The sequence below is a fragment of the Chitinophaga sp. 30R24 genome, assembly GCF_049056765.1.
Taxonomy (GTDB): Bacteria; Bacteroidota; Bacteroidia; order Chitinophagales; family Chitinophagaceae; genus Chitinophaga.
In genome coordinates this window covers 1-115,343 of sequence record NZ_JBJGXX010000010.1, presented here as the reverse complement: position 1 = coordinate 115,343, position 115,343 = coordinate 1, and the positions used below count along the sequence as shown (strand labels likewise).

87 protein-coding genes and 1 other RNA gene (1 of these 88 running past the window's edge) are annotated in these 115,343 nt (G+C 44.9%); 48 read left to right on the top strand and 40 right to left on the bottom strand.

The window, feature by feature from the left end:
- The 5 genes in view from asnB to ACDQ55_RS17825 are tightly spaced (at most 48 nt apart) and all read right to left on the bottom strand, a layout consistent with a single transcriptional unit that may run on beyond the window.
- Positions 1 to 1,663, bottom strand: partial view of an asparagine synthase (glutamine-hydrolyzing) gene (gene asnB / locus ACDQ55_RS17845; RefSeq protein WP_420982826.1) — the 5' portion only. Its footprint begins 239 nt before the window's first position; the window shows 1,663 of its 1,902 coding nt (coding positions 1–1,663); its start codon is at positions 1,661 to 1,663; the stop codon falls past the left edge of the window.
- Positions 1,651 to 2,574 carry a glycosyltransferase family 2 protein gene (locus ACDQ55_RS17840; protein ID WP_420982825.1) on the bottom strand — a complete coding sequence of 308 codons (924 nt, stop codon included), beginning with the start codon at positions 2,572 to 2,574 and terminating at the stop codon, positions 1,651 to 1,653. The genes asnB and ACDQ55_RS17840 overlap by 13 nt, the downstream gene beginning before the upstream one ends.
- Positions 2,558 to 3,760, bottom strand: coding sequence for a glycosyltransferase (locus ACDQ55_RS17835; protein ID WP_420982823.1), 1,203 nt, complete (start codon positions 3,758 to 3,760; stop codon positions 2,558 to 2,560). The genes ACDQ55_RS17840 and ACDQ55_RS17835 overlap by 17 nt, the downstream gene beginning before the upstream one ends.
- 8 nt (positions 3,761 to 3,768) lie before the next feature.
- Entirely contained in the window at positions 3,769 to 4,917 is a 1,149-nt protein-coding gene (locus ACDQ55_RS17830) for a sugar transferase (protein WP_420982822.1), read from the bottom strand.
- Positions 4,918 to 4,965: 48 nt separating this feature from the next.
- Positions 4,966 to 5,355, bottom strand: coding sequence for a response regulator (locus ACDQ55_RS17825; RefSeq protein ID WP_420982820.1), 390 nt, complete (start codon positions 5,353 to 5,355; stop codon positions 4,966 to 4,968).
- Between the two features lie 415 nt (positions 5,356 to 5,770).
- On the opposite strand from ACDQ55_RS17825, the gene ACDQ55_RS17820 reads away from it, so the two are divergent.
- The 8 genes from ACDQ55_RS17820 to ACDQ55_RS17785 all read left to right on the top strand — a co-directional run bounded on the left by ACDQ55_RS17820 (position 5,771) and on the right by ACDQ55_RS17785 (position 21,056).
- Positions 5,771 to 6,955: a glycosyltransferase family 2 protein gene (locus ACDQ55_RS17820; RefSeq protein ID WP_420982819.1), complete on the top strand. Its 1,185-nt coding sequence runs from the start codon at positions 5,771 to 5,773 to the stop codon at positions 6,953 to 6,955.
- Positions 6,956 to 7,259: 304 nt separating this feature from the next.
- Positions 7,260 to 13,391: a fibronectin type III domain-containing protein gene (locus tag ACDQ55_RS17815; RefSeq protein WP_420982817.1), complete on the top strand. Its 6,132-nt coding sequence runs from the start codon at positions 7,260 to 7,262 to the stop codon at positions 13,389 to 13,391.
- A 378-nt stretch (positions 13,392 to 13,769) separates the two neighbouring features.
- Positions 13,770 to 15,956: an exopolysaccharide transport family protein gene (locus ACDQ55_RS17810; RefSeq protein WP_420982815.1), complete on the top strand. Its 2,187-nt coding sequence runs from the start codon at positions 13,770 to 13,772 to the stop codon at positions 15,954 to 15,956.
- Between the two features lie 10 nt (positions 15,957 to 15,966).
- Positions 15,967 to 17,037, top strand: a complete 1,071-nt coding sequence (locus ACDQ55_RS17805; protein WP_420982814.1) for an acyltransferase family protein — start codon at positions 15,967 to 15,969, stop codon at positions 17,035 to 17,037.
- A gap of 120 nt (positions 17,038 to 17,157) precedes the next feature.
- Positions 17,158 to 18,585 (top strand): O-antigen ligase family protein, encoded by a 1,428-nt coding sequence (locus ACDQ55_RS17800; RefSeq protein ID WP_420982813.1) that lies wholly within the window; start codon positions 17,158 to 17,160, stop codon positions 18,583 to 18,585.
- On the top strand, positions 18,582 to 19,301 hold the full coding sequence (locus tag ACDQ55_RS17795; RefSeq protein WP_420982812.1) for a TolC family protein: 720 nt from the start codon (positions 18,582 to 18,584) through the stop codon (positions 19,299 to 19,301). The genes ACDQ55_RS17800 and ACDQ55_RS17795 overlap by 4 nt, the downstream gene beginning before the upstream one ends.
- 34 nt (positions 19,302 to 19,335) lie before the next feature.
- On the top strand, positions 19,336 to 20,106 hold the full coding sequence (locus ACDQ55_RS17790; RefSeq protein WP_420982811.1) for a hypothetical protein: 771 nt from the start codon (positions 19,336 to 19,338) through the stop codon (positions 20,104 to 20,106).
- Positions 20,103 to 21,056, top strand: a complete 954-nt coding sequence (locus tag ACDQ55_RS17785) for an alpha/beta fold hydrolase (RefSeq protein ID WP_420982810.1) — start codon at positions 20,103 to 20,105, stop codon at positions 21,054 to 21,056. Before ACDQ55_RS17790 ends, ACDQ55_RS17785 begins: the two co-directional genes overlap by 4 nt.
- A gap of 34 nt (positions 21,057 to 21,090) precedes the next feature.
- Here ACDQ55_RS17785 and ACDQ55_RS17780 read toward each other — a convergent pair whose 3' ends face one another.
- From ACDQ55_RS17780 to ACDQ55_RS17765, 4 genes are all read right to left on the bottom strand, one after another.
- Complete coding sequence (locus tag ACDQ55_RS17780) at positions 21,091 to 22,494, bottom strand: right-handed parallel beta-helix repeat-containing protein (protein WP_420982809.1); 1,404 nt, start codon at positions 22,492 to 22,494, stop codon at positions 21,091 to 21,093.
- Between the two features lie 538 nt (positions 22,495 to 23,032).
- Positions 23,033 to 24,289 (bottom strand): methionine adenosyltransferase, encoded by a 1,257-nt coding sequence (metK, locus tag ACDQ55_RS17775; protein ID WP_420982808.1) that lies wholly within the window; start codon positions 24,287 to 24,289, stop codon positions 23,033 to 23,035.
- Between the two features lie 21 nt (positions 24,290 to 24,310).
- Complete coding sequence (locus ACDQ55_RS17770) at positions 24,311 to 25,672, bottom strand: DUF4270 family protein (protein WP_420982807.1); 1,362 nt, start codon at positions 25,670 to 25,672, stop codon at positions 24,311 to 24,313.
- A gap of 57 nt (positions 25,673 to 25,729) precedes the next feature.
- Positions 25,730 to 26,551, bottom strand: coding sequence for a glycogen/starch synthase (locus ACDQ55_RS17765; protein ID WP_420982806.1), 822 nt, complete (start codon positions 26,549 to 26,551; stop codon positions 25,730 to 25,732).
- A 110-nt stretch (positions 26,552 to 26,661) separates the two neighbouring features.
- Here ACDQ55_RS17765 and panC point away from each other — a divergent pair, with 110 nt between their 5' ends.
- The 9 genes from panC (at position 26,662) to ACDQ55_RS17720 (ending at position 37,259) form a co-directional block, all read left to right on the top strand.
- A complete protein-coding gene (gene panC / locus ACDQ55_RS17760; RefSeq protein WP_420982805.1) occupies positions 26,662 to 27,525 on the top strand; it encodes a pantoate--beta-alanine ligase in 864 nt (287 codons plus the stop codon).
- A 115-nt stretch (positions 27,526 to 27,640) separates the two neighbouring features.
- Positions 27,641 to 27,985 (top strand): aspartate 1-decarboxylase, encoded by a 345-nt coding sequence (panD, locus tag ACDQ55_RS17755; RefSeq protein ID WP_420982804.1) that lies wholly within the window; start codon positions 27,641 to 27,643, stop codon positions 27,983 to 27,985.
- A 41-nt stretch (positions 27,986 to 28,026) separates the two neighbouring features.
- Positions 28,027 to 29,043 carry a lysylphosphatidylglycerol synthase transmembrane domain-containing protein gene (locus tag ACDQ55_RS17750; protein WP_420982803.1) on the top strand — a complete coding sequence of 339 codons (1,017 nt, stop codon included), beginning with the start codon at positions 28,027 to 28,029 and terminating at the stop codon, positions 29,041 to 29,043.
- A gap of 186 nt (positions 29,044 to 29,229) precedes the next feature.
- Positions 29,230 to 31,380 carry a polyphosphate kinase 1 gene (gene ppk1 / locus ACDQ55_RS17745; protein WP_420982802.1) on the top strand — a complete coding sequence of 717 codons (2,151 nt, stop codon included), beginning with the start codon at positions 29,230 to 29,232 and terminating at the stop codon, positions 31,378 to 31,380.
- Between the two features lie 128 nt (positions 31,381 to 31,508).
- Complete coding sequence (locus tag ACDQ55_RS17740) at positions 31,509 to 32,414, top strand: exopolyphosphatase (protein WP_420982801.1); 906 nt, start codon at positions 31,509 to 31,511, stop codon at positions 32,412 to 32,414.
- 78 nt (positions 32,415 to 32,492) lie between these two features.
- Positions 32,493 to 33,308, top strand: coding sequence for a 3-methyl-2-oxobutanoate hydroxymethyltransferase (gene panB / locus ACDQ55_RS17735; protein WP_420982800.1), 816 nt, complete (start codon positions 32,493 to 32,495; stop codon positions 33,306 to 33,308).
- 419 nt (positions 33,309 to 33,727) lie between these two features.
- The gene (locus ACDQ55_RS17730; protein ID WP_420982798.1) at positions 33,728 to 34,795 is read left to right on the top strand and encodes a saccharopine dehydrogenase C-terminal domain-containing protein; all 1,068 of its coding nucleotides are present in this window, start codon (positions 33,728 to 33,730) and stop codon (positions 34,793 to 34,795) included.
- Between the two features lie 20 nt (positions 34,796 to 34,815).
- Entirely contained in the window at positions 34,816 to 35,706 is an 891-nt protein-coding gene (locus tag ACDQ55_RS17725) for a DUF1338 domain-containing protein (RefSeq protein WP_420982797.1), read from the top strand.
- A gap of 23 nt (positions 35,707 to 35,729) precedes the next feature.
- Positions 35,730 to 37,259, top strand: a complete 1,530-nt coding sequence (locus tag ACDQ55_RS17720; RefSeq protein WP_420982796.1) for an aldehyde dehydrogenase family protein — start codon at positions 35,730 to 35,732, stop codon at positions 37,257 to 37,259.
- A 320-nt stretch (positions 37,260 to 37,579) separates the two neighbouring features.
- Here ACDQ55_RS17720 and ACDQ55_RS17715 read toward each other — a convergent pair whose 3' ends face one another.
- Entirely contained in the window at positions 37,580 to 38,113 is a 534-nt protein-coding gene (locus ACDQ55_RS17715) for a histidine phosphatase family protein (RefSeq protein WP_420982794.1), read from the bottom strand.
- Between the two features lie 426 nt (positions 38,114 to 38,539).
- Here ACDQ55_RS17715 and ACDQ55_RS17710 point away from each other — a divergent pair, with 426 nt between their 5' ends.
- Entirely contained in the window at positions 38,540 to 40,237 is a 1,698-nt protein-coding gene (locus tag ACDQ55_RS17710) for a S8 family peptidase (protein WP_420982793.1), read from the top strand.
- 65 nt (positions 40,238 to 40,302) lie between these two features.
- Here the strand turns inward: ACDQ55_RS17710 and ACDQ55_RS17705 are convergent, their stop codons facing one another.
- The 10 genes from ACDQ55_RS17705 to bioD all read right to left on the bottom strand — a co-directional run bounded on the left by ACDQ55_RS17705 (position 40,303) and on the right by bioD (position 51,016).
- Positions 40,303 to 40,710, bottom strand: a complete 408-nt coding sequence (locus tag ACDQ55_RS17705; RefSeq protein WP_420982792.1) for a DUF4870 domain-containing protein — start codon at positions 40,708 to 40,710, stop codon at positions 40,303 to 40,305.
- 67 nt (positions 40,711 to 40,777) lie between these two features.
- Positions 40,778 to 41,149: RNase P RNA component class A (rnpB, locus tag ACDQ55_RS17700), an RNA gene on the bottom strand.
- Between the two features lie 66 nt (positions 41,150 to 41,215).
- Positions 41,216 to 42,265, bottom strand: coding sequence for a Smr/MutS family protein (locus ACDQ55_RS17695; protein WP_420982790.1), 1,050 nt, complete (start codon positions 42,263 to 42,265; stop codon positions 41,216 to 41,218).
- 147 nt (positions 42,266 to 42,412) lie between these two features.
- Positions 42,413 to 42,877, bottom strand: coding sequence for a DoxX family protein (locus ACDQ55_RS17690; protein ID WP_420982788.1), 465 nt, complete (start codon positions 42,875 to 42,877; stop codon positions 42,413 to 42,415).
- A 48-nt stretch (positions 42,878 to 42,925) separates the two neighbouring features.
- Complete coding sequence (locus ACDQ55_RS17685) at positions 42,926 to 44,560, bottom strand: amino acid permease (protein ID WP_420982787.1); 1,635 nt, start codon at positions 44,558 to 44,560, stop codon at positions 42,926 to 42,928.
- Between the two features lie 180 nt (positions 44,561 to 44,740).
- The gene (locus tag ACDQ55_RS17680; RefSeq protein WP_420982785.1) at positions 44,741 to 45,712 is read right to left on the bottom strand and encodes a polyprenyl synthetase family protein; all 972 of its coding nucleotides are present in this window, start codon (positions 45,710 to 45,712) and stop codon (positions 44,741 to 44,743) included.
- 20 nt (positions 45,713 to 45,732) lie between these two features.
- The gene (rnr, locus tag ACDQ55_RS17675; RefSeq protein ID WP_420982784.1) at positions 45,733 to 48,708 is read right to left on the bottom strand and encodes a ribonuclease R; all 2,976 of its coding nucleotides are present in this window, start codon (positions 48,706 to 48,708) and stop codon (positions 45,733 to 45,735) included.
- Between the two features lie 12 nt (positions 48,709 to 48,720).
- A complete protein-coding gene (lpxK, locus tag ACDQ55_RS17670; RefSeq protein WP_420982783.1) occupies positions 48,721 to 49,779 on the bottom strand; it encodes a tetraacyldisaccharide 4'-kinase in 1,059 nt (352 codons plus the stop codon).
- A 20-nt stretch (positions 49,780 to 49,799) separates the two neighbouring features.
- Positions 49,800 to 50,375 (bottom strand): 5-formyltetrahydrofolate cyclo-ligase, encoded by a 576-nt coding sequence (locus ACDQ55_RS17665; protein WP_420982782.1) that lies wholly within the window; start codon positions 50,373 to 50,375, stop codon positions 49,800 to 49,802.
- Positions 50,372 to 51,016, bottom strand: a complete 645-nt coding sequence (bioD, locus tag ACDQ55_RS17660) for a dethiobiotin synthase (RefSeq protein WP_420982781.1) — start codon at positions 51,014 to 51,016, stop codon at positions 50,372 to 50,374. Before bioD ends, ACDQ55_RS17665 begins: the two co-directional genes overlap by 4 nt.
- A 211-nt stretch (positions 51,017 to 51,227) precedes the next feature.
- On the opposite strand from bioD, the gene ACDQ55_RS17655 reads away from it, so the two are divergent.
- From ACDQ55_RS17655 to ACDQ55_RS17630, 6 genes are all read left to right on the top strand, one after another.
- Positions 51,228 to 52,586 carry a pyridoxal-phosphate dependent enzyme gene (locus tag ACDQ55_RS17655; RefSeq protein WP_420982780.1) on the top strand — a complete coding sequence of 453 codons (1,359 nt, stop codon included), beginning with the start codon at positions 51,228 to 51,230 and terminating at the stop codon, positions 52,584 to 52,586.
- A gap of 2 nt (positions 52,587 to 52,588) precedes the next feature.
- Positions 52,589 to 53,389 (top strand): helical backbone metal receptor, encoded by an 801-nt coding sequence (locus ACDQ55_RS17650; RefSeq protein WP_420982779.1) that lies wholly within the window; start codon positions 52,589 to 52,591, stop codon positions 53,387 to 53,389.
- A gap of 221 nt (positions 53,390 to 53,610) precedes the next feature.
- Positions 53,611 to 54,678, top strand: a complete 1,068-nt coding sequence (gene fbaA, locus ACDQ55_RS17645) for a class II fructose-bisphosphate aldolase (RefSeq protein WP_420982778.1) — start codon at positions 53,611 to 53,613, stop codon at positions 54,676 to 54,678.
- A 284-nt stretch (positions 54,679 to 54,962) separates the two neighbouring features.
- Positions 54,963 to 55,811: an acetyl-CoA carboxylase, carboxyltransferase subunit beta gene (accD, locus tag ACDQ55_RS17640; RefSeq protein WP_420982777.1), complete on the top strand. Its 849-nt coding sequence runs from the start codon at positions 54,963 to 54,965 to the stop codon at positions 55,809 to 55,811.
- Between the two features lie 56 nt (positions 55,812 to 55,867).
- Entirely contained in the window at positions 55,868 to 56,305 is a 438-nt protein-coding gene (smpB, locus tag ACDQ55_RS17635) for an SsrA-binding protein (protein ID WP_420982776.1), read from the top strand.
- A 60-nt stretch (positions 56,306 to 56,365) separates the two neighbouring features.
- Entirely contained in the window at positions 56,366 to 57,517 is a 1,152-nt protein-coding gene (locus ACDQ55_RS17630; RefSeq protein WP_420982775.1) for a hypothetical protein, read from the top strand.
- A 7-nt stretch (positions 57,518 to 57,524) separates the two neighbouring features.
- Here the strand turns inward: ACDQ55_RS17630 and trxA are convergent, their stop codons facing one another.
- The 3 genes from trxA to ACDQ55_RS17615 form a co-directional block, all read right to left on the bottom strand.
- Positions 57,525 to 57,821 carry a thioredoxin gene (gene trxA, locus ACDQ55_RS17625; RefSeq protein ID WP_420982774.1) on the bottom strand — a complete coding sequence of 99 codons (297 nt, stop codon included), beginning with the start codon at positions 57,819 to 57,821 and terminating at the stop codon, positions 57,525 to 57,527.
- A 207-nt stretch (positions 57,822 to 58,028) separates the two neighbouring features.
- Complete coding sequence (locus tag ACDQ55_RS17620) at positions 58,029 to 59,519, bottom strand: RagB/SusD family nutrient uptake outer membrane protein (protein WP_420982773.1); 1,491 nt, start codon at positions 59,517 to 59,519, stop codon at positions 58,029 to 58,031.
- A gap of 11 nt (positions 59,520 to 59,530) precedes the next feature.
- Positions 59,531 to 62,623, bottom strand: coding sequence for a SusC/RagA family TonB-linked outer membrane protein (locus tag ACDQ55_RS17615; protein WP_420982772.1), 3,093 nt, complete (start codon positions 62,621 to 62,623; stop codon positions 59,531 to 59,533).
- 576 nt (positions 62,624 to 63,199) lie between these two features.
- On the opposite strand from ACDQ55_RS17615, the gene ACDQ55_RS17610 reads away from it, so the two are divergent.
- A complete protein-coding gene (locus ACDQ55_RS17610; protein WP_420982771.1) occupies positions 63,200 to 63,361 on the top strand; it encodes a hypothetical protein in 162 nt (53 codons plus the stop codon).
- Positions 63,362 to 63,610: 249 nt separating this feature from the next.
- On the opposite strand, the gene rnhA is transcribed toward ACDQ55_RS17610, so the two are convergent.
- Positions 63,611 to 64,078 (bottom strand): ribonuclease HI, encoded by a 468-nt coding sequence (gene rnhA, locus ACDQ55_RS17605; RefSeq protein ID WP_420982770.1) that lies wholly within the window; start codon positions 64,076 to 64,078, stop codon positions 63,611 to 63,613.
- Positions 64,079 to 64,107: 29 nt separating this feature from the next.
- Positions 64,108 to 65,745: an acyl-CoA carboxylase subunit beta gene (locus ACDQ55_RS17600; protein WP_420982769.1), complete on the bottom strand. Its 1,638-nt coding sequence runs from the start codon at positions 65,743 to 65,745 to the stop codon at positions 64,108 to 64,110.
- A gap of 99 nt (positions 65,746 to 65,844) precedes the next feature.
- Between ACDQ55_RS17600 and ACDQ55_RS17595 the strand changes: the two genes are divergently transcribed.
- Positions 65,845 to 66,306 (top strand): DinB family protein, encoded by a 462-nt coding sequence (locus ACDQ55_RS17595; protein ID WP_420982768.1) that lies wholly within the window; start codon positions 65,845 to 65,847, stop codon positions 66,304 to 66,306.
- Positions 66,307 to 66,316: 10 nt separating this feature from the next.
- Here the strand turns inward: ACDQ55_RS17595 and ACDQ55_RS17590 are convergent, their stop codons facing one another.
- Positions 66,317 to 67,258, bottom strand: a complete 942-nt coding sequence (locus ACDQ55_RS17590; protein WP_420982767.1) for a bifunctional helix-turn-helix transcriptional regulator/GNAT family N-acetyltransferase — start codon at positions 67,256 to 67,258, stop codon at positions 66,317 to 66,319.
- Between the two features lie 264 nt (positions 67,259 to 67,522).
- Here ACDQ55_RS17590 and ACDQ55_RS17585 point away from each other — a divergent pair, with 264 nt between their 5' ends.
- Complete coding sequence (locus ACDQ55_RS17585; RefSeq protein WP_420982766.1) at positions 67,523 to 68,971, top strand: sodium:solute symporter; 1,449 nt, start codon at positions 67,523 to 67,525, stop codon at positions 68,969 to 68,971.
- Between the two features lie 17 nt (positions 68,972 to 68,988).
- On the opposite strand, the gene ACDQ55_RS17580 is transcribed toward ACDQ55_RS17585, so the two are convergent.
- The gene (locus ACDQ55_RS17580) at positions 68,989 to 69,954 is read right to left on the bottom strand and encodes an ion channel (protein ID WP_420982765.1); all 966 of its coding nucleotides are present in this window, start codon (positions 69,952 to 69,954) and stop codon (positions 68,989 to 68,991) included.
- A 322-nt stretch (positions 69,955 to 70,276) separates the two neighbouring features.
- Positions 70,277 to 70,987 carry a DsbA family oxidoreductase gene (locus tag ACDQ55_RS17575; protein ID WP_420982764.1) on the bottom strand — a complete coding sequence of 237 codons (711 nt, stop codon included), beginning with the start codon at positions 70,985 to 70,987 and terminating at the stop codon, positions 70,277 to 70,279.
- A 105-nt stretch (positions 70,988 to 71,092) separates the two neighbouring features.
- Here ACDQ55_RS17575 and ACDQ55_RS17570 point away from each other — a divergent pair, with 105 nt between their 5' ends.
- Complete coding sequence (locus ACDQ55_RS17570; protein WP_420982763.1) at positions 71,093 to 71,479, top strand: winged helix-turn-helix transcriptional regulator; 387 nt, start codon at positions 71,093 to 71,095, stop codon at positions 71,477 to 71,479.
- Positions 71,480 to 71,512: 33 nt separating this feature from the next.
- Here the strand turns inward: ACDQ55_RS17570 and ACDQ55_RS17565 are convergent, their stop codons facing one another.
- A complete protein-coding gene (locus tag ACDQ55_RS17565) occupies positions 71,513 to 72,439 on the bottom strand; it encodes an NADP-dependent oxidoreductase (protein ID WP_420982762.1) in 927 nt (308 codons plus the stop codon).
- Between the two features lie 128 nt (positions 72,440 to 72,567).
- On the opposite strand from ACDQ55_RS17565, the gene ACDQ55_RS17560 reads away from it, so the two are divergent.
- The 4 genes from ACDQ55_RS17560 to ACDQ55_RS17545 all read left to right on the top strand — a co-directional run bounded on the left by ACDQ55_RS17560 (position 72,568) and on the right by ACDQ55_RS17545 (position 77,200).
- Positions 72,568 to 73,896: a DEAD/DEAH box helicase gene (locus ACDQ55_RS17560; RefSeq protein WP_420982761.1), complete on the top strand. Its 1,329-nt coding sequence runs from the start codon at positions 72,568 to 72,570 to the stop codon at positions 73,894 to 73,896.
- Positions 73,897 to 74,503: 607 nt separating this feature from the next.
- On the top strand, positions 74,504 to 75,061 hold the full coding sequence (locus tag ACDQ55_RS17555; protein ID WP_420982760.1) for an RNA polymerase sigma factor: 558 nt from the start codon (positions 74,504 to 74,506) through the stop codon (positions 75,059 to 75,061).
- A gap of 66 nt (positions 75,062 to 75,127) precedes the next feature.
- Entirely contained in the window at positions 75,128 to 76,192 is a 1,065-nt protein-coding gene (locus tag ACDQ55_RS17550) for a FecR family protein (RefSeq protein WP_420982759.1), read from the top strand.
- 24 nt (positions 76,193 to 76,216) lie between these two features.
- Entirely contained in the window at positions 76,217 to 77,200 is a 984-nt protein-coding gene (locus tag ACDQ55_RS17545; RefSeq protein WP_420982758.1) for a hypothetical protein, read from the top strand.
- A gap of 167 nt (positions 77,201 to 77,367) precedes the next feature.
- On the opposite strand, the gene ACDQ55_RS17540 is transcribed toward ACDQ55_RS17545, so the two are convergent.
- Complete coding sequence (locus ACDQ55_RS17540) at positions 77,368 to 78,351, bottom strand: glycoside hydrolase family 43 protein (protein ID WP_420982757.1); 984 nt, start codon at positions 78,349 to 78,351, stop codon at positions 77,368 to 77,370.
- 126 nt (positions 78,352 to 78,477) lie between these two features.
- On the opposite strand from ACDQ55_RS17540, the gene ACDQ55_RS17535 reads away from it, so the two are divergent.
- The 3 genes from ACDQ55_RS17535 (at position 78,478) to fabF (ending at position 83,660) form a co-directional block, all read left to right on the top strand.
- Positions 78,478 to 81,708, top strand: a complete 3,231-nt coding sequence (locus tag ACDQ55_RS17535; RefSeq protein WP_420982756.1) for an AsmA-like C-terminal region-containing protein — start codon at positions 78,478 to 78,480, stop codon at positions 81,706 to 81,708.
- A 146-nt stretch (positions 81,709 to 81,854) separates the two neighbouring features.
- Entirely contained in the window at positions 81,855 to 82,412 is a 558-nt protein-coding gene (locus ACDQ55_RS17530; RefSeq protein ID WP_420982755.1) for a TetR/AcrR family transcriptional regulator, read from the top strand.
- Positions 82,413 to 82,418: 6 nt separating this feature from the next.
- Positions 82,419 to 83,660 carry a beta-ketoacyl-ACP synthase II gene (gene fabF / locus ACDQ55_RS17525; protein WP_420982754.1) on the top strand — a complete coding sequence of 414 codons (1,242 nt, stop codon included), beginning with the start codon at positions 82,419 to 82,421 and terminating at the stop codon, positions 83,658 to 83,660.
- A 61-nt stretch (positions 83,661 to 83,721) separates the two neighbouring features.
- Here the strand turns inward: fabF and ACDQ55_RS17520 are convergent, their stop codons facing one another.
- Positions 83,722 to 86,979 carry a S41 family peptidase gene (locus ACDQ55_RS17520; RefSeq protein WP_420982753.1) on the bottom strand — a complete coding sequence of 1,086 codons (3,258 nt, stop codon included), beginning with the start codon at positions 86,977 to 86,979 and terminating at the stop codon, positions 83,722 to 83,724.
- 219 nt (positions 86,980 to 87,198) lie between these two features.
- On the opposite strand from ACDQ55_RS17520, the gene ACDQ55_RS17515 reads away from it, so the two are divergent.
- A complete protein-coding gene (locus ACDQ55_RS17515) occupies positions 87,199 to 87,651 on the top strand; it encodes a cold-shock protein (RefSeq protein WP_420982752.1) in 453 nt (150 codons plus the stop codon).
- Between the two features lie 23 nt (positions 87,652 to 87,674).
- Here ACDQ55_RS17515 and ACDQ55_RS17510 read toward each other — a convergent pair whose 3' ends face one another.
- Complete coding sequence (locus tag ACDQ55_RS17510; protein ID WP_420982751.1) at positions 87,675 to 88,712, bottom strand: sterol desaturase family protein; 1,038 nt, start codon at positions 88,710 to 88,712, stop codon at positions 87,675 to 87,677.
- A gap of 103 nt (positions 88,713 to 88,815) precedes the next feature.
- On the opposite strand from ACDQ55_RS17510, the gene ACDQ55_RS17505 reads away from it, so the two are divergent.
- Positions 88,816 to 89,004 (top strand): hypothetical protein, encoded by a 189-nt coding sequence (locus ACDQ55_RS17505; protein WP_420982750.1) that lies wholly within the window; start codon positions 88,816 to 88,818, stop codon positions 89,002 to 89,004.
- Positions 89,005 to 89,006: 2 nt separating this feature from the next.
- Here ACDQ55_RS17505 and ACDQ55_RS17500 read toward each other — a convergent pair whose 3' ends face one another.
- Both ACDQ55_RS17500 and ACDQ55_RS17495 read right to left on the bottom strand, forming a co-directional pair.
- The gene (locus ACDQ55_RS17500; RefSeq protein ID WP_420982749.1) at positions 89,007 to 93,539 is read right to left on the bottom strand and encodes a TonB-dependent receptor plug domain-containing protein; all 4,533 of its coding nucleotides are present in this window, start codon (positions 93,537 to 93,539) and stop codon (positions 89,007 to 89,009) included.
- Between the two features lie 4 nt (positions 93,540 to 93,543).
- Positions 93,544 to 96,072, bottom strand: a complete 2,529-nt coding sequence (locus ACDQ55_RS17495; protein WP_420982748.1) for a hypothetical protein — start codon at positions 96,070 to 96,072, stop codon at positions 93,544 to 93,546.
- A 268-nt stretch (positions 96,073 to 96,340) separates the two neighbouring features.
- Between ACDQ55_RS17495 and ACDQ55_RS17490 the strand changes: the two genes are divergently transcribed.
- From ACDQ55_RS17490 to ACDQ55_RS17470, 5 genes are all read left to right on the top strand, one after another.
- Positions 96,341 to 96,862, top strand: coding sequence for a hypothetical protein (locus ACDQ55_RS17490; RefSeq protein ID WP_420982747.1), 522 nt, complete (start codon positions 96,341 to 96,343; stop codon positions 96,860 to 96,862).
- Positions 96,863 to 96,949: 87 nt separating this feature from the next.
- Entirely contained in the window at positions 96,950 to 97,450 is a 501-nt protein-coding gene (locus tag ACDQ55_RS17485; protein ID WP_420982746.1) for a BON domain-containing protein, read from the top strand.
- Between the two features lie 24 nt (positions 97,451 to 97,474).
- The gene (locus ACDQ55_RS17480) at positions 97,475 to 97,897 is read left to right on the top strand and encodes an SH3 domain-containing protein (protein WP_420982745.1); all 423 of its coding nucleotides are present in this window, start codon (positions 97,475 to 97,477) and stop codon (positions 97,895 to 97,897) included.
- Positions 97,898 to 98,635: 738 nt separating this feature from the next.
- Positions 98,636 to 98,797 carry a hypothetical protein gene (locus ACDQ55_RS17475; protein WP_420982744.1) on the top strand — a complete coding sequence of 54 codons (162 nt, stop codon included), beginning with the start codon at positions 98,636 to 98,638 and terminating at the stop codon, positions 98,795 to 98,797.
- A gap of 28 nt (positions 98,798 to 98,825) precedes the next feature.
- Complete coding sequence (locus ACDQ55_RS17470; protein ID WP_420982743.1) at positions 98,826 to 99,074, top strand: amidohydrolase family protein; 249 nt, start codon at positions 98,826 to 98,828, stop codon at positions 99,072 to 99,074.
- Between the two features lie 43 nt (positions 99,075 to 99,117).
- Here ACDQ55_RS17470 and ACDQ55_RS17465 read toward each other — a convergent pair whose 3' ends face one another.
- Positions 99,118 to 99,561, bottom strand: a complete 444-nt coding sequence (locus ACDQ55_RS17465; RefSeq protein WP_420982742.1) for a PepSY-like domain-containing protein — start codon at positions 99,559 to 99,561, stop codon at positions 99,118 to 99,120.
- A 534-nt stretch (positions 99,562 to 100,095) separates the two neighbouring features.
- On the opposite strand from ACDQ55_RS17465, the gene ACDQ55_RS17460 reads away from it, so the two are divergent.
- Positions 100,096 to 101,709, top strand: a complete 1,614-nt coding sequence (locus ACDQ55_RS17460; protein ID WP_420982741.1) for a hypothetical protein — start codon at positions 100,096 to 100,098, stop codon at positions 101,707 to 101,709.
- A 112-nt stretch (positions 101,710 to 101,821) separates the two neighbouring features.
- Here ACDQ55_RS17460 and ACDQ55_RS17455 read toward each other — a convergent pair whose 3' ends face one another.
- The 4 genes from ACDQ55_RS17455 to ACDQ55_RS17440 form a co-directional block, all read right to left on the bottom strand.
- Positions 101,822 to 102,625, bottom strand: a complete 804-nt coding sequence (locus tag ACDQ55_RS17455) for a hypothetical protein (RefSeq protein ID WP_420982740.1) — start codon at positions 102,623 to 102,625, stop codon at positions 101,822 to 101,824.
- A gap of 11 nt (positions 102,626 to 102,636) precedes the next feature.
- A complete protein-coding gene (locus ACDQ55_RS17450) occupies positions 102,637 to 103,362 on the bottom strand; it encodes a Crp/Fnr family transcriptional regulator (protein WP_420982739.1) in 726 nt (241 codons plus the stop codon).
- 276 nt (positions 103,363 to 103,638) lie between these two features.
- Positions 103,639 to 106,395, bottom strand: a complete 2,757-nt coding sequence (locus ACDQ55_RS17445) for a hypothetical protein (protein WP_420982738.1) — start codon at positions 106,393 to 106,395, stop codon at positions 103,639 to 103,641.
- Between the two features lie 81 nt (positions 106,396 to 106,476).
- Positions 106,477 to 107,013, bottom strand: a complete 537-nt coding sequence (locus ACDQ55_RS17440) for a hypothetical protein (protein WP_420982737.1) — start codon at positions 107,011 to 107,013, stop codon at positions 106,477 to 106,479.
- A gap of 577 nt (positions 107,014 to 107,590) precedes the next feature.
- Here ACDQ55_RS17440 and ACDQ55_RS17435 point away from each other — a divergent pair.
- From ACDQ55_RS17435 to ACDQ55_RS17415, 5 genes are all read left to right on the top strand, one after another.
- On the top strand, positions 107,591 to 110,695 hold the full coding sequence (locus ACDQ55_RS17435; RefSeq protein ID WP_420982736.1) for an amino acid adenylation domain-containing protein: 3,105 nt from the start codon (positions 107,591 to 107,593) through the stop codon (positions 110,693 to 110,695).
- Positions 110,696 to 110,827: 132 nt separating this feature from the next.
- Complete coding sequence (locus ACDQ55_RS17430) at positions 110,828 to 112,462, top strand: acyl-CoA dehydrogenase family protein (RefSeq protein WP_420982735.1); 1,635 nt, start codon at positions 110,828 to 110,830, stop codon at positions 112,460 to 112,462.
- Positions 112,463 to 112,528: 66 nt separating this feature from the next.
- The gene (locus tag ACDQ55_RS17425) at positions 112,529 to 113,422 is read left to right on the top strand and encodes a slipin family protein (protein ID WP_420982734.1); all 894 of its coding nucleotides are present in this window, start codon (positions 112,529 to 112,531) and stop codon (positions 113,420 to 113,422) included.
- A gap of 625 nt (positions 113,423 to 114,047) precedes the next feature.
- Entirely contained in the window at positions 114,048 to 114,242 is a 195-nt protein-coding gene (locus ACDQ55_RS17420) for a hypothetical protein (RefSeq protein ID WP_420982733.1), read from the top strand.
- A complete protein-coding gene (locus ACDQ55_RS17415; protein WP_420982732.1) occupies positions 114,239 to 114,430 on the top strand; it encodes a hypothetical protein in 192 nt (63 codons plus the stop codon). Before ACDQ55_RS17420 ends, ACDQ55_RS17415 begins: the two co-directional genes overlap by 4 nt.
- A 102-nt stretch (positions 114,431 to 114,532) precedes the next feature.
- On the opposite strand, the gene ACDQ55_RS17410 is transcribed toward ACDQ55_RS17415, so the two are convergent.
- On the bottom strand, positions 114,533 to 115,075 hold the full coding sequence (locus ACDQ55_RS17410) for a hypothetical protein (protein ID WP_420982731.1): 543 nt from the start codon (positions 115,073 to 115,075) through the stop codon (positions 114,533 to 114,535).
- Positions 115,076 to 115,343 lie beyond the last annotated feature (268 nt).

Genomic DNA, 115,343 nt, shown 5'->3' with positions numbered 1-115,343 from the left:
TCAGTTCACGGGGAATATATTTATGTACAATACTTTTAAGAATATACTTGTTGACCCCAGCTTTTATTTTCATGGATCCCGGCACTTGTGCCAGGAACTCCAATAAACGGTGGTCCAGCATCGGCTCCCGGCCTTCCATACTCACGGACATGGTGGCACGATCTACCTTTACCAGGTTATTATCTACCAGGAATGTTTTATAGTCTACTGCCAACAGTCTGTTCAACGGATCATTAATGCGATCCAGCTCTCCATTCATATCAAAATTAGTGCGGTAGCCCGCTGCCGGGAAAGCAGTATAATGATTCACTTCTTGCTCAGTCAGGTATTGGCTGATATATTTAAGCGCTTGTTGTGGTTTTCCGCTGGCCCATATCAGTTTCATTTTTTCATAGCGGGAAGCAAAATTATATTGCCGGTTAAAATACGGGATCACCTCCGGTGATATCAATGACATAGCCGTACTGATGCTACGCTGCATCTGCCGGGGCAAACTACCTGTATAACGAAGCGATTGATTGAATTTATTGTAACCGGCAAACAACTCGTCGCCCCCATCGGCAGACAGCACTACTTTTACTTCTTTGGCGGCAAACTTACTGACCAGTGTAGTCGGTACCGTAGAATTATCCGCAAATGGCTCATCATATATTTCCGGTAACTGGTGCAATACTTCCCGGGCTTCATTAGCGCCAACGATCCATTCGTAATGCTCTGTTCCCAAATGTGTTGCAATTTTCCGGGCTTCTGCAGACTCATCCCACTGTGGCTCTTTATAACCAATAGTAAACGTTTTGATCCTGCTGGTGCTATTGGTTTGAAGCAAGGCTGCTACGCTTGCACTATCATAACCGCCACTCAGAAATACACCCACCGGCACATCCGATACCATGCGGTAATTATAAGCACTGTGCATCAATGCTTCAGTATGGTCTATCACATCTTGTTCCGACAGGCCGGTAAGGGGTTGCCGGTAAGCCTGGAGCACATTCCAGTACTCTTCTTCCATTACGCTCTGCTTTCCCAGCTTTATCCGGAGTATATGCCCCGGCGTTAGTTTCCGGGTGTGCTGATAGATGGTATAAGGAGCAGGAATATAGCTGTATTGCAAAAAAAGTGACAAGCTATTGCCATCTATCGCCTTTTGAAAAACAGGATGGCCACAAATGCCCTTTAACTCAGAAGCGAATAACAACGTTTGCTGATGCCAATAATAATATAAGGGCTTCACCCCTGCCCGATCGCGGCACAATATTACTTCTCCCTCCTTCCTGTTGTAAAGGGCAAAAGCAAACATACCAATACATCTATCTAATACCTTTTCCTTCCACTGCGCATAACCTTTCAACAATACTTCTGTATCCGAACCGGAAAAAAAGCGGTAACCCAGTAATTCCAGCTCGGCCCGGATCTCTTTGAAATTATATATTTCACCGTTGAAAATAATAGAATACTCTTCATAATGCATGGGCTGATGACCGGAGGCAGAAAGGTCTTGTATCGACAACCGGCGTTGTCCCAAACCAATGGCTGCCTGCGCATGATCGTACACTTCATAACCGGCATCGTTAGGCCCCCGGTGTGCCATGGCGTCAGTCATTTGCTGTAATATGCCTGCATTTGATTTTTTGGTAAAATCAATAAACCCAGCTATGCCACACATATATTACCAGTTTTGGGGTGTTTAAAATGCCAGAGAATTCCCTTCCAGAATGCTTTCATATGCACCAGCTCCCATTTCAGTATAAACTGCAGGGTATTTTTGGGAATGGTGAGAAAAATAAAGTAAAGCATAAAAACTAACCGGGCGGACAACTTTACGTTCCTACGCATAAACAGGATACGGTTACGCGTAATATAATACGTTTTCAACGGACTATTTTTCCCGGTAGTCATTGATTCTTTATGGTAGATCAGTGATTTATATTGATAATAGATCTTATAACCATGCCGTTTAAACTGTTCGCACCAATCGAATTCCTCGTAATAGAGAAAATACATTTCCGGCATCAGCCCTACCTGCTGTACCACACGGGCGTTTGCCATCATACCGCCACCATGTGCGTAATGTGTTTCTTTCAGGACATCATATTGTCCACGGTCTTCTTCCCTGCACCCTATCATGCTATTACGGCCGGTGAGCATATCCACTTCCTGATAACCGGCGTATTCAATCGTGCCCTTTTGAAAGAAATAATGAAATTTGGGACTTACCATACCTGCATCCGGATATTCCCGGAATACTTCCAGCAAGCCTTCTATCAATCCGTCAGTAAATTCGGTATCGTTGTTTACAAGAAAAAAATAAGCACCCTTTGCTACTTTGATACCCAGGTTATTACCCCCAGCAAAACCCAGGTTCTTATCGCTCCGGATAACCATAGCAGTAGGATAAGCCTGTTGCACGATCGCAGTAGGATTTTCATCAGAGGCATTGTCAACTACAATCACTTCTATATTCGGATAACTGATATGCCGGAGGGAAACCATCAATTCGGCGGTCACCCTGGCATTATTATAATTGACAGTGATGATCGAAATCAATGGCGTAGGTGTATTATTTCCTGGTTGCATTTAATAAAGGATTGTCTATATCTGTTTGGGTATGCTGGGTATGAATAAAGGTTTTATCGGCTCCTTTCAAACGGAATAACAGTAATAACATAATGCCTATCGCACGCGGCAAAGTAAGCATTGCTGTAAACAGATATTTTGTAAAAAATTTTCCAGGTATGGGCAATAACAAACTCACCGCATTTAAAACAAATAAGGCAGCCCACCAGATGTAAGAAAGATGCATATACCGCTGTAACAAAAAGCTGCCGGTGGTAGTAATGAATAGCCCAGCCAACAGCAGCATACGGGGCAATAAAGCATTCTGGCATACTGCCAGGTTAAAGTAATTGATGTTACCCCTGAAAAGTTGTTGCCAACCTCTCTTCCAAAAAGTACGCAGGTATACTAACTGGCTCGACATCCAGCGCTTACGTTGATTTTCAAATACAGCTGCATGCGCAATCTTTTCATCATATATCCAGGCATCTTCCAGGTAAGTAATCGTATACCCTTTTGAGATAACCAACAATTGTAATACTTTATCAAATCCGCCAGTTGCCTGTATTTCCTGCATGATCTGTTTAATCAGCGGATAATGAAAAGCCATTCCGGAACCAATCACAGAAGATGATAAACCAAGCGCAGTAGCTCCTTTACGATAAAGATGGTTGGCAATGATCTCATTAGCAGCATCCAATATAGCAAAAGGCGTATTCAGGTTCTTGGCTACCCGTTGCGCCTGAATGGCCATATGCCCCTGCTGATAGGTATAATTGATCTTCAATAAGAAATCTTCCTCCAATATATTATCGGCGTCACAAATCAGGGCGATATCGTAGTCATCACCCAACTGCTCAAAGGCAGCATTCAGTGATTTTGCTTTAGTACTTTTATCAAATTTTACCGGGATAAACAACACTCCTGTAGCAGCCAATGCAGTAAGGGTTTCAGGTTGTAGAGAATCGGCAATCACTACTACTTCAAACCTGTTTGCGGGGTAACGCAAACGGTTATAGCTACTTACTGTAGACAAGATGATACTGTCTTCTTTGTAAGCAGGTATCAATATCACTATCCTTGCATGTTGCGTATCTTCCTTATAGAAAAAATCCCGCTTACGTTTCGCGCAACCTGCAATAGCGAGCAACAAATTATACACTACACATCCGCCCAGATAAACAAACAATATTACTTCAATCACCATTATCATCGTTATACATTGTCTTTTTGAACCAATGCCTTCGGGGTATTCACAATCAGCCACATGTCATATCTGAACGAACGTTTGTTGGCATATGTAATATCCAGGTCTATTCTTTCTTCTACAGACATATCTTTCTTTCCTCTCTTACTCACCTGCCACAGGCCAGTGATACCAGCCGGAGCCAGGAACCTTTCGGCATATTCATCTGTAGTAAGTGTGGTAGCTTCGTATAGTGGTAAGGGACGGTTGCCTACAAGCGACATATCACCTTTCAGTACATTCAGTAGCTGTGGGATTTCATCAAGACTGGAGTTACGTAGGAAACTGCCTAATTTAGTCACCCGTGGATCGTTGGAAACTTTAAAAAATACAGGGCCACCCTTCTTCTCATCGTATTGATTAAGGTGTTGCAGTTGCTCCACTTGTTTATCCGCATCCGGGATCATAGTCCGGAATTTATAAAACTTAAACACGCGGTAGTTACTGCCTGCACGTTTAGCTGCATAAAAAATAGGCCCCTTCGACTCCAACCGGATCAGGGCTGCTATCACTAACATCAGTGGACTTGCCAGTATTAAACCTGCCAGGGCCAATAATATGTCTAATCCTCTCTTTAGGAAGTTGCTGTAAAAACGACGTGTATACTTACGCATTGGTACAGCAGAAGTTTTGTATACCGGAAAGGCACGCATACGTTTGAACTTGCTCACAATAGCAATTTTGCTATTCAGCATATTCCACGCTTCCGCCATAATTACATCATCTATAAAACTGTACTTTGCCACCAATTGGCGCAACCCTTCAAACCCTTTATCTACATATATAAAGAACGGAATGGAACAAAGGTATTGGTTCTCGGAGAAAAAAGCTTCCCATGCTAAAAGAGCTTCCTCAAAGTTGCTCTCAAAGCGGTAAATAATAGCAACAGGCATTCTTTTTAATACATGTTGCAACTGATCAATCACATTTCTTGCATCTTCTACATTCTTTGCTACCACGTACCTGTGATCATTCTCAAAAAAAATCACCTTGTGGGGATGTCCAACAAACAGTACAATACTTTCGGCTTCCGGTCCGGCGCCTATTGATGTAATTCTGCCTGTGCTGAGTCCCCTGATGCTATCAATTTTCAGTAAATTAGGCATAAAGGTATCCATATGCAGGTGTTTAGTAGTTGTATTGGTCAAATAGATTCAGTTGCTTTACTAAGCGCTGATAGAGAACTGTTCATCCAGTATAAAACCTACTTTGCTTAGTAATTGCATGGGATCAAATGGTTTCTGAATAACATCTCTCACACAGTTATGGCGGGTAGCCAGATCATTCATATTGTCTTTGTAAAATCCTGACAGTACCATTACTGGAGTATCCTGATAAAGATAACTGCCGGACAAGTAATCCAATAGTTCCCAGCCATCTATGTTGGGCATCTGCAAGTCTGTAATAATCAGGTCTGCCTTGTTGCCGTTCATTAGCCAGGTTAATGCCACCAGTCCATCCGGTGCAGTAACTACTGTATATTCTTTTCCTAAAACTGCCTCCAGCAAATAGCGCATGGGGGTACTATCGTCTACTATTAAAATTTTCTTTTTCATTACCTTCTTTTCAAAACAATGTTTAAACTGTTAAAAATGGCTAAGCATATGTCGATATGCAAAGTCCCGAAGGTTTTAAATGGGATGTGGTCAATAATTAATTACAGGTAAGAACCTTGTTGGCATTTCCAGGGGATATGTGAGAGGAAAGATGGTTTTACTTCCTTTTGGTTTAGTATCGAATTTGTCATTCGATTAACATGGGTACAAAATTATTCTTTTCTGGATACCAAGTATTACTTTTTTGGTAAACGAGTGTTTTTTTTGGGTAAGTGTTAGAAATTTTGCTGTAAACGGCGAGAGGTCACTCAAAATTTGCCTAATGCAAATTTTTAATAATAAAAATGCACTTGCTTATGATGCAATTATAATACTTTTGTGCGAAAGCAAGTATCCCAAAAAACGCTTTCTCTCTATGTCAATGTTGCCTGTTCTCTTCTGGTCAAGTCTTATTATTGTATGTTACAGCTATGCTGGCTATGGTTTGCTATTATATATGGTATTACGCTTAAAGCGCTTGTTCCGGCACAGTAACCGCCATGCCCCTACGTTATTTACGCCGGAAGTAACATTCCTGGTAGCTGCTTACAATGAAGAAGATTTTATTCAAGAAAAGTTGCTTAACTCTCTGGCCCTTGTTTATCCGAAAAATAAGATCCATTTCCTTTTTATCACAGATGGCTCTACCGACCGCACCAATGAAATAATATTGCAGTATCCGCAGGTAACCTTACTATATGAACCACAACGGAATGGCAAAACAGCTGCTATTAACCGGGCCATGGCGCTCGTTACTACCCCCTTTGTAGTGCTTTCAGACGCCAATACCCTGCTGAATCCGGAAGCAGTAACCTTACTGATGCAACCATTTGCCATGGCAAGTACTGGCGCTGTTGCCGGCGAAAAAAAGGTGATGGCTGGCCAAGGGGCTGCAGAAGCGCAGGGTGAAGGCATATACTGGAAATATGAATCGCTGCTGAAAAAGTGGGACGCCGAACTTTACAGCGTAATGGGCGCAGCCGGAGAATTGCTTGCCATACGTACTGCGTTGTATGCTCCATTACCAATAGATACTATACTAGATGATTTTATCCTCTCCTTTCATATTAACATGCAAGGCTATACGGTAATGTACAAACCAACAGCCTATGCTATGGAAACTGCCTCCGCATCACTGCAGGAAGAATACAAACGCAAAGTGAGGATCAGTGCCGGCGGATTCCAGTCTATGGGCCGCTTGCTGCCGCTGTTGAACCCATTCCGGTATCCCCATATTACCTGGCAATATATCTCTCACCGTGTACTGCGATGGACACTGGCTCCCCTTGGCTTACTCCTTGCCCTTATCTGTAACCTGCTGTTGGTCATTTTTCAACCAGTCCTTATTTATTATATTACCGGTACGCTGCAACTCGGATTTTACCTGGCCGCCCTGGCCGGATATGTAATGGCGCGCCAGGAAGTAAAAGTAAAATACCTCTATATTCCTTTTTATTTTGTGTTTATGAATGTGGCAGTATATGCCGGTTGTATCAGGCATTTCCGGAAAAGGCAATCTGCCGTGTGGGAACGCTCCCAAAGAAGCATAGCGATATCCTGATAGTTTTTCACTTACCAGTTATACCGGTACGTTTACCTGTCAAAAAACGCCGTTTGCAAAAGAAATTATTATATATAAAAGTGGTTTTTTAATTTAGCGCAGCTTCAATAAGCTCTCTTTCCCTCCAACCTTATCCTTTCGAATAATCTCCACACCACTATTAGCCGAAGTGCTATAGCTGGATTTAATTTTTGCCATCTCCTCTGAACAGCGTATGCCGGTGTTTACCGGAAAAAGCATGTGTATCCTTATCTCACTGGTGGTAATTGCGACCAGCGGGGCTTAACATTATATATTTAATTCCATGAATCGAATTTTACACTGTCTTCTCTTCTTAATGCTTAGCTGTTACTGCTACTCTCCCCTGCAGGCGCAATCAGCATTGGACCCGAATGATCCAGTTATTACCTACGATCAGGCGCATCCCCCGGCTACCCCGCCGTACGACAAAATTACCAAATGGGTAAGAACCGTCCGGATGAGCTATAATACGGATGCATACAAATCCTACATCTACAAGAACATGGCCTTTCGGCTTAAATTTCCAAAAAGTTATGTGCCTGGTGTAAACGATGGAAAAAAATACCCTATCTACCTCTTCTTTCACGGCGTAGGCGAAGCAGGCACTATTTACGATAACGAATACCAGTTATTGTGGGGCGGAGATGTGTGGTTAAATAATGTAAACAGTGGCGCATTCGATGGCTTCCTCATCTACCCACAAAGCCAGGGCGGATACTGGGGACCTAACGACTACGACAATATTAAATCGGTAGTAGATTCTATTGTGGCCAGCGCCAAAGGAGACGCAGACCGATTATACCTGAACGGGCTCTCCGCCGGTGGCTGGGGTACCTGGGAATTCCTGCTGCGCTATCCCCAACTCACTGCAACGGCATTGCCGATGAGCGCTATGACCATCGATTATGGCAACCATATAGACGCCTATAAATATACGCCTGTGTGGCTATTCCAGGGCGGATTGGATGGCAACCCTGCCCCTTATACCACCAACCAAGTAGCTGCCCTTATACAGGCTGCAGGAGGCAATTTTAAGCTTACAACTTATCCCAACGATGCACATAATACCTGGCAGGATGCCTGGAAGGAGCCTGGCTTTGTGCCTTTTATGCTAAAGGCTAACCGGCTCAACCCCTATCCCTTATTTGGCGACACCAGCTTCTGCCCTGGCCAAACCCTTACTATTGGCATTGCTCCAGGCTTCCAGCAATATCAATGGCAGAAAGACAATGTTACTGTGGCTACTAGCGCTGCCAATTCACTGGTGGTTACTACCCCCGGCACCTACCGCGTAAGGGCACAATTACCCAGTGGATGGACCGGCTGGTCGCCCACACCAATAATCATCACCTATAAAACGGCGAGTCCCGCACCAGTGATAACTACTGGCCCTGTTCTTACCAGCAATGTATTACCATCTCCAGACGGTAATACCAGCATTACCTTACAAGTGCCTACAGGCATGGATAGCTATGAATGGCTAAGGGCAGGCAATCCCGGAGTGATCAGCAATACCTCTTCCCTCACTACCTCCACTGCAGGCGCTTACGTACTACGTGTAAAAGCACCCAACAACTGTATTGGCAGTTATTCGGATACCTTCCGGATAGTGAATAGCACCGGCATCAACGGCCCAGACGGCATCAGCGGACTGGTAGTACAGCGCTTCACCAAAACACAACTGGTGCTGGTATGGACAGAAAACGCCACCCCAGCCTATGCTGAAAAATATTTTGAAATTTACCGTGCAGCCCAAGCCAACGGCCCTTATACCCTGATAGGCAAGAACAATGCTAACGTAGACACCTATACGGATAATAACCTGACGCCAGGCACCAACTATTTCTATAAAATACGCCCGGTTAACGACAATGCTGCAGGCCCTGTTTCCACACCAATACAGGGTACCACCGCACAAGATAGTTCCGCTCCCACTGCCCCACCTTCACTAACCGTTACCAACTATACGAATAACCAGGTGACATTATCCTGGAGTGCTGCATCCGACGATGCAGGTGTGGCCGGGTATGACATCTATGCCAACAATGTACTCAAAGCATCTGTGGGCAATGTACTCACATATACCATTACCAATCTTACTGATGGTGCACAGTATAATTTCTATGTGAAAACAAAAGATATTTCCGGGAAATACTCTACTCCCAGCAACCAGGTATCAGTAAGAACCAAGAAAGCAACCCTTGATTATAAATTGTATACTGGTTCTTGGAGCAACCTTCCCAATTTTTCCACACTTACGCCTATACAAACAGGCAAAGCATATACCCCAGACCTAAGCATAGTACCTTCCACTACTACCAGTAACTATGGCCTAATGTGGACCGGGTATATCCGTATACCAGCAAATGGCAGCTATAAATTTGAAACCAATTCAGACGATGGTAGCAAACTGTATTTCAATCAAAACTATAGCAACACGGCTACTGCTACGGTAAATAACGATGGCGCACACGCCGCTACATTTGCTTCCGGCACAGTAAATAATGTAACCGCCGGCGTATATCCCATTACCATCACTTATTTCCAGGCTGGCGGCGGCGCTACCATGGAAGTATACTGGACCTGTGCTGCAGCAGGCATCCCCACCCGCCAGTTGATACCGGCAGAAGCATTCATAGATACAGCTGCTATCGTAGGTAACGCTCCCAATGCCCCATCAAATCTCACTGTAGCGGTGAACAATTACAGTAAACTGAACCTGCACTGGACCGACAACAGTAACAACGAAAATGGGTTTGAAATATACCGTAGTACAAGCAACGGCGGCACTTACAGCATTATAGCTACCACCAATGCCAACGCCAACACCTACACAGATACCGCTTTACAAGCCAATACAGCCTATTATTATAAAATAAGAGCCATTGGCCTATATGGTGAATCGGCCTATACAACGGTGGCCAACACCACTACACCGGCAAGACCGCTACCACCGGCAGCTCCCAGCAATCTGCAAACACAGGCACTCTCCACACAGGTAGTAAAACTAACGTGGATGGATAATGCCAATAATGAAAGCGGGTACGAAATACACCGTTCCCTGGGTGATAGCGTTCATTTCAACTTCTTGAAAGCGGTAGGTCTGGTAACTACTACAGCTGATTCCACTCTCGCCGCCAATACCGTAGCATACTATAAGGTACGTGCAGTTGGCGAAGGCGGCTACTCTGACTTTACCCCCGCAGTATCAGCCAAATCACTGAATAACCCACCCAGCATCGCCGCCATCAGCAATCAAACTATCCGTTACGGCACTACGCAAACCATCCCTGTATCTGCTACAGATCCAGATAACGACGCTATTACTTTCAGCCTCGCGAATGTACCTCCATTTATTAGCCTGCAACAGCAGGCAGGCAATACTTCCCTGGTATTATCGCCCGATGAAACGCAACAAGGCGTCTATAACCAGATCGCAGTAATCGCTACAGATGCCAACAACGGTACAGATACTGCTTTCTTCAACCTGGTGGTAAACGATAACTACCCGCCGGTGATTGATTCTATTCCTGCTACCAGCGTAGATGAAGGCACACAGGTGACCATAAAACTCAGTCTGAAAGACCAGAACCCTGGTAATACCTTCACCTGGACAGGCATACAGTTACCTTCCTTTGCTACTTTACAAAGCCAAAACGATACTTGCCTGATCACATTCCTCCCTGGATATGCTGCCTCCGGCACTTACCAGGTAACAGTGAAAGCAACCGATAACCAAGGCGGCATCGATATCCGTAGCTTCACGCTAACTGTGATAGACAGGCCAACACCTAATTACAAGTTGTTCCTCAACTTCTACCTGAACAACCCAGCCTCCGCACCATGGAATAATATTACCAGCACAACCACTACCAGTCTGAAAGATGAAAATGGACAGGTAACCAACGCTGGATTAACATTCGATGAAACCTGGTGGGCAGCTGGCGTAGAAGGCACTACCACTGGCAATAACAGCGGCATATATCCGGATGTAGTAATGAGCCAGTACCTCTACTTTGGCTCCCTACCCGGCTTCTTTACCGGCGCACCAAGCATGCATGGGCATATTACCGGTCTGGAAACCAACCGGACATACACCGTTAAATTTTTCTCCAGCAGTAAATGGTGGGCGCCGCAACCAGATAACGGCAGCACCCAATACACTGTCAACGGCGTTACAAAAACGTTGTATGCACAAAACAATACCACTAATCTGGCGGTATTTGAAAACCTTACGGCAGATACCAATGGTGAAATCAAATTTACCTTGAGCGTACCGCCAGGCGGACAGGTAGGTTACCTCAACGCCATGGAAGTAGACGCAGGAGGGGCAGGCGACACTACCATAGTGGTCAATCATCCACCAATGCTTACGCCTATTACCAACAAAACACTAACAGCCGGCGATACACTCCATGTTAGCATTTCAGGTACCGATCCTGAAAATGATGTCATTACTTATTCCGGCTATCAACTGCCATCCTTCGTATCTGTAGTGCAATCCGGTAGTAATCCTTACCTACTGGTGGCACCCACCACCAGCAATGCAGGTCAGTACAATCGTATAGGCGTTATCGGTACCGATACACATGGCAACAGTGATACCGCTATATTTAACCTCACCGTTACCAATCCGGCAAGCGATACTAGCGGGTACAAATTGTTCCTCAACTTCCATCTGAATAGTCCTGCCCCCGCGCCATGGAATAATGTTAGCGGCTCCACTACCGCTAATCTGAAAAATGATAATGGTCAAACTACCAGTGCAGGCCTGCACTTCGACGAAACCTGGTGGGCAACCGGCGTAGAAGGCGCTACCACCGGTAATAACAGTGGTATCTATCCCGATGTGGTAATGAGCCAATACCTGTATTTCGGTTCCTTGCCAGGATTCTTTACTGGAGCGCCAAACATGACAGGTCATCTAACAGGCCTGGAAACCGGTAAGTTGTATACCATCAAGTTCTTCTCCAGCAGTAAATGGTGGGCGCCGCAACCAGACAATGGCAGCACACAGTTTACCATTAACGGAGTAACGCAAACACTATATGCACAAAACAACACCACCCATGTAGTTACCTTCAGTAACATTACACCTACTGCAGCAGGCGAGATCGTATTCTCCCTGGGTATACCGGCAGACGGGCAGGTAGGATTCCTCAATGCCATGGAAATAGATGCAGGCGCTAGCGAGCAACCTTCCAATAACTATAAACCGGTGATAACGGCTATCGCTGATCAGACACTGGAAGCCGGCGCTACGCTGAATTTACCAGTAAACGCTACTGATGCTGATGGAGATCCTATCACCTACAGCACGCTGAACCTACCGTCTTTTGTTACTTTATCGCAGGCTGATGGCAGCGCAACACTTGCAATAGCGCCAGCCATTAACAATGCAGGTAGCTACAATAACATCAGTGTGATTGCCAAAGACTCTTATGGTGCTGCTGATACCACTACCTTTAATCTAACCGTAACCGCACCGGCCAATGGTGGTGGTAGCTCCAGGGTATTGCTCAACTTCCGGCTTAATACCGACGCGCCAGCCCCATGGAATAATATCACTGGTGCCACTGCTAACCTCAAAAACGAAAGCGGACAATCTACCGGTATCGGTATCCATTTCGATGAAGCCTGGTGGGCAGCCGGTGTGGAAGGCGCTATTACCGGCAACAACAGCGGCGTATATCCGGATGCGGTATTAAGCGAATACCTTTACTTCGGCTCCCTATCCGGATTCTTTACTGGCGCACCAAGCATGCACGGACATATCACCGGCTTAAACGCCAATACCACCTACGCAATTAAGTTTCTCTCTAATAGTAAATGGTGGGCGCCACAGCCAGACAACGGCAGCACGCAGTTCACCATTAATGGAATGAGTCAAACACTATATGCACAAAACAATACCAGCAGTACAGCAGATTTCAGTAATCTCACTGCCGACGCTAACGGAGAAATTACCTTTATCCTGAGCATTCCTCTAGGTGGCCAGGTAGGATACCTGAATGCTATGGAGATAGACATTACGCCTAATACGCCGGATACATTGGGCAGCCTCGCTACCTACATGGGCATGGGCACGCCAGGCTCCCAACTGCATAATGGCTTCAGTCTCACAGATCCATCCACACCAGATAGCCAACTGGAGGTAAACGTGTATCCTAATCCGTTTGCCAGCAACATTGCAGTGGATATTACCCTGCAGAAAACTGCTCCTTCCCTGCTGATAGAAATTGTAGACCTGGGAGGCAAACGCCTTTACAGTGAAGTAAGAAGAGCTGTACCACAAGGTAAGAGTGTAATCAGGATCAATACCAACAGGCAGATCACTTTACCAGGTATCTATATCATTAAAGTGTCAACTATAACCGGTGAAACAAAGGGGGTGAAGCTTGTTAAACAAAACTGAGTCCTAACTGAATGATTATTAATAAAAAGATCCGTTCCGGTAAGTTAGCCGGAGCGGATCTTTTTTATTATTTACAAACTTTACCTGCCAAACCGCAGCGATAACCAAGTAAATTTTACGTTTCGCTTAAAAATAAAGTATACATAAAAGTAATCTATTACTTTTGCGTCACCGAATATACCTGGACCAACTATGCTCCCGGGTGTTCTACTTAACCTCATCCTCCGACAAAACCAATAACCTGGCCAATAAAGCCAACTGATTTTTTACCATCTCCTCTGATACTCCTGTAATAATTACCGGGTACATGGATATACTATACTGTATGCTTTCCACGTGCACCTGTACCAATAAACGTAGTTAAAGAACAATTACTATATGGATATTGTGTTTTTTGTAAAAGCACTGCTTAAAAAGAAATGGTGGATATTGATCAGCACCCTGGTAGCTGTTGTAGGCGCATTGGCCTTAACCATCGGTAAACCCAAGCAGTATGCCTCCACCGCGCAGATGGCCACTGGTTTCACCACCAACGAACAAATAAAACTGCGGGATGAAAACCTCAACCTGTTTGAAGCAGATGTGAAATTCGACAACGTGGTGGAAACCATGAACTCCCCATTGGTAATAGGATTGTTAGCCTGCGACCTGATGGTACATGACCTTACTACTAATAAACCATTCCGGAAGCTCACAGAAAATGAATTGCAAAAGCCCCAGTATAAAGAAGCCAACAAAGAAGATATTCTCCGGATATGCCGCCAGAAAAGCGACTCCTTACAAATTCTCTCTTCTTCCCAACCCGAAGAACGTAAAGTGCTTGAATACATGAAATTGTACCGGTACGATTATGAATCTATCCGCAAAATGGTATATGCTGGTCGCCTTTCCCGTACCGATTATATCAATATCAACTGCTACTCGGAAAACCCTGAGCTATCGGCGTATACAGTGAATATGCTCTATAAAGAATTTATCCGTTTTTACCGTAGCTCGAGATCAGAATTATCCGTGGAAAATGTGGAAACATTTGAAGCACTGGTAAATAAAAAGAAACAGGAGCTGGAAACGAAAATAGAAGCACTACGCCAATATAAAACAGCACAGGGCGTACTGAATGTAGAAACAGCCAGCGGCAACGAATGGGACCTCATCAAACAGTTTGAGAAGTCATTAACAGATGAAAAAGCCAATAACAATAACCTGCAGGCATCATTGGATAATATAAATACACAACTGGCACAATTAAGTAACGGTAAACCTGCCTACACCAACTCCAACAGCGAGATCCTGGCACTCAGGAAACAGATCAACGACCTGAACGATGAATACATACGCAATGGCGCCAACGATGATGCTCTCGCAGATAAGATCAAAGCACAGCGGGTCAAATTGCAACATGCCATGATGGATGCCTCTGTACCTAACGGCAAAGTAAGTACGAAGGAAGAGCTTGTGCAGCGCAAAGGCACTCTCGAAGCTGAACTCCGCGCCTCGAAAGAGAATATCAGCAGCCTGGAAAAAAAAGTAGGTAAACTGCGCGCCTCTGTTGGCTCCTACGCCAACAAAGAAGCTACCGTTACCTCCCTGCAACAGGAAGTAACCCTCACCCAGGATGAATATAATAAACTGAAAGAAAAACTGGGCGCTGCACTCGACTACAGAAATGTGCCACAGGATAACTTCCGCCAAACTTTAATGGGGCAACCCGCCTTTACACCGGAATCTTCCAAACGCTTGGTGATCATGGGCATGGCTGGTATCGCCGTATTCATGATCTCCTGCATTGGTATCTTGTTCGGCGAGTTCATGGACAATTCCATCAAGTCGCCTTCTATATTCAACCGGGTTTCTAACCTGAAACTGATCAGCACTATCAACTACGCCAATCTGCGTAAGTATAACCTGCTTGAAATACTGCAACGCAAAACAGACGAATCACAATGGCTGAAAAGACAGAACATGTTCCGTGAGCTATTGCGCAAGCTGCGGTTTGAGCTGGAAAGCAGTGGCAAAAAAATATTCCTTTTTACCAGTACAGAACCACAGCAAGGCAAAACTACCCTGCTACAGGCAGTAGCCTACAGCCTGAGCTTGAGCAACAAAAAGGTGCTGGTACTGGATACTAATTTCTGTAACAACGATGTAACCGTACAGATGGAAGCCAGACCAACCCTGGAAGCCTTTTCCGTACCACCGGCGGAATTCAGCATCGAAAAATTCCGGGAATATGTCACTACTTATGCCACTCCGGGCATTGAAGTAGCAGGCTGTAAAGGTGGCGACTATACGCCATCCGAAATATTACCTCCCAACAATATATTACAATACCTGCCACAGCTAAAATCCTATTATGATTACATTCTGATGGAAGGCGCTCCATTGAACGACTTTACCGACAGCCGGGAACTTACCGCTTATGCAGAAGGCGTAGTGGCTATCTTCTCCTCTAAGTTAAAAATGAAGCAGATCGACCGGGAATCTTCCGACTTCCTCGAGCAACTGGGTGATCAGTTCCTGGGAGCCGTACTGAATGGTGTAAAAGAAGATTTTCTTGAGCTTTGATTTACCCGTTATGAAACCAGAAAAACTGTTCAACCTCTTCCAGTTGCCGCCTGTTAAAAGTGAATCACGTTATGCCTGGGTAGACTATGCAAAAGGGATTGCTATTATACTGGTGGTATACCGGCACCTGGCATATGGTTTACTTGCCAGCGGCGTACCGCTGCCCCATGGCGTTACTGCTACCAACGACATGTTGTACAGTTTCCGGATGCCTCTTTTTTTCCTTTTATCCGGCGCCTTTTTCAGTAAAAGCATCGCAAAAAGAGGGATAAACGGTGTGCTATATACGAAAATCAATACTTTATTATATCCCTATCTGTTATGGGCTATTATCCAGGTCTCCCTGCAGATCCTTTTCTCTGAATATGCCAACTCACAACGTTCAGCAAAAGACTACCTGAACATCTTTCTGCAACCCAGAACGCTGGACCAGCTCTGGTACCTATTTGCCCTGTTTAATGTTACCATCCTTTACTTGCTGGTAACACTGGCATTGAAAGAAAAAAAGATAGGACAACTGGCGGTTGGACTTGGTTTATTAGGATGCGCACCTTATGTACAAAATTTCAGCGCATTGTATGACGTTGCCCTGCATTATATCTTCTTTGCCATTGGCGATCTGGCAGCCAGGTATTTTTTCCGGGAAGAAACACAGACATGGCTATCTAACCCCAAACACCTATTGATGGCCCTACCGGTATTTGGCGCACTGCAATGGTATTATCTCTACCATCAACAGATGAACCTCTACCTCTTCCTACCTATCGCATTGAATGGATGCCTTTTTGTAATGCTGTTATCCTCATGGTTGGCGCATACAGGAAAGATGGAATTCTTGGGTACCATCGGACATTATTCCTTATACATCTACCTGCTGCATGTAAGCATTGCAGCACAGCTACGGGCTGTACTACTGGAAATGGGCTTTCACCAGGGCCTGTTATTATTGCTGTTTCTGATACCCGTAGCCATCTACCTTTCCATCATCGCGTACAAGGGTTGCATGATGCTAGGATTATCCTTTTTGTTTTCCGGAAAAACCGGGGCATTTAAAACTGTAAAAAAAGCAGGCATTTCATGAAAGCAAAAACAAAGAAAAAGCCAATAGAGCAGCCGCTCCACGAGCTACTGATCATCATCTTTATCACACTGGTGCTCTTTGCCATGTCTGTCAAAATAGTATTTCTGTAAATCGATATCAGTGGAAGTTGTAAAAAGAAATATACTCAATGTTTTCCTCATCGCTGCCTGGGCACTATTGGTACTGTTAGTAGCCTATCTCAGCGCGCTGGAAATAAAATATACCATCCTCCTGTTGGGCGGCGTAATTGGTCTCGCTATTGCAGGTATTGCCATCCTGAACTTCCGGGTGGGTTATTATATTGCACTCACTGTTGGCCTTACGGTGCGGTTAGTGGAAAGAATGTCCGGTACAGAAGTAAGCGTAGGCGTACTCATAGATGCCGTACTGCTGCTCACTATACTAGGTAGCCTGTTAAAGCCGGGAGATAAAAGCATCAAAAAAGTAAATTTCCTCAACGATCCCTTGCTGATTACTTTCTATATCTACTTTGGACTTATCCTGCTCGAGTGCTTCAACCCCGCCATACACGACCGGCATGGATGGAGCAACTTCACCCGGGGACTTGTACGCAACCTGCTGTTTATGTACCTGGCCATGAAAATGATCCGTAACATGGATGATCTGAAAGTATTTTTCAAATACTGGATTATCATCCTCACCCTGGCAGCGCTGTATGCATGCGTACAACAATGGTTTGGCCTGTTGCCTTTTGAAAAAGCATTCATAGCACGATACCCTGAAAAATTCAAGACCGTTCTTATTCTCACCGGCATACGCATTTTTTCCTTTATGTCTGATCCAGCGGTGTTTGGCCTGTTGATGGCTTGTGGCGCTATTATAAATATCGTATTGCTTACCAGCCCTTCTAAACTGGTTTCCTTTTACCAGAAAATACTGCTGGTGGTATCCCTGATCCTGCAGTTGATGGCGCTGGGTTATTCCGGTACCAGAACTGCCTATATCATGGTGCCCATAGGCCTGCTGATGCTGGTACTCATCAATCTGCGCGACAGGAATACCATTATTGGTGCGTTAGTATTTGCTTTCGCCTTCCTGGCAGTAATGTTTGGCCCTTTTCACAATAACGCCACTATCATCAGGATACGTACTGCCTTCTCCAGCAGCGACGACGCTTCTATGACCGTAAGGGATGTAAACCGGCACCGGATACAACCCTATATCCTCTCTCATCCGATTGGCGGAGGCCTGTTAAGCTGCGAACCTGGTTCCGGCACAGAGCTCGACGGTTTTCCGCCCGACAGCGGGTACTTACGTACTGCCCTGGAACAGGGATGGATAGGACTGATAATGGTGATGTTCAATCTCTTTCTGCTGATGCGGTACGCTGTCAGCAATTACTTCAATAGCAAAACGCCAACACAGCAACAGTTCGCCCTGATCATCACCTGCGTATTGTTTGCCCTGGTAGTAAGCATGTATGCACAGGAAGCCGCCGGGCTTATAGAATCGGCCCTGCTATTTTATGCCTTAAATGGCATTGCTATAAAAATGAAATATTTATCATCTCCAAATATCACAAAATGAAAAAAGCGCTATTCTTCTTATTAGCTGTATGTACAGGTGCCGCCACCAATGTTCAGGCGCAAACTCAAGCTGATACCAGTATTATACTGAAACTACCTGCAGATGTGTTTACCGTAAGCCGCTTAAAAGAAAAGCTTGTAGAACTGGCCATGAATAACCCCAGCATTAAAGTATTAGACACTAAAAAAGAGATCACCCACTACGACGAAAACAGAGCCAAAGCCGGCTGGTTAAATATGCTCACTGCAGCAGGTAACTTAAACGAATTTACGATCAAGGGCAATTCTAACAACAGTACCTTATACCCCAGGTATAACTTTGGCATTATGGTACCCATAGGAAATTTAATCAGCATTCCTAATGAAGTGAAAGCAGCCAAAGCGAATGGAAGAGCAATAGACCAACAGAAAGAAGGCGAAAAGCTAGCGCTCAAAGTGATGGTATTACGCGCCTACGAAGATTATGCAGCCAACAAACAACTATATGAACTGCAGCTGCCTTTATTAGAAGATGCTTACAACCATTACAAACAAACAGAGCAAAAATTCTCTAATGGCGACCAAAACGTAGCCGTAGAAGGATTGAACGACGCCTATCGTATCTACAACGCAGAAATGGTCCGTAAAGTAAACCTGGAGAGGGATGTAAAGCAATCCAAGATCTCGCTGGAAGGCATCATCGGCACTACACTGGAAGAAGTGCTCCTGCACTTATAATCAGGTTCATCGCAGCCATTATAATATACACTACATGAAAATGTTTTTTTTATCAGGCTTACTGTTGCTGCATACCTTGTTGGGAATAGCGCAAAACATTAAGCCATTCCAGCAGATTGAGGTACAGATCACCCCCTGGCACCATATTCCGGCCTTACTGTATTTACCGGAACATTTAAAAAGTGGCAAAAGGTATCCTTTACTGATCGCTTTTCATGGTAAAAGCATTGCCGGTACAGACGTTACAAAAATATTCCGGCAAGGAGTCGCCAAACAAATGCATGAAGGCAAAAAGATTGACGCCGTAAATAAAATAGACGGAAAAAAATACGAGTTTATTGTGATGGCGCCGCTGGCTACCAGTTGGTCGCTCGGACCGGAACACCTGGATGTTGCACTGAACGATGTATTAAAAAGATACCCGATAGATTCTTCCCGCATATACGTTACCGGTTACAGCGCGGGCGGATGGTCTGTAGCCATGGCGGTAACCGACCGGCATACCGCAAAGCGTATAGCCGCCGCCGTAAACATGTCGCCCGCCACAATAGACGATAAAAACCTGAATAGCTTTGCTATTACTGCCGCTAGCAACATACATGTTTGGTACTTTGGCGGCACAGAGGAACCTGTATTCCTGGGCAACTGTAAACGCTATGCAGACAGCACCAACAAATACAAACAGGGGCTTACGCAACTTACTACCGGCGATCATAAACACTGTTGCTGGGAAACCTATTATAACCCCTCTTACCGGGAAAATGGGATGAATATTTACGAATGGCTGCTGCAATTCAAAAAATGAAAAAGCTGATAAAAATAATATCGCTCTTCGTAGGCACCTTACTGTTAGGCGGCCTGTTATTTTTCATATACCTCAGGAGCCGGCAGGAAACGGCAGTATTAAATGATGTGGTACGTCAGCTGGCGCCAGGGAAATTTATACATCTGGACCATGGACTGGTACACTACCAGTTATATGGTCCTGATACCGCAAAGTTGCTGGTGTTGGTCCATGGAGGCGGCGCCAGCGGCATGGAGGTATGGAAATATAACATCCCCTTCCTACTATCGAAGGGCTATCGCATACTGACTTACGACCTTTATGGCAGAGGCTATTCAGACAGGCCGGAAGTTACTTACGATCTGCCCCTCTACCGTAATCAGCTACGCCAATTGTTAGATACCCTTGGTTTACGGCAACCCTTTGACCTGATTGCCATGTCGATGGGCGCCGCAATAGGGATGGATTATACCGCTCTGCACCCCAGCCGGGTGCAGCACCTGGTACTACTCGGACCCGCCGCTAGTGGCGACCTGCAAACAGGAAGATACATGTCTGTTCCTTTTATCGCCGACCTGTTGATGACCGGCTACTGGTATCCCCGTTCCGTGGAAAATCAACGTAAAGAATTCGTGAATCAACCGCTCTTCAATACCTACAGTCAACGGTTGCAATATTTCATGAATTTCAGGGGCTATAAGCGGCTTACCTTATCTACCTGGCAGCATATGCTCAACCAAAACCAACTGTACCTGTTAAAAGAGATAATAGCGGATAAAATACTACTGATATTTGGCCGGCAAGACCCTTATTTCCCTGAAGAAAAGCTACATACCTATCAAGCATTGTACCCCACACTCGTGGCTTATTCCATAGACAGTGCCGGGCACATGCCACATTATGAACAGCATGAAAAGGTAAACCAGCTAATATGGACATACCTCCATGCCGGCAATCCCGTTACGCCTTAAAATGGTAAGGCATGGCAGTTATACTGTCATGCTATTAATTTTGCCGGTAACCGGTAGACTGTAAAGCAGATCCTGATTTAGGCTGATAGTAATTATTAACATCAATACCGGCAACGTCTACACTAGCGATACGGGTATTACCATCGGCCCCGGTGCCTTCGGTATAAGTACCGCCATTTTCCGTATATACATAGGAGTTATAGGTGATGCTGCCGCCGGAAAGCCTAGGCTGGATAAAGGCATTACTTTTAACAACCTGCGGCGCTGCCATGCCCTGATAGCCGTTAATCCGTAGGCATACGCCACCTACCCGGGCAATGGTATTGTTGGTGATTTGCACCACCGCGTTATCAGTACCTCTTAAACTTACGCCATCGCTCTGGTTATCCCTGAGCAGATTATTATAAATGATATGGGTAGCCCCATTTTCACCGGAACCATAAAACTGTACCAATTCTCCCCACCCATCATGCACATAGTTATCGTGTACATTGGTATTGGTAGTGCGGCCACCAATCAGGATACCGCCATTATGTGCCGAGTTATGTTGACCTCCCCAACTGGTCACAGTATTCTTATATATTTCCAGCTGATCGATGGCTGCTGTTTGAATACCATCGGCGCCTCCATTGGACACGCTGTTATTATAGATCTTAACATGATGCCACTTGATCGGCTGCACATATTCCTGGCCCGCGGTAAAACCGGAAGGATCGCCGTAGTATGGCACATTTGCCGTAAGGTTCCAATACAAGGCTGTATGGCCAATATACATGGCTTCATTATTAGTACCGCTAATGTCTACATCGTGGATCAGCAAACCTTCCATTTGGGAATTAGGATACTGTGTATTTTTATCTCCTTTTACCGGGTCTGTTTTAGCCCAAATACCCGTGCCCCCATTGCGGATGGTGATATTACTGATCTCAAAGTTATCAGAATGGTTGCTGAGGGTAATATCAAAATAAGCTTCCCGGGCTGCCTGTGTACTGCCATCCAGGATGAAATCGGATTTGTTCTTATCTGCACCTACTTTAATATAATGACAATTGGCAAAGCCAAGGGCAGTAGACCATGCCCCCCCATTCCAAATGGGGTTGCCTATTTTAGTAACCGTGCCGCTGGCATTACGTACAATGATAGGACTGCCTGCAGTACCATTGAGATTAGAAAAAATAACTGCTGAAAATGTACCTTTTAAGCTCAGTACGTCGCCTCCTTTATAAGACGTCTTGCTACCATCTATCACCAATCGCCCATCTGCATCCGGTACCAATACGTACTCTTTACCTGCAATAGGAGCTGTGCCCGTTGCAGGCTTATCCGGAGTTGTTTCTACAGGCTTGGCCGATTCTGTTTTAGCACAGCCGCCCAGGGTAAATACAAATACCAACACTAATAGTAACATAAATTGTTGTGAGGTCGTGTGATGCTTCATGAGTCTTTCAAAGATTATATGGTTTTAACAAAAGAGCTATAATTGCTATCTGCAATAACAGTTTATTCCTGCGATATGGGTCTGGTTATACTGAAAAATGAGTGCATTGATAACTGTTTTCCGGCAAACAATCAAATGTTGCTTCATTTATTCCTGCGCACTAATATCTGGCATTTTGGCCTATAAAAGCAACAGGTAAACGACAGTCGCTGTTAAAATATTATCCGAAAAAAACGGGCAATACACGTTATCACGCAGGCAGTCATTAAAAAATGAACACGTAGTTGTTAAAAAACATACGACATACTCGCCGCTAGCACTTATCAGCTCTAAAACCCAGCCCCATTAACCATATTAAAAATATTTATATATATTTACATTACTTATATATAATATTTTTTGAAATTTCTTTTAGAAAATTTTTCCACAAAGCACTGCACGGGATGATATAATAGGGATAAAATCACAAGGTTAAAAAAAAGCCGTTCCAGCGATACACTGAAACGGCTTTTTTAATTTTATACAAGAATACAGCTAATTACAAGCCGAATGCTGATTTTACTTTATCAACGTAGTCCAGTTTTTCCCAGGTGAACAGCTCTACTTCTACTGATTTTTCGTGCTTTTTACCTTTGTTGAAAACCTTGGTGACTACTTTAGGTTCGCGGCCCATATGGCCATAAGCGGCTGTTTCGCTATAGATAGGATTACGCAGTTTCAGACGCTGTTCAATAGCGTATGGACGCAGGTCGAAGATCTCTTCGATCTTTTTAGCGATTTCACCATCTGTAAGCTGTACTTTGGCTGTACCGTTGGTATTTACATAGATACCGCAAGGTTGCGCCACGCCAATTGCATAAGACACCTGTACCAGTATTTCATCACAAACACCAGCAGCTACCATGTTTTTAGCGATATGACGGGTAGCGTAAGCGGCAGAACGGTCTACCTTGGAAGGATCTTTACCAGAGAAAGCGCCACCACCGTGAGCACCTTTACCGCCATAGGTATCCACGATAATTTTACGGCCAGTTAAGCCGGTATCACCGTGAGGACCACCAATTACAAATTTGCCGGTAGGGTTGATATGATGATGGATTTCGTAACCTTCAAACAGTTTTTGCAGTTCTGGTTTCAGTTGCGCTTTTACACGGGGGATGAGAATATTGATCATATCCTCCTTGATCTTGGCCAGCATTTTTTCGTCGGCATCAAAATCGTCGTGCTGTGTAGAAATAACGATGGTATCAATCCTTACGGGTTTGTTATCATCGGAGTATTCGATTGTTACCTGAGACTTTGCATCAGGACGCAGGTAAGTAATGTCTTTATTTTCGCGGCGAAGTACGGCCAGTTCCTGCAACAGTTTGTGTGCCAGGTCCAGTGCCAGCGGCATATAGTTTTCTGTTTCGCGGGTAGCGTAACCAAACATCATTCCCTGGTCTCCTGCTCCTTGTTCTTCAGGCGACTTACGGTCTACTCCCTGGTTGATATCGGGCGACTGTTCGTGGATAGCAGAAAGGATACCGCAGGAATTTGCTTCGAACATGTATTCGCTCTTGGTATAACCAATCTTGCGGATCACTTCTCTCGCAATATCCTGTACATCAAGATATGCCTCTGATTTCACTTCACCGGCCAATACTACCTGCCCGGTGGTTACGAGGGTTTCACAAGCGACTTTAGATTTTGCATCGTATGCCAGAAAATTATCGATCAAAGCATCAGAGATCTGATCGGCGACTTTATCAGGGTGTCCTTCTGAAACGGATTCAGATGTAAATAAGTATGGCATAAAAACCGAGGATTATAAATTTTATGGTTTAGTATAAATAATTCTGAGTTTAATATTATACTGCGACAGATCACTACCGCCTACTTTTACACGGCTTACATCCATGTATAGCGGAGAATACGCTTCCAGCTTGAAACCATTATTAGGATCTAGTTTCTTTATAAACCGTTGGACTGTATTCGCAAGGTTAAAAGTATACTGAACTACTTGCACACCTCCGAAATTGGTAATCACCTGACGGGTACCACCAAAGTAAGAAGCCCCACCGGATGAGTAATAATCTATAGGAATTTTAGTGGAGTCACCATTCGTATATTGGGTCAAAGATAAGCTTCCTGGTTCAATAAAAATATTATTCATATCACTTACTCCGGAAGTAATCTGGGTAACTACCAATTCAGCTTTATTGATCATTGCATTCGGGAAGTTTTCCAAACCAGGGATCGTTAATTTGGTATATAAACCTGGCGCCGCGTTCAGGAACAGGATACTATCGCCCTTAGGATTGCCGGTGTTGATAAACCTGCTGGCCTGCGCTCCGTTGTAATTACGGGTAAAGTAATTGGCATGTGCGCTGGTATACTGGCTAAAACCAAATGTAGCCCGCAGGGAATCATCTGAGCTGTTTTTGTAGAATACCGTTAACTTGGTATTACTATTATTCAGATCCAGGTAGATCATGTTCCTGTTGGTACCCAGGTTGGTATCTGGCACAATGGCAAAACCTTTCAGGTAAGCGCGGAAAGACGAGTCGGTGGCAAAGGCGCCATCTGATTTCTGCGACAACAATTCCTGGCCAAAAGCGTTGCTCAATTTAATACGCAGCTGGGCAGTTTCCTTGGTGCCATACACACTCACAGAATCGCGTAAAGACCGGGGCGATACCGTTACAGTTCCCAGCATTTCACCGGTATTGTAAGGCAGCACCCTATTGTAAGCATAATTAGAATCAATGGTAAATCCAGGATCTGCCATGCGATAAACCCGGAAGGTTTGCGTAGAAACAGAGTCGCCGATATAACCGTTGTAACTGAGAGACAGCACCACCGAATCCAGCGTTTGCCCGGCGCCTTCAAAAGTAAAAGCGCTGCTGGGCAAAGACACCTGCGTAAATACGAATGCATGTGTTTTGCCAAAAACAGGGTCTGTAGTAATAGACCCCAATATCTTCTGATAGGCTCCCATTCCATTTACAATGGAGGAATCATACCGGAGGATGTTATTAGCGATAATGCCGGAAAGTACAGTATCCTGCGCATTAATATAGTCCCCTGGAGGAATGAGGCCAGTTCCTAAAATAGTAGATTTATTACAACCAGACACTCCGTACAGTAGAGAAATATAGGTAGCTAAGATGCTAATTTTCTTGAAAATGATCTTCACGCGTTATGGTGTTAGTGAGAATTTTATGGTCCGAACATGCTATTATTGTACCCTCTGCTATTTATTACCCAGTAGCTGCTGGTATAATTGCAGGTAATCGCTGAGATCCTCGTTATCCTTTTTGAAAGGCAGGATAATTTTACCTTTCTCTGCTTTCACTTCATCCACCACTTTCTTTTCCAGCTTATCGCCGGCCAATACAACAGCATCCGCGTATTTCGCCGCGCCTCTGTTCAATGCAGTATTGGTGCCTTCCTTAAACAGTTCCAGGTCTTTTTCCTTGATCTGGTTGCTGATAGTGGCTTTTTTGATAAAGGTGGCGCCCAGTTTCTCTGTGAAAGTATTAGGCGTCATCGAATATATGATTTTTGAATTAGCAAAAACCGGCTCCTTCTTATAAGCAGTTTTCAGGTACATCGGTATCAGAGAAGTCATCCAGCCACTGCAATGAATAATATCCGGCGGCCAGCCGAATTTCTTTACCGTTTCCAGGGCCCCTTTACAAAAGAAGACAGCTCTTGCAGCATTGTCGTCGAAGAATTCATCGTTTTCATCGGCGAAAACAGTCTTACGCTTAAAATAATCTTCATTATCCAGGAAGTATACCTGCAATCGGGCATTAGGAAGCGAAGCCACCTTGATAATCAACGGATAATCATCTCCGTCGATCACAATGTTGATCCCCGACAGTCTAACGACCTCATGCAAACGGTGTCTTCTTTCATTAATAATTCCAAATCTAGGCATGATCACTCTCACTTCCAGGCCAGCCTCATTGGACTTAATTGCCATTTTATTGACCATTGCCGCGTATTCACTCAATTCCAGGTACGGCGACATCTCTTGGGCAATAAAAAGAATTCTTTTCTTTGTGGACATTTAACGCTGATTATTAATGCAGTAATTTTTAATTTGGCTTGCAAAATTACGGATTTTTTACGGAATATTGGCCAATCTGTCAGTTTTAACATCCTTTTAAGCAATGATTTATGTATCTATTTAAGCGCCGAGCGGACCTGAAGAAGCACCTGGACCTGGTCAGGAAAAGTCACAAAAGCATTGGTTTTGTGCCCACTATGGGCGCCCTCCACAATGGCCACCTGTCACTTATTCAGGCTGCCAAAAAAGAAAATGATATTGCCATTTGCAGCATTTTTGTCAATCCAACCCAATTCAACGATCCAAAAGATTTTGAAAAATATCCCATTACCATTGATGAGGATATAAAAAAATTAAATCATATCTCAACAGATATACTTTTTCTGCCATCTGTAGAGGAAATGTATCCTGAAGGACTCGAAACAGCACAAACATATGATTTCGGCAGCCTGGAAACCATTCTCGAAGGCAAATTCCGCCCAGGACATTTTCAAGGCGTGGGTCGTATTGTTCACAAGTTACTGGATATTGTGGAACCAAACCAGCTTTTTATGGGACAAAAAGATCTGCAGCAATGCCTGATCGTACGCCGCCTCCTTTCCTTGATCCATTCACCGGTTAAATTGGTGGTATGCCCCACCGAAAGGGAACCCGATGGCCTCGCCATGAGCAGCCGCAATACCCGCCTCTCTCCCGCCTCCCGGCAAAAAGCAGTGGGTATTTACCAGGCCCTGCTTTCTATCAAAAATAATTTCGGCAAAGACCTGCATTTCCTGGAAAATGCCCACGACGCTTTTGACCAACTTAAAAAACAAGGTTTTGAGCCCGAATACGTCGATATCCTGCAACTGGAGGATGGTCAGCTTAAACAACTGGACCAACCACCCGGCAATGCAACCGTAGTAGCCGCCATTGCCGCCTGGCTCGATGGCGTAAGACTGATCGACAATATGATCATCCAGGGAAACATTTAATGACCAGCAGCCAGCAGTTAACTGCTGGCTGCCACCCCACCGCAGCGGCTGCGCTATCTTCCATATTTTTTCCATAGCTTTGCAAACGCGCTAGCGTTAAGCCAGTTAATAAATTATGCAAATCGAAATTTTAAAGTGTAAGATTCACCGCGCGGTTGTTACCGAAGCCAATCTGCAATATGTTGGAAGTATTACGATTGACGAAGATCTGATGGACGCCGCTGGTTTAATTGAGTACGAAAAAGTACAGGTGCTCAACGTAAATAACGGAGAGAGACTCGAAACCTACGTAATCAAAGGGAAACGCGGCTCCGGCATTATCTGCATGAATGGTCCGGCTGCCCGTTTGGTTGCCCCTGGCGATACCGTGATCATTATTTCTTATGCCATTATGGATTTTGAAGAAGCCAAAAAATATACGCCTATTGCCATATTCCCTAGGGAAGGGAACAAATTATAAGCCCATTTACCGTTTTATTAAACCCTAAAAGACTTTAGACAATGCCAAAAACGCTGAAGAACGTTATCAAGTTTGTTTGCTTTTTCGGCATAGGGGTATTATTGATATGGCTGTTCACCAAGGACATCACAGCTGCACAATGGGAGGAGATCAGTGCTGCATTCCGTAAAGCCAACTACTGGTTATTGATTCCTGCTATGACCATCGGCATTGCCAGCCACTGGTTCCGGGCAGTGAGATGGAAGTTGCTCATGAAGCCACTGGGGTACCAGCCCTCTACCCTCAACACCTTTTTCGCAGTAATGGTAGGTTACCTGGCCAACCTCGCCGTTCCCCGCCTCGGTGAAGTAACGCGTTGCGGCATACTCGCTCAGTACGAAAAAGTGCCGGCCGAAAAACTGGTAGGCACCATGATTGCAGAACGGGCGGTAGACCTACTCTGCCTGATCCTTATCATGGTGTTCACTGTACTTACCCAGCTGGATACGCTGGGAGCTTACGTACATTCCGACATCCTCGTACCAATTTCCAATAAAATAGCCCATGCCAACGGCATGCAGCTACTTATCGGAATAGCCGTACTAGGTATCCTCGTGATGCTGACGATATGGTTGCTGGGCCGTTTCGCCCGCTCCAAAGTAGCCATCACTATTAAAAGCCTCGCCAGGGGTATTCTCGAAGGGATTCTTTCCATTGGTAAAATGAAAAATAAAGGCTGGTTTGTGTTATATACGGTGCTTATCTGGAGCGCTTACCTCTCGCAGGTATATATCGGCTTCTTTTGCCTGAAAGCAACCAACCATCTCGGCATCAGCGCCGCATTAGCCGTTCTTATGATCGGCAGCGTGGGCATGATCGTTACCCCAGGCGGTATCGGCGCCTACCAACCCCTGGTGCAGAAATCGCTGGAACGCTATGGTATTCCTTATGCCATCGGATTTGCCTTCGGTTGGATCATATGGGTGGCGCAAACCCTGCTGGTAATCGTGCTGGGTTTTATCAGCCTTATTGCCCTGCCAGTGGTTAATAAAAGAAAACAAACTGCTGCAGGCCGGTAAAGCAAGGCTTTATTGCCAACAGGCAACCGGTTAGCTTTTAGGGCTGGTAAATAGCCCCTAAAAGCTAACCACCTCCACGTTTTCTCCCTACTTTTGATTAACTTTAATTTAATACCATCGATTAGTACGAAAACTGTATCATCGCAGTTTAGACAGTGTGGATTTATTGAATGTAAAATAGTTTGTATGCGTTTGCCGAATGGTGAGAACTTAGATATTATAACAATGCCCGTAGTCACTACAATACCAAAGAAAGCGCCCAAAAAGAAAGAGCCTCTCGAAAAAAAGAAATTGATCGCCAGGGATATCAGCTGGCTTTCGTTCAATGCACGGGTGTTGCAGGAAGCAGCAGATAACACAGTACCGCTTCACGAACGCATTCGCTTCTTAGGCATCTTCTCCAATAACCTCGACGAATTTTTCCGGGTGAGGGTGGCTACCCTCAAAAGAATGATGTCTTTTGGCAGATCTGCCAAAATGCATCTGGAAGAAAATCCTGATCAAATACTCGATGAAATACAAACAAAAGTTATCGAGCAACAACGGGAGTTCGACCTGGTCTGGAAAGATATCGCCTCCGAAATGGAAGCACAGCGCATTTTCATGCGTACAGAAAAACAACTCAATAAAGAACAACAAAAATTTGTACAGAACTATTTCAATGAGAAAGTACGCACCAACATCATTCCCCTGATGATTGAGAGCATACAGCAATTTCCCATCCTGCGCGATAAATCTATCTATCTCGCCATTGTATTGGCCCGCCAGGATAATTCCGTACGACAGAAATTTGCGCTCATAGAAATACCTACTACGGTATTACCACGCTTCATCATCATCCCTTCCAAGCCAGGCGAACATGATATTATCCTGCTGGAAGACCTGATCCGCTTCTGCCTACCCAATATATTCTCTTACTTCGGCTACGATAAATTCCTGGCGCATATCATCAAGGTAACCCGCGATGCAGAACTGGATATCGACAATGATATCTCCGACAGCCTTATCCACCAGATAGAGAAAGGTTTGAAAGACCGGCGCAAAGGGAAACCTGTACGCTTTGTATATGATAAAGATATTGATCCGCTGCTGCTCGAATACCTGATGCGCAGACAAGGACTGTCTGGTAAAGATAATCTCATTCCCGGTGCACGTATCCATAATTTCAAGGATTTTATGGACTTCCCGGAATCTATCTTCCCACCACATTTACACCGCAAAACATTTACACACCCGCTGTTCGTAAATGCCACCAGCGTTATGCATGTCATCCACCGTCAGGATGTAATGCTACATTTCCCTTACCATTCTTTCGATACCATCATCGATCTCCTCAGGGAAGCTGCCATTGATCCAAATGTATCCTCTATCAAGATAACTGCGTACAGGCTTGCCCGTAATTCCAAGATTATTAATGCCCTGATTAATGCAGTACGCAATGGTAAACAGGTAACAGTAGTATTGGAGCTCCGCGCACGTTTCGACGAAGCGGCCAACCTGGAGTGGAAGGCCCGGCTGGAAGAAGAAGGCGTAAAAGTACTACTGGGCATCCCCAACACGAAAGTACATGCCAAACTATGCGTCATCAAAAAACGTGTTGGCACTAAAACCCTCCAGTACGGCTTTGTGAGCACCGGTAACCTGAACGAAAAAACCGGCCGCATATACGGCGACCACTGTCTGCTGACCGCCAACCGGTCTATCATTGCAGACATCAACCGTATCTTTACCTACTTGGAAAATCCCCGCCACGATATTAAAATACTGGAAGGCTGCAAAACATTACCGGTAAGTCCGCTTAATATGCGGGATACCTTCCTGCGGCTGATAGACCGGGAAATTAAAAATGCCCGCCACAAAAAGAAAGCCGCTATCACCATAAAAATGAACTCCCTCTCCGACGCTACTCTCATCGCTAAACTCTATGAAGCAGCCAAGGCAGGAGTAGATATTAAAATGGTAATACGGGGTATCTGCTGCGCCTATACGGAAAATAAGAAGTGGAAGAAAAACATGACCGCCGTAAGCATTGTAGACGAGTACCTGGAACATGCCCGCGTGTTTATTTTCCATCATGGCGGCCAGCAAAAAGTATACATCGCTTCTTGCGATTGGATGATACGCAACCTCGATCACCGTGTGGAAGCGGCAGCTCCCATAACAGACCCGGCTATACGCCAGGAACTGATCGACATCATGAATATTCAACTGAGCGGCAATGTAAAAGCCCGGATATTGGATAATGAACAAAAAAATGAATACAAGAAGGATGGCGACAAAAAGATCCGCACACAAGTGGAAATTTTTAGGTATCTATATGAAAAGCAATACCAATAAGGCTTTTAAGTAGGATACACTACCCTCCAGATCACTAAAAATAAAGGCCGGTGAGGAAGAGAGCTTCCTTACTGGCGAACAAAATAACCAAATGTTTTACTTTTGCCTTTTGATCTAACGACAGACAGATGAAATTAGCTGCGATTGATATCGGTTCTAATGCTGCCAGGCTGCTTATCTCCGAAGCATCCCCCAACAATGCAGGCGTCATGGACTTTACCAAGTTAAACCTGGTAAGGGTACCGCTGCGACTAGGATTCGAAGTATTCAACAACAATACAATTTCAGAGAAAAAGGCAACGGAGCTCATTCATACCATCAAAGCATACAAGCACCTGCTGGAAGTATACGAGGTAAAATATCTCAAGGCCTGCGCCACTTCTGCCATGCGTGATGCCAGTAATGGCGAAAACATCCTTCAAGAAGTAAAAGCGCAAACAGGTATAGACATCCGCATTATTTCCGGACAGGAAGAAGCATCCTTTATCTACGAAAACCATGTGGCCGAGAACATGGATAAAACCAAGTCATATATCTATATCGATGTTGGTGGCGGTAGTACAGAACTGACACTCTTTGGCGGCGGCAAACTGCTCTTCAAAACATCCTTCAATATCGGCACCATCAGGTTGCTGCAGCAACAGGTAACAGATGCCCAGTGGCAGCAAATGAAGGACTTCCTGAAACAGCAGCTCAAAAGCGTAGGGCCTGTGATCGCTATTGGCTCCGGCGGTAACATCAACAAAATATTCTCCCTCTCCAAGCGTAAGGAAGGCAAACCCCTGTCGCTCGATACACTAAAAAACTACTACAAAGAATTCAATAGCTTCAGCGTAGAAGAACGCATTCACCTGTATAACCTGCGGGAAGACCGGGCCGATGTGATTGTACCTGCCCTGCAGATCTACATCAACGTAATGCGCTGGGCCAATACGCCAGAAATCTACGTACCTAAAATAGGACTTGCTGATGGGCTTATCCACGCCCTCTATGAAGAAATAGCAGTAAGCGCCGGGCTACCGGGCCGTACGTAAAAAACATTTTCTTTTATCTTTTTATATTGCCACCTTTGCGGTTATTGCTTACAGTTAAATGTTAAAAGATAACTGCTTATGTCAGTGAATAAAGAAATAAAGCGCGTCACCACACATATCCTGCAAAAAATGAAAATCGACGGGGAACGGATTTCTATGCTTACCGCATATGACTACTCCATGGCCCGTATTTTCGACGATGCTGGCATCGATATCTTACTGGTAGGCGACTCTGCTTCTAATGTAATGGCAGGACATGAAACTACCCTGCCTATCACCCTGGACCAGATGATTTACCATGCAGCTTCCGTAGTAAGAGCGATTAAACGCTGCTTTGTAGTAGTAGACCTCCCCTTCGGCTCCTACCAGGGCAACTCTAAAGAAGCCCTTAATTCCACTATCCGCATTATGAAGGAAACCGGGGCGCATGGTATTAAAATTGAAGGCGGCGAAGAGATCATTGAATCCGTAAAACGTATCATCTCCTCTGGCGTACCTGTAATGGGACACCTGGGCCTTACCCCCCAGTCTATCTACAAATTCGGTACCTACGCCGTACGCGCCACGGAAGAAGCTGAAGCTAATAAACTCATCAACGACGCCAAACTGTTGCAGAATGCAGGCTGTTTCGCCATTGTGCTGGAAAAAATCCCTGCTTCCCTGGCCAAAATAGTGGCAGAAGCTGTAGAAATTCCCATCATTGGTATTGGCGCCGGAAAGTATGTAGACGGACAGGTACTGGTAATGCACGATATGCTGGGCATCAACAAAGAATTTAAACCCCGCTTCCTGCGCCGCTATCTCGACTTATACAGCCAGATTTATGGCGCCACACAAGCCTATATCAACGACGTAAAAGCCAGGGATTTCCCCAACGATAACGAACAATACTAAGCATCTGCTGCATTTCCATCATCCCTTGCCTAAATATCCAGATAAGGGATGATGGAAATGATGAAATATGCTTATATTCGCTTTAGATGAACTATCTGTTGAACATACAGCTTTCTCTTCTCTCTTATCTGCGGAGCACTTGCTCCCACGTGCCATAGGCAGCACTCCATTCCTTGCTCATTTCCTGTACATACTGCTGTAATAACCGCTTTTCCGGTATATGCTATTATTGTTGTTATTTATGCTGATGAATAACGGCAACGCCTGATGGATTTCCCCAAAGGATACTTCCTCTTGCAATCTAATAATAGCTATATAACGGTAATGCCCATACGTAGTATGAACAAACAATGCTATGTATCTATTCATACAGGAGCAATGAACTGCTCCGTTATCACTATAATAATTCCAAACAGATTATGAAACGTGTAATGATTATCGGCGCCGGCAAAATCGGTGAAACAGCCGCTTTCCTCTTCCAACAATCCGGCGATTACCAGGTAACGCTGGCAGACAGCAACGAAACCCTGCTGAACAAGGTTTCAGCAAACGTAAGGAAAGTCTTACTAGACGTAAACGATGCCACCGCACTCACCACCACCCTGCAAGAACAAGAAATGGTGCTCAGTGCCTGCCCTTTTTTCCTGAATGTAAAAATTGCAACAGCTGCAGCACAAGCCAACACCCACTATTTTGATTTAACCGAAGATGTAGCCACCACCAACGCCATCCGGGAAATAGCCCGTACCGCCAATGTAAGCTTTATGCCGCAATGCGGACTGGCGCCAGGATTCATCAGCATCGCCGCCTACGATATTGCCAAACAATTCGATACCCTCGATGCCGTACGCCTGAGAGTAGGTGCACTTCCCCAATTTCCTACCAATAGCCTCATGTACAACCTTACCTGGAGCACTGATGGCCTTATCAATGAATACTGCAATCCCTGCGACGCTATTCATGAAGGCGAACGAAAAGAAGTAATGCCGATGGAAGGCTACGAACGCTTTGCCCTGGACGGCGTGGAATATGAAGCATTTAATACTTCAGGAGGATTGGGCGCGCTGGCCGAAATTCTCGATAAAAAAGTATATAACCTGGACTATAAAACAGTACGCTATCCAGGCCATTGCCAGCTCATGAAAATTCTTCTCAACGAATTGAAATTGAATAAAAAACGGGCTGTACTAAAAGAAATTATGGAAGATAGCATACCTTTCACCCCTCAGGACGTGGTATTGGTGTTTGTATCCGTTTCCGGCACTGTGAATGGCCGTTCGGTACAACGCTCCTATTCCCGCAAGATCTATAACCAACACATCCAGGGGAAAGATTTTACCGCGATCCAATTAACTACTGCAGGCGCTGCATGCGCAGTAATAGACCTGCACGCAAAAGGTAAATTACCCGCAACAGGTTTTATCCGGCAGGAAGATGTAGCCTTCGCCGATCTCACTGCCAACCGGTTTGCTACCTATTATAATTAACCGTAAAAGCTATTACCTATATGTTACAAGCTGTATTAGCCGGTTTGATGGAACGCTATCAACAGCGCGTGCCCGACGTGGCAGCTGTGATCAATGCGATGATACAGGAAGGTATTATTCAACAGACCAGCGATATTGAAAATGACCACATCGCTTTCAGAACCATGGGCGTGCCGCTGTTAGGCGTACAATCACTGGAAAAGATTTTCCTACATAATGGATACAAGAAAATGGACCATTATCATTTTCCTGCCAAAAAACTAGATGCCTGGTGGTATGCTCCACCAGCGCCACAATATCCGCGCATCTTCATCAGTGAGCTGCGCGTGGAAGCATTAAGTGCTGCCGCACAAGCGGTCATACACCGTTACACGGATGAAGTAAAAACTGATCCCGTAGATGCCTTAAACCTGGACGACAGTGATGCCGTGGATGCCTTTCTTCACAGCGCGTTATGGAGAACCCCTACCCTGGCAGATTACCAGCTCCTTGCTGCAGAAAGCGAATATGCTGCCTGGGTGATCTATAACCGTTATTACCTCAACCATTTCACGGTAAGCGTACACAATCTGCCTCCGGGATACAATACGATCGAGACTTTCAACAGATTCCTTGAACATCATGGGTTCCATTTAAACGATGCCGGCGGTAAAATAAAAACCAGTGCGGATGGCGGCTTGCTCCAAAGCGCCACCGTAGCGCGCATGCTTACTGCTACCTTTGCGGGTGGCGAAACCTACCCAATAGCCGGTTCCTATGTGGAGTTTGCAGAACGGAAAGTATTACCGGAATATGCACACCTGCCGGCAGAAGACATTAAACGGGAGCACAGGCGGGAAGGATTTGAAGCCGGTAATGCCGACAAGATCTTCGAAAGTACCTATTCCACCCAAACAAAAAAAAGTTCCTAATTTAGTTGCATAATACACCTACAATGGCAGAAGACATCTTAAAAGCATTTAGCATCACTGCAGCACAAAGTGGCGTAAGCACTGGTAGCAGCTGGTTGCCCACACATGGCGCAGATCTTACCTCCTGGTCGCCGGTCGACAATCAACAGATCGCTACCATAAAAAGCGCTACCCGTGAGGATTACGACCAGGTAGTAGCAGTAGCCCAGGAAGCTTTCAAAGAATGGCGCATGTGGCCGGCGCCTAAAAGAGGAGAAGTCGTAAGACAAATAGGCGTTGCCCTTCGCGAACATAAAGAACAACTAGGTAAACTGGTTTCCTATGAAATGGGAAAGAGTTTACAGGAAGGATACGGAGAAGTACAGGAAATGATAGATATCTGTGATTTTGCCGTAGGGTTATCGCGGCAATTGCATGGGCTCACCATGCACTCCGAACGCCCCGGGCATCGCATGTATGAACAGTGGCATCCGCTGGGTATCACCGGTATTATTTCCGCCTTTAACTTCCCGGTAGCTGTATGGAGCTGGAATGCCATGCTGGCATGGGTTTGTGGAAATGTATGCATCTGGAAGCCTTCAGAAAAAACACCTATCACCGCATTGGCCTGCCAACATATTGCAGCCAGCGTATTTGCCGCTAACCAGGTACCAGAAGGCGTTTGTTGCCTGATAACCGGCAACCGCGACGCTGGCGAATGGATGGCACATGATAAACGTATTGCCCTGATATCGGCGACTGGTTCCACCCGTATGGGTAAAGCAGTAGGCGCCGCAGTAGGAGAACGCTTAGGTCGTTCTATACTGGAACTGGGCGGCAACAATGCCATTATCATCACCCCAGACGCCGACCTGGATATGGCCCTTATCGGTGCCGTATTTGGCGCCGTAGGTACTGCCGGCCAACGGTGCACTTCCACCCGCCGCCTCATTATCCACGAAAATGTATACGACGCTTTCATTGCCCGCCTGGTAAAAGCTTATGCGCAACTGCGTATCGGCAATCCGCTAGACCAGCACAACCATGTGGGGCCTCTGATAGACCATGCAGCAGTGAACGCCTACCTGGATGCCCTAGAACAGGTAAAGCAACAAGGCGGCACTTTCCTAGTAGAAGGAGGTAGGCTAACCGGAGCGGGCTACGAATCCGGTTGCTATGTGAAACCCTGCATTGCAGCAGTAGAAAATACTTACGATATCGTACAACATGAAACCTTTGCGCCCATTCTCTATGTCATGAAATATGCTACCCTGCCGGAAGCTATTGCCATGCAAAATGATGTGCCACAAGGGCTTTCTTCCGCCATTATGACCACCAACCTACGGGAAGCAGAACAATTCCTATCATTCGCCGGCTCCGACTGCGGTATTGCCAATGTAAACATCGGGACTTCCGGTGCTGAGATAGGCGGCGCATTTGGCGGGGAAAAAGAAACCGGTGGCGGCCGTGAAAGTGGATCTGATGCATGGAAAGCTTATATGCGCAGGCAAACTAATACTATCAACTATTCACACAGCCTGCCGCTGGCACAAGGGATTAAATTTGATTTATGATAAACATTTGGGAGGATAGCGTTTAATTCGACAGCCAATCACATGAAACTTTCCTTTTTTCTTAGCTCCGAGGCACTTGCCCCGGAGCTTTTAATTTTCATGAAAGGACGCGTTACCCGATCAGATTTTTAAAAGCGGTTGATACAAAAACAAGGGGGACAACACACTAAGCAATTGCTGCTTTCTACATACACCGATGGCATGGAATTTTTAAAAATAGTAGCGAGGTTAGAGAACCCCGCTTTACGTTAAACGGAAACCATGCTTATGAGAAAAGTAAAAATGACAAAAGCCATTATATACTCTTCCGAATATAAATATTAGACTTTTTTTTGAATATTCATATTCAACTTTTGTGCTACTGCTGCACTGCTTCCGTTGTGTTTTACCACTAATATCTGACCACATCCTTTATCGTAAAGGGTTTTCATGTCTTTACCCTTTACCCCTGTCTGACGTATCATTGCAGGAATATTTTCGGGATCTCCGCAGATAACAATGGTTTTGCCTTTGTTCTTCTTTATCATGTCACGGATAGTGTTAGCAGTGAGCTCCTGGTCACCGTTTTCCCGGTAATAATCCAGTTTCTGCTGATGAGCTTTCGCCAATGGCGTAACAGTAGCCACAGACCGGTTCTGATAGGCAGTGTAAATAGCGGCTATTTCCATTCCTTCCAGCAGCATGGCCAGTTGCTCCGCCTGCTGCTGCCCGATGCTACTAAGTCCGGGATCGTCTGACGGCGATGATTCCATCTCTGCAGCATTCACAAAAATAAGGGTGGTTACTTCGGGGTCCGTTGCAGTGGCCTGCATGCCGGTAGCCAACAAGGTGGCCATTACAAGAGTTTTCAACATGATCGGTGAATTTAAATGAATGAATAAAACAGTACTTATAAATCCCGTTAATGGGGTCCGGAAAAAGAAGAGGTATGGGGAAAGGAACAACATAAAACTAAGTTACTCCCGGATATCCCCAAAATAGATTATGACAAATGGCAAATAAACCGGGCCCTTTAGCGACTATTAACACGATCAGCTAACTGCCGAACCCGTGCCTACAGCCTGGTATTAATCGCTAACAGCTGGCTACCTCTACTACAACAAGCAAACAGCCCGGTATTAATCGCTAACAGCCTGCTGCCAGTATCATTCCATACTTCCAGTCAACCAATAAATAGTGCGCTTATCATTAAAATTTAATGTTATACAGCTTTTTCATACCTTTATCAGATTCAACGAGAAATTTTTTTGTTGTTTTTTATTTAGGGAAAATTATTGAACATGAAATTGTTTAGTCGAGAGGTTGCAGTCATGGCAGGATGTATTGCATTGATGACTGCTTTTACAACAAACATCAACGCCCAAAGTAAAGTCCAGGTACCCAAAAACTGGCACCTGTTGAGCTATGATACCGATAGTGTATATGGCACCGCAACTGAAAAAGCTTACAAAGAACTCTTAAAGGGAAAGAAAAGCACACCCGTGATCGTAGCCGTGATCGATTCAGGTATTGATACTACCCACGAAGATCTGAAAGCCGTATTATGGACCAATACCCGTGAAATTCCTGGTAATGGCAAAGACGACGACCGCAATGGCTATATCGATGATATACATGGCTGGAATTTTCTGGGAGGTAAAAACGGCAGTAGCCTGAAAGAAGATTCTGATGAGGCTACCCGGGAATATTACCGTTACAAGCAAAAATACGGCAACCCCGATTCCGTGCTGGCAAAAGATTCAAAAGAATATGCCATGTGGCAACAGCTACAGGCCAAGGTAGAAAAGCCCAACAGCCAGTACAAAGTACAATACAAGAGCATGGCCAAACTTCAGGAAAACGTGAACAAATGCGAAACTATCCTGAAAAACTACCTGGGCAAAGACGACTTCAATGTAGGGCAGTTAGACAGTATACAAACCACCAACCAAGACGTATTACTGGCCCGCAATTTCATGAGCCGCCTGTTGAAAAGCGCAGGAGATGAACCAGCTACCTTCAGCGAATTCAAAATGGAATTCGACGAATACATGAATGAGCTGAAACGGAAGGCAGAAAGCACAGAAGTGATGCCTAATGCCAACAGGGAAAAAATTGTAGGAGATAACCTCGAAGATATCAACGATAACAAATATGGCAACAACGATGTAATGGGCACCTTTGGTTTCCATGGCACCCACGTATCCGGTATCATTGGCGCTGTAAGGAACAATGGTATTGGTATGGACGGCGTGGCCGACAATGTGCACATAATGATGGTAAAAGCTGTACCTGATGGCGATGAGCGCGATAAAGACATAGCCCTGGCCATCCGATATGCCGTAGATAATGGCGCCCAGATCATCAATATGAGCTTTGGCAAACCATACTCTCCGCATAAAGAGTGGGTAGATGCTGCCGTAAAATATGCAGAAGCTAAAGGCGTATTGCTGATACATGCCGCCGGCAACGATGGTAACAACAACGATTCCATTGCCAATTTCCCTAATCCGGATTTTCTGGATGGTACACATGCCACCAATTTTATTACAGTAGGCGCCAGCGGCACCGGCAGAGGTAATGATAAAGTGGCTAATTTCTCCAACTACGGTAAAAAAAGCGTAGACCTTTTTGCACCTGGCGTACAGATCTACTCCACTATTCCTGGTGGCAATAAATATGGCAGCGCCAGCGGTACTAGTATGGCCAGCCCTGTAGTAGCCGGTGTAGCTGCACTGGTGCTCTCGTACTATCCGGAGCTGAGCGCCGCCCAGCTGAAATATGTACTGGAAAAAAGCGCTACGCCACTCCCTGATGGCACCACTATGGTAAACAAACCAGGTTCATCAGATGAACAGATTCCCTTTGCAGACCTTTCTTTAACCGGGGGCATTGTTAATGCTTACGGAGCATTGAAACTGGCCGCTACCCTCAAAGGAGAAAATATAAATGGCAAAAAACAGCACAAAGTGAAATTGAAATCAATCAAAAAGAACTAAAATAAAATGCAGCTATCTGGGTTACCAGATAGCTGCATCAGCTTATTATACAATACCCGCCGCTACTATTTCACCAAACGAAGACTCAGCGGATACCTGTACGAAATGCCATTGCTTGCTTTTACAGCGGCAATAATGCTAAATACAATATTGATTACCCATACGACCCCAAACATATTCGACCAACTCCAGGAGAAGGTAAAAATATCTGAATGTGTCCAGAAATTAGTCAGTGACCTTAATCCCATCAAAGCACCTCTGATAATATTGAGCACCACACCCAGGATACTAAGGGTAATCTGAAAATTAATGGCCTCTTTACCCTGATCATCTACGAACACAGATTCACTGCGTTTGATCAACCATAATATCAATACACCAATGATATTACCCACAGAAGGCAGTACCGCCATTCCGATAAGACCTCCCAGGTGTACAAGAGTACCCCAGGTACGTTCATCTCTTTGATTCATAATATATGAGATTAAATATTAACGGGAAGTTAGCAGGATATTTCAGGAATATCAAAAAAGGAAGGAAAAAAACTACAAACCTATAAGCCGGATTCTGTGCCAGTGCGGTAAAACCGAACCGGCTGCTATCATTTATCTGCGATAATGCTCACGCATTACCTGTATCTGCCTACCCTCGGTCATCGGGCGAGCAGCCCTCAGGCGACCGTATACATGGCATTTCAGCACGCAAGGTTTACCCATGCAAACAGTTACCTGCCTGCACCGTGGGCTCTTACCCCACATTTTCACCCTTATCTGCCTAAGCAGACGGTCATTTTCTGTGGCACTTTCTGTCCCCGGCCTACGCCAGGGCCCACCCGTTAGGTGGTGCGTTGCTCTGCGCTGTCCGGACTTTCCTTTCCACTGAAGCCAGTGAAACGATAGCACGGTTTGTAGTTAAGGCGCGAAGATAACAAAATCATTGCGGTATGCAGTGACTTTTCTGCTAATGTCTAATATCCGCTTATCTAAAGGTGATCTCTGTAGCGCCATAGCCATATTTCGCATGGTATTGGTTCACGAAATTAGCCACCTCAGGTGTTTGGCGGAGAATCTGATGGATTTCATCTTTCAGTTTGCCTTTCCCTACGCCATGGATCACAATCAGGCTATGCTGATGATGACTGATGGCCAGCTCCAGATAACGTTGGAAAGCATTTAATTGTATGGCCAGTATGGCAATATTGCTCAATCCTTTCCAGTTTTTTTCGAGCGCTTCTATGTGCAGGTCTACTTCTTGTTTAGGTATTAATGTAGTTTCAGGCTGCAACTGTATCTTGCTTAGCAGGCTGGCGAAATTCCCGGAACCAATCGTTGTTATCGGTGCCTTCTTTTTCGGTTGCGCCGGTGTTGGGGCCGGCTCCGGCTCTTTTTCAGGAAATTTGTCGAATAAAGGATAAGTGATGGTAGCCTCGGATTTAGTGCGCAAATCCTCCAACTGCACAAACATCTGTTTAGGCTTTATTTTCCAGGTTTTCTTTACAGAAGTGGCCAAGTTAGGTTGCGGATCTTTCAGGAAAAAGGTAAACTCAAAACGCGGATTATCATTTAACGACTCAAACATCAGGTCGGCCAAATAAAAATGGTTGTACGGATGTATCTCATTCTTGATCTCCAGGTCCAGCTGATTATTCAACCATATCTGGAAATAAAAGCGCATCGCATGCGGTGTATCGTTGAACAAGTGAAACTTCATCAGCTTCACTGTTTCATCGTAGCCATCCATCTGGTATACCGGTAAAACAGATAGGAACATGCCCTTATCTGTCTTAAATACTTCATACTTGCTTCGGTCTACTTTTATTTCGTCGCCAGGAATTAATCTGGGCTTGTCCTTTACCAGTTTCTGTTGCGTAAAGCGATGGAAATAAGGAAAGTCTATCTGGTCCAGATATACTGGAAAAGAAGTACCCTTTACCTCTATCATCACCATGTTATCATTCACCAGGTCTACTACCGTTCCTTCTTCTTTTGAGCTCAACAGTAAGATCCTGTCACCTATTTGATATTTCATAATTGCATTCTTCAGAGATGCAAAAATAGAATTTTAGAGGGATATGCGTAAAGAGATTATAAAATCAATGATTTATAAATACAAGAAACGTAATAAGGATGTAGGGAGAGAATCCCTACATCCTTCCAAATGATTTATATAGCTCGCTTATTCCGCGTATTTATGCTTACGTGTTTTTTCAGGATGCCGGTGCATATAATCGTCTACAGAAAAATGGCCGCTGCCTTCCACCAGAAATAAGATAAGCAATAAGAGCACCACTAAAGACACTCCTACCAGCGGATACACTGTAAATAAGTGAGAGGGGGAATGAACAAAGAAAACTGCGCCTAATAACACAGGTATATTTACCAATGCCGCTACCCTGGTAAGCAGCCCCATTGCAATGAAGAAACCACCTACTGTATTTGCAAAAACAACATAGTGCCCCAATAACATAGAAATGGTTGCTAATGTAGGATGCTGGCTAATCATAGAAACAAGCGCATCCCTGTCTTGTACAAACCGGATACCTACCCACAAAAGAAAAATTCCCAGCAGGATGCGTATTGCATCCAGCCAACCTGGGTGATGTGTATCGCCCCAATGTTCAACCCGTTGTAGCATGTTCATAAAATATAAATTTTAAGATCAAAGAGCTACTATGAAGTTACGAAGATTTTATGCTTTTACCCGTAGTTTACTGTGATTATAACTATATAGAAAATAGACTGTTAATCCGATAACCAGCCAAATAGCAAACACAATCCAGTTTTTGACGGCAATCTCTGTCATCAGATAAAAACAACTGAGCATACCTAACACAGGAATCAACGACAGCTTGCGGGAAATAGAGAGATAAGTGATGATAACGGTTGCCACTACAAAGAGGAAAAACGGGATATTATGCTTCCATACTTCCCAACCGCCGGCCACAGACAGTTTGCCTCCCAACTCCTGGTGAAACAGGCTAACCAGTAGCAACAGGATCGCCGGAACAATATAACGCCCGTTAATATATGGCAACTGAAAGCGCCTGGTGGTAGATTTTTCTTCCCTGGGCAGGATGAGCACACCGCCGCATACTAGAATAAAAGCAAACAGGGTACCTATACTGGTTAAGTCGGTAACGATGGTGAGGTTCAGGAACAGGGCTGGTACGCCTACAATAATGCCGGTAACGATAGTGGCGAAAGAAGGCGTTTTAAACCGGGGATGTATTTTACTGAAACGCTTTGGCAACAGCCCATCGCGGCTCATGCTCATCCAGATACGGGGCTGCCCGATCTGGAATACCAGTAATACGCTGGTAGTGGCTACAACGGCACTAACAGAAATCAGGTAACTGATCCAGGGCAGATTTACCTGGTCGAACACAAAAGCCAACGGATCATTTACATTCAATTTATAGTAAGGTACCATACCGGTGAGCACAAACGAAATTAATATGTACAATACGGTACAGATAATAAGGGAATAGATCATGCCCTTGGGAAGATCCCGTTGCGGGTTAGCGCATTCCTCTGCCGTGGTGCTAACAGCATCAAAGCCAATATAAGCAAAAAACACAGCGGATACCCCCTTTAGCACACCTGAGAAACCATTGGGCATAAAAGGGTGCCAATTGGCCTTATTTACATAGAAGAAACCCACCACAATCACAAACAGGATCACCAATATTTTGAGGACTACCATCAGGTTGGAGGTTTTCTTACTTTCCTGCATACCTATATAAACCAGATAAGTTACCAATACGGTCACCATAAAAGCGGGCAGGTTCAATATCACAGGAACGCCTGCAATATGGGGAGCTGCCGCTTTTAATGCGGGAGAAGCGCTGTCGTAATTACTAGCCAGCCATTCGGGTAAACTTAACCCTATTCCACTGAGCAGGTTATTAAAATAGCCGCTCCAGGAGATAGCTACTGCTATATTTCCAATGGCATATTCCAGGATGAGGGCCCAGCCAATCACCCAAGCGGCCAGTTCCCCGAAAGAAACATAAGAGTAAGTGTAGGCACTGCCGGAAACCGGCACCCGGGAAGCAAATTCTGCATAACAAAGTGCTGAAAAGCCACAGGTAATAGCGGTAATTACAAAGAGTAAAGAAACACCGGGACCGCCATGAAAGGAAGCTTCCCCAATAGTGGAAAATATACCGGCGCCAATCACTGCAGCAATACCCATAGCGGTAAGGTCTTTCACGTTCAATACCTTATGCATCCCCCCTGTTTCATGACCGTCTCCTAATCCTTCTTCAGCGTCTTTTATAATTGTAGCAAGCGATTTTTTTCGAAACAGCGAATTTGATGACATTGGCTATGGAATTACGTTTACAGTTGTATTTACAATTTAATAAATATGTTTGGCATCTTTCAAAAATAATTATGCTGATTACCCTGATTTCATCTTTCAGAAAAAAATCAGTGCAATCAGCATAACCACCTTCATCTGAATAAGACAAACGCGAATATAATGCGAATTTGAATATAAACCTTATTGCTGCCGGTTTAGGAGATAGTTGGCCAGCTCCTTGAGCGGTTCTTTGCGGCTAGATAAAACGGCTATATTATCCAGGCATTCAAAAGCCAATTGCTGGAAACGTTCCTTTTCTTTTTCCGCCCATTCATCCACTTTACAACTGCGGAACAATGCCAACACCCGTGCTACTTTATCTGCCGGAGATGTTTCCAACAAGGTAGTTAGCTCAGCGCGCTGTTCGGCGTTGCAAAGTTCCAAGGCTTTAAGAAGCAGGAATGTTTTCTTATTAGCCAGGATATCTCCGCCTTGCTGCTTACCAAATTTATCAGGATCGCCAAAGGCATCGAGGTAATCGTCCTGGATCTGGAAGGCAATACCTATATTTTTCCCGAAAGAATAAAGATGCTGCTGATTCCCCTCTCCTGCACCGCCGATAATAGCGCCCAGTTGTAAACTGGCTGCCAACAACACAGAGGTTTTAAGCCCGATCATGTTTACATAATCATCATAATCCACTTCTTCAGGAGCCATGTTTTCAAAGTTCATGTCCAGCTGCTGCCCTTCACATACTTCAATAGCCGCCTTGTTGAACACGGCAATAATCTTTTGTTTGTAGGCATGATCTACCTTATTCAGATATTCGTATACGTTAATCAACATTACATCGCCGGCCAGAATAGCGGCAGGCTCTCCATACAGCGTATGTACGGTGGATTTGCCGCGGCGGAGCGGCGCTTTATCCATAATATCATCATGCAACAGGGTAAAATTATGGAACAGCTCTACAGCACTGCCTGCTTCAAAGGCATCCGGATGAATATCATTGAATAATTCATTTCCCATCAGGCATAATACCGGGCGTATACGCTTGCCTCCAATGGTCAGGATGTGGGAAGCTGCCTCATATAGCTGGCTAGGGTGTTCCGGGAAACGTTGTTGGTCGAAATGCTGAATAAACTGTGCTATTAATTCTTTAAATGATTGCATCGCTGATGGCTCGTATTTGATTATTTATTCTTTTTCCTGGTTTTGTTCGTCGTTTTTGCTGGTTTGGCAGCGGCTTTCTTAGGCACAGCCGCTTTTTTCGCGGGAACTGCTTTCTTAGGCGCCGCCGCTTTTTTAGGCATAACAGCCTTCTTAGGAGTGGCGGTTTTTTTAGCCGCTGCTACTTTTTTAACCGCTGTTGCCTTCTTCGCTGGCGTGGCTTTCTTTACGGCTACCACCACCTTCTTTACGGCTGCAGCTTTTTTAGGGGTAGCTACTTTTTTGATAGCTGCCTTTTTAGGGGTGGCTGTTTTCTTCGCTGCCACTTTTTTAGGTGCCGCCACTGATTTTACCGCTTTTTTAGGCGTTACCACTTTTTTAGCTATAGCGGCTTTCTTAGGCGCTGCCACCGTTTTCCGGGTAGTAACGACGGCTTTTTTTGCCACCGCTCCCTTTTTAGGCGTTACTACTTTTTTCACAGCCGTTTTTACCGGCACCGCTGCTTTTTTACCTGCAGCAGCTTTCTTAGGTGTGGCTGCTTTCTTAGGTGTAGTTTTTACAGCAGCAACCGTTACCTTTTTGCCAGCGGTCGTCTTTTTACTGATATCTGCTTTTTTAGCAGGTGTAGCCTTTGCAGGCGCTACGACTGCTTTTTGCTTACCTATGGACGGCTTTTCAGGCGTAGCTACCTTTTTAGCTGGCGTTTTACGGCCAGTTGCTTTTGTAGCGGCTGCCTTTGCAGGCGCTACGGGTTTTTCCGGCGCAGGCGCCACTACTGGCATTTCGGGCAATGCTACTGGCACCACATGTGTTTCCATTATTACCTGATCTACAATAGGCTCAACAACAGACAGCTGCTCTACTTCCGGAGACGCTGCTGCCGGCGCTGGATGCTGCCATGGCTTATTCGGATGCTTTTCTTTCTTTTTCTTCCTGTTATCACGGTTATCCGGGAAGCGGCGTTCTTTGCGGTCGTCACGGAATTTAGGCTGGGCAGCCCCTGCTGCGGCAACGGCACCACTACCTGTTAGTTCATCTTCCAGGTCGTAGTCTAGCTGGCGTTTGGCCAGATTTGCGGCCACCACACGGATGCTCACTTTATCGCCTATACGGAATTTACGACCGGTAAGCTGTCCTACCAGCGCATATTCCCCTTCGTTAAACTGAAACTCTTCTCTTTTATTGAGGTTGTGTACACTAATCAATCCCTCGCACTTGGTATCAATCGTTTCTACCCAGAAGCCGAAATGCGCCACACCACTGATTACACCTTCAAAGGTATCGCCAATGAACTGCTGCATGTACTCCACCTGTTTGTACTTATTACCGGCGCGCTCTGCTTCCATGGCCTTACGTTCCATTTCGGAGCTATGCTTGCATTTTTGTTCCATCTGCTTATCCGGTTTCACATCGTTGGCCAGGCATTCTGCCAGCACGCGGTGTACAAGCACATCGGGATAACGGCGGATGGGGGAAGTAAAGTGGCAGTAGTCTTCAAAACCAAGACCATAGTGGCCTACATTATCCACCGAATAAATGGCCTTGGCCATTGTACGGATGCCCAACGTTTCCAGCACCGGCTGCTCAGGTTTTCCTTTTACCAACGCCAACATATAGTTGAAGGAGCTGGCAATGCTTTCCGGAGTACTGAGATCGAAGCGATACCCAAATTTGCCGGCAAAAAGCGCAAATACTTTGAGCTTTTCCGGATCCGGCGTATCATGCACCCGGTACGGGAAAGGAACTTCCTGTTTATTGACCCGGAGCTTCGCTACATAGGCAGCAATGGTTTTATTAGCCAGCAACATCAGCTCTTCGATCAGTTGATGCGCTTCTTTACTTTCTTTTATCACAATACCAACGGGCTTGCCTTTGTCATCCAACCGGAAGCGGACTTCCTGTGAAGAAAAATTAATGGCGCCATGGGCGAAACGCGCTGCGCGGAGCGTTTGGGCTATTTTATTCAGCAGTAGGATCTCCTTCAGGTACGGCCCTTCTTTCGTTTCTATGATCTCTTGTACCTCTTCATAGGTAAAGCGGTGATCAGAATGTATAACTGTACGGCCTATCCAATGTTGCTTTACCTCTCCTTTGTCGTTCATCTGGAACATCGCCGAGAAGGTCAGTTTATCTTCATGAGGGCGCAGGGAACAGAGCTCATTGGAAATCTTTTCCGGCAACATAGGAAGCACCCGGTCTGGCAAGTATACGGATGTAGCACGTTTATCGGCTTCCTTATCGAGTTCTGTACCGGGCAATACATAATGACTTACATCTGCGATATGCACCCCTACCTCGTACCATCCGCTTTTAAGAGGACGGATGGAAATGGCATCATCAAAGTCCTTGGCATCTACCGGATCTATGGTCATTGTAAGGATCTTGCGGATATCTTTACGTTTGCTGACTTCCTCCTCAGAAATATTTTCTTCCAGGTTATACAGCTCTCCCATTACTTCTTTAGGGAAGCTAAGCGGGAAGCCGGCTTCGATGAGGATTTCCTTCATGGCCAGATCGTTGGTATCGCTTGCATCCAGGATTTCCAGGATTTCCCCTACGGGTTTACGGGATCTTTCTCCCCAGGCCACTATTTTCACCACCGCTTTATCGCCGCTTTTGGCGTTGCCAACAGAGTTGGCAGGTATATAAATATCCGGCATAAACAGTCCCTTATCAGGGATGAGGAAGGCAAAACCTTTGCTCACCTGCAAGCTGCCGGTAAATTCAGTTTTATTTCGTTTAAGTATTTCCGTTACAACGCCTTCCATACGGCTTTCATTACGTACAGGCTTCAGCACATCTACCAGCACTTCATCCCTGTCGAGAGCTGTATGCAGGTTCTTTTGCTTTACCATGATATCCCTGGTAAGGCCTTCCACAATAACAAAGGCCATACCAGACCTTGTTACTTCCACAATGCCTTTATAGGTTTTCTTTTGGGGATGATGGGGATGATTATTGTTGTTACCGCCTCTTTTATTTTTCTTTTTTCTACTCATGTTAGTCCTAAGTTATTGACCGGGAGCTGGCAGATGCCGGCCTATATAGTCAAAAATAAAGTTATTAAATAATTCTGCTTCGCCGAAAAGGAATGACACCTCAACAGGCATAACAGCAATTTGCAGGTTTTGTTCTGCCAGGGCTCCTTTGAGCAACTGAAGCCTTACAGCATCCTTTTCGGTAGTAATGACAATTTTTTCTGTACCAGGCAGGTCGCTGCACTCTTTCTTGATCTTCGCAATATCCTTCTCTGTATAGTAATAGTGATCGGGGAAAGATAACAGGTACACCTGATCGTAGCGTTGTTTCAGTTCATTAAGCAAAGGCTCCGGGCGGGCAATACCACAAGCCAGTAATACCGTTGCTGGCTGGGGCACTTCTACCGGCTGATGGGTCATCATATCAGACAGGGCGCCGTATTGCAAGGTAGTAAAAAACAACCGCTGATGAGGCAATGGGTTAATTTCTTTTTCCAGGGCTTGTTTTTCGGACAGGCTCAGATGAGGGGGGCACTTGGAAACAATAATACAATCAGCCCGGTGATAGCCTCTCCTGCCTTCGCGCAGGCGGCCAAAAGGCACCACATGATCGCGGGTAAAAAGCCGGCTATAATCGGTGATCATGATGTTCATGCCTGGTTTTACGGAGCGGTGCTGGAAGGCGTCGTCGAGCAGCACTACCTGGGTATAGGGCTCATCGCCCAGGAGCTGCGGAATAGCCAGCATCCGTTCTTCCCCTACGCAAACGCTGATATCTGGAAATTTAGCATGGAACTGCATGGGTTCATCCCCTATATCGGCGGCGGTACTGTGGGCATCTGCCAGAATGTATCCACTGCTGCGGCGATTATACCCACGGCTAAGGGTAGCTACGCGGTAGTAATCTTTTAACAAACGGATCATATATTCCACATGCGGCGTTTTACCGGTGCCACCTACAGAGAGGTTGCCGGCAGCAATTACAGGGATATCAAATTCCACTGCGGTGAGCAAGCCTTTATCGTAAAAACGGTTGCGCAGCCACATGACCAGTCCATATAAAAGGGAAAAAGGGTATAAGAGAACTTTCAAGTATTTAAGCACTGTTGTGGTTATTTAAATTGATAAATACGGTCTGGGGTAACAACGGTTTGCAGCCGTACATCCCAGGGACCGGCATCTTCGATGCGTGGAACGGGGCCGAGCAGGGAAAGCCCGATGGTCCGTACACCGGGACGGCATTGTTGGAGGAATCGGTCGTACATGCCTTTGCCGTATCCTACCCGTTGTCCTTGCTCGTCGAAGGCCAATAAAGGTACAAATACCAGGTCAATTTCAGCTGGCTGTACCAAGTCGCCCGATACAGGCTCCGGTATGCCAAATTTGTTCCGGACCAGTATGGTATTTGTTTTCCAGAGATAATGGCGCATATCGCCCGTTTTCATATCCGACTGGGAAATCGTCCATTGCATAGCAGGATATTGCTCCCGCAGCCATTTTACCAGTGGCCAGGTGTCGGCCTCTTTTTTTTCGGTAATGGGCAGGAAGGTATGCGCCAGCTGTACTCCTTGGTAATCCAGTTGCCTGCACTGATCCAGCAGGGATTTATTCAGGGACTGGGCGGTATCATCATCCATATTCAACCGCAGCTCCAAAAAATGTTTTCGTATATCCTTTTTAGTGGTCATGCCATTAAAGTCTGTAACGAGGCCGTCAACAACTGTGCCTGATGTTGTACAAATGCCTTATCTACAGGATGAGCCAAGGGGATACGGCCAATTCGCGGGTACCCGCTCCATCTGATCACATCGTCTTCATTGGTATGGTAATCACCATTAAATATCCAGCCTATAACGGCGATGCCTGTATGCTGTAACAAACGGGCCGTGAGCAAAGCATGGTTGATGCTGCCCAGGTAGTTCTGGGCCACGATCACCACGCGGGCATTGAGTTCGCGGATCAGATCCAGCGTAAATACGTCTTCGTTGATGGGTACCATTAAGCCCCCTGCCCCTTCCATCAACAAGGGGCGATTGGCCGGCTGGTATTGGTTGGCCAATTCCAGAATACGATGAGGTTGGATGCTGATATTTTCCAACCGGGCTGCCAAATGTGGAGAAGCTGGCGCCTCCAGACAGTAAGCCTCAGGGTGACAAACTGACACATCATTTGACAATAATGCCTGTACCGTTTCCGTATCGGTACCTTCCAGTAGTCCCGTTTGCACGGGCTTCCAGTAATCTGCCTGCAGCGCTTCCGTGAGGCAGGCGGAGGTGATGGTTTTCCCTACCCCGGTTCCTATGCCGGTGATAAAAATTCGTTCGCTCATTAAAAGCAAAGATAGAGATGATTTTAAGGATTTTGATGATGGCCGGGATTGTTGGGTACCGCAGGGGAAATGATAAAGGATTTTTAAGGCCGGTTTTGGAAGATTTTTTGGGGTATTTTCAGGGGATTGTTAATGTCAAGATAATAATTGGCAGGATGGTCAAAATCAATGTGCATTCCGTATTTTCGTAAACATACAACCTCATTTATTTATGAAGATCTGCAACAACATACTAGAAACGATAGGAAATACCCCGATGGTAAAACTGCACCGCGTAACCGCCTCCCTCCCATGTACGGTGCTGGCCAAGGTTGAATTTTTTAATCCTGGCAACTCTATTAAAGACCGCATGGCCGTAAAAATGGTAGATGTGGCTGAACAAAACGGCCTGCTTAAGCCTGGCGGCACGCTGATTGAAGGCACTTCCGGCAATACCGGGATGGGCCTTGCCCTCACGGCCATTGTAAGAGGCTATAAATGCATCTTTACCACTACAGACAAACAATCTAAGGAAAAAGTGGACATCCTCAAAGCTGTAGGGGCCGAAGTAATTGTATGTCCTACCAACGTAGAACCAGAAGATCCACGTTCCTATTATTCTGTATCCAAAAGACTGGCGAAGGAAATCCCTAACTCCTTTTACGTCAATCAATATGACAATCTCGCTAACCGGGATGCCCACTACGAACAAACCGGTCCTGAGATATGGGAACAAACCAATGGAAAGATCACCCACCTGGTAGTGGCCACCGGCACCGGCGGCACCATTACCGGCGCCGGTAAATATCTCAAGGAAAAAAATCCGGATATAAAAGTATGGGCCATCGACAGCTATGGTTCCTTGCTGAAAAAGTATTTCGATACCGGCGTTCTCGATATGAGTGAAGTGTATCCTTACATCACCGAAGGCATTGGAGAAGATTTTGTACCACAGAACTACGACATGCAGTACATCGACCGCTTCGAAAAAGTAACCGATAAAGACGCTGCAGTGATGGCCCGCCGCATTACTAAAGAGGAAGGCATCTTCGTAGGCTACTCTGCCGGATCTGCCTTGCAAGGCCTGTTACAACTAAAAGAAACGCTGAAACCCACCGACGTGGTAGTAGTAATCTTTCACGACAGCGGCAGCCGCTATGTAGGAAAAGTATATAACGACCAATGGATGATGGAACGCGGTTTCCTGGATGTAAAAACTGTAAAAGACGTGATCAATGGTCGCCGTAACCAGCCACTGGTCACCATCGGAGCAGATGAGAAAGTAAGTGAAGCGATTGCCCGCATGCGAAAATTCGATATCGAACATATCCCGGTAGTACAACAACAGGAAATTATTGGCGCCGTTTCAGAAAGCGGCCTATTCAGCCGGCTGATCGATGATGTGAATTTGAAAGACGCCCTGGTACGGCAGATCATGCAAACCCCGTTCCCACTGGTTAGTCAGGATACCCACATAGAAAAGCTGGCCGCCTATATTAACCGGGAAAATGGCGCCGTACTAACCAGAGACGACAGCGGCAACCACCATATTGTAACCAAATATGATATCATACAGGCGTTAGGAAGATAATCATGGTTTTCACCGATCAGTTACACCGGCCCGTCGTACTGGAAGCTCCGCCACAGCGGATCATTTCTCTGGTGCCTTCCCAAACGGAATTGTTATATACCCTGGGACTGGAAGAACAGGTAGTAGGGATTACCAAATTCTGCGTACATCCATCTACGTGGTTCCGGGCAAAAACGCGGGTAGGCGGTACCAAAAATATCCATCCGGAGATTATCCGGAGCCTGTCGCCCGATCTGATCATCGCCAATAAAGAAGAAAATCTGGCCAGCGACGTCACCGCATTGATGCAGGATTATCCGGTATGGGTGAGCAATGTGCAATCGCTGGAAGACGCCTATGATATGATAGCCGGCGTAGGCGCAGTTACTTTCCGGAGCACAGCAGCCAACGCGCTCATTACACAAATCAAAGTTGCTTTTAACGGGCTGCAGGTACTGGAAAAACCAGTGCCTGCAGCCTACCTTATCTGGCGCGATCCCTGGATGGCAGCAGGCGGCGACACCTTCATCCACCAGATGCTACAACGCTGCGGGCTACAAAACGTATTCGGGAAACAGCTCCGTTACCCTGAAATCAGCGACAATGAACTCGCTAATAGCGGCTGCCAATTACTTTTACTCTCTTCCGAACCCTATCCTTTCCGGGAAAAGCATATCGCCGAATTACAGGCTATCTTGCCCGCTGCCTCCATACAACTGGTAGACGGCGAGATGTTCTCGTGGTACGGGAGCCGTTTGCTGGAAGCCCCAACCTACTTTCAGTCGGTGATAACAGCCTGCCGGCAGCTGTTCCGGCAAGGGTAAAACAACCTGATGAACATAATGGAACCTATATCCCTTTCAGCTTTTTCAACCAGCCGGCAGCAAAGCTTTCAGCACGCCACTTTACCATAAACCTCCGCGAATCGCGTGGAAAATACATTTTTCTGTTGGTAGATTTAACACGGAAGCACTTACTTTTCGCTATAAATCTTCTATTTAACTCCTTATATTTGCTTTCCTAAAAAATAAACATATATCAGAGTATGGGAAAATATAGAGCTGGCGTATTATTCGGCGAAGAGCTGGATGCGCTGTACAATGATGCCAAAGACAACGGATTTGCTATGCCTGCCGTGAATGTTGTGGGAACTAACTCCGTAAATGCGGTACTGGAAACGGCTGCTAAAGTAAATTCACCGGTAATCATTCAGTTTTCCAATGGTGGGGCGCAATTCTTTGCGGGTAAAGGTATGCCAAATGATCAGCTGCAGGCGAACATTGCAGGTGGTATTTCCGGTGCAAAGCACGTTCACGAAGTAGCAAAATATTATGGCGTACCAGTAGTATTACACACAGACCACGCTGCTAAAAAATGGCTGCCTTGGATCGACGGCTTACTGACTGCCGGCGAAGAGCATTTCAAACTGCACGGGCAACCACTGTACAGCTCTCATATGCTGGATCTTTCCGAAGAACCTATTACAGAGAACATCGAAATTTCTCATAAATATTTTGAGAGAATGAACAAACTGGGTATGTCTATCGAAATCGAATTAGGCGTAACCGGCGGTGAAGAAGACGGCGTAGACAACTCCGGTGTAGACAACTCTAAGCTGTACACTCAGCCGGAAGATGTAGCTTATGCCTACGAAGTACTGTCTAAAGTAGGCCCACGTTTCACCGTAGCTGCTGCTTTTGGTAATGTACACGGCGTATACTCTCCAGGTAACGTAGAACTGCGTCCTATCATTCTGCAGAACAGCCAGGAATATATCCAGCAAAAATTTGGCACTGCCGCTAAACCAGTATACTATGTATTCCATGGTGGTAGCGGTTCCCCTAAACACCAAATTGCAGAATCACTGGGTTATGGCGTTATCAAAATGAACCTGGATACTGATATGCAGTGGGCATTCTGGGAAGGTATACATGATTACTACGAAGCCAAAAAAGAATACCTGCAAGGTCAGTTAGGCAATCCGGAAGGCGCGGACAAACCTAACAAAAAATACTACGATCCACGCGTATGGCTGCGCAAAGGGGAAGAAACCTTTGTAAAACGCCTGGAAGAAGCATTCAAAGACCTGAACTGCATCAACAGAAATGCATAAAAGCCTGGTAGCTCCCTGATTGGCTAATCGTTTCAACTGAAATTGCCAAACCGGTTGCCGCCAAAAGCTATAAAATATTGGATTACTGACTGCTATTGGTTAACCACTGGCAGTTATCCGGGCCGGAGCGACTCCTATTCGCTCCGGCCTTTGTGCTTTTGTTAAAGGATTAACAACTAAAAGTTAAAAACTAACCCCCTATCTATATACTTTTCTCTATATGTTTTTGGCTTTAGGTGATAATTCGTATCTTGCACCACTATTTTCTAATCTAATAGCAAAATATGTCAAGCTGGTTTAAGCGAATTAAACAAGGCATTTCCACTACCACCAGTGAAAAGAAAGAAGCACCGGATGGTTTGTGGCACAAGTGTCCTAACTGTAAGAAAACCACCACTGTTAAGGATCTGAAGGAACATTACTATGTTTGTGATAAATGTAATTATCACAATCGGATCAATTCTGCCGAGTATTTTGAGATCATTTTTGATAATAAACAGTTCGAAGAGCTGTTTCCAAATATTTATCCAACAGACTTTCTGGGCTTTAAGGACCTGAAACCTTACAGTGACCGTTTAAAAGACGCCCAGAAAAAATCGGGGTTAAAGGATGCGATGACAGTAGGCGCCGGAAAGGTAATGGGTAACGACTTGGTAGTGGCCTGTATGGACTTTAACTTCATCGGGGGCTCCATGGGCTCTGTGGTAGGGGAAAAGATAGCCCGTGCGATCGATTACTGCATTGTTCACCGGATGCCATTGATGGTTATTTCCAAATCTGGTGGCGCCCGTATGATGGAAAGTGCCTTTTCCCTGATGCAAATGGCTAAAACATCTGCCAAGCTTACACAGCTGGCCAACGCCAAACTGCCTTATATTTCCCTGATGACCGATCCCACCACCGGTGGCGTAACCGCCTCCTATGCGATGCTGGGCGATCTTAACATTGCAGAACCAGGCGCTTTGATCGGCTTTGCCGGACCAAGGATCATCAAAGAAACAATTAAAAAAGACCTGCCTGCTGGCTTCCAGAGCGCCGAGTTCCTGCTGGAACACGGATTCCTGGATTTCATCATGGATAGAAAAGAACTGAAGACGAAGCTGGGCAGCCTGCTAACTCTCTTCAAAAACTAAGGGCTCATCAGCTTCTGGCAGCAAATCACCAGAAGCTGATAGCTAACCACTACACCATGTCAGAATTAAAGAACAGATCAGCTTATTTCGAATATGCAATAGAAGATAAATTCATTGCTGGATTGGCATTGCTGGGTACTGAAATAAAATCTATCCGCGCCAGTAAAGTGAGCTTTAACGACTCCTTCTGTTATTTTTCCAAAGGGGAATTGTATGTAAAAAGCCTGCACATCGCAGAATACTCTCACGGCACCTCTGCCAATCACGACCCGCTGCGGGAAAGAAAGCTACTGTTGACCAAAAGGGAGCTGAGAAAACTGGAAAACAAGATCAAGGAACGCGGCTACACGATTGTTCCTCTCCGTATATTCATCAATGATAAAAGTTTGGCTAAAATGGAAATCGGCATCGGCAAGGGTAAAAAGCTGCATGATAAGCGCGACACCATTAAAGCAAGAGAAGCAGACCGGGAACTGAGAAGACAATTTAAATAAGCTGGAAGCGCCGCCGCCGTAGCACAGCAAAAATTTATTCACATAAATACAATCCCTACCTTGAAAAAGCTGGCATCCCACCTATTTATCGCCCTGATGGCCTTATTCCTCACCGTACTGCTACCCGGCTGCAAATCGGGTGAAAAACTATACAATAAGGGCAAATACGATGAGGCGGTAACTACTTTCGTTAAAAAACTGCAACGCAAACCACAAGACGCCAACGCTAACCGGCTGCTACCAGATGCTTATAAACTGGCTCAGCGTGAACGCGAAGATAAAGTTAATGAATACCTGCGCTCCAATAACCCGCTCAAATGGGAATATGTGCGCAATGAATATAAAGCATTGCAAAACCTGTATACCAGCATTCACAACTCCCCTGCCGCCCTTCAACTGGTACAACCGAAAGATTATCGCAATGCCATTACCGGCGCCCAGGAGAATGCAGCAGAAGTACGGTACGACAGAGGCATCGCATTGCTCGACAAAGGGGATAAAGCCAGCGCCAGGGCTGCTTATGATGAATTTGGCACCGCGCTGAAACTAATTCCTGACTACCGGGATGCCCAACAACTGCGGGATCAGGCCTTCCAGATGGCTGTAATCCGTGTAATTGTAAGCGATATTGAAGTCCGCTCACCATATTACCAATTCAGCGCAGACCAATTCCGCGACTACCTGGTACGAGGCCTGCAGCAACGTAATATCAACCCTTTTGTACAATTTTACGATGAACGGGTGGCCAGCACCGAAAATATCCACCCCGACGAATATATAGCACTGCGCTTTTTTGATTTTGTAGTAGGACAAACCTATGAAAACCGTACCCAACGTGATGTATCAAAAGACATCGTGGCTGGTACTACAAAAGATTCTACCGGAAAAGAAACCAATACCTATAAAACAGTAAAAGCTACCCTGTACATCACCCAAAAAACAGTGGTTTCCAAAGGGCTCCTGGACTACCAGATCACGGATACTAATAATGGGCAACTACTGCGCTCCGACCGTATTCCGGGCAGTTATACCTGGCAAAACCAGTACGGCACTTTCAAAGGAGATGAAAGGGCATTAAGCGACGAAGACAAACGGCTAATGGGCGGCCGGGATGTAGCGCCGCCGCCGCCTACCGACCTATTTATGGAGTTTACGCGGCCTATTTACGATGTGTTAACGCGGGACCTGCAAAATCTATATAATAGCCTCTAAAGCAAGGCTAGATCTTCTGCTGCAACAAAGGAATCAACTGGTGGGCAGGCACTACGCCGCTCTGGCGCCAGATCAATTTACCCTCCTTAAAAAGCAACAAAGTGGGTACGCTGCTAATCTGCCATTGGGCTGATAGCTGCTGGTTTTTATCAATATCTATTTTAACAATCCGGAGCTGATCTCCCATCTTATCTTTTACTTCCTTAAGTATGGGAGGCACCATCTTACAGGGGCCACACCAGGTAGCAAAACAATCGATTAATACCGGGGTAGAAGATTGCAAAATAGCAGATAAATTCTCCATAGCACATGTTTTAATTCCTATTGCAAAGTACGCACTTTTTAAGGAGTGCATAATATTACACATGCAAAATATACAATAATTATATTATAAATATATTACAGTGTTTGCCGCGTGTGCCTTATATAAAAAGCACAAAAAGTCCCTAGCCAGAGTGGCCAGGGACTAAATTTAATCTTTAATAAATCTGTCAACCTATTTTAAGACGACTCAATTATTCAGGTTAGGATTATTCTGTATCTCCGTAATAGGGATAGCAAAAAGGTAATAAGGACTGTAGGGCGTAAAAGGGTTACCGTCTGGCTGTTTCAGCGTAAGATGGCCCTGGGCGGGCACCTGTACGAAGGTACCATTCCCTGTTGGCACATTGATAATACTATCTTTTCCATTATATGCCAAGAATGGCTTCCTTACTACGGTGCCCCCCGTACGAATAATATCTGATAGGGAAAATCCTTCTCCCCATAGCTCTTTTCTTCTCTCTACCAGAATGGTATCCAACAGCTGCCCACCACCGGTATACAAAGTGGCGCTACGGGCTGCGCGCAATACATTCAGGGCAGCGGCGCCGTTAGCGTTGTCGCCACTTTGCGCATATGCTTCTGCTTCGATCAGGTACATTTCTGCAGCGCGCATCAATACCAGATCCCCCACCAGGGCACTTGGATCACGAAAGCGGAATTTCTTGTAGCGCAGGTAGCCTTCCTGATTAGGTAAAGTGTCCCAGTCGAACAAACGGAAACGCACATCTGCACTATCGAAGAAATTCAGGAAATAAGGATCTGCCATGAAGCTCTGGTAATAAGAAGCCGGGGAGGAAACATCCAGGTAATGGAAATTATAGCTGGCATTACTTTGGTTAGGCGTTTGCGCATGTCCCCAGATCCATTCTCCGTTATTGATATCATTGAATCCTTTATTATAGTCGTCGCCAGACATTAAAGGATAACCGTTCCTGGCCGCTACAGCATATGTAATCGCATCTTTCCACTGGCGATTCTGCAAGTAAGCTCTCGCCAGCAACCCATTCACTACATTGAGGTCTATTTTCCATTTCTGAGTAGCGCTGCGCTGATAGTTTTTGATCAGTGGCAATGCGTTCTGCAGGTCGCTGATCACTTGCGTATATACTTCCCCGATAGTTGATTTAGGCTTGCCCGCCGTAGTAGCTCCGGAAGGCGTTATATAGATAGGCACCGCCTTTTCTGCGCCTGTTCTATTAAACTGATAATAAGAAGCCAGGGTAAGATAGCAGTAAGCGCGCAACGCGTAGGCCTGCCCTTTAAGACGCTGCTTCTTATCGGCATCACCAGCAGCGTTATCCACTTTAGCGATAATATTGTTACAGTTATCTATCACTTTATAGATGATAGTCCAGTAAGCACTCACACGATTTTTGGTATTGTCTACCATTTCTGTGAAAGCGTAAGCATCGCGAAGACCATAAGACTGTGTTACTGCAATATCGCTTCCCATTGCATCACTGGTAAGGTGAATGGATTTATAACCTGGTACGGCATACGTAAAAAATTCTTCAAACATATAAGCCCAGGTACCATTGATCACTGTTTCCACATTGTCGGCGGTATTAAACACATCGTTGTCGGGCACTGCATTGGTAGGTTTGGTATCCAGGAAGTCCTTATTGCAGGCTCCCAGCACCAAAGCAGCGAATATTAATAATAGCAGGTTCTTTTTCATGATCATAATTTTTAAAAGCTCAGGTTAATGCCAGCAGATAATGATTTAATAGCCGGGTAGCGATAGTAAGTAGTACCGCCTACAGATTGTTCAGGGTCCAGGCCTTTATGTCCATAAATGGTGAACAGGTTTTCTCCTTGCAGGTATACGAGTATATTATGCAGGTGCGCTTTTTCCATTAAAGACTTAGGCAGGTTATAACCAAAGTTCAAAGTTTTCAGACGGGCATAGCTGGCATCGTACAAAAAGCGGGTAGAAACAGACGTCCAGTTGGTTTGAATAGTAGTCAGCTTGGGCACGTCTGTATTCGGATTTTCCGGCGTCCAGCGGTTCAACATTTCTTGGGCAAATGGCCGGCCAGCGGAAGTACCTGTACCCAGCAGGAACAGGTAATCCTGGTCCAGTACTTTACCACCAAGGCTATATGCCCACATAAAGGACAAGGTAAATCCTTTATAATTGAAAGTATTGGTAAGACCACCGTACACATCTGGCAGGGAAGAGCCATTATAATACTGTGTAGCGGCGCTATAGTTGCCCGTAGTGCCTTTGGTGCCATCTGCGTTATTAATATACCATAAAGGCAAACCGGTATTTTTGTCTACGCCTGCCCATTCGCGCAGGTAGAAGTCGTAGATAGATTTTCCTACCATCAGCTTTTTAGTACCGTTGATGATTTCCTTTTGTGGCAATTGAGTAACCTTGTTGCGGTAGTGGGTGATATTGAAATCAACTACCCAGTTAAAATTCTTCGTTCTTACCGGTATGCCGTGCAAGGTAGCTTCTATCCCCGTATTTTTAAGGGCGCCGATGTTTTCAGCCACTACTGCATAACCGATAGAAGGCGCCAGCGGCTGAGAGTACAGCAAATCTTTAGATTTACGTTCAAAGAATTCCACGGTACCTCCGAAGCGGCTGTCGAACATAGACCAGTCTACTCCTATATTCAGGTTCAGGTTCGTTTCCCACTTCAATCTGGGGTTATACAAATTCCTGCGGTAAGTGCCTCCTTCTCCCAGATTACTGTTCACATTCAGCAAGGGGTAGTAGTTATAATAAGAGCCTGCACCCAGGTTGTCGTTACCTTGCGCACCATAACTGGCACGAAGCGTCAGGAGGTTGAGCCAGGTGCTGTGTTTCAGGAATTCTTCGGCAGTAACCCTCCAGGAACCGCCTACAGACCAGAAAGTACCCCAACGGTGATCTGGTGCAAAACGGGAGGAGCCATCACGGCGCAGGGAACCGGAGAAGAAGTACTTTTCTTCGAAGTTGTATTCTGCGCGGCCCAGGAAACTGGAAAGGGCATATGTATCGGAATAACCATCCAGACCGGCGATCAGGGAAGCATCTGCCAGTTCATCAAGACCCGGCAGGGAGAAACCAGATTTGGCCCCCTCAATAAAATTAGTTCTGAACTTATAAGCTTCCTGACCTGCCAACAGGCTCAGATGATGTTTTTCGTTGAATGTTTCTTGCCAGGTGAGGATATTGTTGAAGGTCCAGCTAAAAGTGCGGTAATTGGCCCTATCTACCGTACCACCCACCTCTGCATCGAAGCCCAGGGTAGGATTCGTATAGTCGTGCGTTTGTCTGGCAGAGTAATCAGCGTTGTAGCTGGATCTGAATTTCAGGTTACGCCAGATCGTGGCTTCACCGTACAACCGGGCAGACACATCATCGCGGAAAACATTATGTTTATCAAGCGAAGATGTAGCCACCAGGTTACTGTTAGGGTTGGCGGCACTAGGGCGGTAGCTGCCAAAATCAAATATCTTGTTGCCATTGGCATCGAGCAAGTAAGCGCCGGTAGCCGGATCTCGCTCGTAGATTGGATAGAAGCTAGACATGAGGCGGCCATAGTTCACATAGTTATCGGTGCGGCTGTCTTCTGAAGGAGGCGCTTCCTGTTCGGAGTGAGCACCGCTGAGGTTCAAACCAATCTTCAACCATTTCTTGGCGTCAATATCAATGTTACTGCGCAGGTTATAGCGCTTAAATCCAGAGGCCAGGTAAATACCCTGGTCATCGAGATAACCGCCGGAGATAAAATATTTTGATTTATCGGTAGCGCCGCTCACGCTGAGGTCGGCCTCTGTGCGATGACCGGTACGTTGCATGGCTTCGTCCCAGTTATCATTCCACAGGGTTTTCGCGCCAGCTACCAACTTCCCGTTTGTACCTACCGGCTGGGGAAAAGCAGTGCCATATGGATTGATACCTAACCTTCTTACCAGGCTGCTGCTGGCCTGTGTAGCGGCAACATCGGGCGCCAAACCATTTGTTAAGCCTGCATTGCGGATAGCTTCCCAATACATTTCAAAATACTGGTCGGTGTTTACACGATCGTAATCCTTTACCGCCCTTTTAGAGAAACCCTGGCTAACGCGAACATCTACATTATTTCCGGATTTTTTACCCGACCTGGTGGTAATGATGATCACCCCATTGGCGCCGCGGGAACCGTACAATGCACTAGATGCCGCATCTTTCAATACGCTGATAGACTCAATGTCGTATGGATTAATCGCGTTGAGACTACCTCCATAAGGCACCCCATCCACAACATACAAAGGATCGGCAGAAGCGTTGATAGAACCGATACCACGGATACGGATGGTAGCATCCGTACCTGGCTGGCCACTGGTAGAAGTACTCTGTACACCGGCAGCAAGACCTTGTAAAGCCTTGGAAACACTGGATACCTGCCTGTTTATCAACTCATCTCCTTTAATCTGCGAAACAGAACCAGTATAAGAGCTCTTCTTAGCAGTACCATAGGCTACTACTACAATTTCATCAATATCCTTTCCGGAAGATTGCAGCTCAACCCGCACCGGTGCTACACCGATGGGTACTTCCTGCGGTACTGTCCCTACATAACTGATTACCAGTGTAGTGGCAGCTGCATCACTTATCTGTAATTTAAAATTTCCATCAGGACCACTAACCGTACCCGTAGTAGTGCCTTTAATCATTATCGTAGCCCCGGGTAAAGGAGAGTTATCTTTTGCCGAATAAACACTTCCTGTAGCGGTGCGTGTTTGTGCTATCACCGCAAGCGGTCCGAATAGCACCAATAAAAAGAAGAGTAGTCGTTGTAACATAATATACTAAATGTTGAAAGTGAGTAGTGATCTGATTTTATAGCAATATCCTTCCAGGCCCATATGCAACGGGCTTGCAGTGTTGATGCCAATATTGTTATTAACCGGGGAACGGGTGGAGTTCCGAAACAGTTATTGCATGTAGTAACCTGCTGTTGTACAGACTATGCAGTGAAATCCTGGGCGCCTGCAACAACAAGGGTTACAGGTAAAAACAAGGTTGGGTTGTTTCTCCATAAGCGATTCTTTAATTGTTTCATTTTACTATCCTATTATTCCTATAGACTAATGGGACGCAAAACTAATCGCTTTCATGGTGAAAAACAAAAGAATTGTTAAAAAAGTTAAATAATAAATTACCCGCCAACCCAATTCGCCCTACAGGCATGGATTTCATTCCTAAAAAGCGGATGCCTAAAAAATGTAGGCATCAGCAAAACAATGATTAACCTCAACATGTAAACGACCAGGCAGGCGCCGAATAGGATGCCCACCAAGAGGCAGATGATATCGGTTTCCACTCCTTCCCTTTCTTTATATCCCAATACAGTAATAACTTTATCTAATTCTTCCTGGATGTCACTAAACAGATGTAATTCCGAATTGATGGCTACAGCCAGTTTAGCTGCGCCAGTTCCACAGCGCAGCAGTTCCCAGAAAAAACAGGGGGCCTATACCATAGCCGGTACAGAAAAGAAAACACAGCAAAAAACAGACAGGAGAACGGAGGGGATCTGAATATGATCACTACCAAAGATACGGCCAGCAATATGCCAGTTACAGTTCCCGGCGTAAAGCCTTGTAGATGGATTATAAAGGCCAGGAGTAGGGCAAGCGCCATTATCCCGGAATATTTTTGAAACGTTTCAGATAACCAGGTGAGCATAGATGAAAATTAAGCTTACGCTTATATTACAAATATGCCCACCTGTTGGTTCGGATACAATGCGATTTCCGTTTATGCGATACCGTTTTAAGTGGATTGTTTTAAGCCACTCCGCTTTCAAAGCCTTCATCAATTAACCAATTGCCGCTATCCGCAGCTTGTGTAGCTAATTCATCACAACGGTTATTAAAGGGGTTACTGGCATGTCCTTTTACCCATTGCATTTTTATCTGGTGCTTTTTAAGCAGGGGAATCAAGCGCATCCAGAGGTCTTTATTTTTTTTGTCTTTGAAGCCTATTTTCACCCAGCTCCATAGCCATCCTTTTTCTATGCTGTCTACTACGTATTTACTGTCTGTGTAGATGGTTACCGGCACACCATCTTTTTTTAATGCTTCCAACGCTACAATTACCGCCAGGAGCTCCATCCTGTTGTTAGTAGTTTTGCGGTATCCTTGCCACAATTCCTTTCTTATATTACCCCAAATGAGGATCACGCCATATCCGCCCGGGCCGGGATTGCCACGGGATGCGCCATCAGTATATACTACCAGTTCAGCCATGTTCATTTTTAAAGAAGTGCGAAGATAAGGAATAACTACACCTGGAACACGCCTACATTGAATGGCTGATCAATGGGGGCGTTATTAGCAGCCTTAATACCTTCAGAAATGCGGGCACGGGTATCTACGGGGTCAATGATATCATCTACCCATAAACGGGAAGCAGCATAGTATGGCGTTGTTTGCGTATTGTATTTATCAGTGATCTCTTTCAGGAGGCGGGCTTCATCTTCAGGCGTAATTTCCTGTCCCTTTGCTTTGAGCGAGGCTACCTGTATCTGCAGCAGGGTTTTAGCGGCCTGCTCTCCTCCCATCACCGCTATTTTGGCGGAGGGCCAGGCATAAATAAAGCGGGGATCATAAGCTTTGCCGCACATAGCATAGTTACCAGCCCCATAGGAGTTGCCGATAATAACCGTAATTTTAGGCACCACAGAATTGGCCACAGCATTCACCAACTTGGCACCGTCCTTAATGATACCCGATTGCTCACTTCTACTACCTACCATAAAACCGGTTACGTCTTGCAAAAATACCAGGGGTATTTTTTTCTGGTTACAGTTCATGATAAAGCGGGCAGCCTTATCTGCGCTATCATTGTAAATAACGCCTCCCATCTGCATTTCGCCTTTACGGCTTTTCACAATTTTTCTTTGGTTGGCCACGATGCCTACAGCCCAGCCATCTATGCGTGCATAGCCACATAAGATGCTTTTACCGTAATCTTGTTTGTATTGTTCAAAAGCGGAACCGTCTACCAGCCGGTCTATGATGTCTAGCATGTCGTAGGGGCGTGTGCTATCTGCCGGCAGGATACTGTCCAGTTCTTCCGTGGGTTTTTCGGGTGCTAGCGGGGATATACGGTCAAATCCTGCAGTGGGATTGTGTCCGAGCCGCGACACGATATTACGGATACGGTCGAGGCATTCTTCATCTGTTGAGAACTTATAGTCTGCGATACCGGAAATTTCGGTATGGGTAACAGCACCACCTAACGTTTCCGCATCTACGTTTTCTCCGATGGCTGCCTTTACGAGATAGGGACCGGCCAGGAAAATAGAACCATTTCCTTCCACCATGAGCACCTCATCGCTCATGATAGGCAAATAGGCGCCACCTGCCACGCAACTGCCCATTACAGCAGCGATCTGAGTAATGCCCATGGCACTCATGCGGGCATTGTTACGGAAGATACGGCCAAAATGTTCCTTGTCTGGAAAAATCTCGTCCTGCATAGGGAGAAATACGCCGGCGCTATCTACCAGGTAGATCACTGGCAAATGGTTTTCCATGGCAATTTCTTGTAAACGGAGGTTCTTTTTACCGGTCATCGGAAACCATGCGCCCGCCTTTACGGTCATATCATTAGCTACAATCATACACTGGCGGCCGCTCACATAGCCAATACCTCCCACTGTGCCGGCAGCGGGGCATCCACCGTATTCTTCATACATGTCGTATGCGGCAAAAGCGCCGATTTCAGTAAAAGGAGTGTCTTTGTCGATGAGGTACTGTATGCGTTCCCGTGCGGTGAGCTTGCCACGTTGCCGCACCTTTTCCAGGCTTTTCCTGCCGCCGCCCTGTTCTATAATGCCTAAGCGTTGTTTCATGGTACTGATAGCCATCCGCATTGCATCTTCATTTTTGTTAGTTTCCAATTGCTGCTGATCCATAACGATGGTTTTTATATTCTTTAAAAATAAGGGAAAGAATTCAGTAAATTACGTATCAGTGGAATTGAGCTTATTTATACCACACAAAAATCCTATTATATGTTGTTAACGGAACACCTGGCAAGATCACTGGAAAATCTATATGACGGAGAGCCCTGGATCGGCGTCACTTTCCGGGAGCATCTTACCCGGATCAATGCTCATCAGGCGGTACAAACATTCGGGGAATCAAATAATATATGGGAAATTGTGAACCATATCATCTTCTGGCACCAACGGGTGCAACGTTACCTCTATAATGAAGCACCTGAGCAGGATGGCGACCTGCCGGATTTTTATATGCCGGATAACCATGGGGAAGAGAACTGGCAAGCTACCTTGCATCGCCTAAACCATTCTTTTGAACAGGTTTGTATCACTATCCGTAAATTTCCGGAGCACGAACTATTCGATACCTTTCCCGGCACTAATCAACAACCGGTCTATTACTTACAGGGATTGGCAGAACACGACGCTTACCATTTAGGACAGATTGTGCTGCTACACAAATATAGCGTATAGCCATCCACTGCTAAATACTATACGTCAGCTCCATATCGTATCGTTGCTCATACAATTGCTGCCCCCATAATTGCAGGTATTTTTCACCTGTTTTACGGAAGCCCGCTTTTTTATACAGGGCAATAGCGGCTTCCTGCATGCTGGTGGTCATAAGGTATACTTTCTGATAATTTTTTTCCCGGCAAAAATCAACTGCCTCCTGCAACAACCGCTTACCGAGGCCCTGGCCCCTGTAGTCGGGGTGGATAAGGAACCAGCGCAATTGCGCCAGATGACGGGAAGAGGCCAGAATAGCGACGGAACCTACAATCTGATTATCCGCTATAGCCAGGAACATCCGGTCTTTGCCCGGGTTATAAGCAGGCAGGAATTCATAAAAAGTTTTACATACATACGTTTCAAACTCCAGGTTATATCCCGATTCCTGGGCGTACAAATAGCCGTGGAGGTAAATGAGGTAGCCTACATCGCCAGGCAACAGGTTATAACGGATATGGATATCCGTTGATGACGCCGGTTGTGCCGCTTGCAGTACTTCCCGTATGGTGTTCATAGCCCCCGTTACCTGTAATTGCTGCTTATCTGATAAACCTCCCACCAACTGTTGGATTTCGCCGGAAGACTTTTCATCCAATCCTGCCAGTAATTGCTTACCCGCAGCGGTGAGCCGCAGAAAAAACGTACGTCCATCTAAGTTGGATTGATGCCGGTGCAGCCACCCATTTTGCTCAAACTTTTTGATTATACGGCTGAGGTAGCCTCCATCCATTTTCAGGATACCGGTTAGCTGACCGGCAGTACATTGCTCCGACTGGCCTAATTCATATAGCACCCCGACTTCCGAGAGCGACAAATTACTTTCCAGGATATGCCGGTTCAATAAACCGATCATGCCGGTATAAAACCGGTTAAAGTGGCGGATATCATCGATAACAGACGGATTACCGGACATAGGTGCTTGTTTTTCAAGCAAAAATATATAATTTATTGACAAAAGCAAATAATAAATTTGACCTAGTCAACTATTTACTCCTCCAGATAACCGACGTAATTAAGGGGTACAAGGCTAAAAATGAGGGCAACTATTCTGGGATGAATAGTACCCGAGGAAGGTTATCACGCTTATTTTATGCCCTACTGAATAGGGGAACATATTATATTTGCGTTTTACGTTTCATGCTTTAGCGGAAAACAGTACTTTGATTAAATCTGATTTATGTCGCCTGGATTATTATTCTCGTTCGTTATTGCTTACTTTATTATCTTACTGCTGGTAGCCTGGTACACCGGCCGTAATGCCAATAATGATTCCTTTTTTATCGGTAACCGTAACAGTAACTGGATGCTGGTGGCCTTTGGCATGATCGGGACTTCCCTGAGCGGAGTTACTTTTGTTAGCGTACCGGGGGCAGTAGGAAAGGATGCCTTCGCCTACATGCAGATCACACTGGGCTATTTTATCGGCTATATCAGCATTGCTTACATATTGATCCCGTTGTATTACCGGTTACAATTAACTTCCATTTACGACTACCTGAACAGCCGGTTTGGCCGGCATTCCTATAAAACCGGGGCTTCCTTTTTTATTTTGTCGCGCACCCTGGGCGCCACCGCACGGCTGTATCTGGTAGTAAGGATATTACAGGATGCCATCCTGTCGAGCTTTGGCGTGCCTTTCTGGCTCACCACCCTCATTATATTGCTCATGATACTGCTGTATACTTTTGAAGGGGGAGTAAAAACCATCGTATACACCGATACATTACAAACGACCTGTATGCTGGCCGGCCTGGTAATCTGTGTATGCTATATCCTGCATGCCATGCACCTCAATCTCGGTGAAAGCTTTCATGCTATGGAAGCCAGGGGGCTCACCAAAGTATTTGTAACAGATCCTTACGATAAACTATTCTTTATAAAACAGATCCTGGCCGGCGCCTTCATCACCATTACCATGACGGGACTGGACCAGGAAATGATGCAAAAGAACATCTCAGTAAAAACATTAAAGGATTCCACAAAGAACATGGTATCACTGGCCTTTATCATGGTGGTGGTGATTGGCCTTTTCCTGTACCTGGGCGGCTTACTGCACTTATATGGCGCACAGCAACAGGTAACTGCCACCGGCGATAAGCTATTCCCTGAATTAGCCTTACATCATATGCCGCCAGTGATCTCCGTCATTTTCATTATTGCCTTGATATCTGCCTTGTTTCCCAGCGCAGACGGTGCACTCACCGCCCTCACCTCCTCCCTTTGCATTGATATACTGGATATGCAACGGCGCAGCGACTGGACGGAAGCGCAAAGAAAAAAATACCGCCAGCGGATACACTTGCTCATGGCATTTGTGTTCCTGCTGTTTGTATTGATCTTCAACAAAGTGAATAATCCCAGTATGATAGGTGTAATCCTTAAAGTAGCTACCTATACTTACGGGCCATTGCTGGGACTTTTTGCCTTTGGCATTTTCTCCAAAAGAAAGGTATATGATGTGCTGGTACCAGTAGTATGCATAGCTGCTCCCCTGCTGTGTTATATTATTGATACCAACCAAACTGCTTTCTTCGGCAATTTCCAGATAGGCCTGGAATTGCTGATCATTAACGGGCTGCTTACTTTCTTAGGACTACTACTGATTTCGCATAAATCGGAAGATTGATGTGAGTGTTCCTCACATCAATCTTCTGCTTCCAATGGTTCAGACTTGCTCAGGTTATGCAATTCCAGCACGGTAGTTTTACCATCGCTACTTTCGCGGTACATCGGCACAAACCTCCGGTCAAATAAAACTTCCTCGTAAGTATAAGACGTGCGTTGTAATACCGTATTGGAATATACATCATTAAAACCTCTAACGGTAACGTATATCTCTACATCTGCCACTTCCATATCCTTTGCATTGAACCCCAGCAGCGGGCTTTGTTCATCTATCAGATGCACCACTGTCCAGTTCATAGAAAGTGTTTCCACCTTTCTCCGTTCCAACGGCAGGTCAAAAAATTGATATACAGCTTCTCCCTCTTCTTGTACCTGTAATCCTAGTGTTACCAGCACTTCTACATTAGTGAGTGTATGGTGTTCTTTGTAAGAAGCGAAACGGAACATCAGCGCTGATTTATCATGGAAAGGTGTAATCAACGCTTCATCGCTGAACAACAGGTGTGCTCTGGGCTTGGAGAACCGGCCATAGATCAAACCCGTTGCCACCGCAATCGATAGGAATCCGGTCATGGCTTCGATAGCCGCTACTATATTAGCTCCAAGCCCTATTGGATTGATGCGGCCATATCCTACCGTTGTAAATGTTTCGGTGCTAAAGAAAAATACTTCTTTGAATTTCTGCCAGGGCGTTTTACCAAGCATACCCTGCAACTCTGTGTAGCCTACACAGTAATAAACACTGGCGTACAAAAGATTAATAAAAAAGAAGAACAACAAAACAACCAGCCCAAATTGCCAGACCGGTAAGTTGAGCAATGCATGGTAAACATTAAAACGATCCACAAACGAACGTCCCTCCCGGCGTATGTTAAAACTTCCATCACGATTAATAAACCGTCCACCATAGCTGCTGGCATTGGTCCCAAAACCCGTATCGTTGTTTTGCCTGGAAAAGGGATTTATTCTCTTCAACAGTGCCATATGCAAAGGATTTCAATGTAAAAACTAAAGTGCCCATAGGCAAAGGAATCCAATGTAAAACTAAGAAGAAAATGGAAGAGAAGTATTTCGATTTCGTTAACGAAAAACAAATGAGAATAAGAGTTATTCTCAAATAAAATCATATGCCGGTAACGCTTAATTTTAAAATGCTTGTTACTGCAACCGGGCTCTTGAACAAGCGCTCGAGTTATTTTGCGACAAGCCTTGGAAAAGTATTTCGTTTCCAATCAATTATCATTCTCTGCATAAAAAAGCCCCATGAAAGCTTTACGTTCATGGGGCAAAAAAATGATTACTCTGTTTATTTACAATCGCCGTCTGGTGTACAAACCTGTCCGGACAAATTATCTAACTCCACGATAGCTGGCTGGGATTGTTTCCATTCTGCAAATGCCTGGCTGAGCGCTTGCGTAAAAGCTTCCACCGGTTGCGCGCCGGATACACCATACTTGCGGTCCAGTACGAAGAAAGGCACACCGCGGATACCGAGCTGTTCTGCCTCGTGTCCGTCTTGGTTAACGGCAGTAGCATATTCGCCCGATGCCAATGCGGCTGATACTTCAGCCCTGTCAAGCCCCAATTCTACACCCAATTCCAACAGGGTTTCCTGATTACTCACGTCTTTTCCTTCCGTAAAATAGGCGATAAACAGGCGTTCTTCTGCAGCATCACCTAGCTGATGCTTTTTAGCCAACTGGATGAGGCGGTGGGCATCAAAAGAGTTGGCGATCACAGCTTTATCGAAATTATAAGTAAGGCCAACTTCCCGGGCAGTGCCAGCTAATTGTTCATGCATCGCCACAGACCATTCACGTGACTGTCCTTTTAATTCCGCTACATAATCATATACATTCTTACCGGGCTGGGATTTAAGGGACGGATTCAGCTGAAAGCTTTTCCACTCTACAGTGATGTGCCCTTTGTCTGGAAATTGTTCCAATGCCGCTTCAAATCTCCGTTTGCCGATATAGCAAAACGGACACATGATATCAGACCATATTTCTACTTTCATTATAAATTATTTATGTTCCTGAACAAAGTTAATATATTTGCTATCAAAAAGTAACCAATTACCTTAAAGTAAGTGATTTACTAAGGGTAACCAAGTTGTATATCAATGAAAAGAGCAGAAGAAAACGAAACGTTAGCGATAGACTGCGGTCAGGGAGACACGCATACCGATTGCCATAAGGTAATTATGCCCGTAAGGGATGCGCTGGACGTTATTAGCGGAAAATGGAAATTACCCATCATTATTGCCGTTTCCAGGGGCCATAAGCGCTTCCGGGACATTGAGCGAAGCATTCCCCGGATCACCTCCAAAGTGCTCTCTAAAGAATTGAAAGACCTGGAAACACATAAACTAGTAAAGCGGTCGGTATACGATACCCAACCTGTTACGGTAGAATACACGCTTACTGCTTATGCTTCCACCCTGGACAGCGTGATTATCGCCTTACAGCAATGGGGGCTCCAGCACCGGAAAAAGATACTTGGAAAATAGCAGGGAACCGGTTACCGGCCCCTGTAGCGCTATTTAATCTTCGTGTATTTTCAATACGATTTTACCCTTTCCCGTCCCGCCTTGCTGGCTGTATTCCTGTGCAGCGGCGGCGGCAGACAGTGGCTGGAAAACACGGCGCACATAAGGCCTGATCAATTCCCTTTCCAGGAGCTCATGTACCGCTTTCATGGAAGCGATAGTTTTAGTGCCACCCCATAAAGCACGTACTCCAGCCGCTTCCGCTTTGTTGGGGCTCGGCATATTGACCAACGCTACCAATACCCCTTCTGGTTTCAGCACCGCCAGCGAGCGGTCAGTTATTTCCCCACCTACAGCATCCAGCACTATATCCACTGGCTCTATCTGTGTTTCAAAAGGAGCAGCTTTATAGTCTATCACCTCATTAGCGCCCAACGACAACAGGAAATCCGCGTTCTCTTCGCTGGCCGTGGCGATTACATAAGCGCCGGTATTATAAGCCATTTGCACAGCGAAATGCCCTACACCACCAGCGGCGCCCTGGATGAGGATACGCTGTCCTTTGGTCAGATTGGCTATATCAAACAAAGCACCCCAGGCTGTTCTGGCGCCAGCCAGGGTAGCGGCTTCCTCAAAGGTGATAAAAGCGGGCTTACGGAACATCACCTCAACAGGCGCAATGGCATAAGCGGCATAAGAACCGTCTATAGAGCCGTACACCTCGTCTCCTATCTTAAAGCCAAATACGCCCTCTCCCACCGCGGTAACAATGCCAGCCCCTTCTATTCCGGGAATATAAGGCAAAGGGTGCTGCATCAGGCCTTCCCTTAACTTCCAGTCGATCGGGTTTACCCCACTGGCAACCACCTTCAACAAAACTTCATCTTTTGCTGGCACCGGTACCGGCACCTCTTCCAATTGCAACTGTTCGGGGCCTCCGTAAGCATGGATACATATAGCCGGTATATGAAGGTTTTTCATAGTGTCCTTTTTTTGCTAATGTAATAAAAAGCTGCTAGCTGACCGCCATCCAACTATTAACCACGAAGGGCTAAAAGCGCTTAATGCTTTTTCCCTACCTTTGCGGTTCAATAGAACTAAGCAGTATCATGACTTTTGGTGATTTAAACCTGAATACGCCTTTATTAAACGCATTAAAAGAACTGGGTTATCAACAACCTACTACTATACAACAACGTGCCTTTTCTGTGATCATGTCTGGAAAGGATGTGTGTGGCATTGCGCAAACAGGCACTGGTAAAACCTTTGCCTATCTGTTGCCAACGCTACGCTTGTTTAAATTTACGAAAGAGAAATATCCTACGGTATTAATTATAGTACCTACCCGGGAACTGGTGGTACAGGTAGTGGAAGCAGTTAAAAAGCTAACGCCTTACATGAGCGTATCTGTATTGGGTGTATACGGTGGGGTAAATATGAATCCGCAGATGGAAGCCGTAAAAGATAAGCTGGATATCCTGGTGGCCACCCCCGGAAGACTGTACGACATTATCCTTAGCGGCGCTCTCAAAGTAAAATCCATTAAACGGCTCATCATCGATGAAGTAGATGAAATGCTGAACCTTGGCTTCCGGACGCAGCTGACCAATATTATGGACCTGCTGCCTCCCAAAAGGCAGAACCTGTTGTTTTCTGCCACCATTACGGAAGATGTGGAAAAGATGATCGACACGCATTTCAATAACCCATTACGGATTGAAGCCGCTCCCACAGGCACACCGTTGGAAAACATCAACCAGGTGGTGTACAAGGTACCTAACTTTTACACCAAAATAAACCTACTGGAAATGCTGATCACCGATGATCCGTCGATGACCAAAACACTCATTTTCGTTGGTACCAAACAATTAGCAGACGACCTGTTTGAGCAGTTGGAAAAAGAATTTCCCGGCAAAACTGGTATTATCCATTCTAATAAAGAACAAAACCATCGTTTTAATACTGTCCGTAAATTCGAAAGCGGAGAATACCGCTTCCTGATTGCTACGGATATTATTGCACGCGGCCTCGATATTGCAGAAGTGTCGCATGTTATCAACTTCGATACGCCGGAAGTGCCGGAAAACTACATACATCGTATAGGCAGAACCGGTAGGGCCGACCAAAAAGGCAGCGCTATCCTGCTCACTAAGGATTCAGAGACAGAAAACCTGGAGCAAATAGAGACCCTTATGAATTACCAAATCCCAGTGCTACCCTTACCGGAAGACCTGACCATTTCCGATATGCTCACAGAAGATGAAAAGCCTAAGGTACATATGCGCAATGTGTTGGTGAAAGTACCTAAGCGGGAAGATGTAGGACCCGCTTTCCATCAAAAGCTCGCCAAGAATATGAAGACGAACAGTAAAATGTCGCATAAAGATAAAATGATGTTGAAATACGGTAAACCCAAGAAACGGAAACCTAAAAAATAAAATATCGCTGCCCTCTAAATTAAATTTCAGGACAACAAACAGCCCAGGTGAAGGCATACACCCGCCCCAATGCCGGTGATAGCAGCACCTTGCCTGTTTAAAACTCCCACCTGTTACACGTCTGGAGATGATGTGGCATAAATTCAAATAAACGGGGTACGAAAATCATTGCAAAAAATGCGAACAAAGCTTATATTGCATATACGAAAGCGATGAACCATGCTTAGTTACAAAATGTACCCCGTTGTACAATTTTATCAGCTTATATTAAAAACACCGGATGTTGGATTATTCGCGGCGCCACCGTCCCAAGAAACGCAATTGGTAATGCGGTGTCCTTAGATAGATTGTCATTTCAAATGAATAACAATTTATTAACAAATCTGTCCCCGGATTGAAAAACCATCAACGTAGGTTGGATCGAATATAATCGAAAGGCATATTAGTGTATTGTTAAATTAACTATCTTTTGCTTTTGTGAAGGAACCAGTCATGCTAAAACTATCGTATGTGGGTTGGGCAGATAGAGATGCTAAAAGAAACCGCGTATTAGTTCCCGTAGACAATAACCTGTTACAGGATTTGTCATTCTCAACTAAATCCAAGCATGAGTGCATCTATCAACGATATTGAATTGCTTGCACAACTGAAAACGGGCAGTTTGTCTGCCTTCCAGTACTTCTACAATGCCTACCGGCATTGGCTGTACCTTACAGCATTGTCTATTTTAAGAAATGAAACAGAGGCACAGGAACTAGTGCAAGACCTTTTTATAGATTTCTGGCAAAAAGATCTGAGTACACGCATTGATCTGAGTAGCACCAATTCCCTGAAAAATTTTTTGTTTGTCAGCATCCGAAACCGCTGCCTGAATAAAATAGCGAAAGATGCCACACGAAACAAAAGACTAAAAGACATCACGCTGCCTGACACTTACACCTATCCGCATAGCAGGTTGGAAAACAACGAACTGAAAGAACAACTGGAGAATGCCATTAGTCAGCTACCGGAGCGACAGTCAATCGCCTTCCGGCTGGCCTATCAGGAACATAAAACACGTAAAGAAATAGCCGCCTTCATGGACACCAGTGAAGAAACTGTAAAAAAACAGGTCGCCAACGCTTTGAAAACTTTACGCGCATCTTTAAAAAAAATCCTTTTATGATACCCCGGATAATTAAATAACCGGTTAATAGTGTACATGAACAGCGCAGCAGAAACATACAGGCTAATGACTGAAAAACTTGCGGGCATTATTTCCGCAACGGATGATCAATGGTTGGAGGAACTTATTGAAGAAGATGCCGAAGTAAGGGAAAAATGGGAAAACCTTTCCCATATTCCGGTTCCGCCCCCACCAGCTCCCTGGCTGGAAGTGATCGATTTCCCCAAACAACGATCCCTGCAACGGGTATTAGCGCCCTGGCTCTGTGCAGCAGCAGTAATGGCCTTACTGGTACTCGCGTACCGGAAATGGGACCAATTTAAACATGCCCCTGCCACCGTTATTGCCAAAGTAAATTCCGATGTGCTGTTGCAGCTGCCTGGTCAGCCAGCCATCAACCTCAGCACCGCTTCCGGTGCTATCCAGATAGCCGGCCGGCCTTTGCCCATTAAAGACAATACCCTCTTCCTCAATACCGGCGAAATATTGCCGGAAGGCATCAATACCCTGGTAGTACCCCAAGGGAAAAACTACCAGATATCCCTGCCAGACGGATCGTTGATTACGTTGAATGCAGCCACTCGTATGGAATTTCCTTTTAATTTCAATGGTAAAACCAGGGAAATCACCCTCAACGGAGAAGCCTATCTTAAAATAGCCAAACAACCGGGAAAACCCTTCCTGGTACATCTTCCCAACAGCACTGTAGAAGTGCTGGGCACCAGCTTCAATATCAATAGCTACGACAGTAAAATGGTGAAAGTATCCCTGGTAGATGGTAAAGTACGCGTAAAAGCCGGGAAGAAAAATGTGCTGATCAAACCCGGCCAACAAGCTATTTATAATAACCAAACAGCAACCCTGGCTACACAGCCCTTCAACGCTACCGTGGAACTGGGCTGGCAAAAAGGCCTGTATTGTTTTTCAGACACGAGACTAGACGAAATATGCAATGCCATCTTCCGTTGGTACGGCGTACATGCCACCTTAGACAATCCGGCGCTGGCCAACAAAACATTTACCGGACTATTAGATAAGCAAACACCTATGAGCTTTTTCCTGGAAGGAATTAAAGCCGCCACCGGTGCAGATCATTACTTTGCTGCAGACAGCACCCTGCATTTCAAATAACAGGCAATATCAAAGGCTAATACCATGAAGCAACCAGAAAAAAAATACCTGCTGATCGACCGTAAAGATAGCATCTATACCAGGTATGAGCAAGTTCCGGGCTACCTTCAGCCACAACTGATTCCTTATGCCAAATGCTATACTGATATTGACAACAACGGCGTTATTATTGACCAGAAAATTGAGATGCATGATATTACCATCTACTATCATCTCATCCATCTCACCAAAGGCGTAAAACTCACCACCGTTCCCGCCGAACAATACCTGCTGCCTGCCTGTATATCCGGGTTCACAGAAAAAAACAGGCGACTGCCCCTGAAAATAACCCTGACCAAAAAAGAACTGAACACCTTCAATTCCTTATTGGAAACAGGCCCAATGATTACAAAACGGGAGTTCGTGATCAACTTCCATGTAAACCTGAACCTTTACAGCCTGGAAAACCTGATCCGCGAATATCCCATCTTTGATAGGGTGAGATACCTTGATATTCAAAAAGCCAGAACGCCTAACAAACGCACCCCCTATCCCCTTAACGAAGTAAACTACCAGATCATGAAACGGATTATCAACTGCCGGCATATTGCCAAACCGGCGGAAATATTTTTCCGCAGAAGTGCCGTAGAGTTTTATGCCACTTATCTCCGTTACCTACAACGCATACCTCCCGTTATGCTCATGGAAAGCCACCGGGAACAGCTCCGGCAAATCGCTTCCTACATTATTCACCACATCACCGAAATAACGACTATAACCGCCCTCTGCGAAAAATTCAATGTGGCGCCCGCATTCCTGGAAATACCTTTTGAACAGGAATTTTTTATCCCGGTAAAAGAACTAATCCACCAGGAAAGAATGGCCCTGGCATATAAAATGATTACAGAAACCAGCCATACGCTTGCCTACATAGCCACCCTCACCCATCATAACGGATGGGAAGCACTAAAGGATGACTTTGAAGAATATTATAGATGCAGCCTGGCTGATTTACGAAAGGCACAATAACCCCATCATCTAATGGTAACCCAGCAGCAGCCTTTTCGCTGCTGGGTACCATTTTAATTAGTTTAATTAGCCGCACCAGCAGTAGCGGAATGTAAACCTTAAAGCCCCGAAAAGGACTGGCAATTACTGCTGCTTCAAAAAACCTGATTACCTGGATGCCAGGAAAATTACTTCCTGATTAAAGCGGCAGGCACTCCCGCTTTGGTGATCTTAATGGGTTGGATCAAGCCATTTTTGTCGAAATACATCCTGTCTATACAGGTTTCGCGGGAATTAGCCGCTTTTTCCGTAAGGGGACGGCGATGGTACACAATATACCATCGGTTTTCAGCAGGAAGGGCAATTACAGAATGGTGTCCGGCTCCTGTAGCGATGGCCGGGGCCTGTTCCAGGATTTTCCCGATCCGCTTAAATGGCCCCATAGGGGAATCCGCGATAGCATAGGCAACACTGTAATCGGGGCCTGTCCAACCACCTTCCGACCACATAAAATAGTATTTACCGTCTTTTTTGAACATAGTAGGCCCTTCAACATATTTTTCAGGGGTAATTTCCCGGAAGGTGATACCATCCTCAAAGGGTATAAAGCCGGTAAAATCGTCTTTCAGCTGCGCAATATTGCAATGCCCCCACCCACCGTAAATGAGGTAGTATTTCCCATCGCTGTCATGAAATACGTATTGGTCGATAGGCTGGGCCTTGTTAATAATCTGGCTCACCAGGGGCTGGCCCAGGTAATCTTTAAAAGGGCCTGCCGGATTATTGGCTACCGCTACGCCGATACCACCAGTTTCCTGGTTATTTTGAATATCGTTAGCCCCAAAAAACAGGTAATAATGCTGGTCCTTTTCCACGATGGAAGGCGCCCACAGCGCTCTTTTCGCCCATTTTACGGCAGCAGTATCGAGGATATCCGGATGTTTGATCCAGGTAACCAGATCCGGAGAAGAAAAGGCATCGAAGAATACCTGCTGATCATAAGCTGCGGAAAAAGTAGGGTAAATCCAATAATCCTTTCCAAATACTACGCCTTCCGGATCAGCATACCAACCAGGAAACACAGGATTTCCCGAATATTTTGCTTTCTTTTCCTGAGCTATAGACAACTGGGAACATCCTGCAAGCAAAAGCAAGGCTATCATTCTTTTCATAGTACTACCATTAGGTGAATCGTTAAAAATAACAAAAATCGTGTTCCATTTATAGAGATGATAAATTTCTGATATATTTTTTTCCTATTTTTAGCACTTAGAAAAGGCAACCTATAACTTTATTGAATGAAACGGGGAAAAAAAGTCATTAAACTGCTATTGATCATTGTTGGTATTTTTTTATTGATAATGGGCATAGCAGGAGGCATTCTATATAGCCAACAGGAGCGGCTTACGCAGATGGCCGTAAAAGAGCTGAACAAACAATTTGCCGGGGAGCTGGTGATCTCACACAGCAGTATCTCCCCTTTCAGCAATTTTCCATATATCTCCATTGCGCTACATGACGTACGTTTTTTTGCAGACAAAAAAATGCAGGGAAAACCGCTTTATGATGTAGAGCGGCTATACGTTGGTTTCAGCTTACCGGATATTCTGCAACAACATTATAATGTGCGGATCTTTGTACTCGCCAACGGACAGGTACATGTAGCACGTTATGCCAATGGCGATGTAGACCTGATCAAAGCTCATGAATTCAAAAGCACAGGCAGCGCACCCAGCGCTGATTCTTCCGAGTCGCTGAACCTCGACCTCAAAAAGATCATCCTGAAAAATATTGATGTTACTTACCACGATGCTGTTTCCGGCTGGCACGTAAGTTCCCATATCGATAAAATTAAAACGTCGTTTAGCATGGACTCGGCGCGCATAGCCATGGAAATGGACAGCAAACTGTTGCTGGATGTTACAGGCCAAACCGATTCCACCCTGTTCCGTCACAAGCAACTGAGTTTTAAGCTGAGCGCCGTTTACGATAAAATAAAACAGCAGGTAATCCTTCCTCCTGGCAACATCCAGTTGGAAGAAGCCACCCTGAACCTCCAGGGCATGGCCAGTAAGCAATACATAGACCTCAAAGTAAAAGGCGACAAGCCTGATCTCAACCTGTTGCTCGCATTAGTTCCCAAGGATGTGGCAGACCTATTAGACAAGTACAAACACGACGGCCGCATCTTCTTTGATGGCATCGTGAAAGGGGAAATAGGCAAAGGCAAAACGCCGCTGATGGAATTTAATTTCGGTTGTGAGAATGTATATTTCCAAAATAAAAAAATAGACCGGAAAGTGGATCAGCTGGGCTTCAAAGGCTTTTATACCAATGGTGCCGCCCATAGCCTGCAAACCTCTGAACTGCATATCCTTAACTTCAATGCCCGTCCGGGTACCGGTGTGTTTAAAGGCAATTTCGTCGTAAAAAATTTCAGCGACCCACAGATCATTATGCAGTTATATTCAGAACTGAACCTCCGTTTCGTAGGCGAATTTCTGGGTATTAAAGATCTGGAACAAATCAGTGGGGATATTAAGTTGAACATGAACTTCCAGGAAATGGTAGACATGCGTGTACCGGAGGAGAGCCTGACTAAACTGAAAGACGGCGTACAGAGCGAGTTAACGGTAAAGAACCTGGAATTCCGTATCCCCGGTTATCATTTGCCGGTAAAAAACATGAACATACATGCACAGATAGAAAAGGGAAGACTACAACTGGATTCTGTAGCTTTTCGTATAGGCAATTCCGATATACTGGCACAAGGCACTGTGAGTGATGTACCCGCCCTCTTCCATCAGCAGGATAAACCGGTAGCCGTTACTTTTGGCGCTTCCAGCAAACGCCTGCAACTGGGCCAGTTATATAAATTTGATACCGCCCAACATCCGATTTTATCGAAAGAAGTGATCACCGACTTTAATATAGGCCTGGCATTTGAAACTTCTGTAAACGAATTATTACACCCCAACCCTTTGCCTAAAGGCACTTTCACGATAGAAAAGCTGTATGCAAAATTCCAGCAATATCCGCATGCCCTGCACAACTTTAATGCGTCCATAGCCATCAGCGATACCAGCCTGCGTGTAGCTAACTTCAGCGGCAACATCGACAGCAGCGGTTTTACGCTGAAAGGCAAGCTCAATAATTACCTCATTTGGTTTGATAAAATCAAAAAAGGAAGTACAGAAGTAGCGTTCGACTTTAAAGCAGACCGTCTTGCCGTAAATGACCTGATCAGTGAGCGTGGCCATAAATTTATTCCGCCTGGCTACTGGTATGAAGAAGCTGATCACCTCTGGCTGCGTTCAAAAATGAGCATAAAATACGATACTGTATTTAAAATGGTAGACGCCAAGATCGGCAATATTTCCGGGCGTTTAAAACAGCATCCGATCAATATTGAGAACGTAACAGGCAGGATACGCTATGGCAACAATAAATTTATCGTAATAGATACCCTGACCGGTAAAATAGGACGTACCGATTTTGACCTGAATATGCGTTATGCTACCGGCGTCAATAAAAAATACCAGTCGCACAGCAATTACTTCCGCCTGAAATCCGGCATGCTGGACATAGATGAGCTGATGAATTATGATTTCAGTGACCATAGCGTGGCCACAGCGTCGGCGCCGGTGCCAGCGCCGGTAAAGAAAACCACTGTGCAGGAAAACGACTCCCTGCATGCCACCGGATTTAATATATTCAGTATTCCCTTCTCGAATTTTGAAGTACAAGCAGACATTAAAAAGATCAAGTATAAAAAATTCTGGATAAAAGACCTGCTGACGAATATACATATGCAGGAAGATCAGAAAATAAAAATAGACACCATTTCCATGGACATAGCTGGCGGGCGTATAGCCATGCGCGGTATGTTCAACGCAACTGATCCGAAGAAGCTGTATTTCAGGAATGGCATCTACCTGGAAAATGTAGACCTGTCTAAAATGCTCATTAAGTTCGACAACTTCGGACAAGACTTTGTATTGAACAACAATTTAAAAGGCACAGTAAGCGGGCATATCAAGAGTTATGTAAGACTGCATCCCGACCTTACACCTGTATTAAGCGAAACAGAATCGCAGATGGATATAGAAATCTGGAATGGCACACTGCTCGACTTCGGTCCTATGCAGGCCATGGCCGGTTATTTCAAAGATAAAAACCTGCGCATGGTAAGGTTCGATACCTTACGGAATAAACTGACCTTAAAGAATGGCGCATTGGAAATCCCTAATATGAATATCAACTCTTCCCTGGGCTATATCGAGGTTTCCGGCACCCAGTCGCTGGACATGAGTATGAACTATTACCTGCGCATACCAATGAAGATGGTGACACAAGTAGGATTCCAGGCGTTATTTGGTGGCAAGAAGCAGGAAGAAATCGATATAGATCAGATAGACGCCATAGAGTACCGCGACAAGGATAAAAAGGTGCGTTTCATGAGCATTAATATTTCTGGCACACCTGATAAATATAAAATAGCTTTGAAGAAAGCCAAGAAAACATCATAACGCTTAGTTCATCGCCTTTAGCTGCCGCAACTAAAGGCGATGATTACCTTGCTTACATGAGACTGCAAAACGCAGTCTCATTTTTTATATTATTTGCTTACTTACTACTAAGTAAGTACATTTGTATAGTAATAAAGCGGCAACAAATGTCTGAAACCAAAGATAAGATCGTGTTTATGGCGGATAAGCTATTGAGAACCAGGGGATATAATGCCTTTAGCTACAAAGACATTGCGGGGCCGCTGGCGATTAAAAACGCGGCCGTCCATTATCATTTTCCTGTGAAGGAAGACCTTGGCGTAGCAGTAATAGCACAGGAAATAGCGGGATTTAAAGCCAATACGGCTAAATGGAAAAACCTGCCAGAGCAGGAACAGTTAGCACAGTTATTTGGCGTATTTGAGCGTTACTGCCGGGAAGGCAACATCTGTTTAATGGGATCGCTGGCGCCGGATTTTGAAACGCTGGCACCGGCCATGCAGGCAAAAGTGCAGGAAATGAGCGACAATATCCTGCAATGGCTCACCAATTGTCTCGAACAAGGCCGGAAATATAAACGTTTACATTTTAAAGGCCCCGCCGAAATACGGGCGCTCATCGTGATATCTAATCTGCAATCTTCCCTGTTATTATCCAGGGTAATGGGTTCAACAGCATTCCATAGAATTTCAACACAACTGCTGGAAGACCTCTGTCAAAAATAACTAATTATGAAAAGAGTTGTTATTACGGGCATGGGAACCGTATCGCCCATCGGCAATAATATTATGGATTTTTGGGAAGGCCTGGTGAATGGGCGTAGCGGAGCAGGCACCATTACACATTTTGATGCCAACCTTTTCCGGACACGTTTTGCCGGGGAACTAAAAGACTTTGACGCGGCTCCCCTACTCGACAAAGCAACCTTACGTAAAGCCGATCCCTTTACCCAGTATGCCCTGGTAGCCGCCGATCAGGCTATTCAGGACGCCGGCCTGGATTTTAGCCAGATGGACCCATTCGATACAGGAGTGATCTGGGGATCCGGACAGGGCGGCATGCAAACTTTTGAAGAACAGGTAACGGAATATGTTAGTGGCGGGTTCCAACCCCGGTTCAGTCCATATTTTGTGCCCAAACTGATTACCAACATGGCAGCCGGTATGATCTCTATCAAATATGGGCTGATGGGCATTAACTACACCACCGTATCTGCCTGCGCCACCTCTAATACGGCTATCATGGATGCATTAACGTATATCCGTTTAGGTAAAGCGAAAGTAATTGTTACCGGCGGCTCTGAAGCGCCCATAACACCGGCCTCTGTAGGTGGTTTTTGCGCTATGAAAGCAATGTCTGTTCGCAACGATGACCCAGCTACGGCCTCCCGGCCTTTTGATAAAGACCGAGATGGTTTTGTAATGGGAGAAGGCGCCGGCGCCCTGATACTGGAAGAATATGAACATGCCAAGGCAAGGGGGGCACATATCTATGCCGAAGTGGCCGGTGCAGCCATGACAGCAGATGCCTATCATATGACTGCCACCCATCCCGAAGGATTAGGCGCCCGCAAAGCCATGCAGCTGGCGTTGGAAGATGCAGGCCTGAACAAGGAAGACGTAGATTACCTGAACGCACATGCCACTTCTACCCCTGTAGGCGACCTGAGCGAGATTACCGCCATTACCCGGTTGTTCGGGGAAACACCGGCTCATCTGCACATTAGCGCTACTAAATCCATGACCGGACATTTACTCGGCGCTGCCGGCGCTATAGAAGCCATTGCCAGCGTAATGAGCATACAAAAAGGGATCGTGCCACCTACCATCAATACCCAACACCTCGACCCCGCTATCCCGGCTGGCATTCAGATCGTATTAACCCATGCCATCGAAAAAAATGTTGACGTAGCCATGAGCAATACCTTTGGTTTTGGCGGGCATAATGGTATTGTTGTTTTCAAAAAAATATAACCGTTTTTCAGAAAAAGGGTTCCGGTTACCTGCTTTATTGATCAGGTAACCGGAACTGTTTTTATCTTACTTCGTAAGGCGGCTTGGCAGGCATCTTAAATGATTTTGTTTGCAAGAGCTGTTTTATCGTGGTAATGGCACGTTCTATCTGCGGATCTATTCCCCTGGCCATATCTCCCAGGTTCTCATCTACCAAAATATCCGGATCTACGCCATGGCCTTCACGGAACCAGGTACCATCGGCATTATACATACGAAAACTAGGTACGGTGATCACCCCGCCATCGATGAGTGGCGGCGTATTACTGATACCGATGAGCCCTCCCCAGGTACGGGTACCTATAATTGGCCCCAAACCGGCCGTGCGGAAGAAGTCGGGAAAGGCATCCCCACCAGAACCACTCCAGCCATTGATCAGCATTACTTTAGGGCCAAAATTGGCAAAGGCAGGCGCCTGCCCAGACAACCCATCACGGGTAGCCCAAAACGACAACGGCTTACGGTTAAGCAATTCGATGAAGCGATCCGGTATTTGCCCGCCATTATTGAAACGTTCATCGATAATGAGCGCTGCTTTGTCCCATTGGGCATTGAACTGGCGAATCAGTTCATCCTGTCCGTCCAATCCCGTACTGGGTACATAAATGTAACCCACCTGGTTATTGGTGGCATCGGCAATATGTTGGCGGTTACTTTCTATCCATGCCAGGTGGCGCAAGCGGTAATCTTTTGCAATAGTGGTTACCACCGCTGTTTTAGCACCATCAAAAGAAGGCCGGTTGTTATAGGTAAGCTCTATGGCTTTATTTGCAAGCGACTGGAAAGCACTATAGGGTTCCTGCGCAGTAGTAAGCGGTACTCCGTTCACCGCCAAAATATAATCCCCTTCATGAATGTTAACACCTGGTTCATCCAATGGATTGCGGACCTCTGCGTTCCAGGGAGCGCCACGGATAATACGTTTGATCTTATAATACTGCCCCTCAGCCTGCCAGTCTACCCCCAGGTAGCCTACGCTTTCCCGCCTGTTGTTTTCAAGGTCGCCGCCAAAGTTGTACGTATGCGATGCATTCATTTCCCCCAGCAGTTCATTAATCACAAAGCTCACTTCCTCGCGGGTACGGGCGCTTTCCAAAAGATGGAGGTACTTGGTTTTCATACTATCCCAATTAACGCCATGCATGTGCGGATCATAAAAGAAATCGCGTTCCAGTCGCCAGGTGTCTATAAATAATTGTTTCCATTCTTCCATAGGCACTACCGTCATTTCCATATCGTCTACATTCATAGCCGTATCTATTTTCTGGTTTTCTGCGGCACCTATAATCCCATAAGGGCCACTGTTCACCAATATCTTATTGCCATCGGCCGATTGTTCATAAGCACCTGGATTTTTAATGATATTCTTTACCTGCCGGGTAGGTATATCGTAGTACTGCAAGGTGGTTTCTGCGTCCCCATCCTCATCAGGCTGCGCACTGCTAATGAACAGGATTTTTCCCGGGGCAGCTCCCAGGCGGGAATAATTACCACCTGGCACGGGCAGTAACACCAGGCGGGCTTCCATATTATCCAGGTCTATATTAACAGCTATTACCTTTTTGGCAGTATCGGTGGCCGGCACTTTTTTACTTGTTTTCCCTTTAGCGCTGGCAGCAGCCGCTTCTTCTTTTACCAATACCTGGTCATTGCGGGTAGCCAGCAAAGAAGGCGTTCCTTTCTGTAAACCGATTACCCCGATCAAGGTACTGTTACCATAAATGAAAGTATCATCAATACTACTGTAAGTAGGTTTAAACGATTGATTGGTGAGCAGGTACAGGTATTTACCCGTTTCATCGAAAACAGGTCTGCTACAATCATAGAAACCGCTGGTTACCTGGTAGCGTTGATTATTCCGGGTATCAAAGAGGAATACAGCTTCGTGGGTATTTTCCATATCCCTGCTATAGGTAAGCCACCGGCTGTCGGGCGACCAGCTAATGCGGAAGCCGTCGAACATATCAGGAGAATACTGCAGCGCGTGATCTACAGGAATAGTTTTCCCGGTAGCAATATCCAACACCCATATTTTCATGGCCTGATCAATAAAAGCCACTTGCTTGCTGTTAGGCGACCAGTAAGGACGGTAACGGAACCCTGGCCCCAGGTGGGTTACCTGCCGGGCTTCATTTTCTTTACCGGAGGCAGCCAGCCATAGTTCATAATCTCCTGACTTATCACTCCACCAGGCAATGGTTTTGCCATCGGGCGACCATACCGGGTACCTTTCAGCAATACCGCTGGTACGGGTGAGGTCTTTTACATAGCCGCTGATGGCTGGTACCGAAAACACCTCTCCACGTGCTCCAATCAGCGCCCGTTGCCCATCCGGACTGATAGTGGCAGACTGTATGTATCTGGCCGTGCGCACCAGATGGGGTTTTAGTGCCGCCAGATCGGTCGTGATATTGATCTTTACTTCGGTAGATTGCTGGGTACTCAAAGACAGGAGATACAATTTGCCATTAGCCTCATACACAATATCTGCCGGTCCCATGGAAGGGAAGTGCACGTCATATTCCGGGTAGTTGGTGAGTTGTTCGTATGCTTTGGTATTGGTATCGTAGCGCCAGAGGTTCATGCGCTTTTCTGTTCCACGGTCCGACAGGAAATAGATATAGTTTTTATACCACATCGGAAATTCATCGCCCGCCTCGCTGTTGGCAGAAATATTTTCAGATTGCAGGCTGGCGAAATGAAAGATATGTATATCAGCCTTCATGCCACCCCGGTATCTCTTCCAGTTACGGAAGCTTTGGGAGCGGGTTGTTAAGGCCATGCTAGCTCCATCCGGCGAATAAGACCCGAATTCTGCATAAGCCAATGGCAATTTAGTAGCTGTACCTCCATTTTCCGGGATGGTATAAAACTGGTTAAAACGTTCTTTGGTACTTTCCCTCATAGAAGCAAAAAGCACCTGCTTACCATCAGGCGTCCAGTCTACCACCCGGTCGCCGCCGCCATATTGGGTAAGCTGCAGCGGTACGCCGCCGGCTACCGGCAATACATATACGCTGGATGCACCGTCGTAATTAGCGCTGAAAGCCAGTTTGCTGCCATCAGGTGAAAACTTCGGGAAGGATTCCACACCAGGCGGGGAAATAAGCTTAATAGCCGTGCCTCCGGTTTTAGGAACAATCCAGATATCATTTGCATAGGAAAATGCGATCTGCGACTGAGATACATCAGGATAGCGGAACAGGCCGGCATTTACCTGTCCTGTTACCTGTTTTCCTGTTACCATGGCGAGGAATAACAGGGCCTTTCTTTTCATCATAAGCGAATTAGATTTTGTGCAGCTACTTTATAAACGGGCTGCATTTTTAATGGATTAAAAACAGATTTACTAATCTAGGTAAATCTGTTGAAAGAAGTTTCCTGTTCAAATAATAATTCCCGTAGTATGCCTCTGTAGCTGCATAACAGGCATTTATTGTTTTATTTCCGGCCATTTGAATAAAAAAGACGACCTTCGGTGCACACTAACACGACAATTATGGCAAAATCCCAGGAAACAACGAATAAAAAAGAAAAAGAAAAGAAAAAAGCAAAACAACGACAAGAGAAACAAGAGCGTAAAGAAGAACGAAAGGCACACAGCAGCAAAGGAAAAAGCCTTTCAGACATGCTGGCTTATATCGATGAAAATGGCAACATTTCCTCTACCCCACCAGATCCTAATAAGAGAAGAGAGATCAACGTAGAAGACATTTCCATAGGCACTACCAGACAGGTAGCCGAAGAACCGGTAGAAAAAACCCGTAAGGGCGTGGTGAAATTCTTCAATGACGCCAAAGGATTCGGCTTTATCACCGACCTTCAAACACAAGACGCCATATTCGTACATAGCAGTCAGCTAACCGCCCTAATCCGTGAAAGGGACCGGGTACTTTTTGAGCTGGAAAGAGGCCCTAAAGGACTGCATGCAGTGAACGTGAGAAAAGGATAGTGAGGTGGGAGAAGGCCTCCCACTTACCCTCCCTGGAAACGATCTTCCGCACTGTAAGCAGTAGAAAGCGCCGGTTGCTGCGTTTGTTCAAGAAACGCTTTTTTTACTACCCTGGCCGTTTTATGATCGCCGGTATGGCTCCATCCTGGCGGCATAATGATATATAAGAGCTTATTTTTAATCCCCGGCGCCTTCCTGATATCTTTCCATAAACAATAACATTCCCCAAAGTATACATCCAGAAAATTGTTGGGATTCATTTCCCTGGAAATACCATATTCTATCTTCAGGTCTTGTTTTTCGTGCTGAAAAGTACCAAATACTTTATCCCAGATATTGAGTAGGTTACAGAAATTAGTATCCATATAAAGTGGATTACGGGCATGATGCACACGGTGGTGCGAGGGCGTAAGGATAATACTATTCAAAAAGCCCAGCCTGCCATCTTTAAGCAAATTCTCCCCTACATGAATAAACGCCCCCCAAGTACCGTCTATGAACATAATAATAAACAGTAAAGGCGGATTTACGCCCATCAGGATACAAATACTGGTACGGATCACATCTGCATAAGGTGCTTCCAGGAAAAAATGCGCATACGTTACCGACAGGTTCATTTGCTGAGGAGCATGATGGGGAGCATGCAAACACCAGAATAAACGCACCTTATGCCCAAGGTAATGGTAAATAAAATGCGAAAATTCCCATACCACATAACCGTATAAGCACCAGTACCACTTCAGGCTAGTAGGAAAGAGCGCATATTTTCCCAACACCCCTATACAAAAAGCCACAGCAGCAATAGCAATAAAGCGGGATATGAAACGGTTGGCTACAAAGATCAGAAAAGGCATCTTATAGTCTTCTATCTTAAACCTTTTATAAAATAACGCACGGGCCACCTCCAGCAGCAGCAATAATGGAATCAAGGGAGATATTACGGTAAAGAGACCATTTAGCGTAAGCAGCACTTTATAATTGCCCGTTTTGCATACCGCTATCAATTGGGCAATACCTAAAAACGAGATGAGTTCATGGTATAAAGTCTGTAAGATATTCATAACGCTTTTATTATAAGGGTCAATAACTTGTATGAACAATTAATTATTATGTTCATACAAAGTAAATTTTTTATAGTAAAACAACAAATTTTTAACACCGGAAATGGCTACGGCGCCCATCAACATCGGCATAAATAAGGTGGAGAATGGGGTGGAAAGTACTTTCCTTTCACCGGGGCCAATCACTGAATGGTATAAAAAAGGGTGCACCGAATCTGCTTCGGCACACCCCGAAAATGATCACCATAAGCGGCTGGCGGCGACAGCTAAGGTGATCCATGACTATGGTTGATGTTATTGAATCACGACTTTTGTACCCCCTACCCAATGCTTATACTCCGGCGTATAATATAAATAACAGTTACTGGCTTTGGCAGTATAAACACCTGGTACATCTGCTTTCAAATCCAGATTCACTGTTTTGGTTTCACCCCGGCCAAAGCCCATCCAATATAGCACCAGATAGTTATCGAAGATTTCGTAGTAGGCCACTTCTTTTTTATCTATCAGTTCTTTCAGTTGCCAGGGTTGCAGAGAAAGGCCGGCAGGTATGCCAATTTTTGCAATAGACATGGGTTGTAGTTCCTGTTGCTCATTTCTCACTTCCAGCTTCATCCGTACGGTTTCTCCCGTTTTAGTAAGGGTATCAGACAAAGTAGTCCGTAGCTTGAGTACTGCGTTGGCGCTTCCGGGAGGTTGCAGCGTATAGTATGAAAGCTCCATACTATAAGGAACTGTTTCCTTTTCATTCGGGAACTTCACGGCAAAAGTATTGACGCCATTTTTCACCATCTCATTAAAATCACGGCCAAGCGATACCTGCAAGTCGTTCATAGTAAAATCCGGGGTATTGGATGACTTGGTAACCCCTTTCAATTTCAGGTACTCTACAATAGCGTTCAGGGCCAATACGGTTCCCTGCGTAGAGCCGTATCCGTAATACGATTTCTCAGACAATATCTTAGACAGGATGATAGCCATAGTGGGCAGATCTGGCGTTTTTTCACGGGCGAGTGCCAACACATATAACGATAACGCCTCTACGCGAAGTGAAACGCCTCTGGAATTTACCACCGTAGTCGCACTGAACAGGCTATTGTTATGATAACTTTCTTTCAGGACAGCCATCAGCCTGTTATAATCCGTTTCCTGTTTCATATTGCTTGCCGCAAGTGCCATCAGCCCCATCTGGTAGCCGTCGTTGGAAGCGAGCGCTTTCTTTACCGCTACTTCGTATTCTTGCTGGATCTCTTTTCCGGCGCCTGCCTGCGTTAACGCATATACGATATAAAGATTCGCGATCTCGTTGGGAACAGCCGCAAACTTATCATAGCCGCCACTGGCCAATTGGAAACTACCGTGGCCATCCCGCCGGCTTAGCAGGAAAGCTTTGGTACGCGCCAACATCTGCTTATCTACATCAATAAACGATTGCATCTCTGTGAATTCCAGCAAGCCATAGGCAGTTAATGCTTCATGTGCAGGTGTATGGCCAAACCATTCAAAACCATGCTGGGGCGTTTCAAAACTAATCAACCGCTTATAACCGGTTTCTATGTAGTTCATCGCTTTTGCTTCCACTTCGCGGTTTACCAAACCTGCTTCCTTCAGGTATTTCAGGATAAAAATATTGGGATAAGTGCTGGAAGAAGTTTGTTCAAAGCAACCATATGGCTCTCTTAACATCGCTGCAATTCCATCCAGTAATTGCCCTTCTACAGCACTGAATACCTGTAATTTTGTTTTCAGGCTTCCTGGTACCGCCTGGGCAACATTAAACCGGAAACTGGCAGACTTATCACCTGAAAAAGTATTGAATACCGGAAAGCCCTTGTCTACTATCGCAATTGGAAGCGATAATGTTTCGGTACCCGTGTTACTGCCCACTGTAAATTTAATTGTGCCGGTTACCGGGCTAATGGCTTCCAACGGTATTAGTACCTGCCGGGAACTATTGGCAGCTACCGTAACCTTACTTTCATATTTCCCAACAAATGTATAGGCCGGCGCCGAAATGCTGATATCCAGCAACAGATCTGCCCCTCCATTATTTTTAAGCATCAGGGGCAGCAGCGCTTTATCGCCGGTGCTCAAATAAGGCGGGATCTTCGCATCTATCTGCAGCGCACTTTGCACCGACCAGGTATGCTCCGCCCTACCAGGCTTACCGTTCCATGCAATACCCTCAGTGATAGCCCGGAAAGTGGTTGCCGCATCAGAATTATAACATTCCAGGGTGGCTCTTCCTGCTTCATCAGTTTGCACTACGGGGTTCCAGTAAATAGTTTCCCTGAAATCGCTCCGTTCTGCCGTGGCCGTAGTAGCATAATGCGGTGCATAAAACCTCCTGGCTACGGTGTATCCCAATTGGGAAACCGGTAGGTATACGTAAGTATAAACATCTTTTTTGTTGAGACCAATCTTATACCTTTCATTGCCGTATCCTTTGGTGGCGATCACGATCACTCCATTTGATGCCCGGCTACCATACAAAGCCGACGCAGCAGCAGATTTAAGTACTTCAATAGATTGTATATCGCTGGGAGGCACATTCAGATTCACGTCTGCCAAAGGCACGCCATCTACTATATATAAGGGCCCATCATTGCCGGTTAAAGAAGCGGCCCCTCTTATTTTAACATTGGACATCGCGCCCGGATTGCCCTGGGGCACTACCTGTATGCCTGCTACCCTGCCTTCCAGCACATCATTTATATTACCAGGGCGTTGCAGCTCGTTAGCTTTTATGGTAGTAACGCTGGCCGTATTCATTTGTTGCTGCGTAACCCCATATCCAACTACTACCACATCATTCAATGCCTTAGTACCTTTTCCAATATCTCCCAGGAACTTATCAACATCTGCCGGAGCATTCTTAGCAAGATCTACAGGTGTAGGCGCTGCTGCCTGTTCAGGCAATAACCCTGGCTTTACCCGGGTATTATCTTTTACAAAGAGCGCTTGTTCCAACATCTGCTTACCACGGATCTTATTGGCTTCTGTGTCATTTTGCGCTATCCGGATTATTACTTTTCCCTTATGCCGTAAAGATTTAGCAACAATCAAATATTGGTTGTGCGCATCGAGGTGGGAGAAATAAAACTCCCCATCTGCCTTCGTAGTAAGCTGCAGGCTCTTATCCCTGTTGGTTAAATTAACGAGGTACACATTGGCCGCTACCGGCAACTGCCCCTTGTTTTCTACCTGGCCACTTACCGCATAACCTTCATCAGGAACATATCTCAGGGAATTGCCTTTAGCTATTTCAGGAATATAATCGAAATAACGGTAGCCATGCGTTAACATCACCAGATCGAGTGCCGGTGCTGCTTTGGGTTCATCTTTCCGGAAATAAAATGCCGGGTCTTCTATTTTCCCTCTCAGTTCTGAGCTCATGAGCAGCCAGGAAAGAATATGATCCTGCTTATCATCTGCGAAGGTCCAAAGCTTATCGTCCATCACAGCTACCGATAAATTGGCGGGCAACGGCACTCCCTTATCATCGGTGGTGAGGATGTTCATGACTACTTTTTCCCTGGGGAGATAACTTGTTTTATCCGTGATGACCTTTACCTGCATCAAACGGTTTTCTTCCAGGAAGACCAGCCGCTCAGCAATGGGCGCCCCTTGTTCGTTGGTTAACATAAAACGGGTAATACCTGCCGGAAACACAGTGGGATCTATTATAACAGTCTGACTACCTTTATTCAGCAAAAGCTTTTGTTCGTAATGGGTGGCCTCTTTCGTAATACCGTACAAGATCACCGAGGCTTTACCGGAAGCATGGAGATGCAGCAGTAGCTGCTTACCCTGGCGGGTAACGTTCATGCCTATCCCGGCAGCTGCAAACACCGGGAAAGCATAGGTTTGTGTAATATGCTGCGGTGCTACGATTTTAACGGTGTATTTCCGCCCCGCTTCCGGCGTAAAGGGGAACTGCCCCATGCCACCATAATAACTTTCAAAGGTAGTTAACCGGTTGCCCAGGTCGTCCCATACCTCTCCTTTAATATCCGCCGGTTTTCCATGCTCATTCACTGCCAGGAAAGCGATATTTGCCGGCAAGCCCGCTACCATAGTGCCTCCCTCAGGCATCAGTTGCATATCTATTTTATTCAATACAATAGGGATACTCCTTGATATGCTTTCCGTATAGCCCTGATAGTTGACTATTACATTCAGCAGCCCGTCTGTGGTATTCAAGTTTGCAGGCAGCACAAAACGCAACTGTACCTTCCCTTCTTTGTTAGTAAGGGCAGTACTGGTATTTATCACCCTACCATCCACCGATACCTTATAATTGATGGTATATGCTGCCACTGGCTGGTCGGAGAGATTACGCATCGTATAATCTGCTATCACTGTATCGCCAGGACCATAACCTTTCTTAGGAAAATCCAATTTCATTAATACCCGGGGAGCGATTACTTTTTGTACCGTAAGCTCCTTCACAAAAAAGGTACTGTCGCTTTCGTTACGCATCCAGGTAGTATAAGCCCGCAGCTTATAAATACCGCCTACTGCATTGTTTTCAAACAAAAAAGAGCCTTCCGCATATCCGTTGAACACCTGATAATTCATCTTCTTCACTACATTACCAGAAGGATTCAACACTTCCACATAAGCCACTTTACTTAAATGGGAAGGGCGCTGGTCTTGTGCACGAACGAGGTATAATTTAAAAAACACCTCATCGCCCGGTTGAAAAAAAACGTGGCTGGTATGTATATAGATCTTCTCCTTGTTACTGGCATAATCGAAGGACTGTGCCCTGCAAATACCTGTTAGCAATAGGAAAAAGCAAATATAGGGGACAATATTTTTCATGATCTTAAAATTGAAAGGATACATTAAAGCCAAAGGTTTTAGTAGAGGGCAGATTGAAAAAGTCTAGCCCTTCGGTATTTCCCTGATCAAATAATAACTGTTCCGGATCTACGCCTTTATAGGGCGACCATAGCATAAGATTATTAATGTAAGCACTGAGCGTAAACGCCCGGATAATACTTTTCACCGGTTGTTTAAAGCTGAGTTGCAATGTGTGTATCCTGCACCAGTCGGCCTTTTGCACATAGCTGGCTGCTACGCCGGTTAGGCCATACCTTACCCAGCGATTAGCCGTTAACGGTAGCTTGGGATTATAAAAATCAACCGCTTGCTGATTAGCGCTGCCATCTGCGGTAACGCCGGGGAACACGTAACCGGATATATTACGTTGCCGGCCAGAGTTGTCGGAGCGGCCATAATAATCCAATACAGCCTGTGTACCATTCCATCGGTCGCCTCCCTTTTTCCATTCAAGATCCATATTCAACGACCATTTTTTCCACGAAAGCGTGTGACTGGATTTCATAATAAAATCTGGAGTGGGGTTACCAATAACGGCGGGGAGCGGGGCTTGCTGGGGGAATCCATCTGCCCCAATCAACAGTTTGCCATCCCCATCCCGCAGCCAGGTACTGCCTTCGATTACTCCCAATGGCCGACCAGCTACAAGCGTGGTATGCACATCGCTGAAACCCGCTATTGGCGTATAATCAAATCCATCGTTCACATGAGTTACCTTGCTTTTGTACGACAAAAAATTAATTACGCTGGTAACATACCATTGATGCCGGCGGTAGTGGTTATTAAACAGCTCCAATTCCAGCTCCCAACCCTGGATGCGGTGATTGGCCATATTGCGGAGCACATAGCTACCTCCTTCCAATACAGGAAACACGTCCTGGTTAACATGCTTCACAAAGTAAGTAGTATTAAAACGCAGTACCCTATTATTGCCCACCCCTAAGTTAACGTTCCATTCCCGGTGTTGTACCGGCGCCACTTGGTCAAATCCGGCCACTTCCGTAGCAGGCATATAACTACCTGCTGTTGCAACATGATACCGCAGCAGGTTTACAGCCGCCAAAGACTTGTTGACCGGCAATTCAGTATTAAAATCGGCGAGTGTGGAACGTACATGCACCGTCCAGTAAGAAGCCGGGAAATCGTAGCTGGCGTATAACCCCAATAACGGTAACCAGTAATCATTGTGGGTGGCAGTATTGGAAATATAAGCTTTGTTCTTCGCGTTCAATGCCACCAGGAGCCGGTTTACCCCTTTGTAGCTGGCCTGGTAACCAATATTAATTTCCTGTGAGGATCGCTGGTACCTATATTCATTACCGATAGAACGGTAGTAAATGGCAGAATGGTCATCTATCAATTCATAGTTTGCCGTTACCATAGGCGATGACAGTATATCCGTATTTTCCCATACTTTAGACGCTTCCGCCTTGAGGCTGTATTGGCCGTCGCGTTTATTGCGCAGCCATTGGATACCTTCCGGAAACCAGGCTCCGCCTGGTTTGTAACCTTCGCTGCTATTCTCCGTATAGTTGCTCAATGATTGGGTAAGCTTTATCTGGGGGCTTCGATATTGATTACGTTCCAACACCAGGCTACCCTGCTGTCTGGAAGCATGATAGTAATTACCGTTGCCTTTTAACAGGAAAAAAGGATTGTCTGCCCCCAGGCTGTAGCTCCGCTGGCCTGCTCCCAGCATGTAGCCCTGGCTGTTATCAAAGCTAACAGGCGTCAGCATTGCCTGTTCATATACCTGGTTCAGGAAGCCATTCCTATTGGCATTAGAGAACCGGTCTTGGAAAATATCATATTTACCAGTAACGCGCAGCCATTTAAATTTTGAGGCAGCAGAAGCCTCCAGGCTTGTATGCCGGTTGCTGTTATCCTGAATAAAAGTGTTTTCGTTACGCTGCCCCAGCCGGAGGTTGAAGTCATGCGACTGATAGCTGTTATTCAGTACGCGGCCCTTCAGGCTCAGATATTGGGTAAATAAAGTAGCCGGCCGGAAAATACGGTTGGGATAGGCATTAGCGTAATGCCCGTTGCCAGCTTCTCCAGCTACCAATCTGCCATTTATATCATAAGGATAGGATTGCCCGTCGTATGATAAAGAATGCCTGTTGGGGCCATAGCTGAACCTTTCATTAGTTTCCGGACCTTGCCAGGTATAACTTCCCTCCGCACTACGGCCTTGTACAAAATCTGTTTGCAAAGCGGGGAGCCGGTTCACCGTTCTGAGTGCAACAGTAGCGCTATAATTGCCTGAAATAAGCAGCTCTTTAGGATAATGCCGTTTGAGCTGCAAATGGTTATTGGCGACCTTAATCCTGGTCGTTAATGACGGAGAGTAAATACCAGTGACATGTAAACTACGGTAATGGGTATGGGGATAAACAACAGAATCGCCACTGACTAAACGCTGATAAGTGGTTGTGGTAACCGGCGCCACCATCACCTTTTGCTGGGCTGTTACAGTAATGGGCAATCCTATCAGGAGGAAGAAATATTTCAAGATATATATATTTATATTTAGCAATATAATGAATACCTGCAAGATATAGATATAGGTTAACCTGTCAACAGTACTATCATAATTATATAATTTACAAATAGTTATAGGAATTTATATACACACACCCCTCTCTCTTTCAATTCCATGATGCGGGGGAATTAACAATTCCACAAACCCATCAAAAAAATTTAAAAATTAATTTGAAGGTGTAAAAATTATGCTAATAATCTTCTTATAAATGTCTATTCTTGTATCCAAAAGCGTCTTCATGCCAGCCAACGTATCCCTATTACTACTTGTAGTTATTTGCTTATTTTCTTGTAAAAAAGATGACGCCCCTACCTCCGAAACAACTGTTACAGGTTCCTGGGCGTTGGTAGTACAGTTGCAAACGGCCGCCACATGGCCAGCGGTGAATATAGACAGCGTCAAAGTAAGCTGCAATCCTAACTATATCCTCAATAGCAATCATACAGGCACCTATACACGGATAATACTGCCGGGCAACAGTACCCAACCTACCGACATAATTTCCAAATGGGTGCCCGGCCTACTTTTAGGCAGCTTACCCGCGATGCCGCCAGTAATTTATAAAACCACGCCTTGTTTCTGGACCTATAACAGCCGGGAAAAAAGACTGGTTATCCTTAACAGTCAGCGTCAACAAACAGAAGCATGGGATTTTGAAGTCATGGAACCGGGCTACCTTGTAACGCCGGCGGCTACTGTAAATATTACTGGTAGCACCAATATCCAGCGGAGGGCCAGGATCATGTTCATTAAAAAATAACCAACTTACTGCGGTATTATTGCCAGTTGCAAAAAGATACTTAACTTAATAAGTAAATTTTTTCATCACTAAAACCTCAGTATGACTATGAAACTTAAACACCTGACTACAGCGATCCTATCGTTGGGACTATTGTTGATGATTTCCTGCAAGGGAAAACCAAAGGATGCAGACATACAGGCGAATGTAACCACTGCGCTGGCCTCCACTCCCGGAGTTACAGCAGATGTAAAGGATGGCGTAGTAACCCTTTCCGGTACCGTAAGTAGCGAGGCAGATAAAGATGCGGCCGAAGCTGCTGCCAAGGTGACCGAAAACGTAAAAAGTGTAGTCAACAACATTACCGTAGCACCTTCTCCAGACACCACTCCTCCTCCTGCCCCTACCACTACCAGCAACGGAGACGATTCCCTGAAGATAGCTGTTGGCAGCATTGTAAAGGATTTTCCAGGCATACAGGCAGATGTACAAGACAGCGTGATCGTTATTACCGGCGAATCGAAAGCCGATCGCTGGAAGAAACTGAAAATAGCGCTGGATGCACTGAAACCTAAGAAGGTAGATGCTTCCGGCTTAAAAGTAAAATAGTCATTACCCCCAAACGCTATCATCATGGCATTACAGGATAAATACAAAGAACTCATCGACACAGCCCAATCATCCGGAGTTACAGATCTGAAGATCAACGAACAGGATGGCGTACTACATATCGACGGTGTAGCTCCAAGCGGAGCTGTAAAAGATCAACTGTGGAATATTTATGGGAAGATAGACCCCAATTTCCTTACCGGCGATGTAGTGATGAATATTAACGTAGCCGGCGCAGTAGCCGGCGCTAAATTAAAAGTGGTGACCGATGCCACTAATCTTAATATCCGCAAAGGACCGGGTACCGACCAACCCATTGCCGGGAAGGCGGCACATAATGAAGTGATCACCCTTATCAGCAAACAAAGCGACCAATGGTGGCAGGTACGTACAGACGGCGGCGTAGAAGGATACGCCTATGCCCAGTACCTACAACCTGTTGAATAACATCACAAGAGGGCGTCTCAAAAATAATTGAGGCGCTCTTTTAGTTTTCAGGCATAATTAAGCTCATTTTGAGATAAATTATCTCAAAATGTAATTTTTGATACAATATTCATTGTTGGATTTTTATATAAATGCATTGAGGGTTGCTGGTAGGGATTTTTGGGGACAAGCTCAAGCGTTTACCCGCATAATTTAGCTTCTGTCGTATTTTAGGATCTATCGCTTCCTGTTTGGTTACCCCACTGAGTGCCTGATTGATACGGTCAATCACCTCCTTTATTTTACTACGGTCTATCGAACCCGGATCTGTAGGGCCAGTCGGGCTGTTAAGGTCTACAACCCCAACCGGATGATCTCCCGATACCCTCTCATTTAAATCAGGCGGAAATAATGAACCTTTTCATATAACCACTGTTATAATGGTCAATTATTGATAAAATAAGGCCGTGCAATACTGCCACCATTGCGCTGATCAAGTCTGCAAACGATCAGGGACTCCTGCGTGGCGATTTCATCGTATTACCTGACTTTGACCAGAACAGATACAAACTCGATGAACTGAAAAAGTATTACGGCAAATATGATAAGCATTTCAAAATTGGCGCTATTAAATTCACCTTCGATGGTTCACCACAAGGCCGTTCCGCAGCGCTGGTCAGCCCTTATCTCCATCCTCCTGTAGAACAGGAAACCGGCTTCAAAAGACAGCTGATCTATCCCCGCGATTCGGCAGGATAAATGGTATTTTCGAAAGGCATGCCGGTGCATATTCACTGCAATGGTGATGCTGCCATCGATGAAGGACTGGACCTGCTGGATAGTTTACATACACTGAATAAAATTCCAGCTGGCGCCACCAACGTCATAGTACATGCGCAAGTTATAACTCTGACCAGGTAAAGAAATAGCTGCTGCCAAATCCTATCTCATGCCTAGCTGGTTCCCGACCCATACCTATATCTGGGGCGACTGGCACAAAGATACGGTACTGGGTCCAGAACGTGCAGCGCATATCAGTCCGCTGAAAGAAGGACTGGATCAAAAAATCCTTTTCACCATTCATACAGATGCACCGGTAACGCCACCAGATTTGCTCACAGCAGTATATGCAGCCGTGAACAGAAAAACGATGTTCAGCAACACGGTGTTAGGTCCGGACCAGGTAATATCTCCATGAACGGCCATAATAGCCGGTTCTTACCTGACCACACGCTGTACGCTCACCAATAGGTTTCACTGTTGTCTTCTTTACCTGCTTTATTGAATATCAATTTTTGATCATTGGGCTCTCCATCCAGTTCTACCTGATAGTATACTTTACCTTTCCTTTCTACTTTCTCTGCTTCATCTATTTTGAATTTTTCATACCGGGTACGGATGGTTTGTAAAACAGCGGTGGGTAGTTCTGTTATCTGTATATCTTTTTTATACACCAACAGATCTCCATTTTCGTCAAACAATGCTTTATGGTCTACCTGTTTTATCTGAAACCCGGCTTCATACAATTCTCCATTCCGCTCCCATTCCAGGTCGCTGGCGCCGGAAAATTTTTTATTAAACGCTTTTTGCACGGCGGCAGGCAAGTACTTGGAAGGGATCTCTTGCGCCCATACGGCAAATGGCCAACAAGCCAACAAAAATAACCATAGCGCTTTCATGCTCATGATTTATAGGTTAAACAATATTGTGGAAGTTAATTAGCAGCTCTCTTCTGTCCCATCTGATGCCTCGGACATGAACTAACCAAATATTATCAATACAATCTCTGGGAGCAATTGTTGCGGTACTAATATCTTTTGATACTGAAATTCAATACAATAGCCTCCTTGCTCCAACAGGCCTCCTGGGCCTGTAACGCCTTTTATCCTTTAATGTATTGCTGAGTAATGATTATCAGGGATATAACTATTACACCAGTAATTTCTTCAGATTTTTTCAATCGAATGTTATGACAGTTGGAATCTAATCACTATTTTTCTTAAAATACTGATAACAGCAATTTTTCACGTTCACCCAGGTACCTTGTCCGGCACATGCCATTACACTGCAGGAACGCCTTGTACAAGATTTTAGTGTATTGTGCTGTATACCGTGTTGGCCCTACCCAATAAGAGGAGCAAAACAAACCACCTATTCTTAGATTTATCTGATCAGCTTTAGTATTCTCATTTTTAAATAACCATCAACAACACCAAGTTATGAAACAAATGACAGCTGTTTTTACAACACTGACGGCAAAAGTATGGCCACATCCCATTACCCACCGCATAAAAAAGCTGGGCTATAGTAGCCTGTTACTGGCTGCATTATCGGCCTGTTCCCACAAAGATCAATCAAACGGTCTTTTACCTGTTGCCAGCAAAGCCAATCGTATTAGCGCACAAACTGTATCGCCGGTGGGCGACGTTGTAGGTAAGCTTGTAGTAGGCTACCAGGCGTGGTTTGCCTGCAAGGGCGACGCCTCCCCCAACAACTCATGGATACACTGGGGCAGTAGCCCCGGCGGTCTGGCGCCTTCACCAGGCCATCAAACATTTGAGCTCTGGCCAGATACCCGGGAGTATACTTCCACTTATCAAACCGGCTATGCTAACCTGGGCAATGGACAACCCGCTGTATTGTTCTCTTCCTGGACCGATCAAACCATCAGCACCCACTTTTCGTGGATGCAACAATATGGCATAGATTGCGCCGCCTTGCAACGCTTTGGCAAGAGCGATCCGCAAAAAGACGGCATCGCTACCAAAGTAATGAATGCCGCACAAACCTATGGCCGTAAGTTCTATGTGATGTATGATATTTCCGGCTGGACAAATTTCCAGACAGAAATAAAACCCGATTGGACCAATGTGATCGTTAACAACCTTCACCTCACCTCATCTACAGCATATGCAAAACAAAACGGCAAACCAGTCGTTTGCGTATGGGGAGTAGGCGTGGCTAACAGACCTGGTGATGCTACTTCCTGGGCCGACGTGATCAACTGGTTCAAATCGCAGGGCTGTTATGTGATCGTGGGCGGCCCGCGCGATTGGCGTACCCAAACAGCTAACCTACCGGCCTTTAATGCCGCCAACATGATCATGCCCTGGGCTACCGGCACTTTCGGCGATATTGCAGGCGCCAATAACTACGTATCTACTATCGCTGCAGATTACACTTATTGCAACAACAATGGAATCGACTACCAGGCGGAAGTTTTTCCTGGTTTTGCCTGGTCGAACTGGAACGGCGGCTCTCCCAACCAAATTCCAAGGCTCCACGGCGATTTCATGTGGCAGCAATTTGCCAATATCCGGAACCAGGGCATTTCCAGCGTATACGTAGGTATGTTTGACGAATATGATGAAGGCACCGCCATTGCGAAAGCAGCAGAAGACGCTTCCATGAAACCTACCAATCAATATTTTCTGACACTGGATGCAGATGGCGTACATGTTTCATCCGATTTCTATCTGCGCCTGGTGAGCGATGGCGTAAAAATGATTAAAGGACAAACATCCCTGGTATGGTCGCACCCAACACCACATGTATTGAGCAGCGGCGGCGTTACTTTCTACCAGGATGTTAACTATGGCGGCGCCGCCAGCCAGTCTTTACCGGTAGGCAACTATACAATAGCACAATTAGCCTCCATGGGCGTTCCCAACGATTGGGCCTCTTCCGTAAAAATACCGGCCGGCCGCACCGTGATTATGTATGCAGATGACAATTTTTCCGGCACCTCCTGGACCCTCACCAGCGACACCCCTAACTTTACTACACTAAACCCCAATGCAAATGATAAAGTATCTTCCTGTAAGATACAATAGCCTATATGCATAAACGTTAGTGCTGTTTATAACTAGGGAAGTAGCACTTGCAGGAAAGCATCCAGCTACTGATAGCCAGATGCTTTCCTTTATATGGGCTCATAGTGTTTACTCAGATATCTATCATTTTCTGGGCTGCCTCCATAGGCACATCGGTGCCCGCATCTATTACACCGATCAGGGAATACTTACCTTTAGGAATATCGTTAGGGATCTCAAATTCTACCACTCTTTTCTGCCCGGGGAACATGGGAAACAAGGGCACTTCTACTTTAGTTTTCTGGCCAGTAGACACATTGGATAATTCAATATAACTATTGCATTCTATTTGCACACTGCCCGTATTCTGACAGAGGATATGACATTTCCTGGTACTATCTTTAAGCTGTTCAAAAGCCAGTATCCTGACATCTTTATTTAGCAGCAACGGAGGCGTTTGGTAGATGTGCACGCCCACCCGCATTCTATTGTTTACTTTTGTTCTCACGCCATCGGGATTTTCAACTATTTGTTCTTCTGTTGTTTCCAGAAATAACATTGCCCACTTCATTTCACTGGTAGCATCAACAGAATCGGGCACCTGTATTTTGAAATTAATTTCTGCTGTTTGCAATGAATCTATTTCAACAAACGTTTTTTCCAACTTTATCCATTTAGAGCAGGAATGGCGGGAACTTCCCGGAGCTGTATAAATATGGGCTCCCAACGTATCCCGGTCCCAGTCACTAAGATAGATAGTAAACTGCTTTTTCTTGGGTAACCTGTTAGTGATAAGGACTTTTCCAGTGGAAGTTTGTCCACTGTTGAGCCTAAAATCAATTGTAACCGGGTTTACCAGTATTCCCTTTCCTACTGGCGACTGTCCATAAGACAACAATTTGCAACACACGAGGAGTGTTAGTAACAGACTTTTCATGTTGGGGTGATTTAATCCTTGGAATTAGCAGATCTGATATCGTCACTGTAGATAATACGTTCTAATTTGTGATGGTCAACAATAATGATTTTTCCATCCTGTATATTAATGATCCGCTCATCGCGCAGATCACTTAACGTGCGAATAAGCGATTCTTTAGCAACGCCGGCCAACGCAGCCAGATTACAACGGCTAATATTCAGGCTGAATTCAATGTTTTTAGATGGGTTATATTTCTGGTAGGTAATCAATAGCGCTTCCCCTACTTTCTTGCGTAGCGAACTATAGGCCATTCTTAACATTTGTTCCTGCTGATCTGCGATATTTCCTGTGAGAATATTGATAATATTCAACAGGAAGGTGGGATTGTATTGAAAGATAAATGTGAGGTCATTGCGGGAAATCGAGACCAGATCAGCTTCTTCGATCACTTCAGCTGTTTCACGATATCTCCCCCCTTCCATCAGTGCATGGAAGCCGATAAAATCTCCCTCTTTGTAAAGTCCGGTGATCAGCTCTTTCCCATCTTCATTCCATTTACTGGTTTTTACCTTTCCTTTCAAAATGTAAAAAATAGCCGCTGCTGATTTTCCTTCACTGTAGATGATGCGTTTCTTTTTCATATGAAAAAGATTGCCTTCATCGATTTGTGATTTCAATAGTTCATCAATGGTAGATACCGGGTTTAACGGGGTGTCCTTGAATTCAACGTCTTCAATAATCATTACCTTTTTCATCTTTGAATTAATTAAGGGCGTGGGTATATACATGGTATTCCAAGTGTGATTTAACAATGCAGGGATATGGTTATAATTTTGACAGATAATCCTTTCGGGGTACGGTGCTGATGCTCCTTTATTCGATCAAATAGATAACAATGTTCTTATGTTCTTTAAGATGGAAATAGCTAGAAATTTCTAATGTAAATACGCAAAAAATTAGCTGTCAATTTTGGGGTAAAACAAAGTCTGCTTTGGGTGTTAAAATTTTTATTGTTGTTGTTATAAAAATATTTATTGTTGCTTTTCCTTGAAAAACCTTATCTCTCTACTTTTATCGACGATCTCAAAATTCACAATTCCATCCGTATGATTTGTTAAGTCTACAGTATATGCTATCACCTTAGGTTTTACCTTATCAGTAAAAGCACTGGGGTTAAGTGAAACAGAATATTTCCCCGCAGGAACGTTCAGGAAGTAAGCCCCTTTAACATCGGTAAGTGTACTATAGGTTACTCCTGAGCTGTCGGTGGCAATGACTTTGATATTTTCCAAAAGCACACGGCTGGTGCTTAATGTATCATTAGTAATCGTTAGAGATCCTGAAATAACACTACTTTTCTTAAAAGGCAACATAACTGTTATATCCTTGTAAACAGGTATAGTTTGAGATAAACCTGAAGCAGGTACCATACCTTTAACAGTATTCGTCTGCCTATAATCCAGATGATAATCTGCAGGCTCAATATTTTTGTACGAAATAAGGCCTTTTGCATCTGAAATAAAGGGAATATCATTTACACTGATTTGCAAATTTGGGATTGATTGCTCTCCAGCATCCATGACTCCATTACCATTAACATCATAAAATGGCAAAAGGTTTAATGTGTAATATTTCCTGCGTGAGATCAGGGGTACGTTGAATTTTTTAATGACAGACAAACTTACATATTGCTCGTTTAGCCCATTGGGAGCTGTGCTAGTGGTCGTTTGAGTCGGGATAGAAGCCATAGCATTAATATCAAATCCGTTGTGTGGACTGTGATAATATATATTACATCCTATAAGATTATATACCTTACTATCATATAAAGTTTTAGAGATGTTATCATAAAGATTTGTTTTGATCCGTTTTAGTATCACGAAATTAAAATATGGGCCAGCGAGGAGGGTTTGCTGGTAATTCAGAAATTTTTTCTCATCAGTTCTGTCGAAAACGGGTGTTTGCACATAATACCCTTTTAAACCAAAGAAACTATAATTCGCAGAAAGTGTAGAGGTGGTGATGAAAATCTTCTTATTCTCTGTACCATAAGAAGCATTATAACCGTTAATCGTGTTCAGATAGATGTTGGCATTTTTCCCAAGGCGCTGGGTATAAAGTATCTCAAGGAATGTATATTCCGGCAGGGTATTGCTGAAGGTACCCGTTTGCTGGAGCCTACCGCCGCTGATGGAGGCATTTCCCGATGCTATAACATGACTGTATGTGAGACCATATTTAGATAAGTTGAACTTCAGGTCATCCGTATTGTACAAGGTGTCGCGGAGTGTTCTTACATTTGTTCTGTTATATTGATAAAACGCACCGATACCGTTGCTACCAAATTTCCAATTAAAGGTGTGATATTGAATTTGTAATCCTTTATTCAGGCCGGGATAATAATCGCTGTTATATTGCATCTGACTGACGAAGCTTATCTTTTTGCCACTCACGTTAAAACTATACCCTCCGGCGCCTCCTAATTTGTCGGGGGGAGTGCCTGGCAAGTTAAGCGTACTAATATCTTTTCCCACTCCTGCATTGACGTATAATGAAATATTATCTTTTTTCAGCAACTGTGCTTCGTTACTGAACAGAAAGCTGTTATACTTCTTTGTATTATCTATATCTGCCGAAAGAGCATGGGAAATCATTACATGCCCCACTCCATATTTAACAGCTCCCGTAACATTGTTGTTGGTAATAGAAGCCAGGTTGTCGTGTTTAGATACACTTAATGATACTTCCGCCCTACCTCCTGGTTTATAACTAACCCTGAATCCAGTGCCATAAACATAAAAGTACCGGATATCACTCATGTGCCCAAGGTACAGCTCCCATCTTTTGGTAGTATAATCGATGCCGAAAATATTCTTATCAATGTTCTTTCCAAGACCATATTGCTTGCTCCTGTAATAGAACGACAGTTTGTTGTTATTATTGAGCATTGCTTCTCCTCTTATCCCTCCATAATAATTGGTTTGCGAGCCCCATTGGATAACGCCGCCTTCTATATACAATGGAAAGATGGGATAAGGAGATGGCTTATCCTTTAATTCATGTTGTATCTTTTCCAGTGTTAAGTAGTTTATATAACTTGTACCCGATGTATCGGTTACCGTAACAATAATCCGCTCACGTTTCAAATGGTTCCAGGCATTTTCCGTAAGATGCTCCTTATAGGTAAAAACGGTATCCATACCCGGACTGAGCTTTAGCTTCACCGTGTGGTTTATATCCAGATAATTGTTTTTAAATTCGGCGGAATAGACCCCATCAACAGAACCGTTGTTTTTGACCCTGGTTGATATTGCAATTTCCCGCTCATTTTCCTTTAACTGTATTAAGGTGTTAAGGGGAGTAATATAAAATTCGTTGACCGGAGCCGCTTTCACATAAAACTTATACCAGTCGTCCTTGGCGTTTCCAGGTTCCTTTATTTCTACACTTACCGGGAGCCATTTTGCCGGTGTGTTCTGTTGTTTCATTAATATTACCGGCAAGATCAGGGTAGCCCCTGCCTCTATCTGCTGAGTCGTTTGCCTTGCAGGCGCTAACAGCCGCCAACCTTCCGGTACCAGGATAGATACGTTAAAAGAAATAGGGCGGGCTTCGCTGTTAACTATCTTGAGATTATTGTACAGAAAGCGGGTTTGTTTGTCCGCTCCTAACGAATCTTTCATCGTTACGGAGAAAAGACGCCCATCCTGCGCAAACAGATCTGTGCAGATAATATTACAACTGATATGCAATACGATATACAGTATCGGAGATAACAGATATTTCATGGAATCACTACAAAACGAAGTAAGCGGATAAGTAAGCCTTTTCCGGAGAAAAGGCTTACTTAACTAAGGACATGGAATTAATTATAACTGTGTTGCTGTTAATACTACATCAATACCATACAGACCAGCACTGTAGCTCCATCCTGGGTCAGCCCTGAATCTCAGAGAGAAAGGTTTGTGAGGACCGTAAACACCGTTGTTGATCAAAGGTGCTGCTGCCACTGTTAATGTGTTCCAAGGTGCTGGAGTAGCATTTGTACCACCAGTACCATTGGTGAAGAGATTATATTGCAAAACAGAGCAAGGCATTACAGTGTTGCCTGTTCCAAATCCGATATACAGGAAGTTTGGAGAAGCAGATTTAATAGTAACATTAAAATTTCTGTTAGAACTAACAAAGAAATCGCTTGTGTGTCCACCATGGATATCTGTTAATTCCAGACCATTGGTGTAATCGAAGCCAGTGTGGAAATAAGCGCCCATCGCATCTGCTGGAGGGTCAATTTCGATAACGTTGTCTAAAAGCAGACCAATATGAACGTTAGAGTGATCTGAAGCCTGAGCGAAGCAGCTCATGGAAGCTATGGCCATTGCAGCCGATAAAAACAATGCTTTCATTTTTTTTGGGTTTAAAGTTTTGAGGTAAATAGTAACCTTACAATGGATATGCGCATCTTCATTTGAGGTTGTTTGTGCAATATTATAGCTATTAAACTTTCAGACCGATGACCGTCATCACCATTTCTATTTTTTTTGATTTAAATCTAAAAAAATAAGGGATAAATGATACTATACAAGCCATGGTAAAGGATTTCAGACATAAAAAAAATTTTATCCCCCTATTTTGCTGGTAAAGTGTAAAGTATACACCCTGCCCCCTCTGAAATACTATTTTTGTAGGCCCTCCTGGTTTCTTTTCGCCTGAATTGACCAACCGGTTACCCTCCGAACGCTTGGCCACCCTCCTATTTTAGGGCGCTATGCAAATCAATCGCAGTGGGAGATTTTAATTTTACAACACCATCCACTCCCCTTAAATTTTTATAGCCAGACCAGCAAAGTGAATACCATGGAATGAAATGTAAACCAGACGGATCATGCTTACTTCAGAATAGATCAAATCCCCCATTTCCCGTATTACAACAACGTACGATTCAATCATTGTCATTATCCAAAACAATCTAAAAAAAATACTATGTTAAATCCAAACCAACCATTGAAAGGCGCCACACCTCCTATTCCTAATGTTACTTTAACACCTGAAGAACAACGTAAAATACTGGAGGAGTTTAATATTACCCATTGGAGTTATCTAACACAACAAACACTTATCTCGCAATTTGATAAACAGGTACTTCTGCACCCGGAACACATCGCCGTATGCTATGGTGAACAGCAACTCACCTACCAGCAACTAGACCAAAAAAGCAACCAGCTAGCTCATCACTTGGCAGGCAATCATGTAGGGCCAGGCACACGGATAGCTATCTGGCTAGACAGGTCTGTAGAATGGCTAATAGCAGTTATAGGCGTGTTAAAAACAGGCGCCGCGTATGTACCTATTGACCCAGCCTATCCTGTTAACCGGGCAGCTTACATTATTGCTGATGCCGGGGCCACAACAGTGATTACAGACAAGGCCTATGGAACATTGATAGAACAGGCAACAGAGGTAACATTGTTCTATATCGATCAACTATCCACGATAGCCCATCTACCTGTTTCCCAACCAGCTACTCACACCGATTACCGTGAAGCGGCATATGTTATTTACACTTCAGGATCTACAGGGAAACCCAAAGGAGTTGTTGTTACACACCACTCTATTGAACACCTGGTTACGTGGCATAACAACACCTTTGAAGTAACCTCTAGTTCCAGGTTAACTTTAGTAGCCGGTCTGGCATTCGATATATCCGTATGGGAAACATGGTCGGCGCTAACAGCAGGTGCCACCCTGTTCATTGCAAATAATGACGAACGGATCAATGCACTTACACTCTCGGATTATTATCTGCGCAATGGCATTACGCATGGCTTTACACCAACAGCGCTAGCACCTGGGGTAGTAGAATATACCAGGCAACTCAGTGGATTGAACCTGAAATTTCTCTTTACCGGTGGAGAACAATTAAAGCCTGTATCAACAACAGATCTTTCTTATGAACTGATAGATTATTATGGCCCCACTGAGTGTAGCGTGTATGCCACCTATAGAAAGGTAAAAGAAAAAGATGGTCATTTCATCTCTTCTATTGGAAGGCCCATTGCCAACACCCAGGCTTATATCCTGAACGCCCAATTGGAATTAGTGCCTATAGGCGCCGTGGGGGAACTCTGTATAAGCGGTATTGCACTCGCTAAAGGTTATCTCAATAATGAAGCACTTACCAACAGCAAATTTATCCCACATCCTTTCCAACCTGGAGAACGATTATATATGACCGGGGATCTTGCCCGGTGGTTGCCCGATGGCAGTATACAGTTTCTTGGCAGAATAGACACCCAGGTTAAAATCCGGGGATTCCGTGTAGAACTCGGAGAAATTGAACAGGCCTTGCTCAATATCTCTGGGATCAGGTATGCCAGCGTTATTCCTAAAGATAATGCCAGTCATCATAAATACCTCGTGGCTTTTATTGTGCCGGAAAAAGGCATCTCAACAACGGATATTCCTGAAGTAAGACAACGCCTTAAACGTGAGCTACCAGGTTATATGATCCCTGCGCAAATCATTTCTATTAAAGAAATTCCCTTAACAGAAAATGGAAAAGTAAACAGGAGTAATCTGGCTGAAATAGCGGAAAAATACCTGCAAGAGATCTTTGCCGCCGAACCGCCTATTAACGAAACAGAACAAGTAATCGCAGACATATGGTCCGAAGCCCTGGGACGCCCAGGAATAAACAGAACAGACAACTTCTTTGATATCGGCGGCGACTCCCTACTGGTAGCCGTTGTAGCCACCCGTCTCCAGGAGAAAACCGGTATAAAAGTATACATGCGCGACATCTACCAATATCCTGTTTTACAGGAACTGGCAGCTATATTAAGTACCAGGACCCTAGCCTCCACACTCCCTGAAGAAGACATAGAGCCATACATAGAGCTGAAAAATGACGTGTACCTTGCTCCAGGTACTGTGATTACCGGCGGCTTTGATCCTGAATCCCTGCAACACCCAACAGCCTTATTGCTTACAGGCGCCACCGGATTTATTGGTATCCACCTCCTTCATGAACTGTTACATACCACCCATGCTGATATTTATTGCTTAGTGAGGGCCCAGGATGAATTTCACGCCATGGAAAAAATTGACCAATGTTTTGCTGCCTATCATATTACCGGCATTGAAGCAGTACATCACAGGATCATCCCGGTTGCAGGAGATTTCAGTAAACCATTTCTGGGACTGCAGGAACAACAATTCAGCTTCCTTAGTCAAAACATAGACGTAATATACCATTCCGGCAGCTCCGTGAACTTCATAGAGCCTTACTCTTACATGAAGGCCCCGAATGTTGATGGTTTAAGAGAAATTATCCGCCTTGCAGGAGCTGGCAAAACAAAATGCCTTGTTCTCTTATCCACTATTTCCGTATACAGCTGGGGGCACGTATTTACTAATAAAACAGTTATGCTTGAAACAGACGACATCACACAAAATCTGCTGGCAGTAAGCAAAGATATCGGATACGTAAGAAGTAAATGGGTAATGGAAGCCATTGCAGACCTGGCCGCCCAAAAAGGCTTACCGGTAATCACATACAGGCTTGGATATGCCATGTGCCATAGCATAACAGGCGCCAGTGCACCCTACCAATGGTGGGCTGGACTTGTTAAAAACTGTATCGAATTGAAATCTTATCCCCTATTAAAAGAACTCCGGGAAGGATTGATCACCGTAGATTATATGACCAAAGCCATTGCATATATTTCTAAGAATAAGGACGCCATTGGCCTTAAATTCAATTTAATTGCTAGGCCGGAAACAAATCTTACCCTAGAAGATTTCTTTGAGTTACTTCAACAACACTATCCATTTACGTTAAAAGGTCTTCCCTATAAAACATGGAGGAGGCAATGGGAAGACGATAGTAAAAACCGGTTATTCCCATTAACGAGCCTCTTTAAGGATAATATGCACGAAGGACTATCCACTGTAGAATTATACCAACATACCTACATCTGGGATTGTGCACATGTTACCCGTTTTCTGAATGGATCAGGGATTGAAGAACCTGTGTTTGATAAACAAATACTGGATGCATATTTAAAGTTCATGGGATTGCTGCAGTAATATTGGGAAGCCCTCACATATCAACTAAAAACCCGCATTAAAAGCGGGTTTTTAGTTTAACACAATCTGTAGGCGCACTTTCCTAGTCTTTGGCCTAAAAGGTTTAAATTCGGTTATCAAAAACCTCTAATTATGCTTCCCTCCGGTTTTGATTTTAACACATCGATTAATCAGGTGCCCATCCTTACAGATTATAATTCATTTACCACCAATGAAGTCTTGCAAAATGCCATTAACGCATATGGCGGTGGTTGGATTAATGAGCAGGCAAAAGCTTTTGGTGAGCTCATGGGGAGTTATAAGATGCAAGAAGCCGGCGATATGGCCAATAAAAACCTGCCCGTCCTAAAAACCCACGACCGTTTCGGCAACCGCCTCGATATAGTAAACTATCATCCGGCGTACCATGAGATGATGGAAGCGGCTATCAGGCATCAGGTGCATTCCATCACCTGGACTTCCGGCAACAAGGGAAGCTATCTCGCACATAGTGTATTATCCTATCTCAAACAACAAATAGACGAAGGTAGCAGTTGCCCGTTAACGATGACTTTTGCAGTGGTCCCTTCCTTGAGGCTCGAACCGGACATAGCCCGTGAATGGCTGCCCCTTGTTCTTTCCAATGAATATGACGAGCGGCACATCCCTTACGCCCATAAAAAAGGGGTTACATTTGGCATGGCCATGACCGAACCACAGGGTGGCAGCGATGTACGCGCTAATCTCACTTTCGCCAAAGCTACCGGTAAGGGGGTGTATCAAATTACTGGCAGAAAATGGTTTTGCAGCGCTCCCATGAGCGATGCCTTCCTCGTTTTAGCACAAACCGGTAAGGGATTGAGTTGTTTCCTGGTTCCCAGGTTCACTCCTGATGGAGGGAAAAGTCAACTCCATTTCCAACGGTTAAAAGATAAGCTAGGTAATAAATCCAACGCATCGGGGGAAGTAGAATTTCATGGAGCCTGGGGGAGAATCATTGGAGACGAAGGCCGGGGCATTGCCAATATCATGGAGATGGTGCGTCATACCCGCCTGGACTGTGCCATTGGTTCTGCTGGCACTATACAGCGGGCATTAACAGAAGCCATTCATCACTGCAACCATAGAAGTGTTTTCGGTAAAAAACTGATAGACCAGCCCCTGATGAAAAATGTTTTGGCAGATCTATCCCTGGAATCCGAAGCTGCCACTACATTGGCGATGCGCCTGGCAAAAGGCTTTGATGATTCACTATTAAACGAAGAAGCCACATACTTTACAAGGATAGCTACTGCGATCGGAAAATTCTGGAACACCAAAAGAGCTATGCTTGTGCTAGGCGAAGCATTGGAATGCCTTGGTGGCAACGGTTACGTAGAAGAATCAATTATGCCCAGATTATATCGGGATGTACCGGTGAATTCCATCTGGGAAGGCTCCGGCAACGTACAGGCTTTGGATGTACTACGCGCCATGCATAAAGAACCACGGAGTATAGAAGCACTAATGAACTACTTTCAAAAAGCAAAAGGGCTTGATTCCAGCCTAGACCTTCACTTGAAACACCTGGATCAACTCATATCCCATCCGGATGAATTCAAAGCACGCATTATCGTAGAAAAAATGGCTTTAGCTATCCAGGCTATTGAATTAATTCAGGTTGCTCCACACACCATTGCACAATTATTTTGCGAATCAAGGCTTTCAGAAAAAAGAAATGCCACCTGGGGCACACTGGAAAATGAAAACGTTTTGGATGAAGTGATCAACAGGACTTATTGCGCTTAATCCCAGGAGGTTGTTAACTTCATTTTGTGATGTTTATTATTTCACATTTTTAAACTCCCAATCAATATGAAAAGTAAAAGTTTATTTCCCTTGCTTATATTTTTTATTATCACTGGCATAGGGATAGTATTGGCACGCTCCATATATACGAGCACAACTCTTGTACCAAGCAGCATCATTGCAGCAAGTGCTTTTGTAATCGCACTCATCATATCTGCTGCCATCAAGATTGCTGACCCATGGGACAAAGCCGTGGTATTGAGACTCGGACATTTTAAATCTCTTAAAGGACCTGGTTTATTTTTCATTGTTCCAGTGATAGATACCATCCCATACTGGATTGATACGCGTGTTATAACCACATCTTTCAAGGCGGAAAAAACCCTTACTAAAGATACGGTACCTGTTGATGTAGATGCAGTATTATTCTGGAAGGTAATGAATCCGCAAAAGGCAGCCCTTGAAGTAGCAGATTACTTAAGCGCCATCAGTTGGGCCGCACAAACGGCATTGCGCGATGTGATAGGAAAGACGATGCTTTCGGATATGCTTGAGGGAAGAGATAAGATCAGCAGTATACTACAAACAATTATTGACGAACGTACCGAACCATGGGGCATTCATGTTAATTCTGTAGAAGTAAAAGACGTTTTAATTCCTCCGGCATTAGAGAATGCTATGTCCATGCAGGCACAGGCAGAAAGAGAAAGACAGGCAAGGGTAATTTTAGGCGATTCAGAAAAACAAGTAGCTGAAAAATTTGGGGAAGCCGCATTAACTTATGCAAACAATCCGGTAGCCTTGCATTTAAGAGCGATGAATATGCTTTATGAAGGATTGAAGCAAAACTCAACCATTGTAATTGTACCTAGTTCAGCAGTGGATACAATGCAGTTAGGAAACGTGACCGGGTTAACTGCCTTAAGCATGGGAATTGGGCAGGAAAAAGCAAATGAATAGAATATACTTTTCTCTTACATAGTTACATAACCCAACAGGTTGCGGCCTTCTTACATTCAATTAACAATCATGGGACTGGAGATTAACCATGGTCGGCTATTGGCAACTTGCGATAATACTTATAATCACAGAACGCGTTGGCAAAGCCATCAGCCTTCCCACCCCGGATGCGATGTTGTCTTTTGCATCCCATAAAACCGGGAGAGGTTGGGGATTTGGATTGCATGAAGCTCTTGATCAAAGAGGAGGACCATTATTGGTAAGTCCAGTACTCTTTTACAAGAAAGAGCATTACCAGGTAGTCTATGCAATTTTACTGATACCGGCTATCTGTGCACTTGTGTTGTTAGTACAAGGCAAACGGATATATACTCTCACCCCGATTCATTGGAAGTGGCTACCGAAACACTGAAAGAAAATATTACCCACTGCTTTTTAAATTATATGTCGTAACAGGAATATTCATTGCAGCGGATTACGCTGATCATCCATTAATAGTGTATCATTTTAAACAAGCCCACCTGATGGAAGATGACTGGATGCTTATCATATATTCTGTTGCCATGGTAAGTGGGGCCCTTAGTGCCTTATCACCGGGAAACTGTATGACAAAGCCGGTTTTCAGGTGATCATCACAGATACCTTGCTAAGTATCTTTTTTGCACCATTGGTATTTCTCCTGGATTTTAAAATGGTTGTCATCGGAATGGTGCTATGGGGGTTGGGAATGGGTATACAAGGCTCAGCTTTACGTGCAGCCGTGGCCGGGTTAGTAGCACCCAACAAAAGGGGAGCCGACACGGGATATGTGAACGTTTGAATCGCACCATTCAGGACAACTCTATAGAGGAGATACAGGCAGATTTGGATCTATGGATCAATAACTACAATAAAGAGCGTACTCACACAGGTAAATACTGTTTTGGAAGAGCTCCACTACAGACCTTTGAAGAAACATTATCTTTGGCAAAAGAAAAACAGCTGGACAATTTACCGCCAGCTGCCTAAAAATATTAACCCGACTGTCGGATCAAATCTTAACTATTACACATAAACAAAGAAGCCGCAGTAATCTGCGGCTTCTTGCATCTGCTATATTCGCAATTTAAATTAATTGCCTACTATTTCATTTAGCGAGAGTGTCTCTATACTTTCATTTTGCAAATAATGACCAATCTTCAAGACCCTATCAATATCTTTCTTTTTTAATTTAGGTAATAAAATATTAGTATAATAATTAGCAATTCTAAAACGTATTAATTCAACATGCTTAGGATCGGGAGATTCGTTTCTGAGCATACTTTTAAACTCATTTAACAAGTAATAACTTGTTTCAAGCTCATTGATTGTCATAAAACTTTTTTGCTTTAAAAAGGCTAATAAAAGACTTCTTATTATATAGCTAAATTTACCTGTCGTACTGTTCGATTCATGGTATCGAGGGGATAAACTCAATTCTTGACATTTATTAATAAAAAAATCAAAAAAATAATCTACACCTGTTCTCTCTTTATAAAAAGCTCGTAACTCATTCCAACTAGTCCATCTGCACCTATCAATAGATAAATCTACTTGCCTTAAACACGCACTTATTCCTATCAAATATTTATAATCAATAAATACTTTATTATTTGTTGTTACCAAAGCTTCCATTTTTTAAATGTTGGATTTAAATTTTTGATATTCAAAGGAGCTCCTTCTGTGACAATCCTAGCACCAGTACCACTCTCTGCACCTAAATATCCAGGGAGAGGGCTTAGTTTATTTGCTGGTATTGAAAAATCGACATAAGCTCCCTTGTCTCGTCCTAAAATAAGTTTACAGATTTTAAAAATAAGTCCTAAAATAGATTTGCGTTTTACTCTTAGTCCTGCTCCTCATTTACAGTTCCTTTTTTAAGATAATAGTTTTTCCATAACCT

Bases quoted from the DNA above. Each gene is read 5' to 3' on its own strand.
- ACDQ55_RS17500 (WP_420982749.1), bottom strand. From the start codon at position 93,539: ATGAAAAATATTGTCCCCTATATTTGCTTTTTCCTATTGCTAACAGGT.
- ACDQ55_RS17585 (WP_420982766.1), top strand. From the start codon at position 67,523: ATGTCGCCTGGATTATTATTCTCGTTCGTTATTGCTTACTTTATTATC.
- ACDQ55_RS17830 (WP_420982822.1), bottom strand. From the start codon at position 4,917: ATGGATACCTTTATGCCTAATTTACTGAAAATTGATAGCATCAGGGGA.
- ACDQ55_RS17460 (WP_420982741.1), top strand. From the start codon at position 100,096: ATGAAACAAATGACAGCTGTTTTTACAACACTGACGGCAAAAGTATGG.
- ACDQ55_RS17565 (WP_420982762.1), bottom strand. From the start codon at position 72,439: ATGAAAAACCTTCATATACCGGCTATATGTATCCATGCTTACGGAGGC.
- ACDQ55_RS17465 (WP_420982742.1), bottom strand. From the start codon at position 99,561: ATGAGCATGAAAGCGCTATGGTTATTTTTGTTGGCTTGTTGGCCATTT.
- ACDQ55_RS17725 (WP_420982797.1), top strand. From the start codon at position 34,816: ATGTTACAAGCTGTATTAGCCGGTTTGATGGAACGCTATCAACAGCGC.
- ACDQ55_RS17505 (WP_420982750.1), top strand. From the start codon at position 88,816: ATGGCTACGGCGCCCATCAACATCGGCATAAATAAGGTGGAGAATGGG.
- ACDQ55_RS17620 (WP_420982773.1), bottom strand. From the start codon at position 59,519: ATGAAAAAGAACCTGCTATTATTAATATTCGCTGCTTTGGTGCTGGGA.
- ACDQ55_RS17570 (WP_420982763.1), top strand. From the start codon at position 71,093: ATGAAAAGAGCAGAAGAAAACGAAACGTTAGCGATAGACTGCGGTCAG.
- ACDQ55_RS17715 (WP_420982794.1), bottom strand. From the start codon at position 38,113: ATGTTGAAAACTCTTGTAATGGCCACCTTGTTGGCTACCGGCATGCAG.
- trxA (WP_420982774.1), bottom strand. From the start codon at position 57,821: ATGGAGAATTTATCTGCTATTTTGCAATCTTCTACCCCGGTATTAATC.
- rnhA (WP_420982770.1), bottom strand. From the start codon at position 64,078: ATGAACATGGCTGAACTGGTAGTATATACTGATGGCGCATCCCGTGGC.
- ACDQ55_RS17435 (WP_420982736.1), top strand. From the start codon at position 107,591: ATGTTAAATCCAAACCAACCATTGAAAGGCGCCACACCTCCTATTCCT.
- metK (WP_420982808.1), bottom strand. From the start codon at position 24,289: ATGCCATACTTATTTACATCTGAATCCGTTTCAGAAGGACACCCTGAT.
- ACDQ55_RS17440 (WP_420982737.1), bottom strand. From the start codon at position 107,013: ATGAAAGCATTGTTTTTATCGGCTGCAATGGCCATAGCTTCCATGAGC.
- ACDQ55_RS17425 (WP_420982734.1), top strand. From the start codon at position 112,529: ATGAAAAGTAAAAGTTTATTTCCCTTGCTTATATTTTTTATTATCACT.
- ACDQ55_RS17765 (WP_420982806.1), bottom strand. From the start codon at position 26,551: ATGTCCACAAAGAAAAGAATTCTTTTTATTGCCCAAGAGATGTCGCCG.
- ACDQ55_RS17575 (WP_420982764.1), bottom strand. From the start codon at position 70,987: ATGAAAGTAGAAATATGGTCTGATATCATGTGTCCGTTTTGCTATATC.
- panD (WP_420982804.1), top strand. From the start codon at position 27,641: ATGCAAATCGAAATTTTAAAGTGTAAGATTCACCGCGCGGTTGTTACC.
- ACDQ55_RS17455 (WP_420982740.1), bottom strand. From the start codon at position 102,625: ATGAAAAGTCTGTTACTAACACTCCTCGTGTGTTGCAAATTGTTGTCT.
- ACDQ55_RS17805 (WP_420982814.1), top strand. From the start codon at position 15,967: ATGAAACCAGAAAAACTGTTCAACCTCTTCCAGTTGCCGCCTGTTAAA.
- ppk1 (WP_420982802.1), top strand. From the start codon at position 29,230: ATGCGTTTGCCGAATGGTGAGAACTTAGATATTATAACAATGCCCGTA.
- ACDQ55_RS17705 (WP_420982792.1), bottom strand. From the start codon at position 40,710: ATGAATCAAAGAGATGAACGTACCTGGGGTACTCTTGTACACCTGGGA.
- ACDQ55_RS17615 (WP_420982772.1), bottom strand. From the start codon at position 62,623: ATGTTACAACGACTACTCTTCTTTTTATTGGTGCTATTCGGACCGCTT.
- ACDQ55_RS17515 (WP_420982752.1), top strand. From the start codon at position 87,199: ATGGCAAAATCCCAGGAAACAACGAATAAAAAAGAAAAAGAAAAGAAA.
- ACDQ55_RS17815 (WP_420982817.1), top strand. From the start codon at position 7,260: ATGAATCGAATTTTACACTGTCTTCTCTTCTTAATGCTTAGCTGTTAC.
- ACDQ55_RS17680 (WP_420982785.1), bottom strand. From the start codon at position 45,712: ATGCAATCATTTAAAGAATTAATAGCACAGTTTATTCAGCATTTCGAC.
- panB (WP_420982800.1), top strand. From the start codon at position 32,493: ATGTCAGTGAATAAAGAAATAAAGCGCGTCACCACACATATCCTGCAA.
- ACDQ55_RS17795 (WP_420982812.1), top strand. From the start codon at position 18,582: ATGAAAAAAGCGCTATTCTTCTTATTAGCTGTATGTACAGGTGCCGCC.
- smpB (WP_420982776.1), top strand. From the start codon at position 55,868: ATGTCAGAATTAAAGAACAGATCAGCTTATTTCGAATATGCAATAGAA.
- ACDQ55_RS17825 (WP_420982820.1), bottom strand. From the start codon at position 5,355: ATGAAAAAGAAAATTTTAATAGTAGACGATAGTACCCCCATGCGCTAT.
- ACDQ55_RS17835 (WP_420982823.1), bottom strand. From the start codon at position 3,760: ATGGTGATTGAAGTAATATTGTTTGTTTATCTGGGCGGATGTGTAGTG.
- ACDQ55_RS17785 (WP_420982810.1), top strand. From the start codon at position 20,103: ATGAAAAAGCTGATAAAAATAATATCGCTCTTCGTAGGCACCTTACTG.
- ACDQ55_RS17430 (WP_420982735.1), top strand. From the start codon at position 110,828: ATGCTTCCCTCCGGTTTTGATTTTAACACATCGATTAATCAGGTGCCC.
- ACDQ55_RS17410 (WP_420982731.1), bottom strand. From the start codon at position 115,075: ATGGAAGCTTTGGTAACAACAAATAATAAAGTATTTATTGATTATAAA.
- ACDQ55_RS17690 (WP_420982788.1), bottom strand. From the start codon at position 42,877: ATGAACATGCTACAACGGGTTGAACATTGGGGCGATACACATCACCCA.
- ACDQ55_RS17695 (WP_420982790.1), bottom strand. From the start codon at position 42,265: ATGAAATATCAAATAGGTGACAGGATCTTACTGTTGAGCTCAAAAGAA.
- ACDQ55_RS17780 (WP_420982809.1), bottom strand. From the start codon at position 22,494: ATGAAGCATCACACGACCTCACAACAATTTATGTTACTATTAGTGTTG.
- ACDQ55_RS17445 (WP_420982738.1), bottom strand. From the start codon at position 106,395: ATGAAATATCTGTTATCTCCGATACTGTATATCGTATTGCATATCAGT.
- fabF (WP_420982754.1), top strand. From the start codon at position 82,419: ATGAAAAGAGTTGTTATTACGGGCATGGGAACCGTATCGCCCATCGGC.
- ACDQ55_RS17720 (WP_420982796.1), top strand. From the start codon at position 35,730: ATGGCAGAAGACATCTTAAAAGCATTTAGCATCACTGCAGCACAAAGT.
- ACDQ55_RS17655 (WP_420982780.1), top strand. From the start codon at position 51,228: ATGAAGATCTGCAACAACATACTAGAAACGATAGGAAATACCCCGATG.
- ACDQ55_RS17750 (WP_420982803.1), top strand. From the start codon at position 28,027: ATGCCAAAAACGCTGAAGAACGTTATCAAGTTTGTTTGCTTTTTCGGC.
- ACDQ55_RS17610 (WP_420982771.1), top strand. From the start codon at position 63,200: ATGTCACTAAACAGATGTAATTCCGAATTGATGGCTACAGCCAGTTTA.
- ACDQ55_RS17665 (WP_420982782.1), bottom strand. From the start codon at position 50,375: ATGACCACTAAAAAGGATATACGAAAACATTTTTTGGAGCTGCGGTTG.
- ACDQ55_RS17580 (WP_420982765.1), bottom strand. From the start codon at position 69,954: ATGGCACTGTTGAAGAGAATAAATCCCTTTTCCAGGCAAAACAACGAT.
- ACDQ55_RS17485 (WP_420982746.1), top strand. From the start codon at position 96,950: ATGAAACTTAAACACCTGACTACAGCGATCCTATCGTTGGGACTATTG.
- rnr (WP_420982784.1), bottom strand. From the start codon at position 48,708: ATGAGTAGAAAAAAGAAAAATAAAAGAGGCGGTAACAACAATAATCAT.
- ACDQ55_RS17530 (WP_420982755.1), top strand. From the start codon at position 81,855: ATGTCTGAAACCAAAGATAAGATCGTGTTTATGGCGGATAAGCTATTG.
- accD (WP_420982777.1), top strand. From the start codon at position 54,963: ATGTCAAGCTGGTTTAAGCGAATTAAACAAGGCATTTCCACTACCACC.
- panC (WP_420982805.1), top strand. From the start codon at position 26,662: ATGTATCTATTTAAGCGCCGAGCGGACCTGAAGAAGCACCTGGACCTG.
- ACDQ55_RS17590 (WP_420982767.1), bottom strand. From the start codon at position 67,258: ATGTCCGGTAATCCGTCTGTTATCGATGATATCCGCCACTTTAACCGG.
- ACDQ55_RS17740 (WP_420982801.1), top strand. From the start codon at position 31,509: ATGAAATTAGCTGCGATTGATATCGGTTCTAATGCTGCCAGGCTGCTT.
- ACDQ55_RS17650 (WP_420982779.1), top strand. From the start codon at position 52,589: ATGGTTTTCACCGATCAGTTACACCGGCCCGTCGTACTGGAAGCTCCG.
- ACDQ55_RS17550 (WP_420982759.1), top strand. From the start codon at position 75,128: ATGACTGAAAAACTTGCGGGCATTATTTCCGCAACGGATGATCAATGG.
- ACDQ55_RS17595 (WP_420982768.1), top strand. From the start codon at position 65,845: ATGTTGTTAACGGAACACCTGGCAAGATCACTGGAAAATCTATATGAC.
- ACDQ55_RS17520 (WP_420982753.1), bottom strand. From the start codon at position 86,979: ATGATGAAAAGAAAGGCCCTGTTATTCCTCGCCATGGTAACAGGAAAA.
- ACDQ55_RS17685 (WP_420982787.1), bottom strand. From the start codon at position 44,560: ATGTCATCAAATTCGCTGTTTCGAAAAAAATCGCTTGCTACAATTATA.
- ACDQ55_RS17810 (WP_420982815.1), top strand. From the start codon at position 13,770: ATGGATATTGTGTTTTTTGTAAAAGCACTGCTTAAAAAGAAATGGTGG.
- ACDQ55_RS17545 (WP_420982758.1), top strand. From the start codon at position 76,217: ATGAAGCAACCAGAAAAAAAATACCTGCTGATCGACCGTAAAGATAGC.
- ACDQ55_RS17450 (WP_420982739.1), bottom strand. From the start codon at position 103,362: ATGAAAAAGGTAATGATTATTGAAGACGTTGAATTCAAGGACACCCCG.
- ACDQ55_RS17510 (WP_420982751.1), bottom strand. From the start codon at position 88,712: ATGAATATCTTACAGACTTTATACCATGAACTCATCTCGTTTTTAGGT.
- ACDQ55_RS17480 (WP_420982745.1), top strand. From the start codon at position 97,475: ATGGCATTACAGGATAAATACAAAGAACTCATCGACACAGCCCAATCA.
- ACDQ55_RS17535 (WP_420982756.1), top strand. From the start codon at position 78,478: ATGAAACGGGGAAAAAAAGTCATTAAACTGCTATTGATCATTGTTGGT.
- ACDQ55_RS17710 (WP_420982793.1), top strand. From the start codon at position 38,540: ATGAAATTGTTTAGTCGAGAGGTTGCAGTCATGGCAGGATGTATTGCA.
- ACDQ55_RS17790 (WP_420982811.1), top strand. From the start codon at position 19,336: ATGAAAATGTTTTTTTTATCAGGCTTACTGTTGCTGCATACCTTGTTG.
- ACDQ55_RS17540 (WP_420982757.1), bottom strand. From the start codon at position 78,351: ATGAAAAGAATGATAGCCTTGCTTTTGCTTGCAGGATGTTCCCAGTTG.
- ACDQ55_RS17600 (WP_420982769.1), bottom strand. From the start codon at position 65,745: ATGGATCAGCAGCAATTGGAAACTAACAAAAATGAAGATGCAATGCGG.
- ACDQ55_RS17840 (WP_420982825.1), bottom strand. From the start codon at position 2,574: ATGCAACCAGGAAATAATACACCTACGCCATTGATTTCGATCATCACT.
- fbaA (WP_420982778.1), top strand. From the start codon at position 53,611: ATGGGAAAATATAGAGCTGGCGTATTATTCGGCGAAGAGCTGGATGCG.
- ACDQ55_RS17560 (WP_420982761.1), top strand. From the start codon at position 72,568: ATGACTTTTGGTGATTTAAACCTGAATACGCCTTTATTAAACGCATTA.
- ACDQ55_RS17555 (WP_420982760.1), top strand. From the start codon at position 74,504: ATGAGTGCATCTATCAACGATATTGAATTGCTTGCACAACTGAAAACG.
- ACDQ55_RS17820 (WP_420982819.1), top strand. From the start codon at position 5,771: ATGTCAATGTTGCCTGTTCTCTTCTGGTCAAGTCTTATTATTGTATGT.
- bioD (WP_420982781.1), bottom strand. From the start codon at position 51,016: ATGAGCGAACGAATTTTTATCACCGGCATAGGAACCGGGGTAGGGAAA.
- ACDQ55_RS17470 (WP_420982743.1), top strand. From the start codon at position 98,826: ATGCCTAGCTGGTTCCCGACCCATACCTATATCTGGGGCGACTGGCAC.
- ACDQ55_RS17490 (WP_420982747.1), top strand. From the start codon at position 96,341: ATGCCAGCCAACGTATCCCTATTACTACTTGTAGTTATTTGCTTATTT.
- ACDQ55_RS17730 (WP_420982798.1), top strand. From the start codon at position 33,728: ATGAAACGTGTAATGATTATCGGCGCCGGCAAAATCGGTGAAACAGCC.
- ACDQ55_RS17475 (WP_420982744.1), top strand. From the start codon at position 98,636: ATGGTATTTTCGAAAGGCATGCCGGTGCATATTCACTGCAATGGTGAT.